Here is a 110067-nt window from a genome sequence, read left to right as displayed (position 1 = left end):
CCGTTGTTCTTCGGAACAACGGTCGTGACTGCGTGCCTTTTGAAGAATGAGCCTGCGAGTTAGCGGTGTGTAGCGAGGTTAACCCGTGTGGGGAAGCCGTAGCGAAAGCGAGTCCGAATAGGGCGATTGAGTTGCACGCTCTAGACCCGAAGCGGAGTGATCTAGCCATGGGCAGGTTGAAGCGGAGGTAAGACTTCGTGGAGGACCGAACCCACCAGGGTTGAAAACCTGGGGGATGACCTGTGGTTAGGGGTGAAAGGCCAATCAAACTCCGTGATAGCTGGTTCTCCCCGAAATGCATTTAGGTGCAGCGTCGTGTGTTTCTTGCCGGAGGTAGAGCACTGGATAGGCGATGGGCCCTACCGGGTTACTGACCTTAGCCAAACTCCGAATGCCGGTAAGTGAGAGCACGGCAGTGAGACTGTGGGGGATAAGCTCCATGGTCGAGAGGGAAACAGCCCAGAGCATCGACTAAGGCCCCTAAGCGTACGCTAAGTGGGAAAGGATGTGGAGTCGCAGAGACAACCAGGAGGTTGGCTTAGAAGCAGCCACCCTTGAAAGAGTGCGTAATAGCTCACTGGTCAAGTGATTCCGCGCCGACAATGTAGCGGGGCTCAAGCGTACCGCCGAAGTCGTGTCATTGCAGCAATAGGGCCAACGCCCGCTGTGATGGGTAGGGGAGCGTCGTGTGCCGGGTGAAGCAGCAGCGGAAGCTAGTTGTGGACGGTTCACGAGTGAGAATGCAGGCATGAGTAGCGATACACACGTGAGAAACGTGTGCGCCGATTGACTAAGGGTTCCTGGGTCAAGCTGATCTGCCCAGGGTAAGTCGGGACCTAAGGCGAGGCCGACAGGCGTAGTCGATGGACAACCGGTTGATATTCCGGTACCCGCTTTGAAACGCCCAATATCGAATCAGGCGATGCTAAGTCCGTGAAGCCGTTCCGGACCCTTCGGGGAAAGGAAAGTGGTGGAGCCGACGAACCAGACTTGTAGTAGGTAAGCGATGGGGTGACGCAGGAAGGTAGTCCAGCCCGGGCGGTGGTAGTCCCGGGGTAAGGGTGTAGGCCGAGGGGTAGGCAAATCCGTCCCTCATTAAGGCTGAGACCTGATGCCGAGCCGATTGTGGTGAAGTGGATGATCCTATGCTGTCGAGAAAAGCCTCTAGCGAGTTTCATGGCGGCCCGTACCCTAAACCGACTCAGGTGGTCAGGTAGAGAATACCGAGGCGTTCGGGTGAACTATGGTTAAGGAACTCGGCAAAATGCCCCCGTAACTTCGGGAGAAGGGGGGCCATCACTGGTGATCGGATTTACTCCGTGAGCTGGGGGTGGCCGCAGAGACCAGCGAGAAGCGACTGTTTACTAAAAACACAGGTCCGTGCGAAGCCGTAAGGCGATGTATACGGACTGACGCCTGCCCGGTGCTGGAACGTTAAGGGGACCGGTTAGTGACCTTTCGGGGTTGCGAAGCTGAGAACTTAAGCGCCAGTAAACGGCGGTGGTAACTATAACCATCCTAAGGTAGCGAAATTCCTTGTCGGGTAAGTTCCGACCTGCACGAATGGCGTAACGACTTCTCGACTGTCTCAACCATAGGCCCGGTGAAATTGCACTACGAGTAAAGATGCTCGTTTCGCGCAGCAGGACGGAAAGACCCCGGGACCTTTACTACAGTTTGATATTGGTGTTCGGTTCGGCTTGTGTAGGATAGGTGGGAGACTTTGAAGCAGCCACGCCAGTGGTTGTGGAGTCGCCGTTGAAATACCACTCTGGTCGTGCTGGATGTCTAACCTCGGTCCGTGATCCGGATCAGGGACAGTGTCTGATGGGTAGTTTAACTGGGGCGGTTGCCTCCCAAAGGGTAACGGAGGCGCCCAAAGGTTCCCTCAGCCTGGTTGGCAATCAGGTGTTGAGTGTAAGTGCACAAGGGAGCTTGACTGTGAGACCGACGGGTCGAGCAGGGACGAAAGTCGGGACTAGTGATCCGGCGGTGGCTTGTGGAAGCGCCGTCGCTCAACGGATAAAAGGTACCCCGGGGATAACAGGCTGATCTTCCCCAAGAGTCCATATCGACGGGATGGTTTGGCACCTCGATGTCGGCTCGTCGCATCCTGGGGCTGGAGTCGGTCCCAAGGGTTGGGCTGTTCGCCCATTAAAGCGGTACGCGAGCTGGGTTTAGAACGTCGTGAGACAGTTCGGTCCCTATCCGCTGTGCGCGTAGGAATATTGAGAAGGGCTGTCCCTAGTACGAGAGGACCGGGACGGACGAACCTCTGGTGTGCCAGTTGTCCTGCCAAGGGCACGGCTGGTTGGCTACGTTCGGGAGGGATAACCGCTGAAAGCATCTAAGCGGGAAGCCTGCTTCAAGATGAGTATTCCCACCTCCTTGAGAGGGTAAGGCTCCCAGTAGACGACTGGGTTGATAGGCCAGATGTGGAAGCCCGGTAACGGGTGAAGCTGACTGGTACTAATAGGCCGAGGGCTTGTCCTCAGTTGCTCGCGTCCACTGTGTTAGTTCTGAAATAACGAACAGCTGTGTTCATGCCAGCGTTCAAATTTCATAGTGTTTCGGTGGTCATAGCGTTAGGGAAACGCCCGGTTACATTCCGAACCCGGAAGCTAAGCCTTTCAGCGCCGATGGTACTGCAGGGGGGACCCTGTGGGAGAGTAGGACGCCGCCGAACAATCATTGTGGGAAAGCCCCGCACCTTATGGTGCGGGGCTTTTCTGCGTTTACGGCCCGATCGGGCCGGCCCTCCTCGCTCTGTCGTCCGAATGGCCGCAGCAGTCCGGTGATGCGTCGTCGGCGGCCCGGCGAGACGGGCTCTACGTCCGTTTAGTTCGTAGTGTGGGGGTATGGGCTACGACCTCGTCATCTTCGACAACGACGGCGTGCTGGTGGACAGCGAGCCGCTCGCCAACAGCATCCTCGCCGGGTACCTGACCGAGCTGGGGCACCCGACCACCTACGAGGAGTCGGTCCGCGACTACATGGGATCCGCCGTGCACCGGGTGCACGACCTCGTCGTGGAGCGGACCGGGGAGCGGCTGCCGGCCGACTTCGACGAGACGCTGCACGCGCGGACCATCGCCGCGTTCGAGCAGGAGCTGAAGCCCGTCCCCGGCGTGGAGGAGGTGCTGGGGGCGCTGACCGCCCAGGGGGTCGGGTACTGCCTTGCGTCGTCCGGGAGTCACGAGCGGATCCGGGCCGGGCACCGGGTGGCCGGACTCGACGGGTGGTTCGAGGAGGAGTGGATCTTCAGCGCGCAGGACGTCGGCCAGGGGAAGCCGGCTCCCGATCTGTATGTGCACGCGGCGCGGCAGATGGGTGTGGAGCCGGCCCGTTGTGTGGTCATCGAGGACAGTCCCCTCGGAATCCGGGCCGCCGTCGCCGCGGGCATGGACGTGTACGCGTTCACGGCGATGCTGCCGGCCGACCGGCTCCCCGGGGCCACCGGCCACTTCGGTGACATGAAGCAGCTCACCGGGCTGCTCGGCCTGGAGGCCGGACTGGGTATGTGATCTCTCTACCCACGGGTAGCCCGTGGCCCTACGCTGACCCGCCATGACGGATGATGTGCGGCTGCGGCGCGGCCGCGGCGCTCTGGGGTTCAGTTTCTTCGTGCAAGGCGTCGCCTTCGCACTGCTCGTGACGCGGATCCCGGCCATCCAGGACCGGTACGGGATATCCGACGGCCTGCTGCCCGCTTTCCTCGCGGCCGTGCCGGTCCTCGCGGGGGCGTCGAGCGTGGCCACCGAGCACCTGGTGAAGCGGGTCGCGCCCAGCGTCGTACTGCGGTGGGCGCAGCCGCTGGTGCTGCTGTCGCTGCTGGGTGTCGGGGCCGGCGGCCAGATGTGGCACGTGGCGGTGGCCCTGGGGGCGTTCGGGCTGTCGGTGGGGGCGCTGGACGCCTCGATGAACATGCTCGGGGTCAGCCTGCAGCGGGCGTACGGGCGGAGCATCATGCTCGGCTTCCACGCCGCCTACAGCCTCGGAGGGATCCTGGGGGCGTCGGCCGCGTGGGCGGGGGCGCACTGGGAGCTGAACCTGTTCGTCAGCTATCTGCCGGCCGTGGTCGTGCTGTTGCCGCTGGCGCTGCTGGGGAGCCGGCGCTACGTCGACGGGACGGGGCCTGCCGGGACGGGGCCTGGAGGGGCCGCCGACAAGGGGCTGGGGGCCGGCGGGTTCAAGCTGCTGCTGCCGCTCTGCCTGGTGATGGCGTGCGCGTACATCGGGGACTCGACGGTGGCGAACTGGAGTGCCAAGTACCTTCAGGACGTGCTCGGCAGCTCGGAGCAGATGGCGACCGTCCCCTACAACGTCTACATGGTGACCACCCTCGTGGGGCGGGCCGTCGGGGACCTGGGCGTGCGGCGCTTCGGGGCGGAGGCCGTGGTGCGGGCCGGGACGCTGGTGGCGGCCGCCGGGTTCGCGGTGGTGGCGGCGGCGCCGGGGGCGTGGGTGGGGATGCTCGGCTTCACGCTGCTGGGGATCGGCCTGTGCGTGATCGTGCCGCAGACCTTCGCCGCCGCGGGGCGGCTCTTCCCGGGGGCGTCCGACACGGCCGTCGCGCGGCTCAACATCTTCAACTACGTCGGCTTCCTGATCGGGTCGCCGCTCGTCGGGGCGGTCGGTGACGCGTGGAGCTACCGGGGGGCGATGCTGGTGCCGATGGCGCTGGTCCTGGTGACCTTGTTCCAAGCCCGCTCGTTCGGCTCCGAGCCCGCCCGATACGGTGTCCGGCATGAGCGGCGAGCCGGTGACCGGGCTGTTGATGTGGGACGAGGCGGTAACGAGGTATGACTTCGGACCGAGCCATCCGATGGACCCGGTGCGCCTGGCGCTGACCATGGGCCTGGTGCGCGCCTTCGGGCTGGACCGGGCCATGGAGGTGCGGGCGGCCCCGGCGGCCGGGGACTCGACGCTGCGGCTGGTCCACCGGGAGGACTACGTCGCCGCGGTGCGCGAGGTGTCCGAGGACCCGGGAGCCGCGGACGGTTCGTACGGGCTGGGGACCATCGACGATCCCGCCTTCCACGGCATGCACGAGGCGTCCGCGCTCATCGCCGGGCAGTCCGTGGCGGGCGCGGAGGCGCTGTGGAGCGGTGAGGCCGAGCACGCGGTGAACTTCGCGGGCGGGCTGCACCACGCCATGCCCGGTGGGGCGGCCGGTTTCTGCGTGTACAACGACGCGTCGCTGGCGGTGGCGCGGCTGCTGGAGCTGGGGGCCGAGCGGGTCGCGTACGTGGATGTGGACGTCCACCACGGGGACGGCGTGCAGGCGGCCTTCTGGGACGATCCGCGGGTGCTGACCGTCTCGATGCACGAGCATCCGCGGACGCTGTTCCCTCAGACGGGCTGGCCGGAGGAGACCGGTGGCCCGGGGGCGGAGGGGTCGGCGGTGAACATCGCGCTGCCCGCCGGGACCGGCGACGAGGGGTGGCTGCGGGCCTTCCACGCGGTGGTGCCGGAGCTGCTGGCGGACTTCCGGCCGCAGGTGCTGGTGACTCAGCACGGGGCCGATACGCACTTCGAGGACCCGCTCGCGCACCTGGCGGTGTCGCTGGACGCCCAGCGGGCCGTCCAGGAGTCCTGTCACCGGCTCGCGCACGAGTACGCGGACGGGCGGTGGCTGGCGTTGGGCGGCGGCGGGTACGCGGTCGTGGACGTCGTGCCGCGGTCCTGGACGCACCTGGTGGGGATCGCCGCGCACCGGCCGGTGGACCCGGAGTCGGCGGTGCCGGCGTCGTGGCGGGACGAGGTGTACGCGCGGACGCGGCAGTTGGCGCCGGCCCGGATGACGGACGGGCGGACTCCGGCGTGGGCGGACTGGGAGGCGGGCTACGACCCGGCGGACCGGACGGATCAGGCCGTTCTGGCGACCCGTCGGGCGGTCTTCCCGTTGCGCGGGATGCTGACCTGATCGCGCCGGCGACCTTGATGCATCGTTACGCCAACTGTGGGGCTGTTCGCCGGAATTGATGAACCGCCAGATGTGTTGGGGCAGCATCGGAGGGTGTTGAGCACCGGCGCGTTGCGTGCGCATCTGCTGGCCGCCCGGTTGGCCGGGCCCGTCGCCACCTCCCGGGAGGAGAGCCTGCGCAGCTACCGGCTGTTCGCCGCGCGGGATCCGAGGGTGATGCTGGGCCTGGATCCGGAGCGGGGCTGGGGCGAGGGTGATCTGCTGAGGCTGATGGCGGACAAGTGCGGGGTCTCGGCGGATCCGGCGCACGTCAGTGGGCCGGACGTGATCGACCCGGAGCGCACGGTCGCCGCGCTGGAGGCCTTCGCGGGGCGGCTGTCCGAGGCGGCGCGGGCGCGGTCGCCCGTGCTGTTCGGGACGGGCCACCCGCATCGCCTCCTGGGCTTCTACGCCGGTTTGGCCGAGGCGCTGTCGGCGGCGGGATGTGTTGTCCTCACCCCGGCGCAGGGGGTGCGTGTCGACATGCCGACCCGGTTCGGCGTACGCACGCACAGCATCGAATACGTACGGGGGGTCGCACTGGTGCGGGAACCCGGCGTGCGGGTGCCGGGGAGTGCGACCGGCGTGCACACCCATTCGCCGCTGCCGGTTCGGATGGCGCTGGGGGCCCTCGCGGAGGCCGGCGGGCCATTGCCGGAGCTGGTGGTGGGGGACCACGGGTGGGTCTGCGGTGCAGGTCAGCTCGGTGTGGAGGCGATCGGGCTGGCGGATACGGATGATCCGGCGCTGTTCGTCGGGGAGGCCGAGGGGCGCGTGTCGGTGGCCGTTCCACTTGATGACGCGGTGCGAGCGGACTACTACCGACCGCTTGCGCGCTACGTGCTCGGCCGCGCAAGTCTGACGGGGCGGCAGGAGTGGTCGTAGCTCCTCTTCCCCACTCGTATCACGCGCCCCTACTCTGGGGAGTGAGCGTGCGACGACGAGGAGTAACCGGAGGGGAAGCCGGTGCCCGTCATGCGCGGAAGGTCAAGGTGTGTCATGGCTGCTGGCGAGAGGCCTCTCAGTGAGGTTCAGTTCCTGACCGTGGCGGAGGTCGCCTCGGTGATGCGAGTGTCGAAGATGACCGTGTACCGCCTGGTGCACAACGGTCATCTGCCCGCAATCCGGGTGGGCCGGTCCTTCCGGGTCCCCGAGAACGCGGTTCACGAGTACCTCCGAGAGTCCTATGTGGGGGTGGAGTCGGCCTGAGACTGAGGCTCGGGAGACCCCTGGCTACAACGCGGAAGCGCTCGGATTACAAGCTCAGAGCTCGGGCGGGTAGGCTAGGCCGACGTAGGTCGTGTGGGCCCAGACGCCCCGCACCAGTGAAGAGAAGTGAGCGAGGGTAGTCGTGGGCTCTGTTATCAAGAAGCGGCGCAAGCGGATGGCTAAGAAGAAGCACCGCAAGCTGCTCAAGCGCACCCGCGTCCAGCGCCGTAACAAGAAGTAAACGGCAGCTGTACGTGTTCTCCGCAGCCCCTCCACCATCCTGGTGGAGGGGCTGCGGTGCAGCCGGGGGACTTCTTCGAGGGAGGCGCTGAGCTCGTGGGGAAGGTCGTACTCGTCACCGGGGCTGCCCGGCAGTTGGGCGGCCGCTTCGTGCGCCGGATCCAGCGCGACCCGGACGTCGAGCGGGTGATCGCGGTGGACGCGGTGACACCGCCGCACCGGCTCGGATCGGCGGAGTTCGTCCGTACGGACATCAGACAGTCGGCGATCGCCAGGGTGCTGGCCGAGCACGCCGTGGACACGGTGGTCCATCTGGCGGTCACCGGGGGCAGCGCGGGCACGGGCGGCGCGCACAGCACCGTCAAGGAAACGAACGTCATCGGGACCATGCAGCTCCTCGGGGCCTGCCAGAAGTCGCCGACGGTCCGACGGCTCGTGGTGAAGTCCAGTACCAGCGTGTACGGGGGCACCTCCCGGGATCCCGCCGTCTTCACCGAGACCACGGAGCCCAAATCGCTGCCGGCGGGCGGCTTCGCGAAGGACGCCGCCGAGGTCGAGGGCTACGTACGGGGCTTCGCGCGCAGACGGCCGGACGTCGCGGTGTGCGTGCTGCGGTTCGCGAACATCCTGGGGCCCTACGCGGACTCGGCGCTCGCCGAGTACTTCTCGATCCCGGTGATGCCGACCGTGCTGGGGTACGACCCGCGGCTGCAGTTCGTGCACGAGGACGATGTCCTCGAAGTGCTGCGGCTGGCGGCGGGGGAGCCCAGGCGCGGGACGTTGAACAGCGGGACCTTCAACATCGCGGGTGACGGCGTGCTGCTGCTGTCGCAGTGCTCGCGGCGGCTCGGGCGTCCCACGCTGCCGCTGCTGCTGCCCGCCTTGAACTGGGTGGGCTCCGCGCTGCGGGCGGTGGGAGCCAGCGACTTCTCGCCGGAGCAGATAAGGCTCCTCACCCACGGCCGGGTCGTGGAGACCACGCAGATGCGCGAGGTCCTCGGCTTCGAGCCGCTCTACACGACCGCGGAGACCTTCGCGGACTTCGCCCGGAGCCGGGGGAGCGGGCTGCTGCCGCCGGAGCGGGTCGCACGGGCCGTGGACCGGGTGGCGGCCATGCTGGATGCAGACGGGCTCGACGGGCTCAAGGACGACGCCTACGCGGCTGAAGGAGCGAAGCGATAGTGGCGGACGCCAAGGTCATTCCGTTCGACGAGGACCGGCCGCGGCGGCGGATCCCCCGCCGGGTGCGGGCGGTGCCCGCCGCCGATCCGGTGGTGGAGCCGCCGGCGGCTCCCGAGCCGGCACCGGCGGCAGCGCCCGGCGACAGCTGGGACCGGCGGATCGCGGGCGGACTGGCGTTCCTGCGGCGGCGGGTCACCGGGGACTACGAGGTCGACGACTTCGGCTACGACAAGGAGCTGACGGACCAGGTCCTGATGACCCTGATGCGGCCGCTGTACGACAAGTACTTCCGGGTCGAGGTCAAGGGCATCGAGAACATCCCGGCGGAGGGCGGTGCGCTGATCGTGGCGAACCACTCCGGGACGCTGCCGCTCGACGGGCTGATGCTCCAGGTCGCCGTGCACGACCACCACCCGGCGGAGCGGCACCTGCGACTGCTGGCGGCGGACCTGGTGTTCATGCTGCCCGTGGTCAACGAGCTGGCCCGCAAGGCGGGGCACACCCTGGCGTGCGCGGAGGACGCGCAGCGGCTGCTGGAGGCCGGTGAGCTGGTCGGTGTGATGCCGGAGGGCTTCAAGGGGATAGGGAAGCCGTTCGGGGACCGGTACAAGCTGCAGCGGTTCGGGCGGGGCGGGTTCGTGTCGACGGCGCTGCGGGCGGGGACGCCGATCGTGCCGTGCTCGATCGTGGGGGCGGAGGAGATCTACCCCATGGTCGGCAACGCGAAGACGCTGGCCCGGCTGCTGGGGGTCCCGTACTTCCCGATCACGCCGACGTTCCCGTGGCTGGGGCCGCTCGGGGCGCTGCCGTTGCCGACGAAGTGGACGATCCAGTTCGGCGAGCCGATCCCGACGGACGGGTACGCCGCGGAGGCGGCGGAGGACCCGATGCTGATGTTCAACCTGACGGACCAGGTGCGGGAGCAGATCCAGCACACGCTCTACAAGCTGCTCGTGCAGCGGCGGTCCGTGTTCTTCTGAGGGGTTTTCCGGGACGAAGGGAAAGGGCGGGGCCGCCTGGGCGGCCCCGCCCTTCCTGCTACTCGGCGTCCTCCGTGCCCAGCCCCAGGCCCGGGAGGAGACCCGGGAGCAGGGGCGGGATGGTGATGTCCGGCTTGGGGACGTCCGGATTGCCCGAGGCGGGCGGGGCCGACTGTCCCGCGGGCGGGTTGAGGAGCTCGCCCGTACCGCCCAGGAGGCCGCCGGCAGGCGTCCGGGAGCTGCCCGAGGGGGACGGCGCCGCGGGGCTGCCGGAGGGCGTTCCGGCAGCGGGGGCGGAATGATGCGTGCCGCTCGGGGTGCCCGGCTTGGCGGACGAGCCGGGAGTGCTTCCGGTGCCGCGGGACTGCTCCGGTGCCTTGGGGAGCAGGCTCTGGAGCGGCGCCACGTCTTCGTCTATGGCCTGGAAGACCGACTCCACCTCTCCACCCACGTCGGTGAGCTGAGCCGGGAGCTTCTCGCGGAGCTTGCCCCACGCGTCGCGGTGGGAGCGGGAGAACGACGACAGCTTCTGGATCGGGCCGAGCGAGCCGTCCCGTTCGTACGCGGCCTGGAGGAGGCGGTGGCCTGCCTCCGCGTCGTGCTTCACGCCCGCCAGGGCGCGGCGGATCGCGCCCAGGGACTCGTGGTCCAGGTCGCCCAGCCGGCCCCGTTCCATCAGCCGGCGGGCTTCCGACAAGCGACTGGAGGCCTGGTCGAGATAGAGCTCGCCCCGGTCCGCGTCGTCGTCGGCCATCCCCAGCTTCAGGTCCTCCATGCCCCGTTTCACGGGGTAGAGGTGGTCACCGGGCAGGGCGTCGGAACTGGCAGCGGCCACTCCGCTGAAGGCCCCCGCGGCCACACCCACGGTGAGGCCGCCCGCTGCGATGCCCTTGGACCAGCGGGAGCGGGGCCGCAATTTCCGGAGCGGGGTCGCCCGGTGGGCGCCGCGGCCGGTCCGCTGTTCGGGCACCAGAGGGTCCGAGGCGGCACCGCCCCCGGCCCTCTCCTCCAGCACCATGGCCTCCATGGCGGCAATGAGCTGGGCTCGTTGCACCACTTTGACCTCGGGGTCCAGCGCTGGGCGCGGCATTCTTTCGCCGAGCACGCTCGCCAGGGCCAACAACCGGTCGTGGTCGGCAGGTTCGGCAGGTGCCTCGGACTGCTCGGCCGCCGAGTCCGGTTCCGGAAGGTCGGACGGGGTCCGATCCTCCAGGGCCTGGGCGAAGGCGTTCGCCCGCCGGTGCGGGGTCACGTTCGCGATCACTGGCGGCACCTCCTCTCGTCATGACGATCGACTCCCCAAGGTGTCCGGAAGGTTGCCTTCCTTGAGCGCATCCACACTTTCGAGTGAGCGGCTTCGGGCAAAGCGTGTCCACAGGGAGCCTGCATTCCGCACAACGAGCGTCGCGGCACTTGGGTTACGGACGAAGGATGATCTGACCACAGCGTCATCGAGGGGTCACCGAATGTGAGGTTGTGTGGTGTCGGAGGGTCAGCGGGCGTCTTCGGGGAGGAGGCGGGCCAGGGTGCGGACCGCCCGGTACTGGAGCGTCTTGATGGCGCCCTCGTTCTTCCCCATCACCCGGGCCGTCTCGGCGACCGAGAGGCCCTGCAGGAAGCGCAGGGTCACGCACTCCTGCTGCTGCGGATTGAGCTTGCGCACGGCCTCCAGCAGGGCCGCGTTGGAGAGGGACTCCAGGACGGAGTCCTCGGGGCTGCGCTCGACCTCGTTCGCGTCGAGCATCTCGCCGGTGGTGACCTCCAGCCGGAAGCGGCTGGACTTGAAGTGGTCCGCCACCAGGTTCCGGGCGATCGTCACGAGCCAGGCGCCGAAGTCGCGGCCCTGCCAGGTGAAGGTGGAGATCCGGCGCAGGGCGCGCAGGAACGTCTCGCTGGTGAGGTCCTCCGCGGTCGCCTTGCCGCCGACGCGGTAGTAGATGTACCGGTAGACCGTGTCGCTGTACTGGTCGTACAGGCGGCCGAAGGCCTCGGCCTCGCCCGCCTGGGCGCGTTCGACCAGGTCCATCATGCGGGCCTGGTCGCTGTCCGCCGTGGGGCGGCGGTGGGTGGCCTGGGTGGCGGTGCCGGCGGCGTTCGAGCCGCCGGCGGCGCGACCTCGTCTGCCCACCGTCGCGCCGCCGTCGGTCAGGGCATAGCAAGGACCGGCCGGGCCGAGGCCGGCAGGGACCGCGGCGGCGAAGGCGGGGACGGCGTACGCGGTGGGGACGAAGCCGCGCAGGTGGTCGAGGACCGTTTCGCGCAGCTGAGCCAGGCCCGAGGCGTCAACCCCGACAGGTGGGTACACGGGACTCCCAGAGGCAGAGCTTCCATCACGTGCAGTGCGGGACCGTTCACCCGTCGTGGCGACAGATGGCCGGTGGCATGCGTTTGAGGAGAATAACGCTTCGTACAGGCAGCGCTACACCCAGTTGCTCAAATCACCGGTTCCGACACTTCTGTTGCGTGTCGAGGGCATATTCAGTCGCAGATGGTGATCGATTCTTGATCACTTGGGTGCGCGGAATGGACGCTTCCAAGGGGGCCCGCGACCGAGTCGGGCATGCCGGAATGCCGCACCGGAGGCGCGGGTAGAACTCGGCGAATGTCCGCGGCCGGGGCGTGCCGGCGGCGGGCCCGGGGCTCACGGGCCCCGGGCCTGGTGTTGTTACTTGCGGCGGCGGTGCAGGGCGATGGCGGCGGCCGCGCCGCCCGCGATCGCGCCGACGCCGGCGGCCGCCGGGACGCCGACCTTCACGGCCTTGCGGCCGGTCCGATAGTCGCGCAGCCGCCAGTCGTTGGTCCGGGCATGCTTGCGAAGTTTTGTGTCGGGATTGATCGCGTACGGATGTCCGACCAGTGACAGCATCGGGATGTCGTTGTGCGAATCGCTGTACGCCGCGCAGCGTTCGAGATCGAGCCCCTCGGCGGCGGCCAGGGCGCGGACCGCCTCGGCCTTGGCGGGGCCGTGCAGCGGCTCGCCGACCAGGCGGCCGGTGTAGACCCCGTCGACGGACTCGGCGACGGTGCCGAGGGCCCCGGTCAGGCCGAGGCGCCGGGCGATGATCGTGGCGGTCTCCACGGGGGCGGCCGTGACCAGCCACACCTTCTGGCCGGCGTCGAGGTGGGCCTGGGCCAGGGCGCGGGTGCCCGGCCAGATCCGCTCGGCCATGTACTCGTCGTAGATCTCCTCGCCGATCGACATCAGTTCGGAGACCTTGTGGCCCTTGACGATGGACAGGGCGCTGTCGCGGGCGTCCTGCATGTGCTCGGGGTCCTCGACGCCGGCCAGCCGGAACCAGGCCTGCTGCCAGGCGAAGCGGGCGAGTTCGCGGCGCCGGAAGAACTCGCGCTTGTAGAGGCCGCGGCCGAAGTGGAAGATCGCGGCGCCCTGCATGACGGTGTTGTCGAGGTCGAAGAAGGCGGCGGCGAGATCGTCGCCGGCGACCGGGAAGGCGGGCGCTTCCGGGGTCGGTTCGGGGCCCTCTTCGGTGAGGGTTCCCGGTTCCGTTTCGGGTCCGGTGAGCGGTGGGGCCTCGGCCAGAGCGGTCTTGCGGGCGGCCTCGGCCGAGGCCTCGCCCGCCAGCACGCTGCGTGCGGTGGCGGAGCGCCGACGAGGGGGGAGCCATCCGAGAGCGGCCATGACGCGAGCATAGCCACTGTGTTCGGGAGTTCCCGAACCGATGGGATGCGGAGGCGTGAACTCTTCGGGGCGCTCCTGTTACGCGAGGGCGCGGGACAATGGCCGCATGAGCCCTTTGTTGCGCCGTAAGGAAAAGAAGCGTCCCGCTGAGCGGGTGGTGACGCTCATCGGGAAGCCGGGGTGCCACCTGTGCGACGAAGCGGAGGAGGTGGTCGCCCGGGTGTGCGCCGAGACGGGTGCGCAGTGGGAGAAGAAGGACATCTCGCAGGACGAGGAGCTCTACCGGCTGCACTGGGAGCAGATTCCGGTGGTGCTCGTGGACGGCGAGCAGCACACCTTCTGGAGGGTGAACCCCGACCGGCTCCGGCAGGCGTTGGAGGCCTGACCCTCTTCCCGGTTACCATCATGGGCGATTTATGGGGTCTCGGGGGCGTATCTGTGAGGAGTGTGCACGGTTTTGCCCCCTTTGGGATTTGAACGGGTTCGACGTGCCGCTGGTTCCGGCTTTGTCTGTCGAACTCGCGTGACCCCGGTCACTTTGGTCGGACAAACCGGACACAATCTTTGTGCACGCGTTCACAAAGGCATAGCCTGCTGTCGACGGGGCGGTCCTGGGACAAGTGGCCGCCTGCAGCCCCGCTCATCCCGCAGGAGCATCGTGGCAACTGGCCGAACTCACCGACCGGCGACCCGCAGCCGAGGTATTCCCGAGGCCACTGTCGCCCGGCTTCCGCTGTACTTGCGTGCCCTCACCGCGCTCTCCGAGCGATCGGTGCCCACGGTGTCCTCCGAGGAGCTCGCGGCCGCCGCCGGAGTCAACTCCGCGAAGCTGCGCAAGGACTTCTCGTACCTGGGCTCCTACGGGACCCGCGGCGTCGGCTACGACGTCGAGTACCTCGTCTACCAGATCTCCCGCGAGCTCGGCCTGACGCAGGACTGGCCGGTCGTCATCGTCGGAATCGGTAACCTCGGCGCCGCGCTCGCCAACTACGGCGGTTTCTCCGCGCGCGGCTTCCGTGTCGCGGCCCTCATCGACGCGGACCCGGCGATGGCAGGCAAGCCGGTCGCGGGCATGGCCGTGCAGCACACCGATGATCTGGAGAAGATCATCTCGGAGAACGGCGTCTCGATCGGGGTCATCGCGACGCCGGCCGGTGCGGCCCAGCAGGTCAGCGAGCGGCTGATCGCGGCCGGCGTCACCTCCATCCTGAACTTCGCGCCCACCGTGCTGTCCGTGCCCGAGGGCGTGGACGTGCGCAAGGTCGACCTCTCCATCGAGCTCCAGATCCTCGCCTTCCACGAGCAGCGCAAGGCCGGTGAGGAAGCGGCCGCCGCTGCCGCCGGCGGCTCCTCCGTGGGCGGCGCCGCACCCGCCGCGGCCGTGGTGCCGCCGGCCGGGCGCAGCGCCGCCGAGACGCGCAAGGGCGGGCCCGAGGGCGACGTGCCGGCGGTGATGCCGGCATGAGTCTGCTCGTCGTAGGGCTGAGCCACCGCAGCGCGCCCGTGAGCGTGCTGGAGCGGGCCTCCCTGTCCGCCGATGCCAAGGTGAAGCTGCTGCACGACACCCTCGCCGCCGAACCGGCGACCGAGGCGACCGTGCTCGCCACCTGCAACCGCATCGAGCTGTACGCGGACGTGGACAAGTTCCACGCCGGTGTCGCGGAGCTGTCCACGCTGCTCGCCCAGCACAGCGGGGTCGGGCTGGAGGAGCTCACCCCGTACCTGTACGTGCACTACGAGGACCGGGCGGTGCACCACCTGTTCTCGGTGGCGTGCGGGCTGGACTCGATGGTCGTGGGCGAGGGGCAGATCCTCGGCCAGATCAAGGACGCGCTGGCGCTGGGGCAGGAGCTGCACACCGCCGGCCGGCTGATCAACGACCTGTTCCAGCAGGCGCTGCGGGTCGGCAAGCGGGCGCACTCCGAGACCGGCATCGACCGGGCGGGCCAGTCGCTGGTGACCTTCGGGCTGGAGCAGCTGGCCGTGGGCGTACCGGTCGGCGAGTGGGCCGCGGGCAAGCGGGCGCTGGTGATCGGGGCCGGGTCGATGTCCTCGCTGGCCGCGGCGACGCTGGCGCGGGTCGGTGTCGCGGAGATCGTCGTGGCGAACCGGACCGCCGACCGGGCGGAGCGGCTCGCGGAAATTCTGGTTGCCTCGGGCACCGGGGTCTCGGCCGCGGCCGTGCCGATGGCTCGCGTCGCCGATGAGCTGACACGAGTCGACGTGGTCGTCTCGTGCACCGGTGCGACCGGTCTCGTGCTGAGCGCCGACGACGTGCTGGCCGCCGTGTCCTGGGGCGCCGCCCCGGACCCCGCGCCCCAGGCGCCGGCCGGGCCGGATCCGTCCGGTGCCGCCGGTTCCGTGCGGGCGCCGGCGGGGCTGGAACTGGCCGGGCAGGACGCCGATGTGCTGGCTCGGCTGGTTGCCGCTGCCCGGGACGGGGGGCGGCTCGCCGACGCCGGGGCCGTGCGGACCATTTCCGGGGCCGCCGAGGGCGACGTCTGTCCCGTCGGGCCGGACGGGCGTTCCGCGCTGACCGGGGTCGACGCCAACTCCCTCGAACTGCACGGGACCTGGGCCGACCAGGGCGAGGCCGCCGCACAGCGGCAGCCCCGCAGGAGCACCCGTACGCAGGCCCGGCCGACCGCCGTCCGGCTCGCGCTGCTCGACCTGGCCATGCCCAGGGACATCGACGCGGCCGTGCACCGGATCCCGGGCGTACGGCTCGTGGACATCGAGTCGCTCGCGGAGGCGTCCGCCGACGCCCCGATGGCGGCCGACGTCGACGCCGTACGCGGCATAGTCGCCCAGGAGGTGGCGGCCTTCGGGGCGGCGCAGCGGGCCGCGCACATCACGCCCACCGTCGTCGCCCTGCGGGCCATGGCGGCCGAGGTCGTGGCCATGGAAGTGGCGCGGCTCGACGGGCGGGTGCCCGACCTCGACGAACGGCAGCGTGCCGAGGTCACCCAGACCGTGCGCCGCGTCGTGGACAAGCTCCTCCACGCGCCGACCGTGCGCGTCAAGCAGCTCGCGAGCGAGCCCGGCGGCGCCGGGTACGCAGAAGCGCTGCGCGAACTCTTCGACCTCGACCCTCAGACGGTTGCTTCCGTCAGCCGGGCGGACGCGGCCGATCCGATGAACGACGACGACCCAGGACGGGCATCATGAACACACGTCCCGACCAGCCGCTGCGGCTCGGTACGCGGCGGAGCAAGCTGGCCATGTCCCAGTCGGGGCACGTCGCCGACGCGGTACGGGCCGTCACCGGCCGGGCCGTCGAGCTCGTGGAGATCACGACCTACGGCGACGTCTCGCGCGAGCACCTCTCGCAGATCGGCGGGACGGGCGTGTTCGTCACGGCCCTGCGCGACGCGCTGCTGCGCGGTGAGGTCGACTTCGCCGTGCACTCGCTGAAGGACCTGCCGACCGCGCAGCCCGACGACCTCGTGATCGCGGCCATGCCGCGCCGCGAGGACGCGCGGGACGCGCTCGTCGCCCGGGACGGCCTGACCTTCGAGCAGCTGCCCGACGGTGCCCGGATCGGTACCGGGTCGCCGCGGCGCACCGCCCAGCTCAACCACCTGGCGCTGTCGCTCGGCAAGCGGATCGAGACGGTGCCGATCCGCGGCAACGTCGACACCCGGATCGGCTTCGTCCGGGACGGTGAGCTCGACGCCGTCGTGCTGGCGGCCGCCGGGCTGAACCGGATCGGGCGCGGTGCCGAGGCGACCGACCTGCTGTCCGTCGACAGCGTCCTGCCGGCTCCCGGCCAGGGCGCCCTGGCCGTGGAGTGCCTCGCGTCCGACACGGACCTCGTCGCCGCGCTCGGCGAACTCGACGACCCGCACACCCGGGCCGCCGTGACCGCCGAGCGTTCCCTGCTCGCCGCCCTGGAGGCCGGTTGCAGCGCACCCGTGGGCGCGTTCGCCGACCTTCTGGCGGACGGGGAGATTGTCAATGAAATGCGCCTGCGCGGCGTCGTCGGAACCCTCGACGGCACGACGCTGGTGCAGCTGTCCACCACCGGTCCCGTGCCCCAGTCGTACGACGAGGCCATGGCGCTCGGCCGCGAACTCGCGGACGAGATGCTGGCCAAGGGCGCGGCCGGTCTGATGGGGGAGCGATCGCTTTGAACCCCTCAATTCCGACCACCTCCGCCTATCCGGCCGTCGCCGCCCACGGACGCGTCACCTTCCTCGGTGCCGGCCCGGGCGACCCGGGTCTGCTGACGCTGCGCGCCGTCGAGGCGCTCGCCGCCGCGGACGTACTGATCGCGGAGCCCGAGGTGCTCGAGGTCGTACGGACGCATGCGCGCGCGAATGTCGACACGCCGCAGCTGACGATTGCTGACGAAGTGTCAGCAGCCGCCGGGGTCCCGGTGATCCGGGACGCGGCCAATCTTGTCATGGAGGCCGCACGCTCCGGCAGGCGGGTCGTGCGTGCCGTCACGGGCGACCCCGGACTCGACGGGAACGCCGCCGAGGAGATGCTCGTCTGCGCCACGGCCGGCATCCCCTTCGAGGTGGTGCCCGGTGTCGCGACCGCGGTGGGCGTACCCGCGTACGCCGGTGTCCCGCTGCGCGACAAGCAGGGCGCGGACGTGAGGTTCGTCGACGCGCGGACCGCGTCGGCGCGCTGCTGGAGCGAGGTGGGTGCGAGCGACGGCATCCTCGTCGTGTCCGCGACGCTGGAGACGGTCTCGGCGGCCGCCGCCGAGCTGGTGAGCGCCGGGCGCAAGCCCGACACCCCGCTGACGGTGACCGTCGCCGGTACCACCACGCGGCAGCGGACCTGGTGCGCGACGCTGGGCACGATCGCCCAGGTGTTCAAGCAGGGCAAGGTGCTCCCCTCGCCGGAGGGCGCCCGGCCCGTCATAGCCGTGGTCGGTGAGCACAGCGCCGCCGCGCGGCGCGAGGACCTGTCCTGGTTCGAGTCGAAGCCGCTGTTCGGCTGGCGGGTGCTCGTGCCGCGGACCAAGGAGCAGGCCGCTTCGCTCTCCGACCAGCTGCGTTCGTACGGCGCGGTGCCCCACGAGGTGCCGACCATCGCCGTGGAGCCGCCGCGCACCCCGCAGCAGATGGAGCGCGCGGTCAAGGGCCTGGTGACGGGCCGCTACGAGTGGATCGCCTTCACCTCGGTCAATGCCGTGAAGGCCGTCCGCGAGAAGTTCGAGGAGTACGGGCTCGACGCGCGCGCCTTCGCGGGCATCAAGGTCGCCGCGGTGGGCGAGCAGACCGCCGCCGCGCTGGTGGAGTTCGGTGTGAAGCCGGATCTGGTGCCCAGCGGTGAGCAGTCCGCTGCCGGACTGCTGGAGGACTGGCCGCCGTACGACCCGGTCTTCGACCCGATCGACCGGGTGTTCCTGCCGCGCGCCGACATTGCGACCGAGACGCTGGTCGCCGGGCTGATCGAGCTCGGGTGGGAGGTCGACGACGTCACCGCCTACCGGACGGTGCGTGCGTCGCCGCCGCCGGCGGACACGCGTGAGGCGATCAAGGGCGGCGGTTTCGACGCCGTGCTCTTCACCTCCTCGTCCACGGTCCGCAACCTGGTCGGGATCGCCGGTAAGCCGCACAACGTGACCGTCATCGCCTGTATCGGGCCGGCGACGGCCAAGACGGCGGAGGAGCACGGGCTGCGCGTGGACGTGCTGTCCCCGGAGCCGTCGGTGTCGAAGCTGGCGGAGGCTCTCGCCGAGTACGGTGCGGCGCGCCGCGAGGCGGCCAAGGAGGCCGGCGAGACGGTGTTCCGGCCGAGCGAGCGGCGGCCGGGCGCGCGGCGGCGTCGTACGACGTGAGCGGCTTAGCGCGGGAAGTGATCAGGGCCCGGGTGCGGTGAGCACCCGGGCCCTTCGCTGTGTGATCCACCTCGCACCGGGACCTTCGGCCCGTTTGGGAGCGCGGTGATCGCGCAGACGGGAGGGCTGGAACACCCACCGAGGAAAGGACCGGCCATGGCGGCCCCCCGAACCCCGCAGGTGGCCGATCCGGAAGCGGTGAAGCGCCATCCCGTACTCTTCCGAGCCGTCCGTCAGCGGCTGAACCCCAGACTCCGCCGGACCGACATCACCGTCACGGACGACGTGGCGGTCAAGCGCGCCGTGAAGGCGGCCTCGCTCGGCAACGCCATGGAGTGGTTCGACTTCGGCATCTACTCCTACCTGGCCGTCACCCTGGGGCGCGTCTTCTTCCCGTCGGGGAGCGACACCACCCAGCTGATGTCCTCCTTCGCGACCTTCGCCGTGGCCTTCCTGGTGCGGCCGCTGGGCGGGATGTTCTTCGGCCCGATGGGCGACCGCATGGGGCGCAAGAAGGTCCTGGCCCTCACCATGATCATGATGGCGGTGGGCACCTTCGCCATCGGCCTGATCCCCTCGTACGGGGCGATCGGGCTGTGGGCCCCGGCCCTGCTGATCCTCTTCCGGATGCTCCAGGGCTTCTCGACCGGCGGGGAGTACGGCGGCGCCTCCACCTTCATCGCCGAGTACGCGCCAGACCGGCGCCGCGGCTTCTTCGGCAGCTTCCTCGAATTCGGAACCCTGGCCGGCTACGTCGGCGCGGCCGGTCTGGTGACCGCCCTGTACGCGCTGCTCGACGACGCGGCGATGGACTCCTGGGGCTGGCGCGTGCCGTTCCTCGTCGCCGGGCCGCTCGGACTGGTCGGCCTCTACCTGCGGATGCGCCTGGACGAGACCCCCGCCTTCCAGAGGCTGGACGGTGGCGCGCGCGCCCGCGCCACCGAGGCCGCCGACGCGGTGGAGACCACCGCCAAGGGCGACCTGGCGAAGATCTTCCGCGAGTACTGGCCGACGCTGATCCTGTGCGTCTGCCTGGTCGGCGCGTACAACATCGCCCACTACATGCTGCTGTCGTACATGCCGACGTACCTCTCGGACGAACTGGGCTACAGCGAGACGCACGGCCTGCTGATCCTGCTCGGCGTGATGGTCGCCCTGATGCTCGTCGTCAGCCGGGTCGGCGCCCTCTCCGACCGCTACGGCCGCAAGCCGCTGCTGATGGGCGGCATGACGGGCTTCTTCCTGCTCTCCCTCCCGGCGTTCCCGCTGATCGGCCAGGGCGGCATCCCCGCGATCACCGCCGGCATGCTGATGCTGGGCCTCTCGCTGGTCTGCATGCTCGGCACCATGTCCGCCGCGCTGCCGGCCCTCTTTCCGACCCGGGTCCGCTACGGCTCCCTGTCGGTCGGCTACAACCTGTCGGCGTCCCTCTTCGGCGGGACGACGCCGCTGGTGATCACCGCCCTGATCGGCTGGACCGGTTCGAACCTGATGCCCGCGTTCTACGCGATGGGGGCGGCCCTGGTCGGCATCCTCGCGGTGGCGTGCATGAAGGAGACCGCGCAGAAGCCGCTCGACGGGTCTCCGCCGTCGGTGGAGACCGAGGAGGAGGCAGCAGAACTGTGCGCCGCCCGGACGCCGGAACCGAAGTTCTGACCGGCCGCCTCCGCCGGGCGGTTCCTGAACCGGGCCGGCCGGTCAGGCGGGGTGGGTGGTGCGGAAGGTGCGGCGGTAGGTGTCGGGCGGGACGCCGACGACCCGTTTGAACTGGCGCCGCAGGGTGGTGGCGGTGCCCATGCCGGTGGCGGCGGCGACCGCCTCGATCGTCTCGTCGGTGGCCTCCAGCAGCTCCTGGGCGCGCCGCACGCGCTGGGTCAGCAGCCACTGGAGCGGGGTCCGGCCGGTGACCGCCCGGAACTGCCGGCCCAGGTGGCGCGGGCTCGTATTGGCCCGGCGCGCCATGTCGGTGACGGTCAGCGGCCGGTCGAGGCGCTGCTGGGCCCAGGCGAGCAGGTCGGCGAGCTGGTGGTCGGCGCCGCCCGACACCTGGACCGGGGTGGAGACGAACTGGGCCTGGCCGCCGGTCCGGTGGGGCGCCATGACGAGGCGGCGGGCGATGGAGTTGGCGACGGCGGCGCCGTGGTCGAGGTGGATCAGGTGCAGGCACAGGTCCACGGCGGCGGCCTTGCCCGCGGCGGTGAGCACGCTGCCGTTGTCGGTGTAGAGGACGTCGGCGTCGACCTCGGCCCGCGGGTGACGTGCGCTCAGCTCCGCGGCGTGCGCCCAGTGGGTGGTGGCCCGCCGGCCGTCGAGCAGGCCCGCGGCGCCGAGTACGAAGGCGCCGGTGCACAGGGAGGCGACGCGGGCGCCGGCCGCGTGGGCCGCGCGTACGGCCTCGACCAGCTCGGGCGGCGGCGGTTCGTCGACGTCGGCGCAGGCGGGCACGATCACGGTGTCGGCCCGGGCCAGGCGCTCCAGCCCGTGGTCGGGCTCGACGGTGAACGGGCCGACGCGCACGGGGCCGGGGCCGCAGAGCAGTACGTCGTACCAGCCCTGCGGGGCGTCGGGCGGGGGATTGCCGAAGATCTCGTAGGCCACCGCCAGCTCGAAGTGCAGCATGTGACCGGCGGCCGCCAGGGCGACAGTGGGCATGTCCGAAAGTGTACGGGTGATGTCGTTCCGGACCATCACGGTCGGGCCGGGTCCGCCCCGAGACTGGGTCCATCGAGCCGCAGAGGGCGCAGGGGACGGGGAACGCGATGAGCACGACGGGTACGGCGGACACGACCGGTACGACGGACATGACGAGCACGGGAGCGGCGTATGCGGCGGGTCCCGTGGTGGTTTACGGGGCCACGGGCCACACCGGCCGTTTCGTCGTCGCCGAGCTGCGCAGGCGGGGCATCGCCACCGTGGTCTCCGGCCGCAACGCGGACCGGTTGGCGGCGCTGGCCGCCGAGCACGGGGACCTGCTCGTGCGGCCGGCCTCCGTGGACGACCCCGCCTCGCTGGACCGGGCGTTCGCGGGAGCTGCGGCCGTGATCAATGCCGCCGGACCGTTCGCGGTGACGGGCGGCCCGGTCGTCGGGGCGGCCCTGCGCGCCGGGATCCCGTACGTCGACGTCGCGGCGGAGATCGAGGCGAACGCGGCGATGTTCGCCGACCACGCGGAGGCGGCCCGCAAGGCCGGGGTGCCCGTGGTGCCGGCCATGGCCTTCTTCGGGGGCCTGGGCGACCTGCTGGTCGGCGCGGCCATGGGCGGGTGGAAGGCGGCGGACGAGGTGCACGTCGCGTACGGGCTGAGCAGCTGGCGGCCCACGGAGGGCACCCGGGTGGCCGGCGAGGTCTCCCACCAGCGCCGTGCGGGCCGCCGGCTGCGGTTCGCGCAGGGTGCGCTGCGCCACCACGACGACGAACTGTCGGAGCAGGAGTGGCTCTTCCCGGAGCCGCTGGGCCGGCGGACGGTGATCGCCGAGTTCACCATGGCCGACGTCGTCACCGTGCCCAGCCACGTGGCCGTGCCCGAGGTGCGTACGTACATGGCCGTGGAGGCCGCGCGGGACCTCGCCGGGGCGGACACGCCGGCGCCGGAGGCGGTCGACGACCAGGGCCGGTCGGACCAGACGTTCGTCGTGGACGTCCTGGTCCGCGCGGGCGGCGCCGAGCGCCGCGCCACGGCCCGGGGCCGGGACATCTACGCGGTCACGGCGCCGCTGGCGGTGGAGGCCGTCGAGCGGCTGCTGTCCGGGCGGGCCCGGGCCACGGGTGTGGCCTCGGCCGCGGCGATGTTCGACGCGCCGGACTTCCTGCGGGCGCTGGCCCCGTACCTGTCGGTCGAGGTCGCGCGCTGATCCCGGCGGCCGGGGACGGGGGAGCCCGGGGGCGGGGGACGGGGGGAGCCCGGGGGCAGGGGCCCGGGCCCCGCGCTGCCGGGCTCTACCCTTGTCCGGACTGCTGTCGATGCTCGAAGAGGCGACTGAAGATGAGCGCGTACGGATCCTTCCCCGGTTCGCGGCCCCGCCGGCTGCGCACCACCCCGGCGATGCGGCGGATGGTCGCGGAGAACCGGCTGCACCCCTCGGACCTGATCCTCCCGGCCTTCGTCCGGGAGGGCATCAGCGAGCCCCTGGCGATCTCCGCGATGCCGGGCGTCGTGCAGCACACCCGGGACACGCTGCGGAAGGCCGCCGCGGAGGCGGTGGAGGTGGGGGTCGCCGGGATCATGCTGTTCGGTGTCCCGGCCGACGAGAACAAGGACGCGCGGGGCACGGCGGGCACCGAGCCGGACGGGATCCTCCAGGTCGCGATCCGCGATGTGAAGGCCGAGGTCGGGGACGACCTGGTGATCATGTCGGACCTGTGTCTGGACGAGTACACGGACCACGGCCACTGCGGCGTGCTGGACGAGCACGGTCGCGTCGACAACGACGCGACGCTGGAGCGGTACGCGGAGATGGCTCAGGTCCAGGCCGACGCGGGCGTCCACGTGGTCGGGCCCAGCGGGATGATGGACGGTCAGGTCGGCGTCATCCGTGACGCGCTGGACGAGACCGGGCACGAGGACGTCTCGATCCTCGCGTACACGGCGAAGTACACCTCCGCCTTCTACGGTCCCTTCCGCGAGGCCGTCGCCTCCTCGTTGCAGGGCGACCGCAAGACGTACCAGCAGGACCCGGCGAACGCCCGGGAGTCCCTGCGGGAGCTCGCCCTCGACCTGGAGGAGGGTGCGGACATGGTGATGGTCAAGCCGGCCGGCCCCTACCTCGACATCCTGTACCGGGTCGCGCAGGCGGTCGACGTACCGGTGGCGGCGTACCAGATCAGCGGCGAGTTCGCGATGATCGAGGCGGCGGCGGAGAAGGGCTGGATCGAGCGCGACCGGGCGATCCTGGAGACGCTGCTGGGCATCAAGCGCGCGGGAGCCGACACGATCCTCACCTACTGGGCGACCGAGGTCGCGGGCTGGCTGCGCGAGGCCCGCTGACGTCCGCTGAGGCCCGCGTCCGCTGACGCGCGCCGGCGCTACGGCCAGTCGACGAGGCCGTGGAAGACGATGACGTCGAGGACGACGGCGGCCGGGGCGGCCATGGCACACCACACCCTGGCGGCGGCGTAGCGCCGCTGCCGGGGCAGGGCCCACGCGACGACGAGCAGGGCCGCCACGAGGAGCAGGCCGAACCCGAAGACGGCGAAGGCGACCTGGTACGAGGCGTCGAACCGGTCGCTCGCCGCGGTGCCGCAGGAGTCGCAGGCCATCGGGGACATCCCGACGAAGAAGAACGCGACGGCCGCCATGGGCAGCGCCAGCAGGCTGGCGAGGAGCGGCGCGACGAACGCGCGCGGTCGGCGCGGGGTGTCGGTGGGCGGGAGCGGCGTGTCGTCCATGCGGCCAGTCAACCGGCGGGCCGGGGCGGGCACATGAGTGCCGGTACTCAGGCGGCGGTGGGGCGGAACGCCGACGGGCGGCGCACTCCGACCGTGGTGTCGGGGCACGCCGCCCTGGGGCGGAACGGGTTGCGCTGTCATGAGGGCTACTTCGGGTCGCGGTTGAACGAGGCGGTCGACCAGCGGTAGCCGAGGGCGGCCAGGGCGATGGACCAGGCGACCGCGAGCCAGCCGTTGTGGCCGATCTCGGTGCCGAGGAGCAGGCCGCGCAGGGTCTCGATGGCCGGGGTGAAGGGCTGGTACTCGGCGATCGGCTGGAACCAGCCCGGCATCGCGTCGATCGGGGTGAACGCGCTGGAGATGAGCGGCAGCAGGATCAGCGGCATCGCGCTGTTGCTGGCGGCCTCGGCGTTGGGGCTGGCCATGCCCATGCCGACGGCGATCCAGGTGAGTGCGAGGGCGAACAGCGAGAGCAGTCCGAAGGCGGCCAGCCACTCCAGGGCGGTGGCGTCCGTGGAGCGGAAGCCGATGGCGACGGCGACGGCGCCGACGAGGACCACGCTGGCGATCGACTGCAGGACGCTGCCGACGACGTGCCCGATGAGTACGGAGCCGCGGTAGATCGCCATCGTGCGGAAGCGGGCGATGATGCCCTCGGACATGTCGGTGGAGACGGACACGGCGGCCCCGATGACGGTGCTGCCGATGGTCATCAGCAGGATGCCGGGGACGACGTAGGCGATGTACTCGGAGCGGTCGGCGCCGCCGCCGCCCATGCCCGCGCTCATCACGTCGCCGAAGATGTAGACGAAGAGCAGGAGCAGCATCACCGGGGTGAGCAGCAGGTTCAGGGTCAGCGACGGGTAGCGCCGGGCGTGCAGGAGGTTGCGGCGCAGCATCGTGGAGCAGTCGCGCACGGCGAGGGAGAGGGTGCTCATCGGGCGTTCTCCTGAGTCTGGTCGGTGTGGTCGGTGTGGCCGGGCTGGTCGGGGATGCGGGTGCCGCCGCCGGTGAGGGCGAAGAACACGTCGTCGAGGTCGGGCGTGTGGACGGTGAGCTCGTCGGCCTCGACGCCGGCGCTCTCCAGTCGGTCGAGGAGGGAGCGCAGCTCGCGCTGGCTGCCGTCGCTCGGGATCTGCAGGGCCAGTGCCTCGTCGTCGCGGGTCGCCCGGGGCAGGGCGAGCGCGGCGGACCGGTGGGCGGCGGGGTCGGTGAAGCGGAGCCGGACGTGCCCGCCGGGGATCAGCCGCTTCAGCTCGGCGGCGGTGCCCTCGGCGGCGATCCTGCCGTCGTTGAGGACGGCGATGCGGTCGGCGAGCTGGTCGGCCTCCTCCAGGTACTGGGTGGTGAGGAAGACCGTCACCCCGTCGGAGACGAGCTCGCGGATGATCTGCCACATGTTGTGGCGGCTGCGCGGGTCGAGGCCGGTGGTCGGTTCGTCGAGGAAGATGATCCGCGGGCTGCCGACCAGGGTCATCGCGATGTCGAGGCGGCGCTTCATGCCGCCGGAGTAGGTGGACGCGGGCTTCTTCGCGGCCTCGACCAGGTCGAAGCGCTCCAGGAGTTCGGCGGTGACCCGCCGGCCCTCGCGCCGGGACAGGTGGTGCAGGTCGGCGAGGAGGAGCATGTTCTCCTCGCCGGTGATCAGGCCGTCGACGGCGGAGAACTGGCCGGTGACACCGATCGCGGCGCGGACGGCCTGCGGGTGGGCGGCCAGGTCGTGGCCGGCGACGCGCAGGTCGCCGGCGTCGGGGGTGACGAGGGTGGAGAGGATCTTGACGGCGGTGGTCTTGCCGGCGCCGTTCGGGCCGAGCAGGGAGAAGATCGTTCCCTCGGGGACGGCGAGGTCGATGCCGTCGAGGACGGTCTTGTCGCCGTAGGACTTGCGCAGCCCGTTCGCCGCGATCGCCAGGTCGGTCATGGTGGTGTGCTCCTCGGGAGGTCGCGGGGTCAGAGGCTGCGGGCGGTGATGTCGCCGTAGGAGGTGGTGGCGCGGATGGTCAGGTCGGCGGCGCCGTTGTTCTGCAGGGTGTTGTGGATGCGGCCGTAGGTGGTGCCGGCGTCGAGGGAGGCGGAGACTCCGCGGGCGGCGCCGATGTTCACATCGCCGGCCAGGGTGGAGAGTTCGAGGTTCCCGCCGGTGGCCTCGGTGATGTGGAGGTCGCCCTTCTGGGTGCTGATGGCGGCGTTGCCGGCGAGGCGGCCGACGGTGATGTCGCCGGCCTGGAGGGCGAGGCGGGCGTCGGCGGTCTCGTCGAGCTTGACGGTGCCGTGGGCGGCTTCGTAGGTGACCTCGCCGAGGCGGCCGACGCCGCGGAACTCGGCGGTGGCGGCCTTGGCGTCGATGCGGGAGCCGGCCGGGAGCTGGACGGTGATCTCGACCGAGCCGGGATGGCCGAGGACGCGGTGCTTGGCGGGGGCGGCCTCGATGCGCAGGACGCCGTCCTGGTAGTGGGCGGTGATCTGCTCGGCGGCCTTGATGTCGCGGCCCTTGGCGGGGTCGGCGGGGAGGATCTCGACGGTGGTGTCGGCGTGGTCGGCGGCGATGAGGCGGATGCGTCCGGCGGGGATGTCCAGGACGGCGGAGATCGGGGCCGAGGTGGCGAACTTCTGCATGGTGCTTCTCCTTCGTATCGGCCGGCGCTCGGTGCGCCGTGCCGTTTCTGATGAATGAAAAGCTACGTTGCGTTCGCGTGTCTGGCAACAAGTCTGTTGCGTCAAAACATAGAACTCCCAGCTCACAGGCGGGATTTCATTGCAATGGTTTCGCGCTTAATGCAACGCGGAGAGCGTTGCTCGTTGCAATGAAATGGAAGTGAACGCTATAGTGGGAGACACCGTGAACCCACTGCGGACCCACCACGAAGGAGATCGCGATGCCGGGAGGCAGGCTCACCCAGCAGGAACGCCAGCAGATCGCGCTGGGGCTGGCCGACGACCTCGCCTACGCGGAGATCGCCAGGCGCCTGGACCGTCCGACGTCGACGATCTCGCGCGAGGTCATGCGCAACGGCGGGCCGGGCGGCTACCGCGCCGACCTGGCGCACCGCGCCACCGAACGCCGCGCGCACCGCAGGCAGGCCGTGCCCCGCGGCGCCGAGGCGCCCCCGCAGGCCCACGGACGCGACCCGGAGGCGGTGAGCGAGTACGAGGAGGCGTTCACCGACGTCCTCATTCAGGCGGGGACGCCCAAGATGATGGCCCGGGTGATGGCCTGCCTCTACATAACGGACTCGGGCAGCCTCACCGCGGCCGAACTCGTCCAGCGCCTCCAGGTCAGCCCGGCGTCCATCTCCAAGGCGATCACCTTCCTCGAAGGCCAGGGCCTCGTCCGCAGGGAACGCGACGAGCGCCGCCGCGAGCGCTACTTCGTCGACGACGACGTCTGGTACCAGGCGACGATCGCCTCCGCCCGCGTCAACGAGCAGATCATCGCGACCGCACGGCAGGGCGTGAGCATCCTCGGTCCGGACACCCCGGCGGCCAACCGCCTGGAGAACATCGCCCGTTTCATGGACTTCGTCTCCGAGGGCATCACCCGCGCCGCGGAACAGGCCCGCGCGGTCCTCCACACCAAGCCGGCGACACCCCCGGACGACCCTGCCTGATCCCGAGAAAACCTGTCCGAGGACGTGCTGCGGCGCCGGCTGCTGCTGGCTCCTGGTGGAACGCGCCCCCGTGCGGGCCTCCGCGGCGGGTCGGCGGGTGGTTGCCCGGGACGTCCCCGCCGGGGTTGTGGATCAGCCTTCGGTGGGAAGCTTCGCCGGATCGGTGGCGCGGCGGTACTCGGCGTTGATGCGCTGGGCCTCTTCGAGCTGGTCCTCGAGGATGATGATGCGGCAGGCGGCCTCGACGGGGGTGCCCTGGTCGACGAGTTCCCGGGCGCGGGCGGCGATGCGCAGTTGGTAGCGGGAGTAGCGGCGGTGGCCGCCGGCGGAGCGGAGCGGGGTGATCAGGCGGGCTTCGCCGATGGCGCGGAGGAAGCCCTGGGTGGTGCCGAGCATCTCGGCGGCCCGGCCCATCGTGTAGGCGGGGTAGTCGTCGTCATCGAGACGGCCGAACGAGTCATCTGCTGTCATGGAACCTCTCTGTGGAACGCGTGGAGGGGCCCTGGCGCCGAACGGCACCAGGGCCCCGAAGGAACTGCTACACCATCTGCCGGCCCTGATACCGCGCCGGCTTCCTGTATCCGCTGACCCGCCCGAACGGGGGCGGGAGATGCGGGGATCGCGGTTGCTTGACCGGAGACCACCTCACTGTCGATGTCCTGCGGTACCCGGGCTCAGACTTCCGCCCGGGCGATCCTGATGGCGCCCAATCCCTCCGTTCATCCCTCGGATGATCAACTGCTTACCAAGCGGGGAACTGCGAACTACTGGTGCTGCGTGTACTGCTCCGCTCGGTACTACTGCTACTCACTTCACTGCCGGGTATCGCCTCGGCGGCCCCTGATCACTGCGGGCCACCCGGTCCGGTCGTCAGTCCCGTCGCCGTCGTGCAACATCCCTGGCTTCGGAACTCCACCACCGCACCGTCATGCGCACTGCAACTGCGGGTACTGCTGCCCGGCAGTTCGTCTCTGCCGGGCCCTGCTGTCTCTGGCTACGAGAGAAACCATAACCACGCCACCATCCAATGTCTACTCCGGCCGAAACAGATTTTGTTGTGCGTGCCCTTGAGGTAATCGGGTGCCGTCGGATGGAGCGACTGCGGGCGGGGGCGCGACGACCGCCCCCGGTAGCGTCGCAGTCCACCCGTTTGCGAGGGCTTTCAGCGGCCATACGAGGGTCCGTAAGACTTTTTCCACCGAAGAGGGAGTGATCAGCTGTGTCTGGTGAGCAGAAGGCCGAGGCGAAGGGCGAGCAGGCCAAGGGCAAGCTCAAGGAGACCGCTGGCCGCCTGACGGGCAATGAGCGGCTGACCGTCGAGGGCCGCGCGGAGCAGGCCGAGGGCGATGCCCGCGAGGCCAAGGAGAAGGTCAAGGACGTCTTCAAGCACTGATCGTCATGCCGCAGGGCCGGGACCGCAGGAGGGTCCCGGCCCTGCTGTGTGTCCGCTTCGCCCAATGGACTCACACCGTCACGGGCAGGCACTCGGCGAGCAGGTCGACGACGTCGCGCCATGCGCGCTGCGCGTGCTGCGGGTGGTAGCCGACGCCGGGGACCGTGGGGTGGTCGACCGGCGGGTGGTGGAAGGCGTGCAGGGCGCCGCCGTAGACCGTGAGGCGCCAGTCGACGCCCGCGGCCTGCATTTCGGCGGTGAACGCGTTCCGTTGTGCGGGCGGCATGATCGGGTCTTCCGACCCGACTCCGGCCCACACCGGGCAGCGAATGCGCGCTGCCTCGCCCGGTCGGCCCGTGGTGGTTGCGTTGACTGTCCCGATCGCGCGCAGGTTGACGCCGTCGCGCCCGAGTTCCAGCGCGATGGCGCCCCCGGTGCCGTAGCCGACGGCGGCGATCCGGTCGGGGTCGGTCCGCGGTTCGGCGCGCAACACGTCGAGTGCCGCATGGCCGATGCCGCGCATTCGGTCGGGGGCGGCGAGCAGCGGCATGCAACGGGCCAGCATTTCCTCGGGGTCACCCAGATAGCGCCCGCCGTGAAGGTCGAAGGCCAGCGCTACGTATCCCAGCTCGGCGAGAGCATCGGCCCGGCGGCGCTCGACGTCGCTGAGTCCCATGCCCTCCGGCCCGAGCAGCACCGCGGGCCGGCGGTCGACACCGGCCGGGAGCGCGAGGTGCCCGATCATCGTCAAACCGTCCGCCGGGTACTCGACCGTACGCGTTGTGATCGTCGTCATGAGACGGGAGGGTAGTGATGTCGGGCCCGGTTCGGTCTGCGGTGCACGGCCTGTCCAGGCGGTGAGCATGCCACTGCGCAGGCGGGCCAGGATGCGGGTGAGCAGGCGGGACACCTGCATTTGCGAGATGCCGAGCTCGGCACCGATCTCGGACTGGGTCATCTCCCGGGCGAAGCGCGATGCCCTTGATCAGGCCGATCGTGCCGACCTGGATGACGTCGTCGAGTTCGATGCGGGCGGTGAACCGGCGGGCGGCGAAGCGGACGAGGGAGATGTTCATCTCGATCAGGTGTTGCGCGCGTACTGTTAGTCCCGAGTCCCCTCTTCCAACTCCCCGAGCCGCACCAGGAACAGACGCGACAGCTCCCGCGCGTCCGCGGAAGCCACCTCGCGGGCATTGTCGATCTGCGGCAGGGGCCCCGCGGGCTGCCCGGTGCCGGCTGCGGGTTCGGCGCGGGTGAGGGCGTCCGGGGCGGTCTCCCGGGCAGGCTCGGCGGTTGTGGCGACGTGAGACATGAAAGCGTTCCTCCCCTGCACGAGCGGCTTGCGCGGGCGTGTGCCCACACAAGCGGAATCCCAAGCAGACGGACCTTAAGTCGTAGGTCCGATCACAGCAGCACCGGACCCGGTCTCGGGCCCGGCTTTCTCCGGCTCGCGCCGTATCGGCTGCGGGCGCACCCTGGAGGGAAAGGTGAGCCCCTGGAGGTGATGCACCATGGCCACGCTCGTCGGGTGGCATGTGGAGCTCGAATTCACCGAGGAGGGCCACCGCACGAGTGCGGCGGCCCTGGTCAGGCTCGGGGACGGCTCCGAGATCAAGGCGCGGGGCTATGCCTTGCGCCACCCCTCCGACCCGGAGCAGTTGAGGGTCGGGGAAGAGATCGCGGGCGCTCGCGCGCTCATGGATATCGCGTCGCAGATGTTGCAGAAGGCCCACTCGGAGATCGACGAGGCGTCGGGCCGCAATTCCTACCCGCTGGACGGCTGAGCGGGAGGTCGCACCGTCGACCCGTTGAGGGGCTCCGGCAGGGGCCCCTCAGCGGGTCCTGCTGCGGAAGAGCACGCCCGCGAGGGCGAGCGCCACGACCGTGATGCCGGCGCACCAGGCCAGGGCGATCCACGGGGTGTCACCGGCGGGCTGTGCCAGGAGCAGGGCGCGCAGGGACTCGATCACCGGGGTCAGCGGCTGGTGGTCGGCGAAGCCGTGGAGCCAGCCGGGCATGGTCTCGATGGGGACGAAGGCGCTGGACGGGTACGGCAGGAACATCATCAGGAACGTGAACCCGCCCGCCGCCTCGGCCGATCCGGCGAGCAGTCCGAGTACGGCGGCCAGCCACGAGATCGCCGTGATGTACGCGAGGAGCAGCCCGGCGGCGGCGAGGAAGGCGGCCGGCCCGGCCTGCGGCCGGAAGCCGATGGCGAGGGCGACGGCGAGGACCAGGGTGGTGGAGATCAGGTTGCGCACCACCGAGGCGGCGACGTGCCCGGCGAGGATGGGGACGGCGCCGATGTCGAGGGAGCGGAAGCGGTCGATGACCCCGTTGGTCATGTCCTCGGCGACGCTGACGGCGGTGGAGGCCGCGCCGAAGCCCGCGCACAGCAGCATGGCGCCGGGGACCACGTACGTCACGTAGGCGGTCCCGGTGTCGATGGCCCCGCCGAAGAAGTAGACGAAGATCAGCATCAGCATGACGGGCAGCATCAGGGCGGCGATCAGCGCGTCGGGCCGGCGGCTGCTGATGCGCAGGCTGCGGCCGGCCAGGGTGAAGGCGCTCATGGGTACGGCGGTCATCGGTCGGCTCCCGTCAGGGCGAGAAAGACGTCGTCGAGGGTGGCACTGCGCAGGGTGAAGCGGTCGATATCGGTGCGGTCCGGGTCGAGTTCGTCGAGCAGGGCCCGGACATGGGCGGCGGTGCCGTCCGTGGGCAGGCCGAGGGTGAGCTCGTCGGGAGCGAGGTGGACGGCGCGCGGGGCGAGGGCCTCGTAGGCGGCGCCGGTGGTGAGGGTCAGGTCCAGCCGGTGTCCGGCGACGCGGGACTTCAGTTCGGCCGGGGTGCCCTCGGCGGCGATGCGGCCGTCGGCGAGGACGGCGACCCGGTCGGCGAGGTGGTCGGCCTCCTCCAGGTACTGGGTGGTGAGCAGCACGGTCGTGCCGTCGGTGCGCAGTTCCCGTACGAGTTCCCACAGGTCCTGGCGGCTGCGCGGGTCGAGTCCGGTGGTGGGCTCGTCGAGGAAGAGCACCTCGGGCCGGGACACGAGGCTCGCGGCGAGGTCGAGGCGCCGCCGCATGCCGCCGGAGTACGTCTTCGCGGTGCGGCCGGCGGCTTCGGTCAGGCCGAAGCGGTCGAGGAGCTCGTCGGCGCGGGCCCGGGCGGCGCGCGGGGCGAGCCCGGCCAGACGGCCCATCATGCGCAGGGTCTCGGTACCGGTCTGCAGCTCGTCGACGGCGGCGAACTGTCCGGTGAGGGCGATGAGTTCACGCACCCGGGAGCGTTCGGTGGCGGCGTCGTACCCGGCGACGCGGGCGGTGCCGGAGTCGGCGGCGGTGAGGGTCGCCAGGATCCGGACGGTGGTGGTCTTGCCGGCGCCGTTGGGCCCGAGGAGGGCGAGGACGCTGCCGCGCGGGACGGCCAGGTCGATGCCGTCGAGGACGCGGAGGTCACCGTAGGACTTGGTGAGGCCGGTCGCGTGGATGCCGAGGCCGCCGGAGGCGTGCGTGGTCATGAGGGACAGTGCTCCCTTCGCCGTTTCTGCGTATGCCTTACGCTCTTCTGTGTAAGTAATACACAGAACTAGGATGGGGGTCAATCGAGGAGTGGGCGGACATGGCGGACGAGGACGAGGACGGCGGGACCGGGCTCCCGGCCAGCCTGGAGATGGCCTGGGGTCTGCGCGAACGCCCGGGCAAGGGCCCGCGCCCCACGCTCACGCTCCCGAAGATCGTGGAGGCGGCCGTGGCGCTGGCCGCGAGTGAGGGGATGGACGCCGTCTCCATGGGCCGGGTGGCCAAGGAGCTGGGCGTCTCGACGATGTCCCTCTACCGGTACGTCGCCGCCAAGGAAGAGCTGTACGTCCTCATGTCGGACGCGGGGGTCGGAACCCCGCCGGAGCCCTCGGCCGGGGAGGGTGCGGGCTGGCGGGAGCTGCTGACGGAGTGGGCGTACGCGCAGCGGGCCGTCCTGATGGCCAACTCCTGGATCCTGCGCATCCCGATCACGGCCCCGCCCGCCACCCCGAACCAGCTGGCCTGGATGGACCGGGGGCTGGCCGCGATGGCCGGCACGGGGCTGAAGGAGAGCGAGAAGCTCTCCACGATCATCCTGATCGGCGGCCTGGTGCGGAACGAGGCCACCATGGCCGCGGACATGATCGACGCCATCATGAAATCGGGCGTGGCCCCGGAGCAGGCCCTGGCCCAGTACGTACGCACGCTACGGCTGCTCGCCGGCCCGGACAGCCACCCCGCCGTGACGCGGCTGCTGGACTCCGACGCCTTCACGGGTGCCGGCGAGCCCGACTTCCAGTTCCGCTTCGGCCTGAACCGCATCCTGGACGGCCTCGCCCCGCTGGTCGCCGAGCGGGGAGAAGCTACCGGCTGACCCACCCGGTCAGCTGCGCCCAGCTCGCCGGCGCGAGGTCCAGGACGGGGCCGCCGTGCACCTTCGAGTCCCTGACGTGGACCCGGGTCGCGGAGGCGGCCACCTCGACGCAGTCGCCGCCCTCGCCGGCGCTGTACGTGCGCCATGCCACGGCGACCTCCAGGCAGTTGCCGCCGTCGCTGCCGCTGTAGCTGGACTTGAACCACGTGAGTTCGGTGCTCATGGATCTCCTAGCAGCCGTTTCAACAGGTCCCTGGTTTCTTCGGGGTTGAGGGCCTGCGTGCGCAGCATCGCATACCTCTGGGCGAGGATGCTGACCTCGTCGAGGTGGGACACGACCAGACTGCCTCGTTGGCTCTCGATGTACGCGATGTGCTGGTGTTCCGGTGTCTCCACCAGCACGAATGGGCCGTCCAAGGCAGGGTGGTGAGTGCGGTCCAGAGGCAGCACCTGGATGGACACACCAGTCAGTTCGGAGCAGGTCAGCAGGTGCCGGAGTTGGTCTCGCAGAATCTCTGAGCCGCCCAGCGGGCACTCCAGGGCAGGCTCCCAGATGACGAAACTGGCGAGCATCGGCTTCTCGCGGCGCAGCGTCGCCTGACGGTCGAGCCGGGCCGTCGTCTGATCGGCGACCTCGCCGTCCGTGTAGACCGGGATGCGGCTGCGGAAGACGGCTTCGGCGTACGCCTTGGTCTGCAGGAGGCCCGGCACGAGCTGGCTCTCGTACGACGACAGCGCGACCGCCTTTTGCTCCAGGTTGATCAGGGGTTCGGCCCACGACGGGATCACATCGACCTGCGGCATCTTGTGCGCCGCGACCGTGAGCACCCCGGGCAGATCCAGCGCTTGGTCCAGCAGCTCCGCGACATCCGGCATCAGGGCGCGGCGCCCCTGCTCGATGGACGCGATGGTCTCCGCGTCCAGCCGGACCAGCTCGCCGAGTTGTTTCTGGGTCAGGTTCTTGGCGATGCGGGCGGCGGCCACCATCGCGCCGACCATCTTCATGGTCGTCGCGTTCGGCCGTACTCGTTTCCTCGGTGGCATGACTGCGAACTCCCCACCCGCGCAAGCGGAACACCCCGTGCGGACCCGTACTCATCAAGGAGTACGGGTCGGCGCTCAGCCACACGGTAGTCACGCAAAGCGACGATCGCCGGGTGAATCCAACTATTCAGGCGGCGCTCGTGCGCGAGCGTCTCTACCTGCGCTCGCCCCGAACCGTCGCAGCTGCGCGGCAGTTCACACGTGACACCTTGCACGCGTGGGGCGGGACCGACCGCCTCGACGACATGTTGCTCTGTGTGAGCGAGCTCGCGACCAACGCGCTGCGGTACGGCGTCCCGTCCGGCCGCGGTTACCTGCTGCGGCTGTTCGGCTTCGAGGACGCGACCGTCCGGGTCGAGGTGCACGACAGCGGGCCCGGGTTCTCCCGGATCGCCGGGCGGCCGCACGGTCACGGCCTGACCCTCGTGGCCGCGCTGGCCGACGACTGGGGGGTGCTGGCGCGGACCCCCGGGAAGGTCGTCTGGTGCGAGTTCCGCCGCGCGGCGGTGCGGGCCGCGGCCCAGGCGGCGGCGAGGCAGAGCGGGGTGTAGAGCGCCAGGTTGAGGAGCCGGAAGGGGCTGTCCGGCGGGCTGGGGAGGAGGCCGGCGGCCCAGCCGAGGCCCGCGAGGCCCCGTACGGTCAGGCCGGCCGCGACCGCGGCCGTGACGGCGCGGGTCGCCCGGCCGCCGCGGCCGCGGGTGTGGGCGAGGACGGCCGTGGCCGCGGTCAGCAGCACGGCGGCCAGCGGGAGCACCGTGCCCGGGCCGAAGGACGTCTCGATGCCGAGGACGGCCAGCGAGAGCGCCCGTTCGTCGGCGGCGGGCCAGGTCGCGCCGGTGGCCCAGTACAGGTGCGTCAGCCCGTCGGCCGCGAGCAGTGCGGCGACAGCCGTTCCGGCGTGCTTGTTCCTCATGTGAGCCCCCTTCGTGGTGAACGAACCGTCACCGGAAAGGAGGAGGCGCACAGGGGGAACATTCCCTGTGCGCCGCGTCACGTCAGGGGGTCGGCTCCGGCATGGTCGCCGTGATCACCGCGAAGGGCCCGCCCTGCGGGTCGGCCAGGACGGCCATGCGGCCCGCCACCATGTCGAAGGCGGGGGCGAGGACGTCGGCCCCGGCCCGTTCGGCGGCGGCCTGGATCTCGTCGACGTTGTCGACGTGGAAGTACGGCAGCCAGTTCGGGGGAGTGCCGGGCGGCGTCCTGTCCAGGTTCATCATGCCGCCCACCACGCGGCCGGCGACCTTGAACTCCGTGTACCCCTCGGCGCCGGGCATGTGGGAGGCGGCCGTGCTGATCGGCAGGACGGCGGAGTAGAACGCGGCGGCGGCGGGGACGTCGCTGGTGCTCAACTCGTTCCAGATGAGGGCGCCGTGCTCGTTGACGATGCCGGCGCCGTCGAAGGACCCCGGCTGCCACAGGCCGAACACGGCGCCGGTCGGGTCGGCGGCGATGGCCATCCGGCCGAGGTCCATGACGTCCATCGGGCCCATCATGACCGTGCCGTGGGCGTCGGTGACGGCCTTGAGGGTGGAGTCGATGGAGTCGGTGGACAGGTACGTGGTCCACACGGTCGGCGGCATCGGGTCCGGGACGGTGCCGTCCGGGTTGCTCGCCTTCATGATGCCGGCGACGGGCCGCCCCTTGAGGGTGCAGACGGAGTATCCGCCCTGCTCGGCCGGGCCGACCTCGCCCTGCCAGCCGAACAGGTCGCAGTAGAAGTCGAGGGCGGCCTGCTGGTCGGGAACCATCAGGTCGATCCAACAGGGGGTGCCGGGCTTGTAGGGGCCGTTCATGTCGGGCACGGATGCCTCCGGTGGCGGATGGGGGAAGGACGGGCCGTCCCCTACCCGGCCCGCACGGCCCGAATCGGTCCGTTCGGGTGATGGTCGAGCCCTTGGTGCGGCCGACGCAGGATTGATATCCTCTTCTCGAATCGTATATACGGTGATGATCCGGAGGCGCCCATGTCCAGAACGGTGATCGACCTCGACGACGACGCGCTGGCCGAAGCCGCGCAGCTCCTCGGCACCACCACGAAGAAGGACACGGTCAACGCCGCCCTCCGCGAGATCGCGGACCGCAGGCGCCGGGCGGCGGCCATCGAGCGGATGCGGCAGATGGTCGACGAGGGCGAGATCGACTTCGGCACGATCGGGCACGGCAGCACCGACGGTCCGGCCGACGGCAAGGGGCAGTCGGCCGCGTGAGCGATGACTTCCTCATCGATACGAGCGCGCTGGTGCGCTTCTACCGGCGCCAGGCCGGACCCGAGTGGGACCGACTGGTCGAGTCCGGACGCGTGGGGTTGTGCGAGCCGGTCCGGCAGGAGTTCCTGCGCGCGGTCGGCGGCCGGCCCGCCTACTACGAGGCCGACGGCCTGCTCCGGGCCGTCTTCCCCTACTGGACCGCACGCGACTCCGTGTGGGCGGAGACGGAAGCCCTCCAGCGCCGGTTGGCGGACGCCGGCGCCCACCAGTGCGCGAGCCCGGTCGACCTGCTCGTGTCGGTCATCGCGCAGCAGCACAAGCTGACCGTCCTGCATGAGGACGCCGACTTCGAGACGATCGCCCGGGTCACGGGCCAGCCGGTACGGCGCATCCTCGGCTGAAACGGGGCCGCCCCCGGCCCGAAGGCCGGGGGCGGCCCCCCTGCGTCAGCGGTGACCGGAGGTCAGAGCTTCTCGGGGGTGCGGATGCCCAGGAGGGACATACCCTTCGACAGCGTGCGGGCCGTCAGGTCGCACAGGAAGAGGCGGTTCTCGCCGACGACGAGCTCCGGCTCGGGCTTCACGACCGGGCACTGGTCGTAGAACGTCGTGTACAGCGAGGACAGCTGGTAGAGGTACGCGGCCAGCTTGTGCGGGGCGTGGTCCGCGGCCGCCTCGGCGAGCAGTTCGCCGAAGTGGTCCAGGTGCAGGCCCAGCGCGCGCTCGGCCGGGGCCAGTTCCAGCTCCGGGTGCGCGACCGGCTTGCGGTCGCCCGCGTTGCGCATGATGGACCTGATCCGGGCGTACGCGTACTGCAGGTACACCGAGGTGTCGCCGTTCAGCGAGACCATCTGGTCCAGGTCGAACTTGTAGTCGCGCGCGGCCGACGTCGACAGGTCGGCGTACTTCACCGCGCCGATGCCGACGTACTGGCCGTTCTCGACGATCTCCGCCTCGGTCAGGCCCACCTTCCCGGCCTTCTCGCGCACGACGGCCGTCGCCCGCTCGACGGCCTCGTCCAGCAGGTCCACCAGCCGGACCGTCTCGCCCTCACGGGTCTTGAACGGCTTGCCGTCCTTGCCGAGCACCGTGCCGAAGGCCAGCTGAACGGCCTTGACCTCGTCGTTCAGCCAGCCCGCCCGGCGCGCCGTCTCGAAGACCATCTTGAAGTGCAGGGACTGCCGCGCGTCGACCACGTAGATCAGCTCGGTCGCGCCGAGGTTGCCGACCCGGTCGCGGATCGCCGACAGGTCGGTCGCCGCGTAGCCGAAGCCGCCGTCCGACTTCTGCACGATCAGCGGGGTGGGGTTGCCGTCCGGGCCCTTGACGTCGTCGAAGAAGACGCAGAGCGCGCCGTTGGAGCGGACGGCGACGCCCGACTCCTCCAGCAGCTTGCAGGTCTCCACGAGCATGTCGTTGTAGCCGGACTCGCCGACCACGTCGGGGTCCTGGATGTCCATGTCCAGCTTGTTGAAGACGGAGTAGAAGTAGATCTTCGACTCGTCGACGAACCGCTGCCACAGGGAGAGGGTCTCCGGCTCGCCGGCCTGGAGGTCCACCACCCGGGCCCGGGCCCGCGTCTTGAACTCCTCGTCGGAGTCGAAGAGTGCGCGCGAGGCCTTGTAGAGGCGGTTCAGATTGGACATGGCCTCCTCGCCGGAGACCTCCGTGTCCGACTTGTGGTCCAGCTCGTGCGGGTGCTCCAGCAGGTACTGGATGAGCATGCCGAACTGGGTGCCCCAGTCGCCGATGTGGTGGCGGCGGACCACCTTCTCGCCCGTGAACTCCAGGATCTCGACCATCGCCGCACCGATCACGGCGGAGCGCAGGTGCCCGACGTGCATCTCCTTGGCGACGTTCGGCTGGGCGTAGTCGATCACCGTGGTGCCCGGGTTCGCCGCGAGCGGCACGCCGAGGCGGTCGTCGCCGGCGCGCGCGGCGAGGGTCTCGATGATCGCCCGGTCGGTGATGGTGATGTTGAGGAAGCCGGGTCCGGAGACCTCGATCTCCTGGATCAGGTCACCGGTCGGGATGCCTTCGACCACGGTCGTCGCCAGCTCGCGCGGGTTGGACTTGGCCTTCTTCGCGAGCGCCAGGATGCCGTTGGCCTGGAAGTCGGCCCGGTCGCTTCGTCGCAGCAGCGGGTCGGCGGCACCGGCCTCCGGCAGCGCGGAGGCGAGGGCGTCCGCGACGCGCTGATTGACGGAAGAAGCGAGGGAAGGGACCGAGGCCATGAGCTGCCGTTCCTGTGAGGTTGTGCCGATGGGTGCACTTGGTTGTTCCGACAAGTGCCGAGTATCCCACGCGGCCGCTGCCGGTTCTTCTGGATATGGGGCCGCGGAGCAACCCCGGAGCGACCCGATCCGTCTGGGAGAATGGCTGAAGGCAGCATTCGAGTAGAAGGACGTGTCGTGGCTCAGAGCAGCACCGAGACCGACTGGGTCTCCCGTTTCGCGGACGAGGTCATCGCCGAGGCGGAGCGCCGAGCACCCGGCAAACCTGTCGTCGTCGCGTCCGGCATCTCGCCCTCCGGTCCGATCCACCTGGGCAACCTCCGCGAGGTCATGACCCCGCACCTGGTCGCGGACGAGATCCGCCGCCGGGGCATCGAGGTCCGGCACCTGATCTCCTGGGACGACTACGACCGCTACCGCAAGGTGCCCAAGGGCATCCCGGGTGTGGACGAGGAGACCTACGGCCAGTACATCGGCCGTCCGCTGACCTCGGTGCCCGCCCCGGCCGGATCCCCGTACGGCAGCTGGGCCGAGCACTTCAAGGCCGCCCTGATCGGCGCCCTGGACGAGCTGGGCGTCACGTACGACCCGATCAGCCAGACCGAGCAGTACACCTCCGGCGTGTACCGCGAGCAGGTGCTGCACGCCATGAAGCACCGCGGCGACATCGACGCCGTCCTCGACCAGTACCGCACCAAGCAGAAGCCGGGCGGCAAGAAGCCCCAGCAGAAGCAGGCCGACGAGGCCGAGCTGGAGGCCGCCGAGGGCTCCGGCGCGGCCGCCGAGGACGACGGCAGCACCGGCGAGGGCGGCTACTTCCCGTACAAGCCGTACTGCGGCGAGTGCGGCAAGGACTTCACCAAGGTCACCTCGTACGACGACGAGACCACCGAGATGACCTACGTCTGCACCGAGGACGCGTTCACCGAGACGGTCAAGCTCAGCGAGTTCAACCGCGGCAAGCTGGTCTGGAAGGTCGACTGGCCGATGCGCTGGGCCTTCGAGGGCGTGATCTTCGAGCCCTCCGGCGTCGACCACTCCTCGCCCGGCTCGTCCTTCCAGGTCGGCGGCCAGATCGTGCACATCTTCGGCGGCGAGCAGCCGATCGGACCGATGTACGCGTTCGTCGGCATCAGCGGCATGGCGAAGATGTCCTCCAGCAAGGGCGGGGTCCCGACCCCGGCCGACGCGCTGAAGATCATGGAGCCGCAGCTGCTGCGCTGGCTGTACGCGCGCCGCCGCCCCAACCAGTCCTTCAAGATCGCCTTCGACCAGGAGATCCAGCGGCTCTACGACGAGTGGGACAAGCTGGAGGCCAAGGTCGCCGACGGCTCCGTGCTGCCCGCCGACGCCGCCGCGCACACCCGTGCCGTGCGCACCGCCGCCGCCGAGCTGCCGCGCACCCCGCGCCCGCTCCCGTACCGGACGCTCGCCTCCGTCGTCGACATCACCGCCGGCCACGACGAGCAGACCCTGCGCATCCTGACCGACCTCGACCCGACGCAGCCGCTCGCCTCCCTCGACGAGGTACGGCCGCGCCTGGACCGTGCCGAGAACTGGATCACCACCCAGGTCCCGGCCGACCAGCGGACCCTCGTGCGCGAGGAGGCCGACACCGAGCTGCTGTCGTCCCTGGACGACGAGGGCCGCGAGTCGCTGCGGCTGCTGCTCGAAGGGCTCGACTCGCACTGGTCCCTGGACGGGCTGACCACGCTCGTCTACGGCGTGCCGAAGGTCATGGCCGGGCTGGAGCCCGACGCCAAGCCGACGCCCGAACTCAAGGTCGCGCAGCGGACGTTCTTCGCGCTGCTGTACCGGCTCCTCGTGACCCGCGAGACCGGGCCGCGCCTGCCCACGCTGCTGCTGGCGGTGGGCGCGGACCGCGTGCGCAAGCTGCTCGCGGTCTGAGACACGTGGAAGGGCCCGCACCCCGAGGGGTGCGGGCCCTTCCGCATGCCGGTACCGGCCTGCCGCTACGCGGGCTCGGCCTCCCGGTCCTTGTGGTGCTGCTGCCTGAACGCCGGGATCATCCGGCGCAGGAGCGAACCGCTGCGCGGGTGCGTCACGCCGAAGCGGTCCGAGAGCGTTATGTCGAGGGCCTCGGCGGAGGGGTAGTTCTGCGTCTCCTCGACCAGCGCGCAGAACACCTTGTACGCCGCCTCGGCGAACTCGGCCTCGTCCGGGGTCTCGGGGCCGTCCTCCTCGCGCTGGGCGGGGATCAGGGCCTCCTGCTGCGTCGGCCGCTCCTCGTCCGGGCCCATCGGGGGCAGGACCGGGGTCGGCTCCAGGCCCTCCACGTACTGGGGGTTGTAGCCGCCCTCGTACGCCGCCTGCGGAGCCAGCGGCGCGGCGAACCAGGCGCTGTTGTGGGCCGCGGGCATGGCCGTCGGGTCCACCGCGAACGGCGGCGGGGCGTGCTGCGCGGCGCCGGCCTGGTTCTGCGGCTGCTGCTGCGGCTGTTGGGCCTGGGGCTGCTCGCCCTGGACCTGGGGCTGCCCGCCCGGCTGCCCGCCCTGCGGTACGGCCTGCGCGCCCTGCGGTACGGCCTGCGCGCCCTGTGGTACGGCCTGCCCGCCCTGCGGTACGGCCTGCTGCCCGGGCGCGGCCGCCAGGGCGGCGGGGGCCTGCTGCTGGCTCTGCTGCTCCACCGGCGGCAGCACCGCCGGCTCGATGCCCGTCGCCGCCAGCGCGTCCGGGGTGGTCTCCGCCAGCGGCACGCCGATCTTCGCCAGCTTCAGCGGCATCAGCGCCTCCACCGGAGCCTTGCGCCGCCACGAACGCCCGTAGCGCGCCTGGAGGCGCGCCTGGTAGATCAGCCGGTCCTGCTCCATGCCGACGGCCTGCTCGTAGGAGCGCAGCTCCCACAGCTTCATCCGGCGCCACAGCTTGAAGGTGGGGATCGGTGACAGCAGCCACCGCGTGATGCGCACACCCTCCATGTGCCGGTCCGCGGTGATGTCCGCGATCCGGCCCACCGCGTGCCGGGCGGCCTCCACCGTCACCACGAACAGCATCGGGATCACGGCGTGCATCCCGACGCCCAGCGGGTCCGGCCAGGAGGCCGCGCCGTTGAAGGCGATCGTCGCGGCCGTCAGCAGCCAGGCCGTCTGACGCAGGAGCGGGAAGGGGATCCGGAGCCAGGTCAGCAGCAGGTCCAGCGCGAGCAGGACACAGATGCCCGCGTCGATACCGATCGGGAACACCAGCGAGAAGCTGCCGAACCCCTTCTGCAGGGCGAGGGCACGCACCGCGGAGTACGAGCCCGCGAACCCGATCCCCGCGATGACCACGGCGCCCGCGACCACGACGCCTATGAGTATCCGGTGCGTACGAGTCAGTTGCATCGCGGCCACCCGCGATCCCCTCCCCTTGTCGAGCACATACCGAGCGCAGAGTGCTGGTGCTGCGTGCGGGGCACTTACCGCGCCTTTACCGAGCTGCAGCAGGCACAGCGTACGGGTGACCGGATGTCAGCGCCCAAGGAGGCCCCGCCCCGCGACCGCTCCTACTGGGGCTGCGGGGACGCCGGCTGCTCCGCCGGAGCCTTGTTCGCGGTGTCCACCGAGGCCACGGCCTCCTTGGCCGCGGTGATCGCGTCCTGGAGCAGCTTCGCGTGGTCCGGCGCACCCGCGCCCTCGTACGCGGCACCGTTGTAGTCGAGCGTGACCACCACGTTCTGGATGCGCGCCACGACCGTCGTGTTGAAGGAGTCGACGTCCTTCTTCACCGTGTAGGCGACCGACGTCGCCTGCTCGCCGATCCCCTCGGCGGCCGCGACCTTCGGGTCCTGCGCGCCCTCGGTGGCCTTCGCGGTCTCGACCTGCTTGTTGAACTGCTCCTCGGCGCGCTTGTTGGCGTCGCCGAGCGTGGCGTCCGAGTCGGAGCGGGAGTAGGAGAGCGAGAGCCAGCGGTACTGCGAGCCCTTCAGGCCGTCCTCGTCCAGACCGTTCCAGGAGCAGCCGGCACGGCTCTTCAGGTCGTTCGACTTGGCCGCGAGGCCGTTCTTGTCCTTCACCTCCGGGACGAGCGTGTCTATCGTCGCCGGCTGGAGCGCCTTGCACGGGTCCGGGAGCGCGGCGTAGGTCGCCTTCGCCAGGGTCTTGGAGGACTTCGGGTTGGGCTTGGCCGAGGAGGACGAACCGGACTTCTTGCCGTCGTTCGAGCCCGACTCCTTGCCCGAGTCGGACGAACACCCGGCGACGGTGAGGATCACCGGGACGGCTGCGCAGGCGAGAACGCGGGTGAGGCGCGAGGCTGATCGGTGCATGGTTCCTTCAGTACGTTTGTCGGTTGTTCTTCGGACGCGGGACCGGGGCAACGGTAGCCCGACCGGGTGGTGGACTGCTGTGCGCGCCGTCACCCCCGGGCGCGGCGCGCACCGTTCACTCGCTGAAACGCTCGGCCAGGGCCTGCGCCAACTGCCGTGCCCTGTCCTGGGTTTCGGTGCTCGGCGGGACCGTTCCGGGCAGTGCCGGCTGCACGCTGTACTCGATGGTCACGATGACGTTCGAGGTGCGGAACACAATGCGCACGGTGCGGGACTGGGCGGCGCTGGCCCCGGCGGGGCTGAGCTTGTCCTCCAGGAAGGCGTCGTTGCCGAGGCCTTCCAGGACGCGGGATCCGAGCTCGACCGGGGCGGAGGGGCTCGCGGCGGGGGAGGACGGCACCCCGGAGCCGGGCGCGGGCGAGGCCGGCGGAGCGGGGGTGGGGGCCGCCGGGGTCGGGCTCGCGGCCGGGCTCCCGGTCGGGCCGGGGAAGGGCAGCTTCGCGTCGGTGAGCCGGCGTACGTAGACCTGCTTGGCCTTGTCGTCGTCGCTGGTGGCGGACCGGTCGTACGAGACCACGCGCTCGAAGCGGACCGCCAGCAGCCGGGTCTCCTCCGGGCTCTGCCCGGTCCAGCGGCAGCCGACGTGCCGGTCGCCGTCGTAGGAGGCGTCCGCGACGCCGAGGTACATCTGGTCGCGCTGCTCCGGGGTGAGGCTGTCCCCGGCCGGGAGCAGGCCCTTGAGCTTCTTGCTGTCGGCGACGGCCTTGCAGGGCGCGGGCAGACTGCGGTACTTCCCCGGTTGGGCGGGCGCGGCGGCGCTCCCGCCGGCCTTGGAGTCGCTGGTGCCCCCGCCGTCGCTCCCGCCGGTGCACCCGGTCAGGCCGGCCGCTCCGGCCGCGAGCGCGGTGAGCATCGCGATGCCCGGCAGGACTCGCCGCCGTACCGCCTTGAGCTGCACGTCCACTGGCTCCCTTCGACCGGCGGGCCCCCCGACGGTCAGGAAAATGCGTTGCCGCGACTCGGGCACGGCTGGACACAATGTCTATCGCACACGCTGGTGCCGGCGCCGGTCCTCTGTCGTATTTGGGATCAAGAGCGAGGCTTTTGCGCTTTCCGACTTTTCTGTGGTTTTCGGGGGATTGATTCCTTATGTCGTACGTAGAGGTGCCCGGGGCGAAGGTCCCGATCCGGTTGTGGACCGACCCGGCGTCGGTCGAGGACGGCGCGATGCAGCAGCTGCGCAACGTCGCCACCCTTCCCTGGATCAAGGGCCTGGCCGTCATGCCGGACGTCCACTACGGCAAGGGGGCCACCGTCGGGTCGGTGATCGCCATGAAGGACGCGGTCTGCCCGGCGGCGGTGGGCGTGGACATCGGCTGCGGCATGTCGGCGGTGAAGACGTCCCTGACGGCGAACGACCTGCCGGGGGACCTGTCGGGGCTGCGGTCGAAGATCGAGCGGGCGATCCCGGTGGGGGTGGGCCTGCACAAGGAGGCCGTGGACCCGTCGCGGCTGTACGGCTTCTCGGTGGAGGGGTACGAGGACCTGTGGAGCCGGTTCGACTACCTCACCGATGCGGTCAAATTCCGTCATGAGCGTGCCATGAAGCAGATCGGAACGCTCGGAAGTGGCAACCACTTCATCGAATTCTGTCTCGATGAGTCGGGTTCGGTCTGGCTGATGCTGCACTCCGGCTCCCGGAACATCGGCAACGAGCTCGCGGCCCACCACATCGAGGTGGCCCGGGGGCTCGACCACAACCAGAACCTGGTCGACCGGGACCTCGCGGTCTTCCTCGCGGCCACGCCCGAGATGGCGGCGTACCGCAACGACCTCTTCTGGGCCCAGGAGTACGCGAAGTACAACCGCGCGGCCATGATGAGCCTGTTCAAGGAGGTCGTCCGCAAGGAGTTCCGCAAGGCGAAGGTCTCCTTCGACCGTGAGATCAGCTGCCACCACAACTACGTGGCGGAGGAGCGGTACGACGGCATGGACCTGCTGGTGACCCGTAAGGGCGCGATCCGGGCAGGTAGCGGTGACTACGGGATCATCCCGGGGTCCATGGGTACGGGCTCGTACATCGTGAAGGGCCTCGGCAACGAGAAGTCCTTCAACTCGGCCTCGCACGGCGCGGGCCGGAAGATGAGCCGGACGGCGGCGAAGAAGCGGTTCTCGGCGCGGGACCTGGTGGAGCAGACCAAGGGCGTGGAGTGCCGCAAGGACTCGGGCGTCGTGGACGAGATCCCCGGTGCCTACAAGTCCATCGAGCAGGTCATCGACCAGCAGACCGACCTGGTGCAGGTCGTGGCCAAGCTCAAGCAGGTCATCTGCGTCAAGGGCTGAGGCCCGCGCGCGGATGTCGGGGGAGTGCGGGAGCCCGGACCGGTGGTGATCGGTCCGGGCTCACGCGCGTCGGGCTTCAGGCCTCGTCGCCGTCGAGGAGGAGGTCCACCGGGAGCTCGACGGAGACCCCGATGGAGGGGGGCAGGGGGATGGACTCGCCTCGCTTGTAGGTCCTGCGCAGGCGGTACGTGCCGTTGCGGGGGTCGCAGCAGAGGACGGCCTCGTCGTGGTGGCGGTCGGCGATGACGTACACGGGGATGTCGGCCTTCGCGTAGCTGTCGACCTTGACGCCGATGTCGTCGGACCAGTTCGACGAGGTCACTTCGACGACCAGGCGGAAGACGTCGGCCGCGTAGCAGTTCTTCTGGACCCTGTGGTCGCGGAAGTCGGCCTCGACGAGCGCGAAATCCGGGATCGCGTAGTCGTCGGATCCGGTCGGCAGCCAGAGGCCGATCCCCTGGACGTATCTCAGCCCCGCCTTGCGGGCGCCGGCGTCGTAGAACTTTTCGATGAGCCAGCTCAGCGACAGTGCGTGTGACCCGTCCGCGGGTGGTGTCGCGGTGAGCCTCCCCTGGAGAATCTCCACTCGGTGTCCGGGAAGCTCCTTGGAGAGACGATCGGCGGCTTCGGCGATCGTGGGCTCGTGCTGTATCACGGTCATAGCTTCCTCCCTCTGGGGGCTCACGCTTTCGGAGCGTAGCCGCGCCCACCGACATTCCGTGTGCATTCACCCATACGGGCGCCGGGGTGCGGGGTGGCAACTTCCGCTTGGGGTAAGAGGGTTGACCCGCGAGTTGGTCTAGACCAAAGTGTGCGGCATGGGGAGATCCCGCGTGCTTGTCGCCGCGCTCGCGTCGTTGTCGCTCGTCCTCGGGGCCGCCGGGTCCGCTCAGGCGAAGGCCGGGCTGCCGCCCGTCGTGTCGCACGTGCCGACCCGGGAGAAGGTCGTCTTCATCACCGTCGACGACGGCTGGACCCACGATCCGGCGGCGGCCCGGATCCTGCTGGAGAAGCGGGTGCCGGCCGCGCTCTTCCTGCTGCCGGGGGCGACCTCGTACGACACCGGGTACTTCACCCGGCTCACGGAGGAGGGACGGGCGAGCGTCGAGAACCACACCGTCAACCACCCGGACCTCACGACGCTCGACGCCGCCGGCAAGGACGCCGAGGTGTGCGGCGCCGGGGAACAGCTCCACGCCGCCTTCGGACGGACCCCGAAGCTGCTGCGGCCGCCCTACGGGGCCGTGAACGACGAGGTGCGGCTCGCGGCCAAGGCGTGCGGGGTGAAGGCGCTGATCACCTGGACGCACGACTTCACCACGTGGGGCGGGACCCCGCCCACGCCGCGGCTGGCGGCCGGGGACATCGTCCTGCTGCACTTCACGCCGACGCTGGCCGCGGACCTCCAGCGGGCCCTGGACGCGGCGAGGGCCGCCGGGCTGAAGCCGGCGGCCCTCATGCCGCACCTGAAGGCGGCGGGAGTCCTCCAGGCGGGAGTCCTCTAGAGGTCGCGGTGGACCTTCGTGTTCGAGGCCTGGGCGCGGGGGCGGACCACCAGGAGGTCGATGTTGACGTGGCTGGGGCGGGTGACCGCCCAGGTGATGGTGTCGGCCACGTCGTCGGCGGACAGGGGCTCCGCGACGCCCGCGTAGACCTTCTCCGCCTTCTCCGCGTCGCCGCGGAACCGGGTCTTCGCGAACTCCTCGGTCTTGACCATGCCCGGGGCGATCTCGATGACGCGCACCGGCTGGCCGACGATCTCCAGGCGCAGGGTCTCGGCGAGGACGCGGGCGCCGTTCTTGGCGGCGACGTAGCCGGCTCCGCCCTCGTAGGTGGCGTGGCCGGCGGTGGAGGAGAGGACGACGACCGTGCCGTCGCCGGAGGCGGTGAGGGCCGGGAGCAGGGCCTGGGTGACGTGGAGCGTGCCGATGACGTTGACCTCGTACATCGTGCGCCAGTCGGCGGGGTCGCCGGTGGCGACGGGCTCGGCCCCGAGGGCGCCGCCCGCGTTGTTGACGAGCACGTCACAGCGGTCGAGGGAGGCCGCGAAGGCGTCGACGGCGGTGCGGTCGGTGACGTCGAGGGCGTGGGCGGTGGCCCGGTGGCCGGCCTCGGTGAGCTCGGCGGCGAGGGCCTCGATGCGGTCCTTGCGGCGGGCGGTGAGGACGACGTGGTAGCCGGCTGCGGCGAGCTGCCGGGCGGTGGCCGCGCCGATGCCGCTGCTCGCGCCGGTCACTACGGCGGTTCGGGTGGCGGCCGTGCTCATGTGCGGGCTCCTCGGTCGTTCGTACGGGCGATTACCCGCCAGCATAGGCGGGGCTCAGCGGCCGTGCGGGGCGTGCGTGGCGCGAAGGCGCGCACGGCAGATGGGGGTGGGCGCGCCCTCGTTCGTGTGATGGTCCGACCGGCCGGGGGTGCGGGTGGCTAGCCTCCGCGCGAGGAGGTGGTGTCGGTGCGCCGTGGTGCCGTACGAAGTGTGGTGGTGGCGGGTTTGCTGGCGCTCGGCGCGGGGGTCCCCGGGTCGGTACAGGCGTCGGCGCATGCGTCGGCGCGGGTGGCGGACGGCCCGGAGGCCGACGTGGCCTACCACGGCCGGGTGGCCCTGTCCGGGGCACGGCTGCGGATCTGGCTGGTCCCGGAGAACGACGGGCCGGCCGCGGTGCCGAACGCGACGCTGCGGGTGCGGCTGTCGGCCGAGCTCGCGGACCGGCAGCAGTTGGCGGAGGGCTGCGCGCGGGCGGGGTCGCGCGAGGTGGTGTGCGAGACGGGGCCGTTGCCGCTGCACGGGCGGGGCCGTCACATCGCGCTGCTGCTGGACCTGCGGGAGCGGGCTCCGGAGGTGGCGGTACGGGTCGACACGTGGTGGGACGGCGGCGCGACCGACCGGAACCACAGCAACGACGAGCACGTGGTGCTGGCACTGGACACGGGCGACACCTACGCGTTCTAGGTGGTGCCGAACTCCACGAGGGCCTCGTCGACGATCCGCTCCAGGCGGGCGTGGTGGGCGCCGCGCCAGTAGACGCGCTCGCACGCAGCGCACTGCGCGAAGACGTCGTAGGAGCGGTGCGTGCCCTGTTCCAGGCGGTCGCCGACGCTGTCCTTGTCGGCCTCGCGGAGCGGGCCGTTGCAGGCGGTGCAGCGCGTCCACGGGGCGAGGGCGGGTGCGAACCGGCCCAGTACGTCGCGCAGTTGCTCGTCCGGGTTGTCGCTGTAGACGTACGCGCCGGCGAACAGCTCGCGGCGGCGCAGCAGGCCGCGGTCGCGGGAGAGCAGGACGCGCCGCTCGGCGGCGGAACGGGTGGCGAGGGCGGGGTCGCCGATGTCCTCGTTCTCGTAGGCGGCGTCGACGCCGAGCAGGCGCAGGCGGCGGGCGAGGGTGCCGAGGTGGACGTCGAGGAGGAAGCGGAGCGGGGCGCCGGCGATCTGCTGGGGCCGCTCGACGCCGAACACCTCGACGTCCTGGCCGTCCCGGGGCACGTAGGAGACGGGGACCTCGTGGCCGTCGACGAGGAGGCGGCCGACCTCGGTGAGCGGGACGCCGGCCGATTCGACGACGTGGCCGAGGCTGGAGGCGCCGTCGGTCGCGGTCGGTACGCGGTCGGCGCGCCGGCTGGGCGGGGCGAAGAGGCGCAGTTCGGGGGCGAGGGTGAGCTGAATGCCGGGTCCGTTCACCCTGTCAGCATGCCATTGCCGGGGCATGGGTCGCGGCTGAATTTACGAGGTCGCGGTGGCCCGGTCGTAGGTGTCGCGATGGGTGCTGACCTCGTCGAAGTGGTTCTCGGCCCAGAGCTTCACGGAGGACAGGAGGCAGCCGAGGCTGCTGCCCAGATCGGTGAGCCGGTAGTCGACGCGGGCGGGGACGGTGGGGGTGACGGTGCGGGTGACGAGGCCGTCCCGTTCGAGGGAGCGGAGGGTCTGGGTGAGCATCTTCTGGCTGACGCCGGGGATCTTGCGGCCGAGGTCGCTGTAGCGCATGGAGCGGTCCTCGGCCTGGCCGAGGGCGCTGACGATGAGGCCGACCCACTTGTCGCTGATGCGGGCCAGGAGCTGGCTCGTGGGGCACTCCTTCAGGAACGCGTCGTAGGCGGATCGGGCTTCCTCGCGGCGGGCCGCGGCGGTGCTGGTGGTCATGGGTGCCCCACTTCCGGGTCGGGTACGCACCTTGGAGTGCGTACTTACGAAAGGAGAGTAACTCTCCCTAGGTTAGTGCTCACCGGAAACGAGCGAACAGACGAACGGGAGAGAAGAAAATGAGCGAGCAGACGATGTCGGCGGCCGTGGTGAGCGCATTCGGCGGCCCGGAGCAGGTCGTACTGGCCGAGGTCCCGATCCCGCGCCCCGCGGCCGGCCAGCTCCGCGTCCGGGTCGCCGCGGCCGGGCTGAACCCGGTGGACGGCGCGGTCCGCGCCGGGGTCTTCGGCGGCGGTGGACAGCGGCTCGGCCTCGGCTGGGAGGTGGCCGGGGAGATCGACGAGGTCGGCGCCGATGTGACCGGCCTCCGGGCCGGCGACCGGGTCGTGGGCCTGCACCACGGGGCGGTGAAGCCGCTCGGCACGCACGCGCAGTACGTGGTGCTCGACGCCACCGCCGTGGCGGCCGCGCCGACGACCGTGGACGCCGTGGCCGCGGCCGGGCTCCCGCTCGGCGGCCTCACCGCCGCCCGCGCGGTGGACCTGCTGGGGCTCGCCCCCGGCTCCTCGGTGCTGATCACCGGAGCCGCGGGCGTCGTCGGAGCGCTGGCCGTCCAGCTCGCCGCGCGGGCCGGCCTGGTGGTGACGGCCCTGGCGGGCGCGGAGGACGAGGAGCTCGTACGGTCCCTGGGCGCGACCGGCTTCGTCCCGCGCGGCGCGGCCCCGGCCGGGCCCGTGGACGGGGTCCTGGACGCGGCCGTCCTGGGCGCGGACGCGCTGGGCTTCGTACGCGACGGCGGGGTCTACGTCGGCCTGATCCCGAACCACGCCCCGGCCCCGGAGCGCGGCATCCGGGTCGAGGAGCAGGAGGTCGCGGCGGACGGGGCGCACCTGGCCCGCCTGGTGGCCCTGGTCGACGCGGGCGCACTGACCCTCCGGGTGGCGCAGACCTTCCCGCTCGCGGAGGCCGCGAAGGCCCACGCGCAGCTGGGGACCCCCGGGGTCCGCGGCCGGATCATCCTGACGGTGTGACCGGCGCCATGCCCGGCGGCGTGCCCGGGTCCTGCGGCCGCCCCACCCGGTAGCGCCAGTCGCAGCTCGGGTGGGGCACCCCGGGCGGGTACTCGAAGTCGACGTCGCCCAGGTACTCGAACCCGGCGCGCCGGCACACCGCGTTGGACGCAGGGTGGTCGGTGCCGGGGAAGGCGTGCACGCTGTCGCGGGAGCCGTGGACGCGGACAAGGGCGAGGAGTTCGGACAGCGCGGCCACCGCCAGGCCGTGTCCCTGGAACTCGGGGAGGATGCCCCAGCCGGCCTCGTAGACCTGCTCGCCGCGCCACTCCCGCTCCCAGAAGCCGACGGACCCGACGCTCTCGGCGCGGTCGCCCCCGGGGCGGTTCCACACGACGCGGAACATCCGCCCGGCGGACGGCTCCCGCGCGCTCAGGGCCTCGTAGCGGCGCTGCCGGTCGAGGAGCTTCGCGGCCGGCTCGGGGCCGCCCAGGAACTCGGTCATGGCGGGTTCGTTCGCGCGCTCCAGCAGCCAGAAGTCTCCGGCCGACCAGGGCTCCAGTCGTACGTGCGTCTCCATCCGGCCACGCTACTCCGGGCGGAGCCGGCCCGGGCCGGCCCGGAGCAGCGTGGGGGCCGTCAGCTCCGCTGGAAGAACTCCACCTCCGCCAGGGCGAGATGGCGCTCCGGTGCGGCCCCGGCGGGGGCGTCCAGGGTCAGCCGGACCGTCGTGACGTCGCTGATGCCGGTGGGGAACGTCTGGGGACCGGGCTTGTCGCTCAGCGCGAGCTTCTTGTGGACCTTCCGGCCGTCCCGGGCCGTCACCTCCATGTCGATCTGGAGCGCCCGCGCCTGCTTCGCGTACTCCTCGGGCGACGACGAGGCGCCATTGGTGATGATCACGTCGACCATGCGGAACGGCTTCGCGAAGGTGTACGTCACCGAGGCGCCGGGGCCGGGCGCGCCCCAGTAGCGGTTGCTGAGCCCGTCCGTGCTGTGGCCCACCGGATGCCCGGGCACCTCGGCGCTCGCCTCCACGCGGGTGGCGGTCACCGCCTTGGCCTTGCCGAGCTTGTCGCGGGTGTCCTCGATCAGGTGGCGCCCGGCCGGCAGCAGCAGGAAGCCGCCCGCGCAGAGGGCCAGTACGACGGCCAGGACCACCAGGAAGCGCGTCGCCCGGCCGGAACCCGAGCGCGTGCGGCGGCGGAACGGCCAGATCGTCCGCCACCACGGCAGGGGCGCCGGTGCGGTGGTGGGCGTCAGCCGAGCCGCGCAGCGGCGGCAGAACCGGCGGTCCGGCGGGTTGGGCGTACCGCAGTCGGGACACGGCACGCCGGACACGTCGTCGCTGACCGGGGCGGTACGCACGACCGGGCGCGGCCGGGCCGCCTTCGCGGGCAGGACGGGCTGCGGCGACGCGGGGGCCTGCGGCGCGACGGGCCGGGGTGAGGCGGGCGGCCGCGCCGGGGTCGGTTCCGCGGCGGCGGGCTCGGCGGCGGGTGCGGGCGCGGGCGCCGGTGGGGCCGGGGCCGGGGCCGGGCGTCGGCGCTGCCAGGGCCGCCGCCGATCCGCGGCAGCGGACCCGGCGGGGTCGGATCCGCCCTGCCGGTCCGCGTCGGCCGTCGCGGGCGGGGCCGACTCCGCGCCGGAGGGCGCAGCCGGGGCCGACCCGGCCCTACCGGCCCCGGACGGCGAAGACGCGGCCCTGCCGGGCGCGGACGGCGACGAGCCGGTCGTGCCGGGTGCGGGCGACTCCGCTCGGGAGTGGGCAGTCGGGGCCGACCCGGCCCTGCCGGGAGCGGCCGGGGCCGAGCCGGTCGTGCCGGGGGCAGTCGGCGACGACCCGGTCGTGGCGGGTGCGGACTGAGCCGACCCGGTCGTGGTGGGGGCGGCCGAGCCGGTCGAGGCGGGGGTGGACGGCGACGAGCCGGTTGTGGAGCGAGCAGCCGAACCCGACCCGGCCCTGCCGGGGGCAGCCGGCGACGACCCGGTCGTGCCAGGCGCGGGCGACTCCGCTCGGGAGTGGGCAGTCGGGGCCGACCCGGCCCTGCCGGCAGCGGCCGGCGACGAGCCGGGCGGGGCCGGTGTGGACGGCGACGAGCCGGGCGGGGTCGGTGGTTCTGCCGCGGGGTGGTCGGGGGCGTCGGTTTCCGAGCCCGCCGGGTTCCGCGTGGGGGCTGAGCCGGACCAGCCCAGGTAGGCACCGCAGTTGCCGCAGAAGTCGTCCGTCACGCCGTTGGACGACCCGCACACGGGACACGCACGCACCGCTGTCACTTCCCTTCGCCGGTGGGCGGCCCGGACAGGACCTCGATCCGGCAGACCGTGTGGACGGGGCACAGGGAGCGCACGAGCGCGCCGACCCGGTCCGCATCCACCTCCGCCCCGCGGTCCGGCCACACCCGCACCAGGACCTCGGCGGCCGGGGCGGCGGGCAGCTCGGCACCGGCCGTACGGGACCAGGCGGCCCCGCCGTCCCCGCTGACCTCGGCGGACACGCCGAGCACCAGGCGCAGGGCCTCGGTCAGGCCGCGCCGGGTGCCGCGCCAGCGGTGCAGTTCCACCGCCCGCGCCACCGCCTCGCGCCGCAGCCCGGTGGGCCACGCGGGGTCGTCGATGCCGCCCACCCAGGAGGCCAGCCAGGGCAGGAAGTCGGCGGGGGCCAGGCGGGGGTCGAAGTAGGACGGCAGGTTGTCGAGGGTCGAGAACACCGGGGCGAGGACGGTGTCAAGGCCCGCCGTGAACCGCTGTGCGAAGTCGTCGTCGGCGTACAGCGCGGGCAGTTGCTCGCCGATCGGGTACCGGCCGGTCAGGCCGGGGACTGCGGCCCGGCTCATCCGTGCACCCCCGTCTCCGGCTCCGTCACGACCACCTGGTGCTGGTAGGAGAAGACGAGCGCGCCCGCTCCGATGTCGATCCGGTCGACGGGGGCGCCGCGCCGCCCGGTGATCGGGTCGGCGGCGAACATCCGGATCTCCTCCACCAGGACGTCTCCGACGGCGCGTTGCAGTACGCCGAACACCTCGCCGTACTGGACGGGCCGTCCGAACGGCCAGCCGGCGCCGTCGGGCCCGCCGCGCAGCGGGTTGAGGTGCCGGAACAGCGCGGCGAGCGCCGCCTCCCGTACCCGATCGGCGTCCGCGGCGGGTGCCGACAGCCGGGCGACCACGGTGACGCCCTGGTAGACGGGTGGCTCCACGACGAGGCGCGTGCCGATCAGCCGCCGTTCGTCGAGGGTGCCGGTGATCGCTTCGAGCACCTGGTCGGAGGGGATCAGCTGCTCGAAGCGGAGCCGGTCGTCGCCCTCGTCGGCGACGGCGTCCGGCACCACCAGGACGCGTACCGCGCCCGCTCCGGCCGGTCCCCCCGTCGCGCTCGTGGCGGGCAGGCAGCGGACCCGGCGCACCGAGGGCGCCGCCTGGCGGGCGATGATCTCGTAGTCCTCGGCGGTCACCGCGCGTTCCTGCATGCGCAGCGTTTCCGGCGCCCGCAGCTTGGCGTTGTCGATGGTCTCCCCGGCGACACCGCCGAGTGCCGCCTCCCGGTTGGTGACCCGGGCGATGTACGGGACGGAGCTGCGCAGGACGGAGATCGCGCCGCGCGAGACGTTGCCCGCGGGGCCGCCCCCGGTGCGGTATCGGGCCACGCGGACCTGGGCGCCCTTGGGCGGGACCGCGCCGCAGGCCCGCAGGGTGCCGTCGGCCTCGCGCAGCACCGGCGGGAAGGTGAACTCGCCGGTGGTGGCGTTCACCCGGACGTGCCGGTCGTCGGGACCCGAGCGGCCGAAGTGCTCCACCACCTCCCAGCGCCGCCACCCTTCGGCGGACGACACCTCCACCACGGGTGGTTCGCCGTCGAGCAGCACGGGCGGGCGGCCGAGCCGGAAGGTCTGCCCCGCCACCCCCTCCGAGGCACCGAGCGGTACGTCGGTCACCCGCTCGGCGTGCTCCACGGCCATCGTGCCGCCGACGGTGAAGACGGCGGCCTCGCGCACGGTCGGGGACTCCGAGTAGAAGGGCTGGCCGGGCTCCGGTTCGGTGACCCGGCAGCGCAGCCAGCCGGCGCGGGTGCCGCTCAGCAGGGATGCGGTGTGCCCGGCCGGTACGTACACGATGACCTCGCCGGGCCGGTTGAGGCCGCCGGTGCTGTCGGAGTCGGTCTCGCAGCGCTGCCACCGGCCGCCGTCCCACGCCTCCCACACCAGCGGGGGCTGGCGCGGGTCGACACCGACGCCCTCGACACGGCTGTCGAGGCGGACCGCGACCACGCAGCGCGGGACCGCCGTCGGCAGGCCGAACAGCAGGGCGTCGCCGGGCTCGGGCGTCGACCCGAAGCACGGTATGTCGCGGCCCTCGGCGAGCGCACCGGTCCGGTCGGTCATGTCACCGCTGCGCGGGGCGGTGACCAGGCGCATCAACTCGCTGGGCACGATGCGCAGATCGCCGGTGGTCGCGAACACCACGGCTTCCTCGGTCTCGCCGGCGGCGGTCGTCACCTCGGTGCCCGCGGGCAGCGTCACCGTGTCGGGCTGCGGGGCGGACAGCCAGAAGTCGACGTCGGCGACGGCGGCCGAGGGCGGGTACAGCTGGATGTCCAACAGGTCCAGGAACGCCAGGTAGTTCTTGTCCGGGACCCGGTTCAGCCGGTACAGCAGCTGGTCGACGAGGTAGGCGAACGTCTCGATCAGGGTGACGCCCGGGTCGGAGACGTTGTGGTCGGTCCACTCCGGTGCGCGCTGCTGCACGTACCGCTTCGCCTCGTCGACGAGTTGCTGGAACCGCCGGTCGTCCAGGTTGGGGGAGGGCAGGGCCATCAGTCCGCGACCATTTCCTCGGCCCCCTCCTCGGAGGGGATCGTGTAGAAGGGGAAGACCAGGTTGCGCCGGTCGTTGGTGGTGCGCACCGTGTAGTGCACATCGATGTAGAGGGTGCCCGCGTCCACGGCGTCGAAGGCCACGACGACCTCGTCCACCGCGATCCGGGGCTCCCAGCGCTCCAGGGCCTCGCGCACCTGCTGGGCGACCCGCCCGGCGGTGTCGCCGTCGCCGGGGGCGAAGACGTACTCGTGGATGCCGCAGCCGAATTCGGGCCGCATCGGCCGCTCGCCCGGAGCGGTGCCCAGGACCAGCCGGATGGCTTCTTCGAGTTCCCGTTCCCGCTCGACCATGGCGATGCCGCCGGTCGGCCCGACCCGCAGGGGGAACGCCCAGCCGCGCCCGATGAACCGTTCGCTCATCACACACCGCCGATCAGGACGGTCGGGGCGCCGGTCAGGACCATCGCGCCGCAGGAGGTCTGATCGCGGGCCCGCGCCGCGGGCAGCCCGCCGATGAGCACCGTGCCCGTGGCGAGGGCGGCCGGATTGGGCATGATCACGTTGCCGGGGCCGAGGGCCGCGTGCGGCGGGACCACGCAGACGTGCAGGCTGCCCACGACGGCGGCGGGCAGGCCGCCGATCAGCACCGTCGCCACCGCCGCGGCGGCGCCGGGCGGCGGCGTGGCGAGCCGGCCACCGTGGTTGGTGGGGTCGCCGGTACGGGCGGCGGCTGGCATCGGGTTCTCCTCGCAGAAGACGGTCGTGGTCCGGGCAGGTCGGGGTGGGGGTCAGTTGATCCGGATGAGCCGGGCCTTGAGGACGGCGAGCAGGCCGCCGTTGACGGTGACGTCCGTGGTTCCGTTCACCTTCACCGACCGGCCGCCGATGCTGACCCCGGCGGTGCCGTCGATGTCCACCTGGCGGCCGGACACCTTCACGCTGCCCTTGCCGGCGTCCAGCGTGATGCCGGCCTTGTCCAGGACGACGGAGGTCAGCGGCCGCCCCCGCCCCGCGTACACGGTGAGCTCGATGCGGTCCCGGCGGTCGTCCATGCGTACTTCGAGGCGCTCGTCCCCGGTCACCAGGCGCAGCCCGGAGGGTCCGGGGGCCGCCGCGTCCAGCAGTTCCACGCGGTGGCCCGAACGCGACACCACCGAGCGGCGGTTGACCTTTCCGCTGGTCTTGTCGATGAGCGGCACGTCGTGCGGTGAGGGCTGGTCCACGCCGTTGTAGAGCCCGCCGAGCACGTACGGGCTGTCGAGCAGGCCCTGCTCGAACCCGACGAGCACCTCGTCGTTGACCTCGGGGCTCACCACACCGCCGCCGCCCTTGCCGCCCCACTGGACGGTACGCACCCAGTCGCTGACGTAGGTGTCGTCCAGCCAGGGGAACTTCAGCCGCACCGCGCCGCGTTCGGAGCCGTTCGGCTCGCGCACGTCCGTCACCACGCCGATCGCCAGTCCCGGGATGCGCGGCCCGCGGCCCGGCGCGTTGGCGCCGGTCACCAGGCCGGCGAGGGAGCGGTCCGGGCTGGAGCTGACCCACACGGTGGTGCGGTAGCCGCCGTGCGGCTCCAGGACGTGCTGCACCGCCGTGGCCGTGTACCGGCCGGAGAACGCCTGTCCCACGTTGCCGAGGGCCACCGCCTTGCCCGCGCGCAGCAGCGGGTTCCCCTCGGCCACCGCCTCCAGCTCGCCGAAACCGGAGCTGATCCGGTCCGCCGCCGCCTTCGCGACCGCCGTGGTCTCGGCCTGCGTCCGGTACGGGGTGTCGGTGACGGCCACGGCCGACTTGCCGAAGCGGGCGGCCAGCGCGGGGCTGAGACCCGGCACCACCGTGTCGCTGACCACCGACGGCTGCTGGGCGACCAGCGGCCGCTTCGTGGTCACGTCCCAGCCGCGGACCTGCACGGTGGACGAGCCGTCGGCGGCCGACAGTGCGGCCCGCAGGGCGAGGAGGTTCCGCCCGTACTCCAGGACCAGCGGGTTGCGCACGGCCGACGTCGACGGGGCGGGCGCCCCGGACGCCTTCACGGGCCGGGTGAACTGGAGAAGCCCCTGGTCGTCGACGCGCACCTGGGCGCCGCTCTCGCCCGCGAGGTACTGCAGGAAGTCCCAGTCGGAGACGTTCGCCTGGGACAGCTGCTTGTAGGTGACCGGCGCGGCCTCCACCTTCCCGACGGAGAGCCCCGCTCCGGCGGCCACCTTGCGGACGATGGCGGCGGCCGTCATGTTCCGGTACGCCACGACCTTGCGGCCGCGCTGGAGGCGGTGCGCCTTGGAGTAGGCACGGACGACGGTGAACGATCCGGTGCGGTCCCGGTCGATCTCCAGGGCCGTGACCTCGCCGTTGAACAGCCGCTCCCGCGCCTGTCCCTTTACGGTCATCACCGACACCCGCAGCGGGGAGCCGATGGTGATGCCGGTGGCGCGCAGGAACTCGTGGTCGGGGTCGCGGTAGGTGAGGACGGCCGTGTCCGGCAGGCCGACGTTCTCGTCCACCACGCAGCTCACCAGTTGTGCCGCCCAGATCTGGGGCAGTTCGCCGGGGGCCTCCACGATCGGGTCGGCCGCGAACGACCGGCCTCCGGGCTCGGACCCGCTCACCGCTGCTCCTCCTCGCCGTGCTGGTCCTGCGTGCCCGGCACCACGATCTCGGTGCCGGGGACGAGAGCCATCGGGTCGTCTATGCCGTTGGCCTCCGCGATGACCCGCCAGGCCGTCGCGTCGCCGTACTCGCGCCAGGCGAGCATCGCCAGGCTGTCGCCCGCCACGACGATGTGCGTGCTGCGGGCGGTCCGTGAACCGGAGGTCGGGTTCTGGCCCGGCGGGTCGACGCTCGCCTCCTCGATGGACAGCGAACAGGTGGCCCGCAGCGGTTTCCCGTCCACGTCGAAGAGCGTGTACGACACCGAGAGGTTCGACAGGACCCCGTCGAAGGACGTGGTCCGCGCGCTGCCCCATTCGAAGCGCACCCAGGGGCTCGCCGGCTTCTTGCGGCCGAGGCTGGCCGGGGTCGGTACGCACGCCTTCATCAGCTTCTCCACCGCCTGCTCCACCGAGTTGTCGTGGGTGGCGGTCGCGTCCAGGAACACCTCGAGGCTCAGGGTGCGCGGACCGCTGCCCACGAACTCGGGCAGCGCCGACTGCCCGGCCATCCGGGACGGGGAGCGCCGCCACTCGGTGGTCTTGCCCAGCTGCAGGGTCGACGGGTTGAACTGGAGGTCGAGCTTCGCGAGCACCCCGCCCGGCTTGGCCCCGACCGAGGCCGGCGGCTCCTTGAGGGTGAGCTGGGCCCGGGCGCGGCTGGCGCGTGCCGATGAGGCCATGGCGGGGTTCCCTTCGAGGGCGGGCGGGGAGGTGCGGGAGGACGAGTACGGGGCGGGCGGGGCCGGGGCCGGGGGCCTGAGCCGGGCGGGGTGCCCGGGGGTCAGCTGGGCAGCAGCCCTTGGTGGGCGATCTCCAACGTCTCCACCGCCGCGGCGGAGTTGGCGGGGTCGAAGGACGGACCCTGCCAGCGGACCGGGACGATCCCGAACACCTGCCAGCTGATGATCCGGCTCAGATCGGGCCGCAGCGCCACGATCTCCCCGTCCTTGGGCTCGACCCGCCGCAGCGTCTCGTCCAGCCAGCGGCCGATCTTCGCCGTGTCCGCGGTCACGGGCCGGGTCAGGGTGATGTTCGACCAGGTCACGCGGCCCGGCAGCTGCCAGGTGAAGCCGTTGTTGCCGCCCTCGGCGTAGCTCTCCATCTCGACCTCGGCGCCCATGCCGGCGCAGGTGTGGAAGGCGCCCAGGTCGTTGCCGCCGATGGCCAGCCGGAAGAACACGCTGGTGGCGAAGATGTTGTCCGTCATGGGTCCGTCGTCCGTTTCTCGTTCGTACGCGTTCTCAGCGGCGGCCGTCGAAGGGCCGGCCCGCGCGTTCCCGGCCGCGCCGCAACTCGGTGCGCAGCAGCCGGGAGACCGGATCCAGCAGGCGGCGTGCCAGATCGTCCAGGTCGGAGTCGGGGACCTGGTGCGCCGGCGCCGCTGCCGCTGCCGTTGCCGGTGTCGCGCGCCGGTCGGGCGGGGCGGTCCGGGTGCCCCCGGGCGGGGGCCCGGAGCTCACGGCCGGTCCGGGGCCGGTCCGGGGCCCGGCCGGGGCGCGCTGCACGGGCGGCGGAGGTACGGGGGACGGTGTCCCGGGGCGCACGACGGGTACGGGCTGCGCCGACGGGGTGGCCGGCGCTGGCCGGACCACGAGCGGCGGTGCGTGCGGGCCGGTCACCGGGAGGGACGCGGCCTTCGCGGGCGGCGCGGGGCGCACGGCACGTACGGCATGCACGGCATGCACGGCGTGCGGGGCCACCGGGCGCGGCCCGTCGACCGCGGCCCGCTGGACCTGTTGCGGTGCGGCCGCCGGGGTGGGCCAGCGGGCCGGGACCACGGGACGGCCCGCCGGGCGGGCGGCGGCGGGGGCGGCGGCGCTCCCCATGTCACGGGTGCCGAGGGGCAGGGGCCGGGCCGCCAGGAGCTGGAGGGTGCGGTGCGCGGCGGGCTGCGGGGCCATGCCCGGGCCGGTGACCGCCCGGGCGACGACCGGCCGGGCGACGACGGGCGGCACCGGGTGGGCGGCCCCGGGGGGTGCACCGGGGCCGCCGGTTCGGAGGGCGCGCGGGGCGGCAGGGCCTGCCCCGAGCACGGGTGCGTGACCCGGCCGCCCCGACGGCGCACCGGGCGCGGCTGCGCGCTGTACGTCGGCGGGGGAGCCGGGCCGGGCCGCCCGGGCCCGGGACGAGGCGGAAGCCGGCGGCGCGGCACTCGGCGGCAGCGCGGGCAGCGGCGCCCCCAGGCCGGTACGGACCCGGGGCGTGGACCCGCGGGTCGCCCCGGGCCCGGCACTGCCGGGAGCGGCGGCGCCCTCGGCCGCGGGCTCCGCCTGGCGCTGGACGACGGGCATCGCCGGGGTGGTCGGGGGAGTCGCTGCCGGGCGCCCCGACGGCACGGCCGTGGCGGGCAGTTCGGTGAGCGGCGCTCCGAGCGGTGCGCGGGTCCTCGTACGCCGCACGGGCTCGGGGCCGCCAGTGCCGCCCGCGGCGGACGGTTCGGTGCGAGGCGCCCGCGCAGGCGTGCCCGGGTCGGCGGAGGGCTCGGCCTGGCGCTGGACGACGGGCATGGCCGGGGTGGGCGCGGGTGCCGCGACGGGGTGGCTCGACGGCGCTGCTGTGGGCGGCTGTTCGGCGGCATGGGCGCCGAGCGGCGGACGGCTTTCCGTGCGCTGCTGCGGGGCGGGCTGCGCGGGTGTGGCGGCGCCGGCGGCCGTCGGCTCTGCCTGGCGCTGGACGACGGGCATGGCCGGGGTGGGACGGCCCGAAGGCGTGGCGGCCGGGGAGGGCACGTCGGTGACCGGCATGACGAGTGGCGGACGGCTCTCCGCACGCTGCACGGGCGCCGGGGCGCCCGGGGCAGGGTGCCGGGGGTCTTTGCCGCCGGGGTCGGCGGTGGTGGTGACAGGCGGACGGTTGCCCGTGGTGGTGGCGGCGGCTTCGGCCGCCTGCTCCGCCTGGCGCTGGACCACCGGCATGGCCGGGGTGGGCGCGGCGGCCGGGGCGGGATGGCCCGAAGGCGTGGCCGTGGGCGGCAGCTCGGTGACAGGGGCGCCGAGTGGCGGACGGCTCTCCGCACGCTGCACCGGTGCCGGGGCGCCCGGGGCGGGCTTCTCCGGGCGGTGCTGCGCGCCACTGCCGTCGGGTGTGGCGGCGCCGGCGGCCGCCTGCTCCGTCTGGCGCTGGACGATGGGCATGGCCGGGGTGGATGCCGGGGCCGGAGCGGGGTGGTCCGAAGGCGCGGCCGGGGAGGGCAGTTCGGTGACCGGCATGCTGAGCGGCGGACGGCTCTCCGCACGCTGCACCGGTGCCGGGGCGCCCGTGGCGGGCTTCTCCGGGCGGTGCTGCGGGGAGGGCTGCGCCCCACTGCGGTCGGGTGTGGTGGCGCCGGCGGCCGCCTGCTCCGCCTGGCGCTGGACCACCGGCATGGCCGGGGTGGACATCGGGGGCGCGGCGGGGTGGTCCGACGGCGGTGCCGTGGGCGGCAGTTCGGTGCCGGGCGTGCTGCCGAGCGGTGCGCGGGCGCCCGCCCGCTGTACGGGTGCGGCCGGGGCGGCCGTGGGCGTGTGCACGGGGCCGGGGGCCGGGCGGAGGGCGGGTATGCGGCGCCCGGGAGTGGCAGGCACCCGGGCGACGGTCAGCGTGCGGCCGACGGCGCGCGGCCGGACCACGGGGGTGCCGGAGTCCGTGGCGGCGCGGGGCGCGGTCGCAGGAGCGGTCGCGGACCGCTGGACGGGCGGCGGACCGGAGCGGGACGGGACGGCACCCCCGGCGGACGTTCCCCGGCTCCGCGATGCGTCGGGGACCACCGCGATCCGGCGGACCACCGGGAACCGCGCAGGCGCCGGCGCGGGGCCGACGGTCGCGGCGGGGCCGGCCGCGGCCCGCTGTACGGCGGGAGCCGGCGTGCCGAGTACGGCTGCGGGGTGCGCGGGAGCGCCGCCGCGGGCGACGACCGGGTCGGGCCCGGCCGGACCGCCCGGTCGGGACGGCGTGGTGCCGGGCGCGGGGGACTTCGGGGAGCCGGGTCGTACCCGGCCCGAGATCTGCGGGGCCTCGGCCGTCCGTGACGCACCCGGAGCCGGGGACGGCTCCTCCTCGTGCGGCCGGTGCAGCGCCCGCAGCAGCAGTGGGCCGCCGCCGCCGGGGCCGCTGCGCGGACCGGCGGGGCGGGTGACCCCGCGTACGAGGCCCGCCGGGGCGGACGGCAGCAGGGCGTGGGCGAGCCCGGTGTCGAACGACGGATCGCGCCACGCGGCCAGGCCCGACCGGAACGCGAGTCCGTCGCTGACACCGATCGCCGCGCGGGCGACGGTCAGTGCGGGCGGCGCCGTCATGCGCCAGCCGCCGTCCCAGTCGCCGGGCACGGCCCCGCCCTGCACGGCCCCGTCCCGTACGGCAGTCGTGCCGCGCGAGGCCTCCGGCGCCGCGGCCGCGGCCGGGGTCGCGGAATCCGGCACGGCGGTGCGCCGACGCAGCCTGTCCCGCCATGCCATGCGTTCAACCGCCTTCGTTCACACGGGTGTTGATGCGAGCTATCTCGTTGACCCACTCCTGGCGCTCGCCGTGGGTCAGGTCGAGGATCTCGTCGCGTTGCCAGTGGAAGTGGTAGGCGATGTACGCGATCTCCTCCCTGAGCCGGGGGAGGGCGTACGTCACGATTCCCCCAGGCGCCCACCGGAGAGGTCGACCTCGAAACCGCCTTCGCAGTGCGGGCAGGTGACGGCCGCGCGGGTGTGCCCCTCGCTGTTGACGCGCCGGTAGAAGTCCTGGAGGAACGCGACGTCGGTCGCGTACATCCGTTCCACGATCCCGGCGTGCACGTCGGTGATGGTGCCGAGCCGGGTGATCACCTGGCTGAGCAGCACCACGCTCAGGTACGCCGGGTTCTCCTTGACCCGCAGGTCGATCTGCGGGCGCAGTTCGTCGCGGGCGGTGGCCAGGCGCATCGAGCCGTGCCGGTGCACCGTGCCCGCTTCGTCGACGTATCCGCGCGGCAGCTCGAACTCGAACTCCGTGCGCAGTCCGTGGTCCTCGCGCCCCGCCGGAGCGGCGGCGGCCGGGGGTGCGGGTGCGGCCGCCGGCTCCGGGGCCGTCGCGGGCGCAGTGACCTGGAGGATCTCCTCCAGGTTGCCCGCCGTCACCGTACGGCGCCTCATTCGACGATGATCTCCTCGAACACGATGGTCACGGACTCGGTGGCCGCGGCGGACTCGCCGGCCTTCAGGGAGGGGCCCTCCCACTTGGAGGCCCAGCCCTGCATCAGCTGGATGCGGCGGACGGTGGCGCCCGTGGAGTCCTTGATCTCGATGGTGAGGTTCTGCCGAGCGGTGTCGACGGCGCCGTTGTTCAGGGTCTCCTTGATCCACTTGGTGAACTCGCTGCTCTTGTCGAGTCCCCGGGTGATCGTGACCTCGCCCGCCTGGCGCGCGCCGGGCTGCTTGCGGATGATCTGCTTGCCCTCCGCGCTGACCTGGCGGACCTCGACGACCTCTTCCTCGACGGTCAGGCCGCTGATCTCCTGGATGGATTCGACCAGGTAGCCGCCGAGCTGGACGCCGAAGATATGGGTGGAAAGAGCATCGCCCTCTGCCATGACTGTCCTTCACCTTTCCTTGCTGCTGCCCCGGAGGGTCACTCGTCGATGAGGCTGGTGCTGTCGGAGAACTGGGCCAGCCGGAACACCACGAACTCGGCGGGCTTGACGGGCGACACACCGATCTCGCAGACCACGCGGCCCTGGTCGATCGATTCCTGCGGGTTGTTGTCCCGGTCGCACTTGACGTAGAACGCCTCCGCCGCCGTGCGGCCGAACAGCGCGCCGCGGCGCCATTCCTCGGTGAGGAACGCGGTGACGTTGCGCCGGATGCTGGACCAGAGCCGGTCGTCGTTCGGCTCGAAGACCACCCACTGGGTACCCAGGAGGATGGACTCCTCCAGGTAGTTGAAGAGGCGGCGCACGTTCAGGTAGCGCCAGGCCGGGTCCGAGGAGAGGGTGCGGGCGCCCCAGATCCGGATGCCACGGCCGGGGAAGGCCCGTACGCAGTTCACGCCGATCGGGTTGAGCAGGTCCTGCTCGCCCTTGCTCAGGCGCAGTTCCAGGTCCACCGCGCCGCGGATCACCTCGTTGGCGGGGGCCTTGTGCACACCGCGCTCGGCGTCGCTGCGCGCCCACACACCGGCGACGTGGCCGCTCGGCGGGACGGTCGTGTTGCGCCCGGCGGCCGGGTCGAAGACCCGCACCCACGGGTAGTAGAGGGTGGCGTAGCGGGAGTCGTAGCCCGCCTCGTCGTTGCGCCAGGTGCGCACCTGCTGCGCGGAGAGCCCGGGCGGGGTGTCCAGGACGGCCACCCGGTCGCCCATCTGCTCGCAGTGCGAGATCACCGCGAGCTGTACGGTGCGTACGCCCTCGGAGTCGATGTCGCCGCGCTGGTAGGCGCTCATCAGGTCGGGCACCGCGACCATGGTGATCTCGTCGATGGTCTCCAGGCCGGCGAACCCGGTGCGGGCGGCGGAGTCGCCGACGTACTCGGCCGGGTCGAGCCGGGCCACGCCGCCACCGGCGGTCGCAGCGGGCGACGTGGCGGAGGCGTCGGGCACGGCGACGGTCTGCCCGGCGGGCCGGGTCTGGGTCGCGCCCCGCTGCTCGGTGACCTCGATCAGCTTCGAGGCGCGGGCCTGGGTGACGAGGTAGCCCTTGACGTTCTTGCGGGCGGACACCTCGTAGCTCTCGGCCACCTGGTCGCCCTGGCGGACCAGGATCTTGAAGCGGTCCTCGGGCGGGTTCTCGCCGTCCGCGTCGGCGATCTCCACGGAGACACCGGCGACGCCCGGCCGGGCCGCGATCAGGAAGCCGCCGAGCTCGACGGGCTCCGCCGCGCGGGGCTGGGGGACGGTGCCCGCGGCGGCCGGTGCGGAGGTGTCCTGCGCCTGCCCGCCGACGCGGACGACGTAGGCGGCGCCGCCGCCGTTGGCGAAGTACCCGTAGACGGCGTGCGGCAGGTAGGTGCCCTCGGTGAAGCCACCGAACCGCTGGGAGTACTGGTCCCAGCTGGTGACCAGAGTCGGCTCGTGGAACGGGCCGCTCTGGGCGAAGCCCACGAACGCGGCGACGGCGGTGCCGACCCCTTCGATCGGGCGAGCACCGGACTGCACCTCCTCCACGTACACGCCCGGGGTGAGGTACGTCGGCATGCTCGCTCCTTCGGGTTACAGCTTCGTCATCAGGTCTGACCACAGCCTTTCCGCCGGCCGCCGTCCGGGACAAGGTCGTTCGGACCTGGCCGGGGGCAAGTGCGCTGCCCTCCGCGTCGCCGCGTCCGGGCCGGCCAGGCACCGGGCTGCGCCCGGCGGCCGGCGCCCCGGCTCACAGGCCGGTGACCTGGCCCACGTACGGCCCGAACTCGCCCTCCAGGACCAGGCGGCCGAGCTTGCGGTACTCCTGGGCGACCGCCGTCACCACCTGGCTCATGGTCAGCGGTTCGCCCGACGCGGCCGCGAAGTAGGCGGCCGTCACGGCGCAGGCCCGGATGGAGCCCCCGGCCAGTTCGAACCGGTCCGCGCAGAAGCCGAGATCGAGGTCGCCGGCCCGGGGCAGCCGGTCGCCCAGGCACCGCTCCCACAGGGCCAGGCGCTGGGCGGCGTCGGGTACCGGGAAGTCCGCGACCACGTCCAGGCGGCGGGTGAACGCCTCGTCGAGGTTGGCGCGCAGGTTGGTGGTGAGGATGGCGATGCCGTCGAACGACTCCATCCGCTGGAGCAGGTAGGCCGACTCCATGTTGGCGTGCTTGTCGTGGGAGTCCTTCACCTCCGAGCGCTTGCCGAAGATCGCGTCGGCCTCGTCGAACAGCAGCACCGCGTTGACGGCCGAGGCCTCGGTGAAGATCCGCTCCAGGTTCTTCTCGGTCTCGCCGACGTACTTGTCGACGACCGTGGACAGGTCCACCACGTACAGGTCCATGCCCAGGTCGGCCGCGACCACCTCGGCGGACATGGTCTTGCCGGTGCCGGAGGATCCGGCGAACAGCGCGATCACCCCGCGTCCGCGGCCGCCGCCGGGCCGCATGCCCCACTGCCCGAGCACCTGGTCGCGGTGGCGGGCGCGTACGGCGAGTTCACGCAGCCGGCGGTGGGTGGGGGCGGGCAGGACCAGGTCGTCCCAGCCGACCGCGGGCTCCACCCGGCGGGCGAGGCGGGCGAGTCCGGCACCGTTCTGGGCCCGTACGGCGGTGCGCAGGCCCTCGGGGGAGAGCGGGCGGCCGTCGAGCGCGGCGGTGCGCACCGCGGTGTCGGCGGCGCGTCGCAGCTGCCCGGCGTCGAGGCGGTGCGCGGACACGGACCGGGCCAGCGCAGGGATGTCCCCGTCGGCGCCGCTTCCGGCGGCGGCCCCTTCCAGCGCGTGCCGCCAGCGGGTGACGTGCCGGTCGGGGGTGGGGGCCGCCACCGTCAGGGTGACGGGGGTCTCGGCCGCCCAGGCGGGCTCCCAGCCGCTGGTTCCGTGGGTGAAGAGGGGGATGCCGCGCAGCGCGGTGCACAGCGTGCGCAGGATCCGGGCCCGTTCGTCGGGCTGGTCGGGGAGTTCCTCCAGCGGCCCCAGCAGCACCCCGGCGCCCGTCAGGAGGGCCTCGCGGGCGGTGGTGCGGGCGAGTTCGGGCAGGTCGCGGGCGTGCCGGGCCAGTGCCGCCGGGTCCAGGGCGAGGGGGCCGGGCCCGCACGCGTGCAGTGCGGCGGCGGCCAGGCCTTCCGGATCGCCGCCGCGGGAGCGCAGGTGGACGTGGCGGGTGCCGCTGCCGGCCGCGGCGACGGCGAGCCTCAGCTCGTCCGGGTCGACGGCCGGGTCGTCGTGGGCCGGGCCGAGCACTTCGGCCAGCCGCGGGTCGGGCGAGGCGTCGCCGAGGAGATGGGCGGTGACCCGGTCCGGGACGGCCAGCACCCGTGACAGGGGCGGCCGTTCGGGTTCGGTGACCTCCAGCAGGCCGCCCGCGACGAGCGGTGCGGTGGGGGAGAGGCGGAACCGGGCGGCCGCGGACCCGGTGCGGCCGCACAGTTCGAGGGCGAGGCCGACGGTGGGCCGGCGGCGCGTCAGGTCGTCGTTGAGGTAGCCGTAGAGCCGCTCGAAGCGGGCGTCCAGGTCCGGCGCCATGGCCACCAGGAGCAGGTCCAGGTCGAGCGGTTCCAGCGCGAAGCGCGCGGCGAGGACGTCGAGCGGCGAGCCGGCCGGGGGCGCGGCCGGTGCGGGCGGGGGCAGGGCGGGGCCGGCCGGTGCGTCCAGGATCCGGGCGACCGCCTCGGGCGTGAGGTACTGGCCCCGGTAGGGGTCGTCCGGGTCGGGGTCGACGGCCCGCCGGAGCTCGACCGCCCGGCGTACCCGCTCCTCGACGAGCCGGAGCCGTGCCCACAGGTACGGGGTGGTGTCGGCCGGGGCCGGGGCCGAGGTCGGGCCCTCGGGCGCGGCCGGCGGCGCGGCGGTGTGCGTCACGGCTGTCGTTCCCCCCGTCGCCGGCGCGCGGGTGCGCCCGGCCGTTCCCGTGTTCCGCCGAAGCCCTCGGGCCCCGGCTCGCCCAGCTCGGTGTAGCGCAGCCGGCGCGCGCCCCCGCCCCCGTCGGGTGCGGTCTGCGGTACGGATTGCACGACCAGCCCCTCGGTGACGGGCGGGGCGGCGACCTTGCTGATGCCGGCCAGCGGCGCCTTCACGCGCAGCCCGAGGGAGGGCTTCAGCTCGCCGCCGAGCGCGGACCACACGTCGGACGCGGCCGGTGCGTCCATGCCGGTGCCGCCCGCGTCCACGTCCACGAGCAGGCCGAGTTCGGCGAGCGTGCCGGTGAGCATGGGCGGGGGCAGCGTGTCGGTGCTCACCAGGCAGGAGAGCACCTGGGACAGGAGCCGGTGCTCGTCCTGCGGTCGGCTCGCCCACGCGGTGACCAGGTACGTCAGCTCGAACCAGCGCGGCGGGGTGCGGCGCGCGACGACGAACCCGTCCGCGTCGTACACCTCGCCCGCGCCGCTGCCGCGCCGCGTGTGGTCCTCGCGGATGTCGTACAGGAACACGCAGACCGTGGGTGCGCTGCGGCGCGCCGCCCAGTCGCGCGTCGGGGCGTCGAAGACCACCTCGACGCCCGATGCCTCCAGGCCGGACTCCGCCAGCAGCCGGCGGAGCCCCTCGTCGACTTCGTGGATCACCGGCGGGTCACCTCGTCGGGCGGCTGGACCGAGCCGTTGACCACGAGGAAGTCGGTCTGCACCGGAGAGAAGCCGGGGCCGCTCGCGGTGATGATCCGGGGTCCCGTCTGGTCCTTGGCCAGGATCAGCAGCTGGCCGATGAACGTGCCGTCGCGCCGGGGAAGGGTCGGTGCCGCGGCTGCCGTGATGCCCGGCTTCCACGTGAACCGCACCGGCACGCCGGGCGGGAAGTCCTCGCCGCGCACGGAGGTGACGAAGCCGGGCTTGCCGATCGGCGGCACGGCGACGATGCGCGGCTGGAGGATGCGCAGTTGCTGCCGGGCGGTGTTGTCGCGGGGGTCGGCGTCCGTGCCGGTCGTGGTCAGGTCGCCGGTCACCTGAGCGGTGAGCGCCTTGTCCGGGTTGAGGACGACCCGCAGGACGGTCCGGGCGCCCGGCGCCAGGTCGGGCAGGGAGCACTGGCCGGACGCGTCGCAGCCCGGGGGCATCCCGGCGCTCGGTATCCCCTGCGGGAGCCCGATGCGCAGCCGCAGGCCGGTGGCCAGGGCGTTGCGGCCGTTGCGGACGGTGTACGTGACGACGACGCGGCCGCCGACGTAGCCGGGGTTGGGCTGCGCCGTGATGCTCAGTCCGGGGCCGGCCGGGGGCGCGGGCGGCTCCGGCGCGGGCGGGGTCGTCGGCGGGGCCGGGGTCGGCGTCGGCGGGGTGGGGGTCGGCTTCGGGGGTACGGGTGCCTCGCGCACCGGCACGACGGTCCGGCCGGAGTTGTCGCTGGGGCGGGGGTCGATCACGGTGCCGGTGACCGACCAGTCCACCGGCTGGTCCCCGGGGGTGACACCGGTGAGGGTGACGGTGACGGGGACCGTTTTGCCGGGGGGCACCACGCCCAAGGTGCAGGTCAGCGCGGCGGCGTCGCATGTGGCGCCGGGCGCGGTGAGCGTGGTGACGCCTACGCCGAGCGGCGGTGCGACGGTCAGCCGGGTACCGGGCGAGGCCGCCGGGCCCTGGTTGACGACGTCCACGCGGACGGTGGTGGTGTTCCCGACGGTGAGCGGCGGGGCCTTCTCGGGCGCCCGCACCGCGAGGTCCACGGACTGCTGTACGCCGGGCTCCTTCTGGCGGCCCGGCAGGCCGGTGACGAGCAGGTTGTGGTCGCCGGTGGCCACGTCCACCAGCTTCAGCTTCTCCGGGCTGTTGGGGGCGCGGGAGCCGCGGGCACTGAGCACCAGGCTCTTGCCGTCGGCGGTCCACGCGGCGTCGCGCGGCTGGAACGGGCCCTTGGCCGTGGGTTCGGGCAGTTCCCGGCCGCAGGCCCCCGGCACGTCGCGGGCGGCGTCGGGCAGCAGGACCCGGCAGACACCGCCGCCGGCCGCGGAGGCGAGCAGGATGCCGCTGCGCTCGTCGACGCGTCCGCCGCCGTTCTTGCGGTTGAAGGCGATGGTGGCGCCGTCCGGGGAGAAGGCGGGGCTGTCGTCGATGACTTCGCAGGCGCCGGGGCACAGGGTGGCGCTCAGGTCGCGCTGCCGGTCCAGGTGGTCCACGGGCACGGTCCAGATGTGCTTGTTGCCGCCGCGGCCGTTGATGACGAGGTTCCGGGTGAAGGCCAGGGTCGTTCCGTCGGAGGACCAGGTGGGCTGGGCGTCGCCGAGCCGGTCCGTCCCGGCGGGCGGGGTGATCTCGCCGCGGATCGCGCCGGTGGCCGCGTCCGCGATCAGGATGCGCGCGGGGCCCGCGGCGCCGCCGACCCCGCCGGGTGAGGTCCGGGTGAAGGCCAGGAACTTGCCGTCGGGGGAGAACGTCGGGTCGGTGTCCCAGTCCTTGGGGCCGCGGCCGGCGAGCGGCAGGGCCGCCTCGTTGGTGCCGTCGGCGTCCGCCATCCAGATCCGTTCGATCCGGCCGTCGCGGGTGTCCTCGAAGCGGGTCAGTACGATCCGGCGCCCGTCGGGCGTGTAGTTCTGCCGCTCGGTCCACGGGTCGAAGCCGGCGGCGGGCTGGAACAGCGGGTCCTTGGCCGGGTCGGTGTTGCTGTCGGCCGCCGGATCCTCCTTGAGGATGGTCAGGTTGAGGTCCCGGGGGTCGGAGCCGTCCGTCCGGGCGTCCTGGAGGGTCACCACGTGCGGCCCCGCCGCCGAGATCCGCTCGACCACGACGCCGCCGCCGTTCAGCGGGCCGAGCCAGGTGGGCGGGCCGACCTCGCGGTTCTCGCTGAGCACGACCTTGGGCGTGTCCGCCGCATGCGCGGGCACCTGGAAGACGTGGTCCCAGTCGCCCTCGCAGTCACAGGTGCGGTCGGGGCTGAGGAAGAGCACGCCGTTCCCGTCGGGCAGCCACGCTGCCCCGTGGGTACGCCAGTTGGCCTGGGCGCCCGCCAGCAGCGGACCGCCGCCGCGCCCGTCGGTCCAGCGCAGGCGGGGCCCGGCCGAGTCGGCGGCGGTCGGGGTGGCGGTGTAGGCGATGACGTCCCGGTTCGCCGGGTTGTCCACCGGGTTCCACACCGGCTCGGTGGCCGTGCCGTTCGCGGGGTCGGTGACGCGGGTGGCGGCGCCGCCGCGCAGGGGGCGTACGTAGACCTGCCGCCCGGCGGCCCGGTCGCTGTCGGAGGAGTACGCCAGGCGTCCGCCCTCCGGCGAGACCGTGGGGTGCTCCTCGTTCGCGGGGGAGTCGGTGAGCCGGGTGAGGCCGGTGCCGTCGGTGCGCACCAGCCACAGGTCGCGCTGAATGCCGCCGGTTGGGGCGCTCTGGGCGGAGTCGAAGACGACCGACCGGCCGTCCGGGGTCAGCCGGGGGTTCGCCGCGTCCAGGCCGCTGGTCAGGCGGCGTACGGAGCCGTCGGCGGAGCGCAGGTAGACCTGCGGGGCCCGCTCGTCGCGGCGGCTCGCGAACACCAACTGGTCGCCGAGTGCGGCGGGCTGGGTGTCCAGATGGACCGGCCCCTCGCCGAACAGCGGGGTGGTGGATTTGCCGGTCGCCACCTTGCCGAGGCTCCGGTGGCGCGTGCCGGCGTACACGACCCTGCCGTCACCGGCGTCGGCCGCCAGGGGGCGCGCCTCGGCGTCGCCCGGGCCGGTGGCCGCCGTCACCGCGAGCAGGGGGACCAGCAGCAGCAGTGGCGCGCCGGCCCTCCCCCAGCGGCGTCGACGACTGCCAGAGCCACCCGTGCCCATCACGGTCCACCTCACAGTCAGGTACAGCATTCAGGTATGACGCCGCCACTGTGCGTCCCGGTACGCGGGGCGGGCAGGGCCGCGGGGCCGCACCCGGGGGAAGCGACGGGTGCGCTTTCGGGCAGTGGGCGTGCGGGCCGCCGGGGCGGCCGGGGCGGGCGGACCAAGCGGTCCGGGATCCGGCTTCCGCTGCCGGCTCCCTCCGCACGGTCAGATCAGCCCGTTGCGCAGGGCGTAGCCGACCGCATGGGTGCGGTTGCGCAGGTGCAGCCGCGTGATGATCTCGCTCAGCACGTTCTTGACGGTCCGTTCGGAGTACGAGGTCTTGCGCGCGATCTCCGCGGTGTCCAGGCCCTCCGACACCAGGCGCAGCATGTCGGCCTCGCGCGCGGTCAGGGTGGACAGGGACACGGCGTGCGGGTCGAGGGGGGAACGCTGCAGGCTGCCCACGTGGTCGAGGAGCTTGGCGAGCAGGTCGCCGGGGAGTACTCCCTCGCCGTTGGCTATCGCCAGGACCAGGCGCAGCAGCCGGTCCTGATCGGCCTCGCTGCGTCGCAGCACCGCGGTGACCCCGCATTCGATGGCCCGCTGCAAGGCGTCCCCCGATTCGAACGTGCCGACCACGAGCCCGGTACGCGTGCTGGTGTCGTGCCGCAGCCGGTAGAGCAGGGCGGCCGTCTCGTCGTCCACGCTGTCCACCGCGACGAGCGAGACCTGCGCGCTGTCGGCGACGTCGACGAGCTCGATCTCGGGTCGCTGGCGCAACTGGTGGACGACCCCGACGTGCAGGATCGGGTCCGGTGCGTAGACGGCCACGGTGACCCGTTCGCCGGCGCCGGATGAGGTGACGGGTCGGTTGTGCTGAGTCTGGGTCATGTGTCGTACCTGTTCCATGATGCGTATGTGGGGTTACGGATGGAGAGGAATGATCAACAGGAGGTTGGGCACTCGTAATTGAGGAGAGTCCTTGGGGGCATCCGGGTTGCCCGGGGCGTTGCCCTCGTGTCCGTGGAGGAGGCGTGGGCTCCGTCATAGCGTCGTGGTGTGACATCCCCAGCAGCCTCTTCAAGCCCTGGCGCGCCCGGCCTCGACATCTCGATCCCGCCGGTATCGGTGACGCCGGGCGGTACCGCATCCACCACCCTGACCGTCCGCAACGACAGCGACATCGTCGAGGCGTACCGCTTGGAAGTCGTCGGCGACTGCGCTGCCTGGACCACGGTGGAACCCGAGCGGGTCTCGCTCTACCCGGGCACCTCGGAAACGGTGACGATCCGTCTGGCACCGCCGCGCTCATCGCAGGTCCGCGCGGGGGACGTGCCGCTCGCCGTGCGCGTGCTGCCCACCGAGCAGCCCGAGGCGGTACGGGTCCCCGAAACCACCGTGCACATCGAGGAATTCCGGGAGTTGCGGGCTGAGAGCGCTCCCAGACGGCGCCGCGGCTGGCTGCGCGGACGCTATCGACTGGCCGTGCGCAACGAGGGCAACTGCCCGGTGCGGCTGGGCTTCACGCCCGCCCAGCCGGGGGAGGAGCTGAAGTTCGCCTTCACGCCCACGGACCTGAAGCTGGAGCCGGGGGAGTCGGCGGAGGTGGGGATGCGGGTCCGCACCGGTCGGCCGGTGTGGTTCGGGACCCCGGTGACCTGGCCGTTCACGGTCGCCGTGGCCGAAATCGAAGCCGGATCCGGCGACGGTGCCGACGGTGGCAGCGGTGACGCCAAGGACTCCAGGGACGCCAAGGAAGTCAAGGAGCGGCAGGAGCAGGAGCCCGTCCGGGCTTCGCTGGACCTGGAGTTCGTCCAGATTCCGATCTTCCCGACCTGGCTGCTCGCGGTACTGGCCGCGCTGCTCGCGCTGCTGCTCGCCTGGTTCCTGCTGGTGCGTCCGGCAGTGCGCAGCACGGCCAAGGAGGCCGCCGACCAAGCGGTCCAGAAGAAGCCGACGCCCAGCGCGGACCTGAACGGGCAGACCCCGGTGACCGGCGACGGCAAGCAGCCGGGCGGCGGCGGCAAGGGCACCCAGCCCGGAGCGGGCGGAGCCGCCCCGGGCGGCGGTACCGGCACGGGCCCCGGAGGCGGCGCTGCCGGGACCGCGGGACAGCAGAGCTCGGCCACCATCGACCTGCAGACCGGCGGTGGGCAGACCAAGACCGGTACCTACACGGTGCCCGCGGGCAAGGCCTTCGGGATCACGGACATCGTTGTCGCGAACTTCCAGGGCGACGAGGGAGTGGTGACCATCGACTTCGGCGACCGCAAGATCACAACGATCGCGCTGGAGACGTTCCGCAACCAGGACTACCACTGGGTCACCCCCATCAGCATCACCGAGAGCCAGACTGTGACCGTTCAGGTGACCTGTGCAAAGCCAGGCACGCCGGCCACCGGCCGTCAGGCGCAGGAGTGTCACGAGGTGCTCAACGTGAGCGGCGTGCTGAGCGACCTCCGGTGACCCGAGCGGCAGGGCCATAGTCGGTCAGGTTGTACGCCAGGGCAAAGAGGGCCCTTGCCCTGGCGTCCGGAAATCGGCACTCCTGAGGATCGATCGGGTGTTCCCCGCACAACCGCACGCTTTCGTTTCGACAGTGCCTGGAACGGTTAACCCCGGTACGCACGACACCAGTTGACGAAGCGCCAAATATGGCTTGAATTGGTCTCTGCCTTCCGGCCCCTTCAGTGCGACGGCGCCCGGGCCGTGCGGGTGGTGCGTGCCGTGCGTGCCGTGTTCGTCGCGGGCGGCGCGTTGGACGGGCGCGGCCCCGGTCATGACCCGGCTCGCGTTGGCCTCGGCCTCCCGCTCGAAGCGGTCGCCGGGGCCGCTGACCCGCAACCCGTGTCCCGCGTCGGCCCCCGGGACCGGCGCGCGGTCGCCCGCTGGACCGCCTCGTGCCCGGTGGCGGCGCTGCGGCCCGCCCCGAGCCTGCGCGTCGGGCGCCGGCGCGGCCGGTCCGCATCGCGGCGGGTCTGCCGGGAGGGGCCGGGGCCGTCATTGGCGGGATCGACCGCTGCCTCGTCGCGGGCGGGGATACGCAGGGGGCGCGTCTCTCGGGAGATGCGGCGGGACTCGCTCCTGCGGACCCGCGTGATCCACCGTGCGGGAAGACCTCTGCTCCCACGGCGTCGGGCGGCACAGGCCGCCCCGCGCACCGGCTCCGGTCAGGGCCAGACGAGGCAGTACGGCTGGTGGCCGGCCTCGTGGAGGCGGTGGCTGAAGTCCTGCCACTCGTGCAGGAGCTGGTAGACGTTGAAGGCGTCGCTCGGGCCGCCGCGGTCCGGGACCGTGGACCAGATGAAGGCTGCCGCGCCCACCGATTCCTCGCCGATCCCGCGCAGCGGGTCGACCACCGTCATGGGGAGCTTGACCACCGCGTAGTCGGGGTGGAGGACGACCAGTTCCAGCGGGGGCACCTTGTGCAGGGGTATGCCCTCGATGCCGGTCAGGACCATCGCGGCCACCGTCTCCGGCTTGATCTTCGTGAAGAGGCCGCCCATGCCGAGCTCGTCGCCGCCGAGCTCCTCCGGCCGCATCGTGACCGGGACCCGGGCCGCCGTGGCACCGTCTGGGGCGCCGAAGTACTTGTACGTCACGCCCATGCCGCGGCCCTTGGGAAGGTCGTCCGACGGGGTCGTGGGCACGGGGACGGCATCGGCCGCCTCCGTTCCGCGGCGGCGGTGCTTGCCCCGGCGGCGGGCCTCGCGGGCGCGCTGCGGATCGAGGCCGTCCGTTCCCTCGCCCGGTCCACCACCGCGTTGCATATCTCCACCCGACTGGTCTTGCTTGCCCCGGCCCCGCGGCCCCCGCCACGCAGCCTGATCATCATGGCAGTGACCTCCCCCGCGGCGACGCGGTGAAACGCCCGTCCGCAAGTCTGTCGCGGCCTCTGAGACCATGGCTGGTGTGAGCTACCCGTACCCGTATGAAGCCCCAGTTTCGCAGACGCTCTTCGAGCGCGCCTCCCTCGTGACCCCCGGCGGCGTGAACTCTCCCGTGCGCGCCTTCCGCGCCGTGGGCGGTACGCCCCGGTTCATGGTGTCCGGGACCGGTCCGTACCTCACCGATGCCGACGGTCGTGAGTATGTCGACCTCGTGTGCTCGTGGGGACCGATGATCCTCGGCCATTCGCACCCCGAGGTGATCGAGGCCGTCCAGGCGGCCGTCGCCCGTGGTACGTCCTTCGGTACGCCCGGTGAGGGCGAGGTGGCGCTGGCGGAGGAGATCGTCGCGCGCATCCAGCCCGTGGAGCAGGTCCGCCTGGTCTCGTCCGGCACCGAGGCGACCATGTCGGCGATCCGGCTGGCCCGCGGCTTCACCGGTCGCGCCAAGGTCGTGAAGTTCGCCGGCTGCTACCACGGTCACGTGGACGCGCTGCTGGCAGCCGCCGGTTCCGGTCTGGCGACCTTCGCCCTGCCGGACACCCCCGGTGTGACGGGTGCGCAGGCCGGCGACACGATCGTCCTCCCCTACAACGACCTCGAAGCGGTACGTGCCGCCTTCGCCGCGCACCCCGGTGAGATCGCCTGCGTGATCACCGAGGCGGCGCCCGGCAACATGGGCGTGGTCACTCCCGCAGAGGGCTTCAACCAGGGCCTCGCGGACCTCTGCCGCGAGAACGGCGCGCTCTACATCTCCGACGAGGTGATGACGGGCTTCCGTACCTCCCGCGCCGGCTGGTACGGCGTCGACGGGGTGAAGCCCGACCTGATGACCTTCGGCAAGGTCATGGGCGGCGGCTTCCCCGCCGCGGCCTTCGGCGGCCGCGCCGACGTCATGGGCCACCTGGCTCCGGCCGGTCCGGTCTACCAGGCCGGCACGCTCTCCGGTAACCCCATCGCCACCGCCGCCGGTCTCGCGCAGCTGCGCCTGCTCGACGCGGCCGCGTACGAGAAGGTCGACGCGGTCTCGAAGGAGATCCAGGGCCTGGTCACCGGCGCCCTCGCCAAGGAGGGCGTGGCGCACCGGCTGCAGACCGCGTCCAACATGTTCTCCGTCTTCTTCACCGAGGACGAAGTGCGCAACTACGACGACGCGAAGAAGCAGGAGAGCTTCCGCTTCAACGGGTTCTTCCACTCGATGCTGGCGCAGGGCGTCTACCTGCCGCCGTCGGCCTTCGAGTCCTGGTTCGTGTCCACCGCCCACGACGAGAAGGCGATCGAGCGCATCGCGGCGGCACTGCCGGCCGCCGCCCGAGCCGCCGCGGAGGCCACCGCATGAGCAGCAGCACGCCCCCCACGCCCGCCACCCCCGACCTGACCGTCGTGCACCTGGTGCGCCACGGCGAGGTGCACAACCCGGACGGTGTGCTCTACGGGCGTCGTGACGGATACCACCTCTCCGAGCTGGGCCGGCAGATGGCGGACCGGGTCGCCGAGCACCTCAAGGGCCGCGACATCGCCTACGTGGTGTCCTCCCCGCTGGAGCGGGCGCAGGAGACGGCGGAGCCGATCGCCAAGGTGCACGGCCTGGACCTGGCGACCGACGCCCGGCTGCTGGAGGCGGAGAACGTCTTCGAGGGCAAGACCTTCGGCGTCGGTGACGGCGCGCTGCGCAAGCCCGGCAACTGGAAGCACCTGACGAACCCGTTCAAGCCGTCGTGGGGCGAGCCGTACGTCGAGCAGGTGGTCCGGATGATGAGCGCGCTGGAGGCGGCGCGCGACGCGGCCCGCGGCCGCGAGGCGGTGGCGGTCAGCCACCAGCTGCCGATCTGGATCGTGCGCAGCTTCGCGGAGAAGCGCCGGCTGTGGCACGACCCGCGGCGCCGGCAGTGCACGCTCGCCTCGATGACGTCCTTCACCTTCCAGGGCGACAAGCTCGTCTCGGTGGGCTACAGCGAGCCGGCCCGGGACCTGGTCCCGGCCCATCTGCTGGCCGGGGCCAAGCCGGTGAAGGGCAAGTCCAAGGCGTTCGGCGCCTGATCCGCCGCCGGGCCCGCCGGGCCCGCCGCGCCCGATCGAGGGACTGTTACAGGTCGTTACGGTTCTCCCCAACTAAATACAAGACGCGCGGGAATCACCGTGTCAGCTCGCATGTCCGATCTGATTGTCCGTTTATATGGATATCGGGTCGGTATGGGTGGTCGACAGTGGGGACGGTGACATGCGCGACATCAGGGGAGTCAGCCGGAGGGGGCTGCTGGGACTGGGACTCGGTGCGGCCGCCGCGATGGGTGTCGCGGGCTGCGGTTCACCGGGCGGACCGGGTCCCGGCGCTCCCGGATCGGCCGAGCACCCGAACGGCCCGAAACCCGGTCAGGAGCCGGTGTCCAGGCCCATCGGCGACGGTTCCACCGCCGACACCGGCCCGCAGCCGAACCAGCCGGACGCGCCCGTGCCGCTCCAGCCGGGCGAGACCCCACCGCAGTTCGTCGTCTTCAGCTGGGACGGCGCGGGCGAGATCGGCAACGGTCTCTTCCCGCGCTTCCTCAAGCTCGCCAAGGACCACGGCGCGGCCATGACCTTCTTCCTCTCCGGCGTCTACCTGCTGCCCGAGTCGAAGCGGCACCTCTACCGGCCGCCGAACAACCCCGCCGGGGCCTCGGACATCGGATACCTCAAGGACGAGAACATCCGCTCCACCCTGAAGTACGTCCGCGAGGCCTGGCTCGACGGGCACGAGATAGGGACCCACTTCAACGGCCACTTCTGTGCCGGTTCCGGTTCCGTCGGCAGGTGGACCCCGGAGGACTGGCAGAGCGAGATCGACCAGGCTGTGTCGTTCGTCACCAACTGGCGCACGAACACCGGATTCACCGACCTCGACCCCCTGCCCTTCGACTACGGCAAGGAGCTGAAGGGAGCCCGCACCCCCTGCCTGCTCGGCCGGGACAGCCTGCTGCCGACGGCCCAGCGGCTGGGCTGGCGCTACGACTCCAGCTCGCCCGGCGGCCTCCAGGTCTGGCCGGTGCGCCGGTCCGGCGTCTGGGACCTGCCGCTGCAGTCGCTGCCCTTCCCCGGGCACTCCTTCGAAGTCCTGTCGATGGACTACAACATCCTCGCCAACCAGTCGAAGAACAGCACGCGGGGGCTGCCCGCCAACTACCCGGGCTGGCGCGCCCAGGCCACGGCCACCTACCTCGGCGGCTTCCGGCGGGCCTACGAGACCAACCGCGCGCCCCTGTTCATCGGCAACCACTTCGAGGAGTGGAACGGCGGGATCTATATGGATGCCGTCGAGGAAGCCTTCAAGGGCATGGCGGACAAAAGGGACGTACGCCTCGTATCCTTCCGGCAGTTCGCCGACTGGCTGGAGGTCCAGGACCCCAAGGTGCTCGCCCGGCTCCAGGGCCTGGGCCCGGGTCAGCCGCCGGCCGGCGGCTGGAGCGCGTACCTGAACGCCGTCTGACGCGCGCTGCCCATCCCCTGACCAGGGCATTGACATCCGGGCGGGGGGCGCGGTAGATCGCCGGGCCGCTCATGCGAAACTTTTCACATGAGCCATAGCCGCGCCCCCCGACGCCGCTGGACCAGCGGCCGCGCCCTCCTGCTGACCGCGGTGACCATCACCGGCGCCCTCACGCTCACGGCGTGCGGCGGTTCGGACAGCGGCAAGCCGACCGGCAGCGGCGGGAACTACGTCACGGGCGCGAGCGGCGTCTCCACCTCCGCCAAGGGCGAGCGGACCGAGGCTCCCAAGCTCGACGGCGAGACCGTGGACGGGAAGACCCTCGACACCAGCACCCTCAAGGGCAAGGTCGTCGTCCTCAACGTGTGGGGCTCCTGGTGCCCGCCGTGCCGGGCCGAGGCCCCGGCCTTCGCGAAGGTCTCCAAGGAACTGGCCGACGCCGGCAAGGACGTCGTCTTCGTGGGCATCAACACCCGCGACAACAACCAGCAGAACGCGAAGTCCTTCGAGGAGACGTTCGGTATCACCTACCCGAGCCTCTTCGACCCCGACGGCAAGCTGCTGCTGCGCTTCCCCAAGGGCAGCCTCAACCCGAACGCCATCCCCTCCACGCTCGTCCTGGACCGCGAGGGCCGGATCGCCGCACGGACCCTGGCCCCCCTCGGCGAGGACAAACTGCGCTCGATGATCGACCCCGTCCTCGCGGAGCAGTGACCTCGTGGTCGCGTACGTCCTGGCCGCAGAGGCCACCGGTGTGAACGAGACGGTGCTGAACGGCGCGCTGCTGCTGGCGCTGCCGATCTCCCTCCTCGCCGGTCTGGTCTCCTTCTTCTCGCCCTGCGTGCTGCCGCTGGTCCCCGGCTACCTGTCCTACGTGACCGGCGTCAGCGGCGCCGACCTCGCCGAGGCCCGGCGCGGGCGGATGCTGGCGGGCGCCGGCCTGTTCGTCGCCGGCTTCACGGCCGTCTTCGTATCCACCGGCGCGCTCTTCGGCTACTTCGGTGCCGAGCTCCAGGAGAACAAGGCGATCATCTCCAGGGTGCTGGGCGGCCTGGTGATCGTCCTCGGCCTGTTCTTCATGGGCGCGATCCCCGGTCTGACGATGCGGGAGTTCCGCTTCCACCGGAAGCCGACGGCCGGTCTGGTCGGCGCACCCCTGCTCGGCGTGCTCTTCGGCGTCGGCTGGACCCCCTGCATGGGCCCGACCCTCGCCGCCGTCAACACGCTGTCCATCGACCAGGCGAGCGCCGGCCGCGGTGCCCTGCTGACCGTCGTCTACTGCCTGGGCCTCGGCGTGCCCTTCATCCTCGCCGCGATCGCCTTCCGCAAGGCGCTCGGTGCATTCGGCTGGGTGAAGAAGCACTATGCATGGGTGATGCGCATCGGCGGCGGCATGCTGATCGTCACCGGCCTGCTGCTCGTCACAGGTTTGTGGGACAGCATCGTCACCGACATGCAGAGCTGGACCCAAAGCTTCACGGTGGGGATCTGAGGAACTGACGGACATGAGTACGACAGACAAAGCGAGCACCGACACGTCCGCCGCGGCGGACCCCACCGACGCCGCGGCAGGCGCCCAGCTCTCCACCGCCCCGCTGGAGGACGGCCCGAGCGGGCCGGCCGTCGGCATCGGCGTGATCGGCTGGGCCCGCTGGTTCTGGCGGCAGCTCACCTCCATGCGGGTCGCGCTGATCCTGCTCTTCCTGCTGTCCCTGGGCGCCATCCCCGGCTCCCTGGTCCCCCAGACCAGCGTCGACGCGATGAAGGTCACCCAGTGGAAGCGGGACCACCCGTCCTGGGTGGGCGTCGCCGAGAAGCTCCAGCTCTTCGACGTCTACAGCTCGGTGTGGTTCTCCGCGATCTACCTGCTGCTGTTCATCTCGCTCATTGGCTGCATCGTGCCGCGCTCCTGGCAGTTCGTCGGCCAGCTCCGCGGCCGGCCGCCGGGCGCCCCCCGGCGCCTGGACCGGCTGCCCGCCCACACCACCTGGCGCACCGGGAAGACCCCCGACGAGGTCCTCTCGTACGCGCGGACCGTGCTGCGCGGCAGCCGCTTCCGCACCGAGCCGGGCAAGGACCACGTCGCGGCTGAGAAGGGCTACCTCCGCGAGGCGGGGAACCTGATCTTCCACGTCGCGCTGATCGTGATGCTGGTGGCCTTCGCCTGGGGCCAGTACTTCAAGTCCGAGGGCGGCAAGCTGGTCCTGCGCGGCAGCGGCTTCTCGAACACGCTCACCCAGTACGACGACTTCAAGTCCGGCGCGCTCTTCGACCCGGACGACCTGCCGCCCTTCAGCTTCACGCTGGACCGGTTCGACGCGTCGTACGAGATGACCGGCCCGCAGCGCGGCACCCCGCGCGACTTCAAGGCGTACGTCACCTTCACGGACGGCGCCCACGGCACCCCGCAGAAGCGCGAGATCCAGGTCAACAAGCCCATGGAGGTCGACGGCTCCAAGGTCTACCTGCTCGGGCACGGCTACGCGCCGATCGTCTCGGTGACCGATCCCACCGGCAAGGTGATCTTCAAGGACGCCGTGCCGGTGCTCCCGCAGGACGCCAACCTCACGTCCACCGGAGCCGTCAAGGTCACCGACGGCTACAAGGACAAGGACGGCAAGCAGGAGCAGCTCGGCTTCAGTGCCGTCTTCGTACCGAGCTTCGCCGGCGAGGGCATGGGCACGATGTTCTCCCAGTTCCCCGCCCTGCTGAACCCGCAGCTCATGCTCAACGCCTGGCACGGCAGCCTCGGCGTGGACTCGGGTCTGCCGCAGAACGTCTACCGGCTCGACAGCTCCAAGATGGAGATGTTCAAGGACGAGTCGGGCCAGCAGTTCAAGCAGAAACTGGCGCTCGGCGACACGATGACCCTGCCGAACGGCGCGGGCACCGTGAAGTTCGAGGGCATCGAGCGGTGGGCCACCTTCTCCGTCACCCACCAGCCCGCCAGCGGCCTCGCCCTCGCGGGCGCGATCGCCGCCATCGCCGGCCTGGCCGGATCGCTGTTCATCCAGCGCCGCCGGATCTGGGTCCGCGCCGTGACCGGAGAGGACGGCGTGACCGTCGTCGAGATGGCGGGTCTGGGCCGCAGCGAGTCCACCCGGCTCCCGCAGGAGCTGGCGGAGCTCGCCGCCGCGCTGCACCGGCAGGCCCCGAGTGCGTCTCCCGCATGTGCCGAAACACTTGTTGAAGAAACCCCTGAAGGAGAGCGCGGATGACGCCGCTCGCAGCCGCAGCCAACGAGAACCTGGCTGAGATCAGCAACTACCTGATCTATTCGTCGATGGCGGTCTACACGCTCGCCTTCTTCGCGCACATCGCCGAGTGGACCTTCGGCAGCCGCAGCAAGGTGGCCCGTACGGCCGCCGCGCTGACCGCCGCCAAGGAGGCCGGGTCGGCCCGGTCCGCCGCCCCCGCCGTCCAGGTCCGCGGCAAGGCGGGCGCCACCGCCGTCCTCGACGAGCCCAAGGTCACCACCCGCTCCACCACGGGCACCCGCGACGTACCCGACGGCCCCGGTGCCGCCGGCGGCACCGTGCAGGGAGACCTGTACGGGCGGATCGCGGTCTCGCTGACCGCGCTCGCCTTCCTCGTCGAGGCGGCCGGCGTCGTGGCCCGCGCCCTGTCGGTGCAGCGGGCCCCCTGGGGCAACATGTACGAGTTCTCGATCACCTTCTCCACGGTGGCCGTCGGCGCGTACCTGGTGCTCCTCGCCCTGAAGAAGAACATCCGCTGGCTCGGCCTGATCCTGGTCACCACGGTCCTGCTGGACCTCGGCATCGCCGTCACCTGGCTCTACACCGACAGCGACCAGCTGGTCCCGGCCCTGCACTCGTACTGGCTGTGGATCCACGTCTCCACCGCGATCTTCTGCGGCGCCGTCTTCTACATCGGTGCCGCGGGCGCGGTCCTCTACCTCTTCCGGGACTCCTACGAGAGCCAGCTGGAGGCGGGCCGCACCCCCGGGAAGTTCCGCACCTCGGTGCTGGAGCGGCTGCCCTCGGCGGCCTCGCTCGACAAGTTCTCGTACCGCATCAACGCGGCCGTCTTCCCGCTGTGGACCTTCACGATCATCGCGGGCGCGATCTGGGCCGGCGACGCCTGGGGCCGCTACTGGGGCTGGGACCCCAAGGAGGTCTGGTCCTTCGTGACCTGGGTGGCCTACGCCTGCTACCTGCACGCCCGCGCCACCGCCGGCTGGAAGGGCCGCAAGGCCGCGTACCTCGCGCTCTTCGCCTTCGCCTGCTGGATCTGGAACTACTACGGCGTGAACATCCTGCTCAGCGGCAAGCACTCGTACGCGGGCGTCTGACCGGCGGGAGTGGGACGCTGGTGGCATGTCCCTCGTGAGTCATGCCACCAGCGAGCGCCTGGACGAGAACAACTGGCTGCTCCGCTTCGAACTGCACCTGCCGCACGCCTACGAGGCCCTGTGGACGGCCCTGACCACTCCGGACGGGCTGCGCGGCTGGCTGGCGGCCGCGGACGTCCTGGAGCGCAGGCTCGGCGGGGCGGTCACGCTGCGCTGGCTGAACAGCGCGACCGTCGCGACCGGGCAGGTCACCGCCTGGGACGTGGAACGGGTCGCCGAGTACACGGTCACCGAGCACGGGCGGATCCGCTTCCACCTGGAGCCGGTCGGCACCGATTCGACGGTGATCCGGTTCGTGAACGAGCGCGGCGGGCCGGAGGCCGTGCGCCTGGACTGCCTGGCGGGCTGGCACGAGCACTTCGAGCTGCTGGACTCCGCGCTGGCCGGGCGGCCGACGGACTGGGCCGCCTGGACGGACACCCGCTGGGCGGCGCTGCGCGAGGCCTACGCCTCCCTCGCCCGGGCCTAGGCGACGTCTCCGCGCGCCCTGCGGCCCTTCACCAGACCGGGCGCAGGGGCGGTAGCGGCCCCTCCCCGTGGAAGGTGCGCACGACCTGCCCGAGTCCCCGGCGCAGGGCGGTCAGGTCGGTTTCGCGGCCGAGTTCGGCCTCCAGCCCGTGCAGGATCCGGCCCGCGACCGCGAGGTGGTCCCGGGCCGCCGGGGTGAGGACCACCAGCTTGCGGCGGCCGCCCTCGGGGTGCGGCTCGCGCCGGACGTAGCCGCGCTTCTCCAGGTCGTCGACGATCTGTCCGGCGGCCTGCTTGGTCACCCCGAGCCGCTCGGCGAGCTCGGTGGCGGTGGCGCCGGAGCTCCCGATGGCCTGGAAGGCCATGCCGTGCACCGGGCGCAGGTCCGGGTATCCGGCCTCGGCGACGCGGGCGGTGAACTCGCCCAGCAGCATCTGGAAGCCCAGGCCGAGCAGGAACAGCAGCTCGACGCCCTCGTTCTCGTCTCTCGTCACGCAAATATGGTGACACGGGAGAGTCAAGCTGCTTTACTCACATCAAGTAAAGAAGCTTTACTTACTCGTCAAGAGAAAACGAGGCCCCGCCGTGCACGTGATCAGCGCTTCGCCCGAGAACGTCGTCACCACCCCCAACGCCACCATGACCGGCTTCGCCGCCCCCAGCCGCGGCAGCGCCGAGCTCAGCAGCTGGCACGTGGTCATGCCCGCCGGCAGCACCGGCCCCGAGCACTCCGTCAGCCGCGAGCAGGTGTGGACCCTGACCGCCGGTTCCCTGGAGGTCACCTGCGAGGGCCGCACCGAGAAGGTCACCGCCGGCCGGACCCTGGTCCTGCCCCCGGACGTGCTGCGCCGGATCCGCGCCGACGAGACCTTCGAGGCCTACGTCGTGATGCGCGCCGACGCAGTGGTGTCGGTCCCGGGGGAGGAGGGCACCCGCGTCCTGCCGTGGGCCCGGTAGGCGCACGCGCGGGGCGGGGCGGGGAGGGCGGGCGGGCCGGCCCGGCTCAGTCCTTGTCGTCCCGGTCCTTCTTCTCCTGCTCCTCGCGCAGCGACTTCAGGAACTCCGGGTTGTCGTCGGGCGCCACCCACTGCGTCCGGCGCGCCCGGCCACCGCCCGATGCCGCCCGCTGCCTGCCCGCGAACAACCACACCACCGGCCCCACGATGGAGAAGAGCAGGATGATGATCACCCAGACCACCTTGGGGAGGTGCTTGACCTCCTCCTCCGGGGTGTTCAGGCAATCGATGAAGGCGTAGATGGTCAGCGCGAGGATCAGCAGGAACGGCAGATAGCGCAGCACGGTGTGGGACCGACTCCCAGTCAGTGACGGTGGGCCCGCGTGGGGCCCCGGTGACGTCCCCAGGGTAGTTGGTGACGGATACTGACCCCTATGGCTTACGACGATCTCCGCTCGCTGCTCCGGGCTCTGGAGCGGGAGGGCGACCTCAAGCGCATCAAGGCCGAAGTCGACCCGTACCTGGAGGTCGGGGAGATCGTCGACAGAGTGAACAAGGCGGGGGGTCCGGCGCTCCTCTTCGAGAACGTCAAGGGCTCCGCGATGCCGCTGGCCATGAACGTCTTCGGTACCGACCGCCGCCTCCTGAAGGCCCTCGGCCTCAAGTCGTACGGCGAGATCAGCGAGAAGATCGGCGGCCTGCTGAAGCCGGAGCTCCCGCAGGGCTTCATCGGGGTCCGCGAGGCCTTCGGCAAGCTCGGCTCGATGGTCCACGTGCCGCCGAAGAAGATCAAGGGCGAGGCCCCCGTCCAGGAGGTCGTCCTCACCGGCGACGACGTGGACCTGGACCGGCTGCCGGCCCTCTTCACCTGGCCCAAGGACGGCGGGTCCTTCTTCAACCTCGGCCTGACCCACACCAAGCACCCCGAGACGGGCGTGCGCAACCTCGGCCTCTACCGGCTCCAGCGCCACGACAAGCGCACCATCGGCATGCACTGGCAGATCCACAAGGACAGCCGCAACCACTACGCCGTCGCCGCGGCGAAGGGCGAGCGGCTGCCGGTCGCGATCGCCTTCGGCTGCCCGCCCGCGGTGACGTACGCGTCCACCGCGCCGCTGCCGGGCGACATCGACGAGTACCTCTTCGCCGGGTTCGTCGCGGGCAAGCGGATCGAGATGGTCGACTGCAAGACGGTCCCGCTCCAGGTCCCGGCCAACGCGGAGGTCGTGATCGAGGGCTGGCTGGAGCCCGGCGAGATGCTCCCCGAGGGGCCGTTCGGCGACCACACCGGCTTCTACACCCCGCAGGAGCCCTTCCCGGCCCTGAAGATCGACTGCGTGACGATGCGCAGGCGTCCGCTCATCCAGTCGATCGTGGTCGGCCGGCCGCCGACCGAGGACGGCCCGCTCGGCCGCGCGACGGAGCGTTTCTTCCTGCCCCTGCTCAAGATCATCGTGCCGGACATCGTGGACTACCACCTCCCCGAGTCGGGCGGCTTCCACAACTGCGCGATCGTCTCGATCGACAAGAAGTACCCCAAGCACGCGCAGAAGGTCATGCACGCCATCTGGGGCGCGCACATGATGTCGCTGACCAAGCTGATCATCGTGGTCGACAAGGACTGCGACGTCCACGACCTGCACGAGGTCTCCTGGCGGGCGCTCGGCAACACCGACTACTCCCGCGACCTCACCGTCGTCGAGGGGCCGGTGGACCACCTGGACCACGCCTCGTACCAGCAGTTCTGGGGCGGCAAGGCCGGCATCGACGCGACGAAGAAGCTGCCCGAGGAGGGCTACACCCGCGACGGCGGCTGGCCCGACATGGTCGAGTCCGACCCGGCCACCGCGGCCCTGGTGGACCGCCGCTGGAAGGAGTACGGACTGTGAGCCCGATCGTGGTGGGCGGACCCGCCCTGTTCCTCGGCGAGGGCACGCCGTGCGTCGCCCTGCTGCGCCCCGAACTCGACGTGAACGACCAGGGGCTGCGCCTCGCGGCCGAGCGGGCCGGGGTCACCCCCGAGGAGTTCGCCGGCGAGTCCGGCGTCTGGCAGGTGATGGCCGACCGCACGGACGGCGAGGGGCGCTCCTTCGAGCTGCCCGAGCTGGCCGACGGCGACGCCGCGGTCTTCGCGGACGAGCTGCTGATCGCGCTGTCCGGTACCGGCGACTGCGAGCTGGAGCTCGCCGACGGCGTCCTCGTCCTCACCGTCACGGGCGCCGGCGAGGGCCGCAGCGCCCTGGCCGCCCGGGTGGTGCCGCCGGCCGGTGCGGAGGGCGGACCGCTCGACCTCGAGCTCGGCACGCTCCCCGTCGCCGAGCTGCGCGACGAGGTCGAAGGCTTCCGCAGGAGCCTCGCATGATGACCACCGCCGAGGACGTCCTCGGCCCCGGCCCCGCGCCGGAGGCCGGTGGCAAGGTCCGGGCCTTCCTGAGACTCGTGCTGATCGAGCACTCGGTCTTCGCGCTGCCCTTCGCCTACATCGCGGCGTTCACCGCCATGTTCCGGCTCGACGGGCACGTCCACTGGGGCGTCCTGCTGCTCGTCACCATCTGCATGGTGGGGCTGCGGACCTTCGCGATGGCCGCCAACCGGATCATCGACCGCGAGATCGACGCCAGGAACCCGCGCACGGCCGGCCGCGAGCTGGTCACCGGCGCGGTGTCGGTCCGCGCGGCCTGGACCGGCGCCGGGATCGCGCTCCTCGTCTTCCTCGGCTCGGCGGCGCTGCTGAACCCGCTGTGCCTGGCGCTCGCGCCGGTCGCCGTGATCCCGATGGTGGTCTACCCGTACGGCAAGCGGTTCACGAACTTCCCGCACGCCATCCTGGGCCTGGCCCAGGCGATGGGCCCGGTCGGCGCCTGGCTCGCGGTCACCGGCGAGTGGTCCTGGGACGCGGTCGTCCTCGGCCTCGCGGTGGGCGTGTGGATCGGCGGCTTCGACCTGATCTTCGCCTGCCAGGACGTGGCCGCCGACCGCGCGGACGGCGTCAAGTCCGTCCCGGCCCGCTTCGGCGTCCCGGCCGCCCTCTGGGGCGCGCGCGGCGCGCACGTGGTGACCACGGCCCTGCTGGCCTGGTACGCGCTGGCCACGGACGCGGGCGTGCTGTTCTGGGTCGGCCTGGCGGTCGTCGTCGCCGCCTTCCTCTACGAGCACACCATCGTCAAGCCCCACGACCTGTCCCGCCTGAACCGGGCCTTCTTCACGGTCAACGGCTTCATCGGGATCGCCCTGTTCGTGTGCGCCCTGCTGGATCTCGTGACGCGGGGTCTGACCGTCTGACTGCCGTGCGGCCTGCCGTCGAGTGCATGGACGGGGAGGCCGATGTGACAGGGCGGCCGGCGTGACCGGCTCGGAGAGCGCCCGTCAGCTGGGCGCGGGCTCGCGCCTCGGGAGGGCGAAGGCCATGGCCGCGCCCGCGAGCAGGCCGAAGAGGTGGCCCTGCCAGCTGACCCCCGAGTCGTTCGGCAGGATGCCGAGGAGGATGGAGCTGCCCCAGAGGGCGGCGATGACCACGCCCACCACGACGCCCAGCGGCCGCCGTTCCACGAATCCGCGGACCAGCAGGTAGCCGAAGAGGCCGAAGACCAGGCCCGAGGCGCCGGCCGTGATGCTGTTCGACGGGGAGACCAGCCAGACGCCGAGTCCGTCCACCACCACGACGGCGGCGCACACGAGCAGGAACCGGCGGATGCCGCTGAGGGCCGCGACGAAGCCGAGGGCGAGCAGCGGGACGCTGTTGGACGCCACATGGTCGAACCCGAAGTGGAGGAAGGGCGCGAGGGGTATCCCGGTCAGGCCGTCCGGCTCGCGGGCGATGATCCCGTACCCGTCCAGCGCATGGCCGGTGGCCAGGTCCAGCAGCTCGACCAGCCACAGCAGGGCCACCCAGCCGGCCATCAGCTTCCCGGCCGCCTTGGCCCGGTCGAGCTGCGTCCAGCCCGGATCCACCGTCGTGCTCATCCTCGTCCCCTCACCGTGTCCCGTCACGGGAACGTGCGGACACCTTACTGAGTGCCCATCGGTGGTGGCCGGATAGTCTCGGAGGTATGACTGAGCGCAAGCGCACCCCGTGGGTGGTCGGGGTTTCCGGGGCGTCCGGGACGCCGTACGCGGCGGCGGTGCTCCGCGGGCTGCTGGCCGCGGGGGAGAGTGTCGACCTGGTGGTGAGCCGCGCCTCGCGCCTCACCCTGCTGGACGAGACCGGGATCGCCTTCCGGGACGCGCACTGGCGCGACGACCTGGGGGAGTGGCTGGCGCGGGGAGCCGACGGGAAGCCGGAGACCTTCGCACGGCCGGAACTGGACGACGTCCGGTACTGGGGCGCGGGGGACCTGGCGGCGGGCCCGAGTTCGGGCTCGTATCCGGTCAAGGGGATGCTCATCGTCCCCGCGTCCACGGCCTGTGTGGCGGGCGTGGCGCTGGGGCTGTCGAAGGACCTGCTCCAGCGCGTGGCGAGCGTGACGCTCAAGGAGCGGCGCCGGCTGGTGGTCGCGGTGCGGGAGACCCCGCTGAACGGACAGACGCTGCGGCACCTGGTGGCGCTGGACGAGGCGGGCGCGGTCGTGCTGCCCGCCTCTCCGGCGTTCTATACGGGTGCGACGCACATCCAGGATCTGGTGGACTTCGTCGCGGGGCGGGTGCTGGACGCGGCAGGGGTGCCGCACCGGCTGTACCGCCGCTGGGAGGGGGAGCTGGGAGGCTCCCGTACTGCCCGGGGGGCAGGTGGCGGTGACTAGGCCTTCTTCTTGCGGCCCAGCGGCTTGCGGGCCTTGTCGACGCGGTGGGCCGCGGCGGGCTGGTGGGCACGGGATCGGTTGGCCAGCTCCTGGAGCCCCCGCATGTGGGCGTAGGCCATCTCGATCGTGAACACGGTGAACCACTCCTGAAGATCGTCATTGATCTGCTGAAAGATTTCACAGGGTGTTGACCCTGTGTGCCTTAGATTCTATACCTAGACTTGCAGGATCGCCGAATAATGGAAGGCTCCACGTAAATGGACACGGTGGACAGGCAGCTCATCCAGGCACTCCGGGAAAACGGTCGTGCCTCGTACGCGGAGCTGGGCCGTCTCGTGGGCCTCTCCGGCCCCAGCGTCACCGACCGCATCAATCGACTGGAGACGGCCGGCGTCATCACCGGCTACCGCGCGACGGTGGACTCGCGGTCGCTCGGCCTCGGCGTCACGGCGCTGATCGGACTCTCCATGTCCGATGCCGCGGACCACGAGGACGTGGCCCGGCGGCTGCGCGACCTCGCCGAGATCGAGGACTGCTGGTTCATCGCGGGCGACGACTCCTTCATGCTGAAGGTGCGCGCCAACGACGTGGACGGCCTGGAGAAGATCATCCGCAGGCTTTCCGGCACCAAGGGCGTCTCGCGCACCCGCACCACCATCGTGCTCTCCACGAAGTGGGAGAACCGGGTCGGGGAACTGCCCGAGGAAGCCTGAGAGTACGGTTGGTCAGGGTTCGCAGGACAGGCAGAGGCATCTAAGGGAGGCGACCGGTACATGGACGCTGGGCTCAAGCGTGAGCTGGAGGAGAAGGTCCGCTCCGGCGAGCGGCTGACCCGTGAGGACGGCATCGCCCTCTACGAGTCGGACGACCTGGCCTGGCTCGGTGGCCTCGCCCACGAGGTGCGCACGCGCAAGAACGGTGACGTCGTCCACTTCAACGTCAACCGGCACCTGAACATGACCAACGTGTGCACCGCCTCGTGCGCGTACTGCTCGTTCCAGCGCAAGCCGGGCGAGAAGGACGCGTACACGATGCGCATCGAGGAGGCCGTGCGCCTGGCGAAGGCCATGGAGAACGACAACCTCACCGAGCTGCACATCGTCAACGGCCTGCACCCGAACCTGCCGTGGCGCTACTACCCGCGCTCGCTCTCCGAGCTGAAGAAGGCGCTGCCGAACGTCTCGCTGAAGGCGTTCACGGCGACCGAGATCCACCACTTCGAGACGATCTCGGGCATGTCGGCCTCCGACATCCTCGACGAGCTGATCGAGGCCGGCCTGGAGTCGCTCACGGGCGGCGGCGCGGAGATCTTCGACTGGGAGGTCCGCCAGCACATCGTCGACCACCGCACCCACTGGGAGGACTGGTCGCGCATCCACCGGCTCGCGCACGAGAAGGGTCTCAAGACCCCCTCGACCATGCTCTACGGGCACATCGAGGAGCCGCGCCACCGCGTCGACCACGTGCTGCGGCTGCGCGAGCTCCAGGACGAGACCGGCGGTTTCCAGGTCTTCATCCCGCTGCGCTACCAGCACGACTTCGTGGACATGCAGGACGGCAAGGTGCGCAACAAGCTCCAGGCGCGCACGACGATGGCCACCGGCGCCGAGGCGCTGAAGACCTTCGCCGTCTCGCGACTGCTCTTCGACAACGTGCCGCACGTCAAGGTCTTCTGGGTGATGCACGGCGTCCAGACCGCCCAGCTCGCGCTGCAGCACGGTGCGGACGACATGGACGGCTCGGTCGTCGAGTACAAGATCACGCACGACGCGGACAACTACGGCACCCCGAACAAGCTGGGCCGTGACGACCTGCTCGAGCTGATCCGGGAAGCGGGCTTCCGCCCGGTCGAGCGCAACACGCGCTACGAGATCATCCGCGAGTACCCGGGTCCGGACGCGGGCCTGCGCGAGACCCCGCAGGCGATGCGCGTCTGACCCCTCGTCCGACCGCCTCGAGGTGAGTTAACCCCGGCCCATGGGCCGGGGTTTAACTTTTTCTGGACGGGCCGATGAGGTAATGGGTAAACTTGCAAAATGACCCTTACTTTCACCCTGGACCCGGTCGTCGACCCCTCCCTGCGTGATGGAATCCTGGCGCTGTGGGCCGACGTCTCCAACGCGGGCGGCGCCGTGGGCTTCGTGCCCCCGGTCACCCCCGACGACATCCGCCCCTCGCTCGACAAGCACCTCGCCGGCGTCGCCGACGGGGGCTGCCGACTGGTCCTCGGGCACGACGAGGACGGGGCGGTCGCCGCGACCGCCTTCCTCACCCACAACACGCACCGGCTCCAGCTCCACTGGCTGTGGGCCTACACGGTGATGGTCCATCCGCGTCACCAGGGCAAGGGGTACGGGCGCGACCTGATGGCCGCCACGGAGGCCGCCGCCCGCTCCGTCGGGAACATCGACGCCATCCGCCTCACCTGCCGCGGAGGCCTCGGCCTGGAGCACTTCTACGCCTCCTGCGGCTACAAGGAGGTCGGCCGCGTCCCCGGCGCCGTCCGCGTGGCCCCGGGCGACGACCGCGACGACATCACCATGCTGCTGCCGCTGTACTGACGTGCGGCCGGCCCGGCCGCCGCACCCCGGAGGGCGGTGGCCGGGCCCCGGCGTGCTTCACTTGACGGGCACCAGCCGCCGCAGACCACGACGAGAGAGAAGGGGTCACCGTGTCCCTCAAGCCGAGCGCAACGATCCGCTACACCGCGATGCGCCTGGGCATCTTCGTCGGATGCCTCGTCGTCGTCGCCGTCCTCGTCCGGATCGGCTGGGTGCCCTCGGGCCTCGGGGACGCCAATGCCGCCTGGGTCGTCCTGCTCGCCCTCGTCATCTCCGCCCCGCTCTCCTTCGTCCTTCTGCGCAAGCAGCGCGAGGAGATGTCCACGCAGATCTCCGGGCGCGTCGCGGGTGCGAAGGAGCGGCTGGCCGCGAACCGCAGCCAGGAGGACCAGGCCGACGACGCGGCGCGCGTGACCTCGTAACGCCACAGTTGGCTTCATCACACATCGAACCGCCCCAGCACCGGGTATACCGCCCGTAACGCTGGGGCGGTGGTGTTTTTCCGGGGCTGCGCAAGGGGGCCCCGTGCGCCGTTGTCTCAAAGGGCCCCTTTGAGATTCTCAAAGGGGAAGTGTTAGCGTGTTCAACATGTTGACCACAGTTGCGCACCCCCTGATCGCGAGCGTTCCGCTCGTGACGCGCCTGCACGTCGACCTCTGCCGCCGCGCGTCCGCGGCCTGTTGCTGTTGAGCTGAATCGATACAGCAGCCGTCCCGGCCGGCCCTTCTGGCTGCTGCCGCACCGCTTCACCACCGCAGTACTTCCCCCCTGTCTTCGTGCGCCACCTCCGGAGAGTGTCCGTGTCCGCGACCCCCCAGGCCCCTGCCAAGGCCTCGTTCAAGTTCCCCTTCTGGGCCCAGATCGTCGCCGGTCTGGCCCTCGGTGTCCTCTTCGGCTGGATAGCCCGCAGCCAGGACATCAGCTGGCTCGGCACCACCCTGGAGAAGGTCGGCGACATCTTCATCCAGCTGCTGAAGCTGGCCATCGCCCCGCTCGTCTTCTTCGCGATCCTGGTGTCGATCACCAACCTGCGAAAGGTGAACAACGCCGCGCGGCTCGCCACCCGCACGCTGCTCTGGTTCATGATCACGTCGCTGATCGCGGTCGGCATCGGCATCGGCATCGGCCTGCTGACCGACCCCGGTGCGGGCACCGGCCTCACCGCCGCCGACGGCAAGGACCCCAAGCGGACCGGTTCCTGGATCGACTTCCTGACCGGGATCGTCCCCACCGACATCGTGACGCCGTTCACCGAGCTGAAGGTCCTTCAGATCGTCTTCCTGGCCGTCGTCGCCGGTATCGCAGCCCTCCAGCTCGGCGCCAAGGCCAAGCCGGTCCTGGACCTCGCCGAGTCCGCCCTGGAGCTCCTCCAGAAGGCCCTGTGGTGGGTCATCCGCCTCGCCCCGATCGGCACCATCGGCCTCATCGGCACCGCGATCGCCACCTACGGCTGGGACCTGATCGGCAAGTACGCGACCTTCACCGCCGACGTCTACATCGGCTGCGCCCTGGTGATGTTCGGCGTCTACCCGCTGCTGCTCGCGACGGTCGCCAAGGTCAGCCCGATCCAGTTCTTCAAGGGCGCCTGGCCCGCCATCCAGCTGGCCTTCGTCTCCCGCTCCTCGGTCGGCACCATGCCGGTCACCCAGAAGGTCACCGAGCGCCTCGGCGTCCCGAAGGAGTACGCCTCCTTCGCCGTCCCGTTCGGCGCCACCACCAAGATGGACGGCTGCGCCGCGATCTACCCGGCGCTCGCCGCGATCTTCATCGCGCAGATCTTCGACGTGCAGCTGGGCATCAAGGAGTACCTGCTCATCGTCTTCGTCTCGGTCATCGGCTCGGCCGCCACGGCCGGTCTGACCGGCGCCACCGTCATGCTGACGCTGACCCTCTCCACGCTGGGCCTGCCGCTCGCCGGCGTGGGTCTGCTGCTGGCGATCGACCCGATCCTCGACATGATGCGCACCGCCACCAACGTGGCCGGCCAGGCCCTGGTCCCGGTCATCGTCTCGGCCCGCGAGGGGATCCTGGACAAGGAGGCCTACGCCTCCGCCTCGGCCTCCCCGCTGGACGAGCCGGCCCCGGCCGCCGAGCCGGTCGCCGTCGCCGCCTGACCCCACCACCCAGCGCAGCCCCCGCCCCCTCCCGGGCGGGGGCTGCTGCGTTCGGGCCCGGCAAGATCCGAAAGAGACGGCCTAGCCGAGGGTTGCGCCGCGGATGTAGGCGGTCAGGCCGAGGAGGAGGGGCGGGAGGAACCACCACAGGCCCATGGTCCGGCGCACGCTCGGGACGGCCGTGATGAGCAGGCCCAGCACGCTCAGGGACACGGAGACGAAGCACATCGCGGAGACGCCCTCGTAGCCCTGGTGGTCCCACTCGCCCTGCGGCCCGGCGAAGAGGGCCCCGAACACGGCGACGGCGTTGAGCAGGTGGATGATCCCGAGCGGCACCCCCAGGATCCAGCGCAGCCAGCCCCGGTCCTCGGGCAGGTCGATGCTCTCGCGGGGGTACGTCATCGCATTGCGTCCTTCGCTTGGCCGAGGTTCCCGACGAACCGGTCACCGTAGCCCTGGGCCTTGGGGAGGTCCCAGTAGGGTCCCCCGTTGTAGCGGGCGGCGATCTCCCGCATCTGGGCCTCCGTCATCCGGTCGGCCGGCACATCGGCCAGCCCGCTCTCCGCCTTGATCTGAGCCAGGTAGCCGGCGGCTATGAAGGCATTCTGCTTGGGATCCTGAAGGGCTTCCTCCACCAGGGTCCGCTGGTGGTCGGTGAGGTTCGCCGGGTCGTAGCCGAGCACTTCGGCACCGCGGCGCAGCTGGATGGCGATCGGCCCGTACGAGGTCTCGTCCAGCTTCCCGCCGAGGCGCCACGGAAGGTTCTCGGGGGTGAAGGGGCTCAGGCCCCACGGAGCGGCGGCCTGTTCACGGATCGTGCCGGTCACGTCGTCCAGCAGGCCGGGCTGATAGCCGCCGATCTCCTGCCAGGCCACGCCCGCGACCAGCTCTTCCGGCAGCCCCGCGTTCTTGGCCGCCGCCCGCAGGACCTCCTTGTTCTGGGAGATCCAGTCCGCGTGCATGCCGTCCGTGACGAGGGGCACCCAGTAGTTGTCGGCGGCGTCCGGCAGCCCCGCAACCCGCATCCGGATGTCGCGCAGCTGCGGGGAGACCGGGGTGTCCGGCCCGACCGGGCCCGCCATGTCCTTCTTCGGTCCGCTGCCCGGCAGATGGGTCAGGGGATCGGTACGGGCCTCCGCCGCCTCGCGGCGGATGTCGGCCATGGCCGCGTAGACGTCGACCCCGCCCGCACCGCCCCGCACCTTGAACTCGGGCAGCAGCTCGTACGCCTGCTTCAGCGCGTGGACGCACACGCTGCGCGCCTCCTGCTCGGCGGTCCTGGCCAGCCGGAAGTTGCCGCCGGCGTCGTCGTGGAGGCGGTCGGCCTCCTCGCGGATGTCGTCCACGTCCATGGTGAGCTCGGCCAGGCCGTCGAGGAAGCCGGTCGTCGCCCGCATGTCCTCCCACTGGCGCATCGGCTCCGCCTCCTGGGCGGTGCGGGTGACCGCGGTGCCCTTCGTGGCGATCAGCGCGGCGAGCTTGCGCTCGGAGCCCTTGCCGTTCGAGTAGTGGGACTTGGCGGTCGTCAGGGCCGCCGCGTACGCGTGCAGGGCGCTCGCGGCCTTGTCGTACCCCTCGGCGATGTGCTGGACGAGCTGCCGTGCCTCGGAGAGCCGCGCGGTGTAGGTGTGACTGTTGTCGCTGTGCCATTCGGTGCCGGTCTCGGCGCGCCGGGCGGGCTCCTCAACCTGTACCAGCAGATCGCGCAGGCGTTTGAACTCGGCGGCGTTGCGCTCCACCAGAGCCGGGTTGCACTCCTCCAGGAACTCGACGTCCTTGCGGTGGCTGAGCCCGCTCACTTGGCCTCCGGCTTCACGTACTGACCCGACTCCAGCAGGCCCGCGAGGAAGGAGCGTGCTGTGCCGTCGTCCACCTGAGCGAAGTCGGTACCGGCCGTCTTCAGGCGCGTGGCCAGGGCGGCGAACAGGTTGACCGTGTCCTTGAACTGGTCGTCGGCGAACCGGGCGAAGCGCAGCACCTCCGCCGAGACGTCGGCGTGCGCCCGCGGGGCGCGCGCCATGGTGCTCGCGTCACCGTCGGGGCGGCCCTCGTGGAGGAGCGCAGCGATCTCGATCAGCAGGTTGGCGTTGCCGTTGATGGAGGCGGCCCCGGCCACCAGCGTCCCGGCCGGGCTCCCCTGTACGCCGCCGTCGGCCGGGGCGGAGGCGAGGCGCAGGGCGGGCGACGGCTGCTGCGCGAGTACGGAGGCCTTGTGCTGCGCCCATTCCGCGTCGAACGACATGTGTCCCCTGGGTGGTTGACGACAGGACATGATCGGATCCGACAGATCATGTTCATGAAAGACGTGGAAGAGGATCGTGCGGTTCCGCGTCGTGCCGCCCGGAGATGTACGTCTGCACCCGCGCCGCGACCCCTCCTGCGGCCGTGCGACCGGGTCGCGGGGAGCCGCGACCCGGTGCGCCTCGACGCGTAAAGACCCAAAGGACCAGGGGAAAAGACCAACCCACCAAACCAAACCGGCACGCGTTGCTCGGACGGGTGAATCGTGCCAACTGGGCTGGATTTGCTACAGGTTGCTTGGCATATGCTCGCCCCGAAGTACCCCGGACATGAAGCGGCCCCCGGCGGGAGTGCGAATCCCGGCCGAGGGCCTGACCAAGCAGAAGACAACCCTTCCGCGTGGCTACCAAGTAGGAATGCAACCTTCCCCCATGGCTTTCGAGCACCTTACCGCGCGCCTGACCGCCCCGCCCCGACTTCGCTCCGGGACCCCCCGATCCGGTGTCATCCACGTCAACGTGCGGCTCGCCCGTCACTACACCGTGGTGGGCAACCAGCTGGCCCAGCACCGGCAGTTGTCGGCGACGGCGATCGGTGTCGCGGTGCACATCCAGTCGCTCCCCACCGGGGCCCGGGTGAGCGTCAAGGCACTCGCCGCGGCCGGAGCCGGAGTCGGAGCCGCAGGAGGTCTACGCGCCTGCTCCCGTGCCTGCTCCCGAGTTTGCGGCGCAACCCGCGCCGGAAACCGTGTCCGTGCCGGACGCCCCCGCTGCGCCCGAGCAGCAGCACCTGCACGCCGATGCGGTCGATCTGCTCGCCGGCCTGCGGCGGCGGGACCCTCGGCTGCTGCTGGCGGAGCGGGACGTACGGCGGCTCGCGCCGGGCGTATCGGCCTGGCTGGAGCGCGGGGTCAGTCCGGAGATGGTCGCGCGGAGCCTGTCCGCCGACCTGCCCGATCAGATACGGCGCCCCGCGTCCGTACTCGCGTACCGGCTCGCCGAGCTGATCCCGCCGTACCTGCCCCCGGTCCCGGAGGCCCCGGAACGCCCTGACATGAAACCACCGGACCCGATGCAGAACTGCGACGGCTGCGACCGCGGCCACCGCGCCCCGAAACCGGGACGCTGCAGCTTCTGTCCGCCGGCCGACGCCGACGCCGACGCCGATTCCGGGACCGATGCCGAAACCGAGCCGGATGCCGATACCGAGGCCGAGCCGGATACCGAGGCCGAACCCGGTACCAGGGTGGTGCGGGGACCGAGGTGGCCTGGTGGCCGTCGGCCGTTGCTCAAGGGGCGGTGACCCGGATCGAGCCGGTGGTGGGGCCGTTGGGGTCGCCCACGAAGCAGCTGATTTCGCGGTCGCCGCGGAGCCAGGTGCCGGCCTGCGGGTAGTAGTAGTAGATCTCCAGCTTCCCCGGGGGATTCACGTCGGCGCCCGCGTACGCGGTGAACGCCGGTCCCCCGCACTTCTCCTCGGCGATGGCGACGATCTTGTCCGTGCCCGGGTACGCGCCGTCGTCCAGCTTGACGACGGCGAACGTCTCGCCCTTGTGGGGCTGGTCGCAGGGCACGATGCGCACGGAGAGGGCGGCCTGGCCGCCCTCCTCGTCGTGGTAGTCCTTCAGGTCGTCGCTGGTGTTGAAGCAGTCCCCCTCGCGGACGTCGTTCACGCCGCCGGAGACCGGTTCGGTGACCTCGCCGCTGCTGTCGCGCTTCGGCGGGGTGTCGTCCAGCGCTCCGGTGAGGCCGAGGATCACGAAGATCCCGTAGAACGCGATGGTCACGCCGTGGATCACGATCGCCGCGACGGCGAGGCCCTTGCCCTTCTCGCCGCGCGTGCGGATCTGGGAGAGGGCGACGATGCCGAGGACCAGCGGGACCAGGGGCAGCGCGCAGGCGAGCGACATCACGAACGCCACGATGGCCAGCGCGTTGGTCTTCTGCGGCTGCGGTGCGTACCAGCCCGGCTGCGGGCCGCCGACGTACGGCCCGGGCTGCCCGGGCTGGCCCGGCTGGCCCGGGTATCCGTACCCTCCCGGCTGCGAGTACGGGCCGGGGGACGACGGTGGCTGCGGCGGTATGGACATGCTGGTGGAGCTCCTTGCTCAGAGGGTGGGACACGACAACAGCCGGGCGGCGTGCGGCCGCTCCGTGTCCGGCGCGGTCCCGGACGCCTTCCTCGGGCGGCACTGCCCTGCCCCAGCGCATGCCTGCCGATGTTGTCGTGCGGCCCCACGCTACCTGGCGGGTCCGACACCGCTCAGCGGGTCCCGTACAGGCGGTGGAAGGCCGCGCCCGGGCCGCACGCGCTGCCGCGGCCGACCTGACGGGCGTGCCTGCGTGCGGACCGTCCTTGCGTCCGGAGTGTGGGGTGGTGGCGTGGAGCGTCCGTGAAGAACGGGTCCAGGGGCTGGTCGGGCCGGGTTTCCGCTCCGTAGATTACCGGCGGTAACGCTCGTGCCGAGCCGAGGAGAGTGCGCCGTGGAAGCCGAGCTGAAGCCGGTCGGTCCCGTGGGACCCGTAGGACCCGTAGAACCCGTCAAGACCGTGATCGGCGGGGTGGTCCGCGAGGTGCGGGTGCCCGCGCTCGTGCGGCCGCCGGACCGGGGGACCCTCGGGGACCTGCCGTTCCAGAACGCCTGGGAGGCCCCCGGGGAGGCGGTGCTCGCCCGCAAGGACCACGAGGGCGTCTGGTACGACGTCTCGGCCGCGGAGTTCGCGGCCCAGGTGCTCGCCGTCGCCAAGGGCCTGATCGCCGAAGGGCTCCGCGAGGGCGACCGGCTCGCCATCATGGCCCGCACCACCTACGAGTGGACCCTGCTCGACTTCGCCGGCTGGGCCGCCGGGCTGGTCACCGTACCCATCTACCCCACCTCCTCCGCCCTCCAGGCGCGCTGGATCATCCAGGACTCCGGGGCCGTGGCCTGCGCCGTCGAGGACACCGCACAGGCCCGGCTCATCAGCGCCGAGCGCGGCAACCTGCCCTGGCTGACGCACCTGTGGGAACTCGACACCGGCGCGATCGCCCGGCTGGTCAAGGCCGGGGAACGCATCCCGGACGCGGTGGTGCACAACCGGCGGACCGCCCGCACCCCGGACTCCGTCGCCACCCTCATCTACACCTCCGGCACCACCGGACAGCCCAAGGGATGCGTGATCACCCACGGCAACTTCTACGCCCAGGTGGACAACGCGGTCGAGCTGCTGCACCCCGTCTTCCGGTCCGTCAGCAAGGACCCCGCCTCCACCCTGCTGTTCCTGCCGCTCAGCCACGTCTTCGGGCGGATGGTGGCCGTCGGCTGCATGCGGGCCCGCGTCAAGCTGGGCCACGCGCCCAGCATCAGCACCGAAGACCTCCTCGCCGACCTCGCCGGCTTCCGCCCCACCTTCCTGCTGGCCATCCCGTACGTACTGGAGAAGGTCTACAACACCGCCCGCGCCACCGCGGAGAAGATGGGCCGCGCCTCCTCCTTCGACCGGGCCGCCCGCATCGCGCAGCGCTTCGGCGAGGTCGCCGAGGGCAAGGCCCCCGGCCTCGGGCTGCGCCTGGCCCGGTCCGTGTACGACCCGCTCGTCTACCGGAGGATCCGGGCGGCGCTCGGCGGCCGCGTCCGCTACGTCCTGAGCGGCGGATCGCCGCTGGGCCGACGGCTCGCCGCCTTCTACACCGGCGCCGGCGTCGAGGTGTTCGAGGGCTACGGACTGACGGAGACCACCGGCGCGAGCACCGTGACCCCGCCGCAGCGCCCCCGCCTCGGCACCGTCGGCTGGCCGTTGCCGGGCACAGCCGTACGGATCGCGGACGACGGGGAGGTGCTGCTGGGCGGCGGCCACGTCTTCGCCGGGTACTGGAACGCCGCGCAGGCCGCCCCGTACGGGAGCTGGCTGGCCACCGGCGACATCGGCGAGCTCGACGCCGACGGATACCTCACCATCACCGGCCGCAAGAAGGACCTGATCATCACCTCCGGCGGCAAGAACGTCGCCCCCGCACCGCTGGAGGACTGGCTGCGGGCCCACCCGCTGGTCGGCCAGTGCATGGTCGTCGGCGACAACCGGCCGTACATCACCGCACTGATCACCCTGGAACCGGACGGCCTCCACCACTGGCGCCAGATGCACAAGAAGCAGAACGTGCCGATCCGCGACCTGGTGCGGGACGAGGAACTGCGGGCCGACCTCCAGCGGGCGGTGGACGAGGCGAACCGGCTGGTCTCGCGGGCCGAGTCGATCCGCCGCTTCGCCATCCTGCCGCGCGACTTCACCGAGGCGCGCGGCCACCTGACCCCGTCCCTGAAACTCCGGCGCAGCGCGATCGCCCGGGACTACGCGGACCGCATCCAGGAGCTGTACCGGGGCCCCCGGGAAGCCTGACCCCCGGACCGATCGATGGACAAGGAGTGCCGTCCGGGACCCGGTCCTGCCCCGTCGGGGGTGGTACCCGACGGGGCACGGGCGCTCAGCAGTTGGGGTGCGTCGGGCGGCCGGCGAAGCGGTCCGCCAGCCAGTTCCCGGCCGCCAAGGAGTGCGTGATCACGCCGCTGACGTGCTCACCGACCCACACGGTGTCGAACTCCACGTTCGCCCCCCGCGCACACCAGTCGGAGCGCAGCCGGCGGCCGACCCCGTACGGGATCAGCTCGTCGGCGAGCGCGTGGTACTGGTACACGGGCGCGGCCGGGGCCGTGGCGCCCAGCCGGCTCCCGTTCAGCCGGGCCTGCCAGTCCGGCTGGGCGAGCGGGTCGCGCGTGGTCAGGTCGGAGATCCGCTTGAAGGACCCGGCGATCGCGTCGATCGCGACGCAGTTCTCCTTCATCCCGGCGACCAGCGCCCTGCCCAGCGGGTTGAGGTAGGAGTCCAGCCGCAGCTCCGGGAAGGCCGCGTCCTGCCCGGCGGCCGCCATGAAGATGAGCCCGGACCCGTAGGAGCCGTTGTTGAACTCGGCCACCTTCAGCAGGTCTGCCGGGACCCCGCCGGTCGCCGTGCCCTTGACCTGGAGTTCGGGGGCGTACGAGCCCTGCAGCTCGGCGGCCCAGCTGCTGGCCTGGCCGCCCTGCGAGTAGCCCATGATGCCGACCGGGCCGTTCGCGGACAGCCCCGCACCGGGCAGCCGCTGGGCGGCGCGAGCGGCGTCGAGGACGGCGTGCCCGGCGGAGGGGCCCACGGTGTAGGTGTGGACGCCCGGGGTGCCGAGACCCTCGTAGTCGGTGACGACGACGGCCCAGCCGCGCAGGGTGAGCTGCTGGATGAGGTTGGCCTCCATGGCGGTGCCGTGGGGGAGGTTGTTGCTCGGCGCGCAGGAGTCGCCCATCCCGACCGTGCCGACGGCGTACGTGATCAGCGGGCGCGGCCCGCTGCGGCCGTCCTGCGGGACGATGACGGTGCCGGAGACGATGTTCGGGGCCCCGTCGGCGCTGGTGGAGCGGTAGTGGATCTTCCAGGCCCGGGTGCCGGTGGGCTGGCCGGGCAGCGGGTGGAAGGCGGAGGGCTCGCTGCTGACGACATCGCCCGGGGCGGTGCCGGTCGGGGCGGTCGGGGCGGTCGCGGTGGGGGTGGAGGCGGTCGCGGTGGGGACCGCGGCCGCCGAGACGGTCAGGACGGCCAGCGCGGTCACGGCGGCGAGGGGGGTGCTTCGGAAGCGCATCGGCAAACGCATGGGCGGCTCTCCCAGGGGGATCGTTCCGTGCGGGGTAGGTGAGGTGAAGGTAGTGACCGACCGGTAGGAAGGTCGCTGACCGCACAGCTCACCTTTCCTGACCCGCCCTCGCACGCTCCGCGGGCGCCCGGCCCGGCCTCAGCCGCCCGAGGCGATCCGGTAGGCCCCCGGGGTCGTGCCCGTCCAGCGTCGGAACGCCCGGTGGAAGGCCGTGTCCTCGGAGAAGCCCAGCCGCGCGGCGAGTTCCGCGATCGGCTCCCCGCTCTCCGCGAGGCCCGCGATCGCCGCGTCCCGGCGCACGTGGTCCTTCAACTGCTGGAAGGACGTCCCCTCCTGCTGGAGCCGGCGCCGCAGCGTCGCCGGCGACACCGCGAGGCGCGCCGCCACTTCCCCGAGCGCGGGCAGCCGCGGCGACGTGCGCAGCCGCTGCGTCAGGGTGCGGCGCACCTGCTCCGCGACCGTGGTCCCGTACTCCGGGCGGGACAGCAGGTCGAAGGGGGCGCGGCGGAGCATCGCGTCGAGTGCGGGCTCGTCCCGTACGAGCGGAGCGGTCAGCCAGTGCGCGGCGAAGACCGCACCCGTCCGGTCCTCGCCGAAACGCACCGGGCAGTCGAAGAGAGTCTCGTACTCCTCCAGGTGCGGCGGCGGGGGATAGCGGAAGGCGGCGTACGCGAGCGGGATGCGCCGGCCCACCAGCCAGCTGCTCAGCCGGTGCCAGATGGCGAGCACGCACTCCGTGAGGAACCGGTCCTCGTCCCGGGCGAACTCGTTGCGCACGGTGAACCGGGCCTCGTCGCCCACGACTTCGAGCGCCAGCTCCGGCCCGCCGGGGAACAGCCCGTAGAACGCGGCCGCCCGCTCCGTGGCCGCGCCCAGATCGCGGCAGCCGAGCGAGGCGTAACACATCATCGCGAAGGTGCCGGGGCGGCTCGGGACCGGACTCAGCGCGAGGAACTCGTCCTGCGTGGTCCGGTACAGCGCCCGGAAGAGCCGCGCGAACTGCGCGGGCGTGATCCGCGCCCGGTCGTCGCCCAGCAGCAGCGGCGGGATCTGCGCCTCCTGGAGCAGCGGCACGGTGTCGATGCCGCTGCCGCGGGCCCCCGCGAGCAGGGCCCGTACATGGTGCACGGTGACCGTCCGCCTCCCCATGGCTTCGACGGTAGCCCGCCCCGGCCCGCGGCGATACGGACGCGGAGGCACGGATGAGCTCTCGGGTCAGTGGGGGTGACGCTTCCGGTCATGCCGCGGCGGCGGTCCGGCTGCCTAGCGTCGGAGCGGGCGGAGGCCACCGGCCCCGGAGCCGGCGGCCTCAGGCCACCAACCCGCGGGAGGGCATGCGATGAACGATCGGCCGAGCACGCTGGCGGTGTTCACCCAGTGGACCGAGGAGCGGTACGGGCCGGAGCCCGCCCTGCGGTTCCGGTCACCCGACGGCGGGTGGCGCACCCGTACGTACGGGGAACTCGGCGCACAGGTGCGGGCCGTCGGGTGCGCGCTGCTCGGCCTGGGCGTGGCCGCCGGGGAACGGGTCGCCGTACTGGCCGAGACGCGGCCGCAGTGGACGTACACGCACTTCGGGGCGCTCGCGGCGGGGGCGGTCCTCGTACCGGTGTACCCGACGGCGGGGGAGGAGGAGGTCGCCTGGGTCCTGGCGGACTCGGAGGCGGTGGTCGTGGTCTGCGACGACGGGCGCCAGGCGGCCCGCGTCGAGGCGCTGAGGCCGAAACTGCCCGCGCTGCGGGCGGTGGTACTGATGGACGAACTGCCCGGACTGCCCGGCGCGGCGGCGGAGTCCGAACTGCGCGCCCGCGCGTCGGCCGTGACCCCCGGGGCGGACGCATCGATCGTCTACACCTCGGGCACGACCGGCCCGCCGAAGGGGTGCCGCCTCACCCACGGGAACCTGGGGGCCATCCAGGACGCCACCGTCCCGCTGATCAAGGGCGGGCCGGGCGACTCGACGTACCTGTACCTGCCGCTCGCGCACATGCTGGCCCAGCTGATCCAGTACACGACCCTGATCGCGGGCGGCGAGCTGTGCTACTTCGGCGGCCGCATCGAGAACGTGCTGGCCGAGCTCGCGGAGGTCGCCCCCACCCATCTGCCGTCCGTGCCCAGGCTGTTCGAGAAGCTGCACTCGGTGGTGCTCTCGCTGGCGGAGTCGCAGGAGGGCGGCCGCGAACGCTTCGAGGCGGCGGTACGGGTGGGCGTACTGGCGGCGGACGGAAAGCTCCCCGAGGAACTCCGGGCGGAGCACGAGGCCGCCGAGAAGGCGCTGTACGCCCCGGTCCGCGCCGCCTTCGGCGGCCGGCTCCGGTGGGCGCTGACCGGCGGCGCCCCGATCGCCCCGGCGACCCTGGACCTGCTGAGGGCCTGCGGGATCTCCGTGTACGAGGGGTACGGGATGACGGAGTCGGGCGGCGTCATCTCCCTCAACCACCCGGAGGCGGTGCGCCACGGGACGGTCGGCCAACCGATCGCGGACTGCGAGGTGCGCATCGCGCCGGACGGGGAGGTGCTGGCGCGCGGGCCGATGGTGTTCCCGGGCTACCACGCCAACGCCGCGGCGACCGCCGGGGCGCTGGACCCGGAGGGCTGGCTGCACACCGGTGACCTGGGCGAACTGGACGCCGACGGCTTCCTCCGCATCACAGGCCGGAAGAAGGAGCTGATCATCACCTCCGCCGGGAAGAACATCACCCCGACGGAAGTGGAGTTCGCCGTCCAGCGCTCGCGCTACGTCTCCCGCGCGGTCCTCATCGGAGACCGCCGTCCGTATCCGGTCGCCCTGATCACCCTGGACGCGGAGGAGATCGCGGCGTGGGCGACCCGCGAGGGCCTCGACCTGGGCCCCGCCCCCGCCACGCACCCGGCGGTCCACGCACTCGTCGACGCGGCGGTCACGGAGGCCAACGCCACGGTCTCCCGCCCGTCCCGCATCCGCGCCTTCCACATCCTCCCGGAGGACTTCACCCCCCAGACGGGCACCCTGACGCCGTCACTGAAACTCCGCCGGGGCGTGGTGGCGGAGCGCTACGCGTCGGAGATCGCGGGGTTGTACGGGGGGTGAGGGGGCGGGGTCGGTGGGTGGCGGGGCCCGGGCGGGCGGGGCCGAAACGCGAGGGCGGCGGCTTCGGAGGCGGGGTTTCGCTCGGCCGGTAGTCAGGGATGTGTATGGGGGTTTCCCGTCAGTCTCATCGTCTCTCCGTGTCGGGCCGGTCCCTCAAGGGCGCTCCTTCGTCGCGTCGCTTCGCGATTTCGCTGCGCTCAACCCTTGACCGACCGTCCCGCCCCGGACATACGAAGACTGCCGGGAAACCCCCAAAGGAACGGGCCGGGCCAAGTCTTCAGGGACGGGGAGGTCGGAGATGCCCGAGCGGACCGGGCATGGGGCACCCCGGAGGCGGGCCCATCCGGAGCCGTCTGCCGGGTCGGTGGGCGCACGAAATCGCTACGCGCTCCTCACCTCTCAGCGTCTCCAGCCCGTCTTGGGTCGGACATAGGCCGCCCACGACCGTTGGCGCTTCTCACGTCTCAGCGTCCGACGACCGTCTGGGGCTGGGCATAAGCCGCCCACGACCCGCTGGCGCTCCTCGATCACGCGTCCGGCGGCCGTCTTGGGTCGTTGGGAGGGTCTGACGGCCGATCCTTCGGCTATTTCGTCGTGGATCCGGGTCAGCGCCGGACCGAGCCCACAAACAGGGGCACATACGGGTGCAATTGGTGCAAACTGTCGGCCTTTTGCGGCATCCATGTGCGCTGACCCGCATCCACGACGAAATAGCCGCTGTCCCACGCTTTTCCACCCCAGACAGCCATCAGCCGCCGCCTATGGGAGCACCAACCGCCCGTGGGCGGCCTATGCCCAGCCCAAGGCGGTCGTCGGACGCATGTCGAGCCTCGAACCGAGGTCGTGGGCGGCCTGTGTCCGGCCCAAGGCGGTCGTCTGGCGCGTGATCGAGGAGCGCCAACGGTCTTGGGCGGCCTATGTCCAGCCCAGTGCGGCCTTCCGGCGCGTGGGTGAGAAGCGCCAATGGGTCGTGGGCGGCCTATGTCCGACCCAAGACGGGCTGGAGACGCTGAGAGGTGAGGAGCGCGTAGCGATTTCGTGCGCCCACCGACCCGGCAGGTGGCTTCGGGCGTGCCCGCCTCGGGGGCGTGCCATGCCCGGTCTGCTCGCGGGTCTCTGATGTGCCCGTCCCTGGAAACGAACGCCCGGCCCGTTCCTTTGGGGGTTTCCCGGCAGTCTTCGTATGTCCGGGGCGGGACGGTCGGTCAAGGGTTGAGCGCAGCGAAATCGCGAAGCGACGCGACGAACGAGCGCCCTTGAGGGACCGGCCCGACACGGAGAGACGATGAGACTGACGGGAAACCCCCATACGCATCCCTGACTACCGCCCGACCACAACCCCGCCCCCCCGAAGCCGCCCCGCGCATCCCCACCCCCACACCCCCCCACACCCCCCCCACGTCGGCCCCCGCGTCGGCCCCCGCCCTCCTGGGTATGCCCCCGCAGGGGGCCCAGGGGGCCTGGGTGGCCGAGGGAGTCGACGGGGTCAGGGGGTGGGGTAAGTGCGTGTTGCTGTGCGGGGGTTGGGGCAGGGGTTGGGGCGCGGGGTTGCCGGGGTCGGGGGTGTGGTGGTTCTGGCGCTCGGCGGGTGGTTGGCGTGGGTGCTGCCCGGGGCGCAGTTGGCCGCCGTGGTCGGCTTCGGGCCCGTCGACGGTGTCGTGACGATCCACCGGTGCTACGAGGGGGCCGACGAGGAGGGCTATGCGACCGGTACCGAATGCACCGGCCGGTACGCCCCCCGGCGGTCCGACGGGCCGGCCCGCGACATCGTGCTGGAGGCGGCCGCCGAAAAGTACCGGCCCGGTTCCCGGGTGGAGGTCAGGACGGCGAAGGGGCGGGCGTACGAGCTGTCGGGGACGGCCGTGTTCCAGTCGGCCGCGCTCGTCGGCCTGCTGCTCGTACCGTTCCTGACCCTGGCGGCCTGGCTGTTCGCCTGCGCGCGCCGAGGGAAGGTGGCGAACGGCGACGGCTATTTCTTCGCGGCCCTGGCCGGCCTGGTCCTCGCCATCGGGGCAGCTGCCGTCGCCGGGATCCTGGTTGCGATCGGCCTGGCCGTCTTCTGACCGGTTCGGTGTCGACCGACAGCGTGGAACGTTTCTGCGGACCGGCGCCGGGGGAGGGGCCGGGCGTCGAACCAGTTCGAGAAGACAGGGGAGATCTTCTTGTTACCCGTGGTTCTTTCCGCAATGTTGTCCGTGTCGGTGGTACCGCCGACGTCCGGCGCCGCCGCCGGCGCGATGTACGAACTGCCCCTTCTGGCGGGGCACACCAGCAGCTCCGCCCAGGCGGTGAACGACGCCGGGGACGTCGTGGGGCTCTCGCTCGACGCGAACGAGAACGGTTACCTGGTCCGGTGGGGCGCCGACGGTACCCTCACCCCTCTGCAGGCCGTCGAAGGCGGCACGGGCGGCCACGCCGTCAAGATCGTCGACGACGGCACGGTGGCCGGCTTCACCGACGCACCCGACGGAGTACGGCACGCGGCCCGGTGGAGCGCGGCCGGTGTCCTGACCCGGCTGGAGGAGCCGCCGGGCTACACGCGGGGCGAGGCCCAGGACATCAACAACTCCCGTGTCGCCGTGGGGCAGCTCTCGACGGAGAGCCGCACGCTCCCGGTCCGGTGGGGCCCCGACGGCCGGGCGACCGCACTGCGCCTGCCGCCGCGGGCGCTCGGGGGCGCGGCCACCGCGATCAACGAGCGGGGCGAGATCGCCGGGTACGTGTCCGTGCCCGGGGAGAAGACCCGGGCCGTGCGCTGGGACACCAGGGGCCGGGTCCACGACCTCGGCTCCCTCGGTGGCTCGGACAGCGAGCCGTCCGCGATCAACGACCGCGGCACCGTGATCGGTCGGGCGACGGACACGAACGGCATCTGGAAGGCCGTCCGGGCGCCGCGCGGCGGCACGTTCGAGGCGCTGCCGTCCCAGGAGCCGGGTGCCCGTACCGTCAGCGCCAACAACGCCGACGTCGTGGTCGCCAACGTCAAGGACCGGTCCCTGCGGTGGAGCGGAACCGGAACCGGAACCGGAACCGGAACCGGTGCCGGAACCGGTCCCGGCGTCACCGAGCTCCAGCCGCTGCGCGGCACGGCCCGCACTTTCGTCCGGGGCATCAACGACCGGGGGACCAGCGTCGGTACCTCCGACCCGTTCGCCGTGACCTGGGACGCGCAGGGCACGCCGACCGCACTGCCCGTTCCTGCGGGCTTCGACCGGGCCGACCCGGTCGCGATCAATGCGACGGGCGTCGTCGCCGGCAACGTGGGCTCCTCCCGGACCTGGCCGGTCCGGTGGCGGGCCGTCGTCTGGCGCTGACCTCCGCCCCTCCGCACCTCCGCACCCACCCACCCACCATCGTCCGGCCGCCCCGTCGTGGGCGGCCGGACGGCAGGTGCACGCGTGGAACTTCCTGACGTGACTCACATCACACAGCCAGCGACCTTCCGGGGTGTCATATCCGGCCATGGCCGGATCCCGGCCGCCTTCGGTCACCGCCGCGGCCGCGGCCGACGACACGGGGCGACGCGCAGTGTAAATCGGTGCCCATCGGGGCCATTCGGGCGCAGAGTTGGGTGTGGAGTGGGGTGATCTGTCCGTTCGGCCACGAGACCCCGGTGAAGCCGAGACGAATGGTGCGTCACATCTACCGGCGCGACGGCGAGTCGGGTTCGAATACCTGATAGACAGTGGATATTCACGGCTAGACCGGCCGTATACCTTTGACGGCTCCTTGGGGGGATCGCCGCACTGTGAAGCCGCTTCACCGCCACCTCGTCAACACCTCGCGCAAGGTCCTGTGCACGGCCGCACTCGCGGCCAGCCTGACCACCGCCGCGGTCGTGACCAGTCCGTCGACCGCCGACGCGGGAGAGTCCGAGCCCACTCCGGACAGTCCGCAGGCCACTGACCGCGGTGACGCCCGGCTGGATCTGCCCGACATCGTCGCCGACCCGCCGCCCACCGGCGCGGGCGCGACCGAGGGGGCCAGCGGGATACCCGCGACCGCCCTCGACGCCTATCACCGTGCCGAGCTGTCCGTGGGCGCGGCGCTCCCCGGCTGCAAGCTGCCCTGGCAGCTGCTCGCGGGCATCGGCCGGGTCGAGTCCGTCCACGCCTCGGGCTACGGCCTCAAGGCCGACGGCTACACCGAGAAGCCCATCCGCGGCCCCCGCCTCGACGGCAACGGCTTCGCCGAGATCCGGGACACGGACAAGGGCGAGTGGGACGCGGACGCCGTGTACGACCGGGCCGTCGGCCCGATGCAGTTCATCCCGTCCACCTGGGCCACCTGGGGTGCCGACGGCAACGGCGACTCCAAGCGCGACCCGAACAACATCTACGACGCGGCGCTGGGCGCGGGTCTCTACCTGTGCGCGGGCGACCGTGACCTGTCGGTCGCGGCCAAGCTCGACGCGGCGATCCTCAGCTACAACAACTCCCGCGAGTACGTGAACACCGTGCTCGGCTACATGCGGCAGTACCAGACGGGCGGTGCCTCCGAGGTGCCGAACCCGCCCGTCGGGGACTACTCGACACCGCCGCCGGGCACCACCCTGCCCAGCCCGCACGTGCCGACCACCACGCCCCGGCCGACGCCGACGCCCACGCCGACTCCGACGCCGACCCCCACCCCGACTCCGACGCCCACCCCGACGCCGGAGCAGCCGAAGCCGCCCGCCGTACGCCTGGCGAGCCTGACGGTCCTCAGCGGCCCCGGCCTGACGGCCGAGGCGGGCGGGGCCTTCACCGAGGTCCCCCGGGTCAAGGTGCTTCTCA

General features: G+C 71.8%; 106 protein-coding genes, 2 rRNA genes and 2 pseudogenes (2 of these 110 only partly in view). 55 read left to right on the top strand and 55 right to left on the bottom strand.

From position 1 onward, the window contains the following. The 10 genes from B6R96_RS16095 to B6R96_RS16050 form a co-directional block, all read left to right on the top strand. Positions 1-2493 (top strand): 23S ribosomal RNA (locus B6R96_RS16095); it begins 630 nt to the left of the window's first position. Positions 2494-2569: 76 nt separating this feature from the next. After that, positions 2570-2686 (top strand): 5S ribosomal RNA (gene rrf / locus B6R96_RS16090). A 172-nt stretch (positions 2687-2858) separates the two neighbouring features. Then, positions 2859-3524: an HAD family hydrolase gene (locus tag B6R96_RS16085; RefSeq protein WP_081522778.1), complete on the top strand. Its 666-nt coding sequence runs from the start codon at positions 2859-2861 to the stop codon at positions 3522-3524. Positions 3525-3567: 43 nt separating this feature from the next. Further along, a complete protein-coding gene (locus B6R96_RS16080) occupies positions 3568-4806 on the top strand; it encodes an MFS transporter (protein ID WP_081522777.1) in 1239 nt (412 codons plus the stop codon). Then, complete coding sequence (locus B6R96_RS16075; protein ID WP_081522776.1) at positions 4778-5926, top strand: acetoin utilization protein AcuC; 1149 nt, start codon at positions 4778-4780, stop codon at positions 5924-5926. The genes B6R96_RS16080 and B6R96_RS16075 overlap by 29 nt, the downstream gene beginning before the upstream one ends. Before the next feature lie 93 nt (positions 5927-6019). After that, complete coding sequence (locus B6R96_RS16070) at positions 6020-6850, top strand: phosphatase (RefSeq protein ID WP_081525125.1); 831 nt, start codon at positions 6020-6022, stop codon at positions 6848-6850. A gap of 114 nt (positions 6851-6964) precedes the next feature. Beyond that, positions 6965-7174 (top strand): helix-turn-helix domain-containing protein, encoded by a 210-nt coding sequence (locus tag B6R96_RS16065; protein WP_008738568.1) that lies wholly within the window; start codon positions 6965-6967, stop codon positions 7172-7174. Between the two features lie 142 nt (positions 7175-7316). Further along, entirely contained in the window at positions 7317-7415 is a 99-nt protein-coding gene (locus tag B6R96_RS16060) for a 30S ribosomal protein bS22 (protein WP_003948845.1), read from the top strand. Between the two features lie 95 nt (positions 7416-7510). Next, entirely contained in the window at positions 7511-8596 is a 1086-nt protein-coding gene (locus B6R96_RS16055; RefSeq protein WP_037860781.1) for an NAD-dependent epimerase/dehydratase family protein, read from the top strand. Continuing rightward, on the top strand, positions 8596-9576 hold the full coding sequence (locus B6R96_RS16050) for a lysophospholipid acyltransferase family protein (protein WP_052874593.1): 981 nt from the start codon (positions 8596-8598) through the stop codon (positions 9574-9576). Before B6R96_RS16055 ends, B6R96_RS16050 begins: the two co-directional genes overlap by 1 nt. 58 nt (positions 9577-9634) lie before the next feature. On the opposite strand, the gene B6R96_RS16045 is transcribed toward B6R96_RS16050, so the two are convergent. The 3 genes from B6R96_RS16045 to B6R96_RS16035 form a co-directional block, all read right to left on the bottom strand. Then, positions 9635-10840 (bottom strand): DUF5667 domain-containing protein, encoded by a 1206-nt coding sequence (locus B6R96_RS16045; protein ID WP_081522775.1) that lies wholly within the window; start codon positions 10838-10840, stop codon positions 9635-9637. Between the two features lie 228 nt (positions 10841-11068). Further along, entirely contained in the window at positions 11069-11881 is an 813-nt protein-coding gene (locus B6R96_RS16040) for an ECF subfamily RNA polymerase sigma factor, BldN family (protein ID WP_030388023.1), read from the bottom strand. 360 nt (positions 11882-12241) lie between these two features. Next, positions 12242-13216: an HAD family hydrolase gene (locus B6R96_RS16035; protein WP_081522774.1), complete on the bottom strand. Its 975-nt coding sequence runs from the start codon at positions 13214-13216 to the stop codon at positions 12242-12244. 106 nt (positions 13217-13322) lie between these two features. On the opposite strand from B6R96_RS16035, the gene B6R96_RS16030 reads away from it, so the two are divergent. The 6 genes from B6R96_RS16030 to proP all read left to right on the top strand — a co-directional run bounded on the left by B6R96_RS16030 (position 13323) and on the right by proP (position 20669). Next, positions 13323-13601 carry a glutaredoxin family protein gene (locus B6R96_RS16030; protein WP_030388025.1) on the top strand — a complete coding sequence of 93 codons (279 nt, stop codon included), beginning with the start codon at positions 13323-13325 and terminating at the stop codon, positions 13599-13601. Positions 13602-13874: 273 nt separating this feature from the next. Next, on the top strand, positions 13875-14681 hold the full coding sequence (locus tag B6R96_RS16025) for a redox-sensing transcriptional repressor Rex (RefSeq protein ID WP_053175422.1): 807 nt from the start codon (positions 13875-13877) through the stop codon (positions 14679-14681). Continuing rightward, the gene (locus B6R96_RS16020; protein ID WP_030388027.1) at positions 14678-16384 is read left to right on the top strand and encodes a glutamyl-tRNA reductase; all 1707 of its coding nucleotides are present in this window, start codon (positions 14678-14680) and stop codon (positions 16382-16384) included. The genes B6R96_RS16025 and B6R96_RS16020 overlap by 4 nt, the downstream gene beginning before the upstream one ends. After that, a complete protein-coding gene (hemC, locus tag B6R96_RS16015) occupies positions 16381-17349 on the top strand; it encodes a hydroxymethylbilane synthase (protein ID WP_081522773.1) in 969 nt (322 codons plus the stop codon). Before B6R96_RS16020 ends, hemC begins: the two co-directional genes overlap by 4 nt. Then, complete coding sequence (locus B6R96_RS16010; RefSeq protein ID WP_030722644.1) at positions 17346-19013, top strand: uroporphyrinogen-III synthase; 1668 nt, start codon at positions 17346-17348, stop codon at positions 19011-19013. The genes hemC and B6R96_RS16010 overlap by 4 nt, the downstream gene beginning before the upstream one ends. 156 nt (positions 19014-19169) lie before the next feature. Then, complete coding sequence (gene proP / locus B6R96_RS16005) at positions 19170-20669, top strand: glycine betaine/L-proline transporter ProP (RefSeq protein ID WP_081522772.1); 1500 nt, start codon at positions 19170-19172, stop codon at positions 20667-20669. 42 nt (positions 20670-20711) lie between these two features. Here proP and B6R96_RS16000 read toward each other — a convergent pair whose 3' ends face one another. After that, positions 20712-21665 carry a helix-turn-helix domain-containing protein gene (locus B6R96_RS16000; protein ID WP_081525124.1) on the bottom strand — a complete coding sequence of 318 codons (954 nt, stop codon included), beginning with the start codon at positions 21663-21665 and terminating at the stop codon, positions 20712-20714. Positions 21666-21814: 149 nt separating this feature from the next. On the opposite strand from B6R96_RS16000, the gene B6R96_RS15995 reads away from it, so the two are divergent. Together B6R96_RS15995 and hemB are read left to right on the top strand one after the other, a co-directional pair. Continuing rightward, positions 21815-22864, top strand: a complete 1050-nt coding sequence (locus tag B6R96_RS15995) for a saccharopine dehydrogenase family protein (protein ID WP_081525123.1) — start codon at positions 21815-21817, stop codon at positions 22862-22864. 131 nt (positions 22865-22995) lie between these two features. Continuing rightward, positions 22996-23997: a porphobilinogen synthase gene (gene hemB, locus B6R96_RS15990; protein ID WP_079405748.1), complete on the top strand. Its 1002-nt coding sequence runs from the start codon at positions 22996-22998 to the stop codon at positions 23995-23997. A gap of 38 nt (positions 23998-24035) precedes the next feature. Here the strand turns inward: hemB and B6R96_RS15985 are convergent, their stop codons facing one another. From B6R96_RS15985 to B6R96_RS15970, 4 genes are all read right to left on the bottom strand, one after another. After that, complete coding sequence (locus tag B6R96_RS15985; protein WP_081522771.1) at positions 24036-24398, bottom strand: hypothetical protein; 363 nt, start codon at positions 24396-24398, stop codon at positions 24036-24038. 146 nt (positions 24399-24544) lie between these two features. Continuing rightward, positions 24545-25336 (bottom strand): ABC transporter permease, encoded by a 792-nt coding sequence (locus B6R96_RS15980; protein ID WP_081522770.1) that lies wholly within the window; start codon positions 25334-25336, stop codon positions 24545-24547. Then, positions 25333-26319, bottom strand: coding sequence for an ATP-binding cassette domain-containing protein (locus B6R96_RS15975; RefSeq protein ID WP_081522769.1), 987 nt, complete (start codon positions 26317-26319; stop codon positions 25333-25335). The genes B6R96_RS15980 and B6R96_RS15975 overlap by 4 nt, the downstream gene beginning before the upstream one ends. A 29-nt stretch (positions 26320-26348) precedes the next feature. After that, on the bottom strand, positions 26349-27014 hold the full coding sequence (locus B6R96_RS15970; protein WP_081522768.1) for a DUF4097 family beta strand repeat-containing protein: 666 nt from the start codon (positions 27012-27014) through the stop codon (positions 26349-26351). A 260-nt stretch (positions 27015-27274) separates the two neighbouring features. Here B6R96_RS15970 and B6R96_RS38985 point away from each other — a divergent pair, with 260 nt between their 5' ends. Then, the gene (locus B6R96_RS38985; RefSeq protein WP_081522767.1) at positions 27275-28006 is read left to right on the top strand and encodes a GbsR/MarR family transcriptional regulator; all 732 of its coding nucleotides are present in this window, start codon (positions 27275-27277) and stop codon (positions 28004-28006) included. 132 nt (positions 28007-28138) lie between these two features. Here B6R96_RS38985 and B6R96_RS15960 read toward each other — a convergent pair whose 3' ends face one another. Then, positions 28139-28477: a MerR family transcriptional regulator gene (locus B6R96_RS15960; RefSeq protein WP_081522766.1), complete on the bottom strand. Its 339-nt coding sequence runs from the start codon at positions 28475-28477 to the stop codon at positions 28139-28141. A 748-nt stretch (positions 28478-29225) separates the two neighbouring features. Here B6R96_RS15960 and B6R96_RS15955 point away from each other — a divergent pair. After that, the gene (locus tag B6R96_RS15955; protein ID WP_081522765.1) at positions 29226-29399 is read left to right on the top strand and encodes a CsbD family protein; all 174 of its coding nucleotides are present in this window, start codon (positions 29226-29228) and stop codon (positions 29397-29399) included. A 70-nt stretch (positions 29400-29469) separates the two neighbouring features. Here B6R96_RS15955 and B6R96_RS15950 read toward each other — a convergent pair whose 3' ends face one another. Both B6R96_RS15950 and B6R96_RS15945 read right to left on the bottom strand, forming a co-directional pair. Beyond that, positions 29470-30357, bottom strand: coding sequence for a dienelactone hydrolase family protein (locus B6R96_RS15950; protein WP_237291665.1), 888 nt, complete (start codon positions 30355-30357; stop codon positions 29470-29472). A gap of 16 nt (positions 30358-30373) precedes the next feature. Further along, positions 30374-30711: pseudogene (locus tag B6R96_RS15945) on the bottom strand (RNA polymerase sigma factor SigF); the annotation flags it as partial. Between the two features lie 199 nt (positions 30712-30910). Between B6R96_RS15945 and B6R96_RS15940 the strand changes: the two are divergent. Further along, positions 30911-31183 (top strand): DUF1876 domain-containing protein, encoded by a 273-nt coding sequence (locus B6R96_RS15940; protein WP_030388039.1) that lies wholly within the window; start codon positions 30911-30913, stop codon positions 31181-31183. A gap of 48 nt (positions 31184-31231) precedes the next feature. On the opposite strand, the gene B6R96_RS15935 is transcribed toward B6R96_RS15940, so the two are convergent. Beyond that, positions 31232-31987, bottom strand: a complete 756-nt coding sequence (locus B6R96_RS15935) for an ABC transporter permease (RefSeq protein ID WP_081522764.1) — start codon at positions 31985-31987, stop codon at positions 31232-31234. Next, positions 31984-32919 (bottom strand): ATP-binding cassette domain-containing protein, encoded by a 936-nt coding sequence (locus B6R96_RS15930; protein WP_081522763.1) that lies wholly within the window; start codon positions 32917-32919, stop codon positions 31984-31986. The genes B6R96_RS15935 and B6R96_RS15930 overlap by 4 nt, the downstream gene beginning before the upstream one ends. 101 nt (positions 32920-33020) lie before the next feature. Between B6R96_RS15930 and B6R96_RS15925 the strand changes: the two genes are divergently transcribed. Continuing rightward, positions 33021-33794 (top strand): TetR/AcrR family transcriptional regulator, encoded by a 774-nt coding sequence (locus tag B6R96_RS15925; RefSeq protein WP_081522762.1) that lies wholly within the window; start codon positions 33021-33023, stop codon positions 33792-33794. Here B6R96_RS15925 and B6R96_RS15920 read toward each other — a convergent pair. Together B6R96_RS15920 and B6R96_RS15915 are read right to left on the bottom strand one after the other, a co-directional pair. Then, positions 33784-34017, bottom strand: a complete 234-nt coding sequence (locus B6R96_RS15920; RefSeq protein ID WP_081522761.1) for a DUF397 domain-containing protein — start codon at positions 34015-34017, stop codon at positions 33784-33786. The two genes, B6R96_RS15925 and B6R96_RS15920, sit on opposite strands and share 11 nt — an antisense overlap. Further along, on the bottom strand, positions 34014-34799 hold the full coding sequence (locus B6R96_RS15915; RefSeq protein ID WP_237291436.1) for a helix-turn-helix domain-containing protein: 786 nt from the start codon (positions 34797-34799) through the stop codon (positions 34014-34016). Before B6R96_RS15915 ends, B6R96_RS15920 begins: the two co-directional genes overlap by 4 nt. Positions 34800-34951: 152 nt before the next feature. Between B6R96_RS15915 and B6R96_RS15910 the strand changes: the two are divergent. Continuing rightward, positions 34952-35263, top strand: a pseudogene (locus tag B6R96_RS15910) (ATP-binding protein); the annotation flags it as partial. Here the strand turns inward: B6R96_RS15910 and B6R96_RS15905 are convergent. Then, positions 35248-35751, bottom strand: coding sequence for a DUF3995 domain-containing protein (locus B6R96_RS15905; protein ID WP_335755537.1), 504 nt, complete (start codon positions 35749-35751; stop codon positions 35248-35250). The pseudogene B6R96_RS15910 and the gene B6R96_RS15905 sit on opposite strands and share 16 nt — an antisense overlap. 82 nt (positions 35752-35833) lie before the next feature. Next, positions 35834-36631 carry a VOC family protein gene (locus B6R96_RS15900; protein WP_081525121.1) on the bottom strand — a complete coding sequence of 266 codons (798 nt, stop codon included), beginning with the start codon at positions 36629-36631 and terminating at the stop codon, positions 35834-35836. 171 nt (positions 36632-36802) lie between these two features. Between B6R96_RS15900 and B6R96_RS15895 the strand changes: the two genes are divergently transcribed. Both B6R96_RS15895 and B6R96_RS15890 read left to right on the top strand, forming a co-directional pair. Next, positions 36803-37045 carry a type II toxin-antitoxin system VapB family antitoxin gene (locus tag B6R96_RS15895; RefSeq protein ID WP_081522758.1) on the top strand — a complete coding sequence of 81 codons (243 nt, stop codon included), beginning with the start codon at positions 36803-36805 and terminating at the stop codon, positions 37043-37045. Then, positions 37042-37446: a PIN domain nuclease gene (locus B6R96_RS15890; protein WP_053175381.1), complete on the top strand. Its 405-nt coding sequence runs from the start codon at positions 37042-37044 to the stop codon at positions 37444-37446. The genes B6R96_RS15895 and B6R96_RS15890 overlap by 4 nt, the downstream gene beginning before the upstream one ends. 62 nt (positions 37447-37508) lie before the next feature. On the opposite strand, the gene argS is transcribed toward B6R96_RS15890, so the two are convergent. Further along, positions 37509-39278, bottom strand: a complete 1770-nt coding sequence (gene argS, locus B6R96_RS15885; RefSeq protein WP_081522757.1) for an arginine--tRNA ligase — start codon at positions 39276-39278, stop codon at positions 37509-37511. Between the two features lie 177 nt (positions 39279-39455). Between argS and lysS the strand changes: the two genes are divergently transcribed. Further along, entirely contained in the window at positions 39456-41186 is a 1731-nt protein-coding gene (lysS, locus tag B6R96_RS15880) for a lysine--tRNA ligase (protein ID WP_030388049.1), read from the top strand. A gap of 65 nt (positions 41187-41251) precedes the next feature. Here the strand turns inward: lysS and B6R96_RS15875 are convergent, their stop codons facing one another. From B6R96_RS15875 to B6R96_RS15865, 3 genes are all read right to left on the bottom strand, one after another. Next, entirely contained in the window at positions 41252-42631 is a 1380-nt protein-coding gene (locus B6R96_RS15875; protein WP_081522756.1) for a DUF2637 domain-containing protein, read from the bottom strand. A gap of 152 nt (positions 42632-42783) precedes the next feature. After that, positions 42784-43545, bottom strand: coding sequence for a DUF3558 family protein (locus B6R96_RS15870; RefSeq protein WP_081522755.1), 762 nt, complete (start codon positions 43543-43545; stop codon positions 42784-42786). A gap of 115 nt (positions 43546-43660) precedes the next feature. Further along, positions 43661-44503, bottom strand: coding sequence for a DUF3558 domain-containing protein (locus B6R96_RS15865; RefSeq protein ID WP_237291435.1), 843 nt, complete (start codon positions 44501-44503; stop codon positions 43661-43663). Between the two features lie 191 nt (positions 44504-44694). Between B6R96_RS15865 and B6R96_RS15860 the strand changes: the two genes are divergently transcribed. After that, positions 44695-45888 (top strand): RtcB family protein, encoded by a 1194-nt coding sequence (locus B6R96_RS15860; RefSeq protein WP_081522754.1) that lies wholly within the window; start codon positions 44695-44697, stop codon positions 45886-45888. A 76-nt stretch (positions 45889-45964) separates the two neighbouring features. On the opposite strand, the gene B6R96_RS15855 is transcribed toward B6R96_RS15860, so the two are convergent. Next, the gene (locus tag B6R96_RS15855; protein WP_081522753.1) at positions 45965-46549 is read right to left on the bottom strand and encodes a Uma2 family endonuclease; all 585 of its coding nucleotides are present in this window, start codon (positions 46547-46549) and stop codon (positions 45965-45967) included. A 157-nt stretch (positions 46550-46706) separates the two neighbouring features. On the opposite strand from B6R96_RS15855, the gene B6R96_RS15850 reads away from it, so the two are divergent. Continuing rightward, positions 46707-47393 carry a polysaccharide deacetylase family protein gene (locus B6R96_RS15850; RefSeq protein ID WP_081522752.1) on the top strand — a complete coding sequence of 229 codons (687 nt, stop codon included), beginning with the start codon at positions 46707-46709 and terminating at the stop codon, positions 47391-47393. On the opposite strand, the gene B6R96_RS15845 is transcribed toward B6R96_RS15850, so the two are convergent. Continuing rightward, positions 47390-48154 (bottom strand): SDR family NAD(P)-dependent oxidoreductase, encoded by a 765-nt coding sequence (locus B6R96_RS15845; protein ID WP_030388058.1) that lies wholly within the window; start codon positions 48152-48154, stop codon positions 47390-47392. The genes B6R96_RS15850 and B6R96_RS15845 overlap by 4 nt on opposite strands. Positions 48155-48340: 186 nt before the next feature. Here B6R96_RS15845 and B6R96_RS15840 point away from each other — a divergent pair, with 186 nt between their 5' ends. Beyond that, the gene (locus B6R96_RS15840; RefSeq protein WP_237291434.1) at positions 48341-48838 is read left to right on the top strand and encodes a hypothetical protein; all 498 of its coding nucleotides are present in this window, start codon (positions 48341-48343) and stop codon (positions 48836-48838) included. Here the strand turns inward: B6R96_RS15840 and B6R96_RS15835 are convergent. Beyond that, the gene (locus B6R96_RS15835; RefSeq protein WP_081522750.1) at positions 48835-49563 is read right to left on the bottom strand and encodes a Mut7-C RNAse domain-containing protein; all 729 of its coding nucleotides are present in this window, start codon (positions 49561-49563) and stop codon (positions 48835-48837) included. The genes B6R96_RS15840 and B6R96_RS15835 overlap by 4 nt on opposite strands. Before the next feature lie 42 nt (positions 49564-49605). Further along, entirely contained in the window at positions 49606-50022 is a 417-nt protein-coding gene (locus tag B6R96_RS15830; RefSeq protein ID WP_081522749.1) for a winged helix-turn-helix transcriptional regulator, read from the bottom strand. A 134-nt stretch (positions 50023-50156) separates the two neighbouring features. Between B6R96_RS15830 and B6R96_RS15825 the strand changes: the two genes are divergently transcribed. After that, complete coding sequence (locus B6R96_RS15825) at positions 50157-51053, top strand: NADP-dependent oxidoreductase (protein ID WP_081525119.1); 897 nt, start codon at positions 50157-50159, stop codon at positions 51051-51053. Here the strand turns inward: B6R96_RS15825 and B6R96_RS15820 are convergent. The 19 genes from B6R96_RS15820 to B6R96_RS15730 form a co-directional block, all read right to left on the bottom strand. Then, the gene (locus B6R96_RS15820) at positions 51037-51612 is read right to left on the bottom strand and encodes a GNAT family N-acetyltransferase (RefSeq protein ID WP_081522748.1); all 576 of its coding nucleotides are present in this window, start codon (positions 51610-51612) and stop codon (positions 51037-51039) included. The two genes, B6R96_RS15825 and B6R96_RS15820, sit on opposite strands and share 17 nt — an antisense overlap. Before the next feature lie 59 nt (positions 51613-51671). Next, positions 51672-52400, bottom strand: coding sequence for an NADase-type glycan-binding domain-containing protein (locus B6R96_RS15815; protein ID WP_107089551.1), 729 nt, complete (start codon positions 52398-52400; stop codon positions 51672-51674). 307 nt (positions 52401-52707) lie between these two features. Further along, on the bottom strand, positions 52708-53292 hold the full coding sequence (locus tag B6R96_RS36830; protein WP_159396332.1) for a hypothetical protein: 585 nt from the start codon (positions 53290-53292) through the stop codon (positions 52708-52710). Positions 53293-53305: 13 nt separating this feature from the next. Then, positions 53306-53869, bottom strand: coding sequence for a phage tail protein (locus tag B6R96_RS15800; RefSeq protein WP_053169659.1), 564 nt, complete (start codon positions 53867-53869; stop codon positions 53306-53308). After that, positions 53866-55845, bottom strand: a complete 1980-nt coding sequence (locus tag B6R96_RS15795; protein WP_081522744.1) for a putative baseplate assembly protein — start codon at positions 55843-55845, stop codon at positions 53866-53868. Before B6R96_RS15795 ends, B6R96_RS15800 begins: the two co-directional genes overlap by 4 nt. Then, positions 55845-56267 (bottom strand): GPW/gp25 family protein, encoded by a 423-nt coding sequence (locus tag B6R96_RS15790; protein ID WP_030388067.1) that lies wholly within the window; start codon positions 56265-56267, stop codon positions 55845-55847. Before B6R96_RS15790 ends, B6R96_RS15795 begins: the two co-directional genes overlap by 1 nt. Then, a complete protein-coding gene (locus tag B6R96_RS15785) occupies positions 56267-56584 on the bottom strand; it encodes a PAAR domain-containing protein (RefSeq protein ID WP_030388068.1) in 318 nt (105 codons plus the stop codon). The genes B6R96_RS15790 and B6R96_RS15785 overlap by 1 nt, the downstream gene beginning before the upstream one ends. Positions 56585-56635: 51 nt before the next feature. Next, a complete protein-coding gene (locus tag B6R96_RS15780) occupies positions 56636-58453 on the bottom strand; it encodes a VgrG-related protein (protein WP_030388069.1) in 1818 nt (605 codons plus the stop codon). Next, on the bottom strand, positions 58450-59175 hold the full coding sequence (locus B6R96_RS15775) for a CIS tube protein (protein WP_030388070.1): 726 nt from the start codon (positions 59173-59175) through the stop codon (positions 58450-58452). The genes B6R96_RS15780 and B6R96_RS15775 overlap by 4 nt, the downstream gene beginning before the upstream one ends. Before the next feature lie 101 nt (positions 59176-59276). Next, positions 59277-59702, bottom strand: a complete 426-nt coding sequence (locus B6R96_RS15770) for a phage tail protein (RefSeq protein ID WP_030388071.1) — start codon at positions 59700-59702, stop codon at positions 59277-59279. A gap of 34 nt (positions 59703-59736) precedes the next feature. Beyond that, entirely contained in the window at positions 59737-62928 is a 3192-nt protein-coding gene (locus tag B6R96_RS15765; RefSeq protein WP_081522743.1) for a hypothetical protein, read from the bottom strand. A gap of 4 nt (positions 62929-62932) precedes the next feature. Further along, on the bottom strand, positions 62933-63091 hold the full coding sequence (locus B6R96_RS37690; protein WP_184791610.1) for a DUF6760 family protein: 159 nt from the start codon (positions 63089-63091) through the stop codon (positions 62933-62935). Next, complete coding sequence (locus tag B6R96_RS15760) at positions 63088-63591, bottom strand: zinc-ribbon domain-containing protein (RefSeq protein WP_030388072.1); 504 nt, start codon at positions 63589-63591, stop codon at positions 63088-63090. The genes B6R96_RS37690 and B6R96_RS15760 overlap by 4 nt, the downstream gene beginning before the upstream one ends. After that, on the bottom strand, positions 63588-64028 hold the full coding sequence (locus tag B6R96_RS15755; protein WP_030388073.1) for a phage tail protein: 441 nt from the start codon (positions 64026-64028) through the stop codon (positions 63588-63590). The genes B6R96_RS15760 and B6R96_RS15755 overlap by 4 nt, the downstream gene beginning before the upstream one ends. A 38-nt stretch (positions 64029-64066) precedes the next feature. Then, positions 64067-65626 carry a phage tail sheath family protein gene (locus B6R96_RS15750; RefSeq protein WP_030388074.1) on the bottom strand — a complete coding sequence of 520 codons (1560 nt, stop codon included), beginning with the start codon at positions 65624-65626 and terminating at the stop codon, positions 64067-64069. A 172-nt stretch (positions 65627-65798) separates the two neighbouring features. Continuing rightward, positions 65799-67910, bottom strand: a complete 2112-nt coding sequence (locus B6R96_RS15745; RefSeq protein WP_203351630.1) for an ATP-binding protein — start codon at positions 67908-67910, stop codon at positions 65799-65801. Then, a complete protein-coding gene (locus B6R96_RS15740) occupies positions 67907-68611 on the bottom strand; it encodes a DUF4255 domain-containing protein (protein WP_081522742.1) in 705 nt (234 codons plus the stop codon). The genes B6R96_RS15745 and B6R96_RS15740 overlap by 4 nt, the downstream gene beginning before the upstream one ends. After that, positions 68608-71775 carry a DUF11 domain-containing protein gene (locus B6R96_RS15735; RefSeq protein ID WP_081522741.1) on the bottom strand — a complete coding sequence of 1056 codons (3168 nt, stop codon included), beginning with the start codon at positions 71773-71775 and terminating at the stop codon, positions 68608-68610. Before B6R96_RS15735 ends, B6R96_RS15740 begins: the two co-directional genes overlap by 4 nt. A 210-nt stretch (positions 71776-71985) precedes the next feature. Beyond that, positions 71986-72651: a helix-turn-helix transcriptional regulator gene (locus tag B6R96_RS15730; protein ID WP_237291433.1), complete on the bottom strand. Its 666-nt coding sequence runs from the start codon at positions 72649-72651 to the stop codon at positions 71986-71988. Between the two features lie 168 nt (positions 72652-72819). Here B6R96_RS15730 and B6R96_RS15725 point away from each other — a divergent pair, with 168 nt between their 5' ends. Further along, positions 72820-74226, top strand: coding sequence for a COG1470 family protein (locus B6R96_RS15725; RefSeq protein ID WP_237291432.1), 1407 nt, complete (start codon positions 72820-72822; stop codon positions 74224-74226). Positions 74227-74930: 704 nt separating this feature from the next. Here B6R96_RS15725 and B6R96_RS15715 read toward each other — a convergent pair. After that, a complete protein-coding gene (locus tag B6R96_RS15715; protein ID WP_078626517.1) occupies positions 74931-75530 on the bottom strand; it encodes a hypothetical protein in 600 nt (199 codons plus the stop codon). A gap of 133 nt (positions 75531-75663) precedes the next feature. Between B6R96_RS15715 and hemL the strand changes: the two genes are divergently transcribed. The 8 genes from hemL to B6R96_RS15675 all read left to right on the top strand — a co-directional run bounded on the left by hemL (position 75664) and on the right by B6R96_RS15675 (position 83954). Next, positions 75664-76986: a glutamate-1-semialdehyde 2,1-aminomutase gene (gene hemL, locus B6R96_RS15710; protein ID WP_030388080.1), complete on the top strand. Its 1323-nt coding sequence runs from the start codon at positions 75664-75666 to the stop codon at positions 76984-76986. Beyond that, positions 76983-77687: a histidine phosphatase family protein gene (locus tag B6R96_RS15705; RefSeq protein ID WP_030388081.1), complete on the top strand. Its 705-nt coding sequence runs from the start codon at positions 76983-76985 to the stop codon at positions 77685-77687. Before hemL ends, B6R96_RS15705 begins: the two co-directional genes overlap by 4 nt. Positions 77688-77877: 190 nt before the next feature. Continuing rightward, positions 77878-79113, top strand: coding sequence for a hypothetical protein (locus B6R96_RS15700; protein ID WP_081525116.1), 1236 nt, complete (start codon positions 77878-77880; stop codon positions 79111-79113). A gap of 87 nt (positions 79114-79200) precedes the next feature. Beyond that, positions 79201-79827 carry a TlpA family protein disulfide reductase gene (locus B6R96_RS15695; RefSeq protein WP_079405774.1) on the top strand — a complete coding sequence of 209 codons (627 nt, stop codon included), beginning with the start codon at positions 79201-79203 and terminating at the stop codon, positions 79825-79827. 4 nt (positions 79828-79831) lie between these two features. Beyond that, positions 79832-80605, top strand: coding sequence for a cytochrome c biogenesis CcdA family protein (locus B6R96_RS15690; protein WP_030388084.1), 774 nt, complete (start codon positions 79832-79834; stop codon positions 80603-80605). Between the two features lie 13 nt (positions 80606-80618). Beyond that, positions 80619-82331 carry a cytochrome c biogenesis protein ResB gene (gene resB / locus B6R96_RS15685; protein WP_081522738.1) on the top strand — a complete coding sequence of 571 codons (1713 nt, stop codon included), beginning with the start codon at positions 80619-80621 and terminating at the stop codon, positions 82329-82331. Next, positions 82328-83425: a c-type cytochrome biogenesis protein CcsB gene (ccsB, locus tag B6R96_RS15680; RefSeq protein WP_081522737.1), complete on the top strand. Its 1098-nt coding sequence runs from the start codon at positions 82328-82330 to the stop codon at positions 83423-83425. The genes resB and ccsB overlap by 4 nt, the downstream gene beginning before the upstream one ends. Positions 83426-83450: 25 nt before the next feature. Further along, on the top strand, positions 83451-83954 hold the full coding sequence (locus B6R96_RS15675; RefSeq protein ID WP_053704323.1) for an SRPBCC domain-containing protein: 504 nt from the start codon (positions 83451-83453) through the stop codon (positions 83952-83954). A 28-nt stretch (positions 83955-83982) separates the two neighbouring features. Here the strand turns inward: B6R96_RS15675 and B6R96_RS15670 are convergent, their stop codons facing one another. Next, the gene (locus B6R96_RS15670; RefSeq protein ID WP_030388088.1) at positions 83983-84447 is read right to left on the bottom strand and encodes a MarR family winged helix-turn-helix transcriptional regulator; all 465 of its coding nucleotides are present in this window, start codon (positions 84445-84447) and stop codon (positions 83983-83985) included. 91 nt (positions 84448-84538) lie between these two features. On the opposite strand from B6R96_RS15670, the gene B6R96_RS15665 reads away from it, so the two are divergent. Further along, complete coding sequence (locus B6R96_RS15665; RefSeq protein WP_081522736.1) at positions 84539-84910, top strand: cupin domain-containing protein; 372 nt, start codon at positions 84539-84541, stop codon at positions 84908-84910. Between the two features lie 46 nt (positions 84911-84956). On the opposite strand, the gene B6R96_RS15660 is transcribed toward B6R96_RS15665, so the two are convergent. Next, positions 84957-85253: a PLD nuclease N-terminal domain-containing protein gene (locus B6R96_RS15660; RefSeq protein WP_081522735.1), complete on the bottom strand. Its 297-nt coding sequence runs from the start codon at positions 85251-85253 to the stop codon at positions 84957-84959. 90 nt (positions 85254-85343) lie between these two features. Here B6R96_RS15660 and B6R96_RS15655 point away from each other — a divergent pair, with 90 nt between their 5' ends. The 3 genes from B6R96_RS15655 to mqnP are packed head-to-tail and all read left to right on the top strand — an operon-like array spanning position 85344 to position 88191. Next, on the top strand, positions 85344-86798 hold the full coding sequence (locus B6R96_RS15655) for a menaquinone biosynthesis decarboxylase (protein ID WP_030388091.1): 1455 nt from the start codon (positions 85344-85346) through the stop codon (positions 86796-86798). Further along, positions 86795-87271 carry a hypothetical protein gene (locus B6R96_RS15650; protein ID WP_081522734.1) on the top strand — a complete coding sequence of 159 codons (477 nt, stop codon included), beginning with the start codon at positions 86795-86797 and terminating at the stop codon, positions 87269-87271. Before B6R96_RS15655 ends, B6R96_RS15650 begins: the two co-directional genes overlap by 4 nt. Next, complete coding sequence (gene mqnP / locus B6R96_RS15645; RefSeq protein ID WP_053177598.1) at positions 87268-88191, top strand: menaquinone biosynthesis prenyltransferase MqnP; 924 nt, start codon at positions 87268-87270, stop codon at positions 88189-88191. Before B6R96_RS15650 ends, mqnP begins: the two co-directional genes overlap by 4 nt. 84 nt (positions 88192-88275) lie before the next feature. Here mqnP and B6R96_RS15640 read toward each other — a convergent pair whose 3' ends face one another. After that, positions 88276-88872 (bottom strand): rhomboid family intramembrane serine protease, encoded by a 597-nt coding sequence (locus tag B6R96_RS15640; RefSeq protein ID WP_030388094.1) that lies wholly within the window; start codon positions 88870-88872, stop codon positions 88276-88278. Positions 88873-88958: 86 nt separating this feature from the next. On the opposite strand from B6R96_RS15640, the gene B6R96_RS15635 reads away from it, so the two are divergent. Next, a complete protein-coding gene (locus tag B6R96_RS15635; RefSeq protein ID WP_030388095.1) occupies positions 88959-89648 on the top strand; it encodes a UbiX family flavin prenyltransferase in 690 nt (229 codons plus the stop codon). On the opposite strand, the gene B6R96_RS37685 is transcribed toward B6R96_RS15635, so the two are convergent. Next, positions 89645-89782: a hypothetical protein gene (locus tag B6R96_RS37685; protein WP_184791875.1), complete on the bottom strand. Its 138-nt coding sequence runs from the start codon at positions 89780-89782 to the stop codon at positions 89645-89647. The genes B6R96_RS15635 and B6R96_RS37685 overlap by 4 nt on opposite strands. Before the next feature lie 123 nt (positions 89783-89905). Between B6R96_RS37685 and B6R96_RS15630 the strand changes: the two genes are divergently transcribed. From B6R96_RS15630 to B6R96_RS15610, 5 genes are all read left to right on the top strand, one after another. Further along, positions 89906-90361, top strand: a complete 456-nt coding sequence (locus tag B6R96_RS15630; RefSeq protein ID WP_030388096.1) for an Lrp/AsnC family transcriptional regulator — start codon at positions 89906-89908, stop codon at positions 90359-90361. Between the two features lie 60 nt (positions 90362-90421). After that, positions 90422-91585: an aminofutalosine synthase MqnE gene (gene mqnE / locus B6R96_RS15625; protein ID WP_030722449.1), complete on the top strand. Its 1164-nt coding sequence runs from the start codon at positions 90422-90424 to the stop codon at positions 91583-91585. Between the two features lie 99 nt (positions 91586-91684). Continuing rightward, positions 91685-92209: a GNAT family N-acetyltransferase gene (locus B6R96_RS15620; protein ID WP_030388098.1), complete on the top strand. Its 525-nt coding sequence runs from the start codon at positions 91685-91687 to the stop codon at positions 92207-92209. Between the two features lie 110 nt (positions 92210-92319). Further along, a complete protein-coding gene (locus B6R96_RS15615; RefSeq protein ID WP_030388099.1) occupies positions 92320-92631 on the top strand; it encodes a DUF4229 domain-containing protein in 312 nt (103 codons plus the stop codon). 372 nt (positions 92632-93003) lie between these two features. Further along, the gene (locus tag B6R96_RS15610; RefSeq protein WP_030388100.1) at positions 93004-94323 is read left to right on the top strand and encodes a dicarboxylate/amino acid:cation symporter; all 1320 of its coding nucleotides are present in this window, start codon (positions 93004-93006) and stop codon (positions 94321-94323) included. Between the two features lie 81 nt (positions 94324-94404). On the opposite strand, the gene B6R96_RS15605 is transcribed toward B6R96_RS15610, so the two are convergent. From B6R96_RS15605 to B6R96_RS15595, 3 genes are read right to left on the bottom strand one after another with little or no spacing between them, the layout of a single operon-like run. After that, positions 94405-94725: a hypothetical protein gene (locus B6R96_RS15605; protein WP_037860778.1), complete on the bottom strand. Its 321-nt coding sequence runs from the start codon at positions 94723-94725 to the stop codon at positions 94405-94407. Next, on the bottom strand, positions 94722-96122 hold the full coding sequence (locus tag B6R96_RS15600) for a hypothetical protein (protein ID WP_081522733.1): 1401 nt from the start codon (positions 96120-96122) through the stop codon (positions 94722-94724). Before B6R96_RS15600 ends, B6R96_RS15605 begins: the two co-directional genes overlap by 4 nt. After that, positions 96119-96565, bottom strand: a complete 447-nt coding sequence (locus tag B6R96_RS15595) for a hypothetical protein (RefSeq protein WP_237291431.1) — start codon at positions 96563-96565, stop codon at positions 96119-96121. Before B6R96_RS15595 ends, B6R96_RS15600 begins: the two co-directional genes overlap by 4 nt. 752 nt (positions 96566-97317) lie before the next feature. Between B6R96_RS15595 and B6R96_RS38785 the strand changes: the two genes are divergently transcribed. Continuing rightward, a complete protein-coding gene (locus B6R96_RS38785; RefSeq protein WP_335755536.1) occupies positions 97318-97866 on the top strand; it encodes a hypothetical protein in 549 nt (182 codons plus the stop codon). Here B6R96_RS38785 and B6R96_RS15585 read toward each other — a convergent pair. Next, complete coding sequence (locus B6R96_RS15585) at positions 97853-98653, bottom strand: DUF4190 domain-containing protein (protein ID WP_081522732.1); 801 nt, start codon at positions 98651-98653, stop codon at positions 97853-97855. The genes B6R96_RS38785 and B6R96_RS15585 overlap by 14 nt on opposite strands. Before the next feature lie 424 nt (positions 98654-99077). Here B6R96_RS15585 and B6R96_RS15580 point away from each other — a divergent pair, with 424 nt between their 5' ends. Continuing rightward, positions 99078-100940, top strand: coding sequence for an AMP-dependent synthetase/ligase (locus B6R96_RS15580; protein WP_384508656.1), 1863 nt, complete (start codon positions 99078-99080; stop codon positions 100938-100940). A gap of 85 nt (positions 100941-101025) precedes the next feature. Here B6R96_RS15580 and B6R96_RS15575 read toward each other — a convergent pair whose 3' ends face one another. Both B6R96_RS15575 and B6R96_RS15570 read right to left on the bottom strand, forming a co-directional pair. After that, a complete protein-coding gene (locus B6R96_RS15575; protein ID WP_081522730.1) occupies positions 101026-102210 on the bottom strand; it encodes a lipase family protein in 1185 nt (394 codons plus the stop codon). 150 nt (positions 102211-102360) lie between these two features. Then, a complete protein-coding gene (locus tag B6R96_RS15570) occupies positions 102361-103371 on the bottom strand; it encodes an AraC family transcriptional regulator (protein WP_030388108.1) in 1011 nt (336 codons plus the stop codon). A gap of 190 nt (positions 103372-103561) precedes the next feature. Here B6R96_RS15570 and B6R96_RS15565 point away from each other — a divergent pair, with 190 nt between their 5' ends. The 4 genes from B6R96_RS15565 to B6R96_RS37260 all read left to right on the top strand — a co-directional run. Continuing rightward, positions 103562-105292 (top strand): AMP-dependent synthetase/ligase, encoded by a 1731-nt coding sequence (locus B6R96_RS15565; protein WP_081522729.1) that lies wholly within the window; start codon positions 103562-103564, stop codon positions 105290-105292. 1565 nt (positions 105293-106857) lie between these two features. Beyond that, positions 106858-107355 (top strand): hypothetical protein, encoded by a 498-nt coding sequence (locus tag B6R96_RS15560; RefSeq protein ID WP_081522728.1) that lies wholly within the window; start codon positions 106858-106860, stop codon positions 107353-107355. A gap of 132 nt (positions 107356-107487) precedes the next feature. Beyond that, positions 107488-108606, top strand: a complete 1119-nt coding sequence (locus B6R96_RS15555) for a hypothetical protein (protein ID WP_159396331.1) — start codon at positions 107488-107490, stop codon at positions 108604-108606. Between the two features lie 434 nt (positions 108607-109040). Beyond that, positions 109041-110067: the 5' portion of a hypothetical protein gene (locus tag B6R96_RS37260; RefSeq protein WP_159396330.1), read on the top strand. It continues 671 nt past the right edge of the window; only the first 1027 of its 1698 coding nucleotides appear in the window; it begins with the start codon at positions 109041-109043; its stop codon lies off the right edge, out of view.

This window comes from Streptomyces sp. Sge12 (assembly GCF_002080455.1).
In the GTDB taxonomy this organism is placed as follows: Bacteria; Actinomycetota; Actinomycetes; order Streptomycetales; family Streptomycetaceae; genus Streptomyces.
The sequence above is the reverse complement of the archived record's forward strand: the minus strand, read 5'-3'. Positions and strand labels throughout refer to the sequence as shown.

Bases quoted from the DNA above. Each gene is read 5' to 3' on its own strand.
- mqnP (WP_053177598.1), top strand. From the start codon at position 87,268: ATGATGACCACCGCCGAGGACGTCCTCGGCCCCGGCCCCGCGCCGGAG.
- B6R96_RS15595 (WP_237291431.1), bottom strand. From the start codon at position 96,565: ATGTCGTTCGACGCGGAATGGGCGCAGCACAAGGCCTCCGTACTCGCG.
- B6R96_RS16075 (WP_081522776.1), top strand. From the start codon at position 4,778: ATGTGGGACGAGGCGGTAACGAGGTATGACTTCGGACCGAGCCATCCG.
- B6R96_RS15730 (WP_237291433.1), bottom strand. From the start codon at position 72,651: ATGACCCAGACTCAGCACAACCGACCCGTCACCTCATCCGGCGCCGGC.
- B6R96_RS16035 (WP_081522774.1), bottom strand. From the start codon at position 13,216: ATGGCCGCTCTCGGATGGCTCCCCCCTCGTCGGCGCTCCGCCACCGCA.
- mqnE (WP_030722449.1), top strand. From the start codon at position 90,422: ATGGACGCTGGGCTCAAGCGTGAGCTGGAGGAGAAGGTCCGCTCCGGC.
- B6R96_RS15870 (WP_081522755.1), bottom strand. From the start codon at position 43,545: ATGCACCGATCAGCCTCGCGCCTCACCCGCGTTCTCGCCTGCGCAGCC.
- B6R96_RS15860 (WP_081522754.1), top strand. From the start codon at position 44,695: ATGTCGTACGTAGAGGTGCCCGGGGCGAAGGTCCCGATCCGGTTGTGG.
- B6R96_RS15570 (WP_030388108.1), bottom strand. From the start codon at position 103,371: ATGGGGAGGCGGACGGTCACCGTGCACCATGTACGGGCCCTGCTCGCG.
- B6R96_RS15900 (WP_081525121.1), bottom strand. From the start codon at position 36,631: ATGAACGGCCCCTACAAGCCCGGCACCCCCTGTTGGATCGACCTGATG.
- B6R96_RS16020 (WP_030388027.1), top strand. From the start codon at position 14,678: ATGAGTCTGCTCGTCGTAGGGCTGAGCCACCGCAGCGCGCCCGTGAGC.
- B6R96_RS15950 (WP_237291665.1), bottom strand. From the start codon at position 30,357: ATGACCCAGTCCGAGATCGGTGCCGAGCTCGGCATCTCGCAAATGCAG.
- B6R96_RS15845 (WP_030388058.1), bottom strand. From the start codon at position 48,154: ATGAGCACGGCCGCCACCCGAACCGCCGTAGTGACCGGCGCGAGCAGC.
- B6R96_RS15750 (WP_030388074.1), bottom strand. From the start codon at position 65,626: ATGCCGACGTACCTCACCCCGGGCGTGTACGTGGAGGAGGTGCAGTCC.
- B6R96_RS16080 (WP_081522777.1), top strand. From the start codon at position 3,568: ATGACGGATGATGTGCGGCTGCGGCGCGGCCGCGGCGCTCTGGGGTTC.
- B6R96_RS15755 (WP_030388073.1), bottom strand. From the start codon at position 64,028: ATGGCAGAGGGCGATGCTCTTTCCACCCATATCTTCGGCGTCCAGCTC.
- B6R96_RS15800 (WP_053169659.1), bottom strand. From the start codon at position 53,869: ATGAGCCGGGCCGCAGTCCCCGGCCTGACCGGCCGGTACCCGATCGGC.
- B6R96_RS15735 (WP_081522741.1), bottom strand. From the start codon at position 71,775: ATGGGCACGGGTGGCTCTGGCAGTCGTCGACGCCGCTGGGGGAGGGCC.
- B6R96_RS15850 (WP_081522752.1), top strand. From the start codon at position 46,707: ATGGGGAGATCCCGCGTGCTTGTCGCCGCGCTCGCGTCGTTGTCGCTC.
- B6R96_RS15760 (WP_030388072.1), bottom strand. From the start codon at position 63,591: ATGAGGCGCCGTACGGTGACGGCGGGCAACCTGGAGGAGATCCTCCAG.
- hemL (WP_030388080.1), top strand. From the start codon at position 75,664: ATGGCTGGTGTGAGCTACCCGTACCCGTATGAAGCCCCAGTTTCGCAG.
- B6R96_RS15930 (WP_081522763.1), bottom strand. From the start codon at position 32,919: ATGACCACGCACGCCTCCGGCGGCCTCGGCATCCACGCGACCGGCCTC.
- B6R96_RS15940 (WP_030388039.1), top strand. From the start codon at position 30,911: ATGGCCACGCTCGTCGGGTGGCATGTGGAGCTCGAATTCACCGAGGAG.
- B6R96_RS15795 (WP_081522744.1), bottom strand. From the start codon at position 55,845: ATGGCCCTGCCCTCCCCCAACCTGGACGACCGGCGGTTCCAGCAACTC.
- B6R96_RS15565 (WP_081522729.1), top strand. From the start codon at position 103,562: ATGAACGATCGGCCGAGCACGCTGGCGGTGTTCACCCAGTGGACCGAG.
- B6R96_RS15985 (WP_081522771.1), bottom strand. From the start codon at position 24,398: ATGGACGACACGCCGCTCCCGCCCACCGACACCCCGCGCCGACCGCGC.
- hemB (WP_079405748.1), top strand. From the start codon at position 22,996: ATGAGCGCGTACGGATCCTTCCCCGGTTCGCGGCCCCGCCGGCTGCGC.
- B6R96_RS15790 (WP_030388067.1), bottom strand. From the start codon at position 56,267: ATGAGCGAACGGTTCATCGGGCGCGGCTGGGCGTTCCCCCTGCGGGTC.
- B6R96_RS15895 (WP_081522758.1), top strand. From the start codon at position 36,803: ATGTCCAGAACGGTGATCGACCTCGACGACGACGCGCTGGCCGAAGCC.
- B6R96_RS15705 (WP_030388081.1), top strand. From the start codon at position 76,983: ATGAGCAGCAGCACGCCCCCCACGCCCGCCACCCCCGACCTGACCGTC.
- B6R96_RS15935 (WP_081522764.1), bottom strand. From the start codon at position 31,987: ATGACCGCCGTACCCATGAGCGCCTTCACCCTGGCCGGCCGCAGCCTG.
- B6R96_RS15785 (WP_030388068.1), bottom strand. From the start codon at position 56,584: ATGCCAGCCGCCGCCCGTACCGGCGACCCCACCAACCACGGTGGCCGG.
- B6R96_RS15960 (WP_081522766.1), bottom strand. From the start codon at position 28,477: ATGACAGCAGATGACTCGTTCGGCCGTCTCGATGACGACGACTACCCC.
- B6R96_RS15635 (WP_030388095.1), top strand. From the start codon at position 88,959: ATGACTGAGCGCAAGCGCACCCCGTGGGTGGTCGGGGTTTCCGGGGCG.
- B6R96_RS15920 (WP_081522761.1), bottom strand. From the start codon at position 34,017: ATGAGCACCGAACTCACGTGGTTCAAGTCCAGCTACAGCGGCAGCGAC.
- B6R96_RS15925 (WP_081522762.1), top strand. From the start codon at position 33,021: ATGGCGGACGAGGACGAGGACGGCGGGACCGGGCTCCCGGCCAGCCTG.
- B6R96_RS15620 (WP_030388098.1), top strand. From the start codon at position 91,685: ATGACCCTTACTTTCACCCTGGACCCGGTCGTCGACCCCTCCCTGCGT.
- B6R96_RS16085 (WP_081522778.1), top strand. From the start codon at position 2,859: ATGGGCTACGACCTCGTCATCTTCGACAACGACGGCGTGCTGGTGGAC.
- B6R96_RS15585 (WP_081522732.1), bottom strand. From the start codon at position 98,653: ATGTCCATACCGCCGCAGCCACCGTCGTCCCCCGGCCCGTACTCGCAG.
- B6R96_RS15915 (WP_237291436.1), bottom strand. From the start codon at position 34,799: ATGAAGATGGTCGGCGCGATGGTGGCCGCCGCCCGCATCGCCAAGAAC.
- B6R96_RS15775 (WP_030388070.1), bottom strand. From the start codon at position 59,175: ATGGCCTCATCGGCACGCGCCAGCCGCGCCCGGGCCCAGCTCACCCTC.
- B6R96_RS15820 (WP_081522748.1), bottom strand. From the start codon at position 51,612: ATGGAGACGCACGTACGACTGGAGCCCTGGTCGGCCGGAGACTTCTGG.
- B6R96_RS15980 (WP_081522770.1), bottom strand. From the start codon at position 25,336: ATGAGCACCCTCTCCCTCGCCGTGCGCGACTGCTCCACGATGCTGCGC.
- B6R96_RS15770 (WP_030388071.1), bottom strand. From the start codon at position 59,702: ATGACGGACAACATCTTCGCCACCAGCGTGTTCTTCCGGCTGGCCATC.
- hemC (WP_081522773.1), top strand. From the start codon at position 16,381: ATGAACACACGTCCCGACCAGCCGCTGCGGCTCGGTACGCGGCGGAGC.
- B6R96_RS15630 (WP_030388096.1), top strand. From the start codon at position 89,906: ATGGACACGGTGGACAGGCAGCTCATCCAGGCACTCCGGGAAAACGGT.
- B6R96_RS15640 (WP_030388094.1), bottom strand. From the start codon at position 88,872: ATGAGCACGACGGTGGATCCGGGCTGGACGCAGCTCGACCGGGCCAAG.
- B6R96_RS15765 (WP_081522743.1), bottom strand. From the start codon at position 62,928: ATGGCATGGCGGGACAGGCTGCGTCGGCGCACCGCCGTGCCGGATTCC.
- ccsB (WP_081522737.1), top strand. From the start codon at position 82,328: ATGACGCCGCTCGCAGCCGCAGCCAACGAGAACCTGGCTGAGATCAGC.
- B6R96_RS15605 (WP_037860778.1), bottom strand. From the start codon at position 94,725: ATGACGTACCCCCGCGAGAGCATCGACCTGCCCGAGGACCGGGGCTGG.
- B6R96_RS15825 (WP_081525119.1), top strand. From the start codon at position 50,157: ATGTCGGCGGCCGTGGTGAGCGCATTCGGCGGCCCGGAGCAGGTCGTA.
- B6R96_RS15575 (WP_081522730.1), bottom strand. From the start codon at position 102,210: ATGCGCTTCCGAAGCACCCCCCTCGCCGCCGTGACCGCGCTGGCCGTC.
- B6R96_RS15855 (WP_081522753.1), bottom strand. From the start codon at position 46,549: ATGACCGTGATACAGCACGAGCCCACGATCGCCGAAGCCGCCGATCGT.
- B6R96_RS16065 (WP_008738568.1), top strand. From the start codon at position 6,965: ATGGCTGCTGGCGAGAGGCCTCTCAGTGAGGTTCAGTTCCTGACCGTG.
- B6R96_RS15905 (WP_335755537.1), bottom strand. From the start codon at position 35,751: ATGAGGAACAAGCACGCCGGAACGGCTGTCGCCGCACTGCTCGCGGCC.
- proP (WP_081522772.1), top strand. From the start codon at position 19,170: ATGGCGGCCCCCCGAACCCCGCAGGTGGCCGATCCGGAAGCGGTGAAG.
- B6R96_RS15970 (WP_081522768.1), bottom strand. From the start codon at position 27,014: ATGCAGAAGTTCGCCACCTCGGCCCCGATCTCCGCCGTCCTGGACATC.
- B6R96_RS15675 (WP_053704323.1), top strand. From the start codon at position 83,451: ATGTCCCTCGTGAGTCATGCCACCAGCGAGCGCCTGGACGAGAACAAC.
- B6R96_RS15715 (WP_078626517.1), bottom strand. From the start codon at position 75,530: ATGCAACGCGGTGGTGGACCGGGCGAGGGAACGGACGGCCTCGATCCG.
- B6R96_RS16000 (WP_081525124.1), bottom strand. From the start codon at position 21,665: ATGCCCACTGTCGCCCTGGCGGCCGCCGGTCACATGCTGCACTTCGAG.
- resB (WP_081522738.1), top strand. From the start codon at position 80,619: ATGAGTACGACAGACAAAGCGAGCACCGACACGTCCGCCGCGGCGGAC.
- B6R96_RS38985 (WP_081522767.1), top strand. From the start codon at position 27,275: ATGCCGGGAGGCAGGCTCACCCAGCAGGAACGCCAGCAGATCGCGCTG.
- B6R96_RS15995 (WP_081525123.1), top strand. From the start codon at position 21,815: ATGACGAGCACGGGAGCGGCGTATGCGGCGGGTCCCGTGGTGGTTTAC.
- B6R96_RS15830 (WP_081522749.1), bottom strand. From the start codon at position 50,022: ATGACCACCAGCACCGCCGCGGCCCGCCGCGAGGAAGCCCGATCCGCC.
- B6R96_RS15655 (WP_030388091.1), top strand. From the start codon at position 85,344: ATGGCTTACGACGATCTCCGCTCGCTGCTCCGGGCTCTGGAGCGGGAG.
- B6R96_RS15975 (WP_081522769.1), bottom strand. From the start codon at position 26,319: ATGACCGACCTGGCGATCGCGGCGAACGGGCTGCGCAAGTCCTACGGC.
- B6R96_RS16030 (WP_030388025.1), top strand. From the start codon at position 13,323: ATGAGCCCTTTGTTGCGCCGTAAGGAAAAGAAGCGTCCCGCTGAGCGG.
- argS (WP_081522757.1), bottom strand. From the start codon at position 39,278: ATGGCCTCGGTCCCTTCCCTCGCTTCTTCCGTCAATCAGCGCGTCGCG.
- B6R96_RS15695 (WP_079405774.1), top strand. From the start codon at position 79,201: ATGAGCCATAGCCGCGCCCCCCGACGCCGCTGGACCAGCGGCCGCGCC.